Here is a 113,047-nt window from a genome sequence, read left to right on the forward strand (position 1 = left end):
CGCCGACTTCGACAGCTTCGTGACATCGCTCACTGTGAATGGACATCAACCGCCGGTCCAACCCCCGTTTCAGCAGTGAACCCACCCGTCAGAAGCAGTTAGCCGTAGACGCTTTGTGAGGTACTGATTCTGCTTGTCGTTCCGTGAGTTCCTGCTCAAGGTCAGCAAGGCGTGCGAGAACTGCTTCGTAGGAGGGGTCCGACGACATCATGAGCAGACGAGACGGGATGGTCTCCGGTCTGGAGACCATCCCTCGAAGATGTACTCGTTCGCCTGCTGCATTGATCTACGGTACCAATTGTGCGGCTCTTACGAGAGGCTACCGAAATCAACTGGGGGTAAACACGTACCACTTAAGTAACCCCGGTCCACAGTCTCTATGGAATGAGTAACGACACCGACCAACGTGGTTCGGATTCTACCATTCTTGAAATCCTCACGTTACTAGATAAACAAGGCACCGTCGGTGTCACCGAGGTCGCCGATAATCTTGATATCGCGAAGAGTACTGCCCATTATCACCTAAACATGCTTCTACGGAACGATTTCGTCATAAAGGATAAGCAGAAATACAAGCTTGGTACGAAACTTCTAGGCATTGGTATCCAAGCCCGCCGGCGTATTCCGCTATACAAAGCCGCGAAAGAAGAAATCAACAAGCTGGGCAGCAAAACGAACGAATTAGTAATATTGTCTATCGAGGAACGGGGGCTTGGAGTTTATTTATATAAGTCTAGCCACGGAAGTGCACTCGACATTGACGCGCCAATCGGCCGCACCGCTGCACTTCACAATCGAGCCCTCGGAAAAGCAATGTTGGCGCACTTCCCCAAAGAAAGAGTCGATCAAATAATTGAACAGCACGGGATTCCGGAAACGACAGATCAGACGATCAGCACCAAAGAACAATTGTACATGGAGCTAGAGCGGGTTCAAAAAGAAGGAGTCGCGTTCAATCGCGAAGAGCATATCGAGGGGATCAACGGTGTCGCTGTTCCCATCCTCAACGCCGATGGAAACGTTCTCGGTGCAGTGAGTATCGCCGGTCCAACCAACAGGTTTCAGGGGACGACATTCACCGAACAATACCCGTACCTACTTTCAAAGACACGAAATACGATCGAACTGGAGCTTGAACACAGCGACTACAATTCCTGAACGACGAGTCACGAATGATGTTATCTGCCGTCGGTCGGTTTGCCCGATGACTGTCCGAACTATGCGACAGAAACAATCCCGAGTAACAGTAGTGCGATGAGATCAATGACGGAAGAAATTCACATCTCTTCTGCTGACCAAAAATCACTTGAATCTCAATTCGATACGGTCGTAGACGCCCTCTTCGTTGAATAAAGAGAGGATCGGATCAGTCCGGATAACTGGTGTCTTGATACTTCTCCTTCTTCACCGGAGCGCTCACCGTGTACTGGCTTCAAGATGTACTATTCAACGGACCAAACATCAAGGAGAAAACAGAGGCCCCGAGATACGACAAAATTGATACTGATCTTCCCGTACTGTATCCTCGGTTTCCTAAGAGTTGGATACTTGGCTTCGGGATGATCTCCGGCTTAATCTTTGCTGCTGGACTGTTCGTACCAGCCTTCACGTTTCCGTTCGTCGATGCACCAGCTATTACATCTTCCATCGTCACAGTTCTTGTGAAACAGATCATGGTTATCGGGGCATCGCTACTGTTCTCCTTCTTCCTGATCTTCCTCGAAGAACGTCGACTTGGCACCCGTGACAAGGACATGGTCGAAGAAATCAACATATTGAGGACAGAGAATCTTGGGCCGAGTATCCCGACTGGATCTTGGACGTTGGAGAACAGTTCCACGAGGAATTCCCCACCGGCTCCGCGAATTGACGTAGTACATCTGCAGTATCCCCTTAGTACCGAATAGGTACATTGAGGGGAGTGACAGACGAGAAGAGAATCATGAGTCCGACTGTCCACGAGGTTCGTAACGAGATTCGATCGGCGACAGGTCGCTTCGAACGGGAGTTCGAGGCGTCGTTCACGAAAGAGGAGCTGCAGGCGATTTGTGAGGCTCTTGAGGTCGATATTGGGGAGGTAGAGCGGCCGGCGACATCCCAGATGCGTCGACACATCCGGGCGGAGACCGGCATCGCGGAGTCGCTGGAGGCGGCTGACGACTCTACGTTTCGGAAAGCTGATCTTCAAGTGATTGCTGAGAGGGTCGGGGCACTCTCCGAACCGTAGACACCAGTCAGTCGGCCAATGTGGTTACTGCGATTTCGAGCGATACTCTAACAGTCGTTGGCAATTTGGGACAGTTATTCAGGTGAACCTACCGCCAAAACAATAGAGACAGAGTGTGTGTAGAGAAACTGCTACTCGCCTAGGAAAGTTCTCGGATTTTGTTTATTTGCCCCAACGACCACACCATCACTTCAACTGGAATTGCATGTCCAATAGATCAGCGAGAATAGGTCTACATAAGCCCCTATTATGATTCTTTCCAGCTATAGTTGGTGTTCTGTAGAAGGTTCTCACAATTCTCGCATTCTCTAAATCGAACACCGTGATAGATCGTAACTTCAGTTCCGTCCTCAATCTTTTCTTCTTTCAAACTAGGATGCCAGTATTTACCTATAGAGCGGAGTGAGAACGGAGCACCACATTCGTCACAGGTCGTTCCGACTTTCCAGTCCATGTAGCCTATCGGAATCAGAAAAAGAGCAAGACTTACTGCGATTTGAAAGATTGGCAAGTCATTCACTGAGTAATTGAACGGAGAAATATCTGCGATTGTGGAAAACCCAACTGAGTTGAGCCCACCGGAGGCCATCATCTCGATCAGGATAATCAAGAACCAGCTGCAACCTATGGCGACCGTTAGGACTAGAAGGGCCCGTATGTGTCTTCCATGAATATACTGACTCGACTGAATCCAGTTTGAAATCTGATTCAGAACAGAACCAAGGTTCCTCCATGAATCATATCCAGAATCATTGCCCCTTCTCCATTGAGGGCTGTTGTTTACTTTCTTGAGGTTCTCCCGGGGATCCTCTGACCAATCTATAGGATTCGGTGCGTCTGAGGACATTTTTTGATTCTCATGTTTGCGCTCGACTGAGCGGTTGATATCAAGTGATAGATCAAGTCTGCTCTCACTTCCGATGAGGCTGGGGACACCAAGAATTATGGTGACAAAAAAGGAGGCCCACGGTAAGATCGATTGCCCACCAATGAGATGGATGATAACCATCACCGCAAGTGCAAGAGCTACTAGGCCAATTGTCTTCAACAGAAGTTGGTATGATTCGGCTGTGTTGAATCGCTGTAAGGCGGAGAGATTCACGGTGTGACGAAGCGTTTGATGTTATAGACGACACACATCAGCGCGATTTCACGGAACTCACGGAACCACGACCGCGCTCGCACGGCGAAGCCGAGCGAGCGCTTCACAGCCGAGTTCACGGTTTCGGTCATAGAGCGCTGATTGTAGCTGTTATCGTCGATTCTAGCGTTGTGCGCGTGGTCGTACGGAGCGAAGATGCGGTGCTTGATCAGCGGTCTGATCCCGAGCTTGTGTAATCCTTCACGAAGCGATTGCTTGTCGTAGCCCTTATCGGCCGCGAGAGACCGCAGATCGCCCGCATTCCGGCGGGCGATCTGCTCAGCGAGGTCTGCGTCGCTTCCTTCCCGATTTGTTGAGCAGTGAACGTCAAGGACGGCTTGAGACGCTGTATCGACGAGTTTTGTGACTTTGAGCTTTTGAACGCGGTAGCTGATTCGCTGGCAGTAGTGGCGGCTGGCTGGTGAGCGGTCGTAGAACGTGGCGTCGATCGCGGCGTGTTCAGAGAGATCGTGCAGCTGCGCCGACTGGCGCAGCAGCACTCGACAGACGCTCATGCTGATCCGGTCGAACGCCTTACACAACGTGGACGGCGCGGGGAGATCGGCCGCTCTGAGGCCGATCTCTCCGGTTATTTGTGGCATCTCTTTGAGCAGGTCGATCGTCATGCGGTAGGATGAATCGAGGTAAATCCGCAGACAATGAAGGGAAACGAGTGCATAGTCGGCGAATCCGCCGCCACCGTCCGGGGCGGCGGATTCGCCTCCATCGCCAGTAACTCTTTTTGCAACCGGCACAACTTCTCCGATGAAGCGGGAGATTTGGGTCATGAACAACTGAAGTCTCCCGCTTCAGCTCCTTTGATTTAGCGGCCTACCTCGCTGCTGTATGGCGATTCAACACAGCCCCTCGAAGACAACGGCCCGGGAATTCCCGAAGGAAACCGAGACCGAGTATTCGAGCAGGGGTTCACAACGAAAGACCATAACGGCGGTACAGGAATGGGAATGGCGAGTGTCCGGCAGATCGTCTTGGCTCACGACTGGCGTATCGAAATCGGCGAAAGCAACGATCTGGGCGGTGTACGTTTCGAGATTCAGACTAGGGTGTGACATCCTCCTCGCCGGCTTTGTTGAAATCCTATTCTTCAGATTCTGCCGTGAAACAGCCGGTCGATAAGTACTGCGAGGAACTCGTTAGCAACGTCGTACTCGACGCTATCGATCCGCGTGAATCGTTCGTACTTTCCCGGTTCGTCGAGGTCGGGGAGCTGGTCGTCGATGCCGTCCGCGTCGCCGCCGGTGCGCTCGGCGTCACTCACCGGGACCACCTGCGAGCGCGGAACTGCGAGCCGAACCGTCGCTGATCGAGGACTGTGCCTTCCGGGACCCACCGCTGCGGTGGCGACCCGAACTGTCTTTACCGGAGAGGTAATTCGTACTCATGCCGTTTGCGCGGCAGGTCGGGGGCGTTCCTGCGCCCGCGGCCATTCTGAGACCAGTATCCTGCTCTCGTGGCCGACTTCCCGCCTTAGAGTTATCGTATACTGATACGGTGATTGAGGCGTACAAAAAGTCCGGTTCTAATAATAAAAAAACTGTTGGGGTGAATACTCCAAAGTGGGAACCGTGTGGCTACTCAAAAGCTATTGTGCCGTAGCGCAAGGTGAATGGGTCCAATCACACTACTGGGTGCCGTTGACCCAGTATGGGTGGCGTTCCTCTCTCCGGAACTCGCGAGTCGGATGCAGTTCGGATGGACAATCTCCGTTCACATCATCTTCGCGTCCCTTTCGATCGGGCTCGCACCGTTTATTATCTACTTTACCTGGAAAGACGTGCGGACGAACGAGCAGCGGTATGCGCGATTGCGCTCGTTCTGGGTGAAGGTTTTCGGCGTCGGCTTCGTGATGGGTACAGTCACTGGGATTCCGATGAGCTTCCAGTTCGGTACGAACTTCCCACAGTTCGCCGAGGTGGCCGGTGAACTGATCGGCGGCCCGCTGGCCTTCGAAGCGAAGATGGCATTCTTCTTAGAGGCCGTCTTCCTCGGCGTGTTGCTGTACGGCCGCGACCGCGTCAAGGATCGGACATACGTCATCTCGTCAGTACTCGTCGGCTTCGGCGCCTGGCTGTCGGGGTTCTGGATCTTGATCGTCAACGCGTGGATGCAGACCCCACGGGGCTACGAGATGGTCACTCGCAACGGGATGGAGGTCGCCAAACTAACCGACCCGTTCGCCGCGTTCCTCACCCCGCGAATGCCCTGGATGTACGTCCACATGATGAACGCGTCGGTGATCGCGGTCGCACTGCTGGTCGCGGGCGTCTCGGCGTACATCGTCTGGAAAAAGCCCGACACTGAAGCCTGGAACACCGCACTCAAGCTGGCTGTCGTACTCCTGATCATCTCCGCACCGTTCCAAGCAGTCCACGGCGATGCCTACGGCCGCCATGTCGAGGACACCCAGCCACAGAAGTTTGCCGCGATGGAGGCCCACTACGAGACTGGACAGGCCGACCTGCACCTGCTCGCGTTTCCGAAGTCCCCCGATGCACTCACCGACCCGCGAGCCGAGAACCTCGTCACCGTGAGCCTTCCCGCAGTCGGGTCGTTCCTCGCCAGTGGCGGGGACTTCGACGCCGAGGTTATCGGACTGAACGAGTACGATGAGAACCCCCCCGTAGCACTCGTGTTCTGGTCGTTCCGTTTCATGGTCGGACTCGGGTTCTTGTTTATCGGGCTGTCGCTGTGGGGCGGGTACCTCACGTACCGCGGGCGGCTGTCTGACAGCACACGCTACCTGAAGGCGATGATCGCTGCATCGCCGCTCGGCTACGCCGCGTTGCTCACCGGCTGGTACGTCACCGAGATCGGCCGCCAGCCGTGGGTCATCCAAGACGAACTCAGGACCAGCGAGGCAGTCTCCTCGACACTAACCGGGGCGGAGGCGACACTGACCCTGGTCGGGTTCGTCGTCGTCTACGTTGGGCTGGTTCTGACAGCCCTATACGTCCTGAAGTGGCTGGTCCGGGAAGAACTCCAAGCGCTCGGTGTCCGAGAGCCGAATGAAGGACGCTGGCACGGTCCGATCCCGGGAGTGAGTGACGATGACTGACCCGTTGTTGCCCGTCGACGCCTACCTCGTCGAGTCGCTGCCGGAGATCTGGTTCGGCGTCGTGCTGTTCGCACTGGGGATGTACGTCGTCCTCGACGGGTTCGATTTCGGCATCGGAATGCTGTACGCGACCCGGACGGACGAACACGAGCGGGAGACGTTCCTGTCGGCGTTCGGCCCGGTCTGGGATGCCAACGAGGTGTGGGTCGTCGCCTTCGGGACGATGCTGCTGGCGGCGTTCCCGCGCGTGTACTCGCGCCTGCTGGCGGACAACTATATGCTCGCGCTCGGGTTCGTCGTCGCGTTGGTGTTCCGCGGCCTCGGTCCAGAACTCCGCGAGCAGCGCGACGACGAGCGCTGGAAGCGCTACGCCGACTACGCCTTCATCGGGGGCAGCGTGTTCGCGCCACTGCTGTTCGGAATGCTCGCCGGCCGCTGGCTGTTCGGCGGGGCGACGCTACCGGTGGCGTTGACTGGCGTCGGCCTGGTCGCCGTCTCAGTCGTCACAGGCGCGGCGTTCCTCGCGGCCAAAACCGAGCCCAGCCTGGCGTCAGAATTGCGTACGTACGGCATCGGTGCGACACTGGCGTACCTTGGCGGTGTGGGCGTGCTGCTGGGAACTGTTGTCCTGACCGACGCGGGTGGCGCTGCCGACGCGGTGCTCTCGCTGCCCGTCGCTGCAGTCGTCGCTCTCTCGATCGCTGTCGGGCTGGGCGGGAGCGTACTGGCCAGACGCGGCCGGTACCGAGCCTGGCTCGCGAGCGCACTGGCACTGCCCACACTGTTGACGATTTTTGTCGCAACTCTGCTGTACCCGACGATTTATCCACCGACCGGTCTACTGGTTAGAGAAGCGGTCGTGTCGCCGCTGGCGCTGAACCTCGTGACCGTCCTTGGGTTCCCGGTCCTGCTGCTGGTACTGTGGTATTTCAAGTTCCTCTACGGAGTGTTTAGCGGCCCAATCGAGGATGAGGGCTACGGGGGGTAACCCCACCAACCTCTCGTCGTTCCATTCTCCGCTCAGTACTGGTGACTCTCCGATCAGGGATGTGTACGATATGATGGAATCACATCCTCGCGATAGTGTATCACTCTCGGTGTCACACATCACCAGTGCCGGCAACTGGAACGCGACAGAGCATATCGGCTTCGGACTGCCGAGGACCGCATTATGTCGCAGTTTGTCGAGCAGACACTCTAGCTGGGGCCATCGAAGAAAGATAGTTCCAGATGCAGTGAGAACGCCGGTCTCAACTTCTGGAAGGAATTATCGAATCCACGGCTTCGTGGTCTTGTCTTGGGGTTCTTGGGAATACTTGGGTTACTCATTCACTTGGGTCTTGTACAGCGGTGGACCTGACACTTACCAATCCTCGAAACCCACGCTACTGCTAATTCGCTATCTGCTTCACCTGTGTTGACTGATCCGGTCTGATCGTATCTGGGGATAAGTCTGTGTGAGATTCACACGCTGTATTCAGCAAATCGTTGAGAACATATCACCGGTTGAGGATTTTAACAGAGCCAATTCGACACGTACGCACGACTCGGGGTTGAGCAGGTAGGGTGTGTGTCAGTGGAGGTCAATATCGGTGGCCTCCTCCAGCCGCTCAACACGCTCGCGCAACTCTTCGAGGTCAGGATCCTCGGTTCGGGCGTCCTTCAGCGGGCGGATATTGGTGAGCGCGTCGTCGACGCGCTCGTCCTCGGCCTCGCCGGCGAGGTAGAGGTCGCGCCGATCTTGGTGGAGGCTCCGGAGCGCCGACTCAGCGATGCCGGTGTCGTCGGCGACACTTGCGAACGACTCACCGCGGTCGCGGGTCCGTTTTCGCTCATGTTTTCGAGGATACGCTGTCAATTTAAACAAGTGGGGGTTACTGCGGTTTCGTGTATACCACTACCTTCTCAGCGCTGTTGAGATCAGCTGTCAGTAAAGAGGGGTACTGGAACAGCAGGATAGGCTCAGGAGTTGGTATGTGGACCACTGGAAGACTTACAGAGTGTATGTAGCAGTCTTGTCGTAGCATCTCTTGAATATTGGAGTCAGTGGCTCTGTTGAAATTCTATTCTTCAGACCAAACTGGGCTGAAACAGCTGGTCGCTGAAGAGTGCTTACTAAGTAGCAAGTTCGTTCAGGCTCAAAGCTTCTCTCACTAACTTTCACTAGAATTATACCAGACTATAATTTAATATCATCTGATGTCCTCAGCCAACCGACAACAACAACTTGATGAAGTTCTTGAACATTTCTACGATGGGTTCATTGATCCACAACCTCACACATTCTATATTACTGCCGGACACGCAATCCAGCAAATTGAAGACATACTGGACGTTGATAGCAGGGAAGCACAAGACGTGTGGCAACTCTTCAACGACCGTTACGTGATTCAACGCCCAACAAAGAATGGCGACCTTCTCTCGCATGAGGGAATTGAGCGAGTAGATGAAATACGCGACGACGTTCCTGTTGATGAGGAGCTTCAAGAAGATCTTGTAGACTATCTTTACGACTATTATCTTGAGAATCCCAGCCGGGCAGCAGTTGAGCGTGACCAACTTCTCACTGATTTTGATGTATCGGAAACGAAGATTGACCTCAACCTATACATTCTAAAAACGGCTGGCTGGGTAGAGACGAATACTCAGATGGGTATTGGCGATGCTGGTTACAGAAGTGTAGAACTCACCGAGATGGGCCGCAGACAGCTCTCTTGAGTTTACACCGTTCTATCTACACCATGTAATCTCAACGGTCCCAATTCAAACGCACACTGCTTGTACTGAGTGATTGAAGATGAAAAACTATCAACTCCAGAGGATTTCAACAGAGCCGGATATTCGCATTACGCAAACTCGTGATAAATGTTTAATGTCGGTCGTTCAGCGGCGGGCGGAGATCGCGCCACCAAACGTCAACTGTGTCTCGGTCATCCATGCCGATGCGGTACAGTGTTGAATCGCCCAGACACTTGCTACATATTGTAGCAAAACAGCGACTTTATGACAGATTCTAGGACAAATTCATTCTCGCGCGCAGAAAAGGCCCGCTCAGGTCACGCCGACTTACACGCCTCGACGACAAGTTCGGGGGCATCAACGAGTTGGTTCACCGTATGGGCTCCCTTCCCCTTCCCGCGCCCCTTTCGGTCCTGCTCGATTAGCGAGAGGAAGGCCAGTTCGGAGAGCAGGTCGCGGACGCGACGGATCTTGAGCGGGTCTGTCCCTTCGCGTTCACAGACGACCTCGTACGCGGAGTACACCTGTTTTGAGGGGATCATGGCGTCGGTTTCGGTTGACTGCTGCATCTGGAGTGCGAGCCCTTGAAGTAAGTATTTCGAGTGCTCGGGTTGCTTCCCAATTAGTTCGGCGAGACGCGCTTCTTCTTCGCGTTCGTGGGCTTCGTCGACGTACTCGACACGGACCACGTCATCGCCGTGCTCGTCAGCAATTTCACCAGCGTACCGGAGAATGTCGATCGCCTTCCGGGCGTCGCCGTGTTCTCTTGCCGCGAGCGCTGCGACCTTCGGAATCACTTCATCGTCGAGGACGCCATCTCTGAACGCGTCCGCCCGTGAGGAAAGGATCGCGCGGAGTTGGTTCGCGTCATACGGCGGGAACACAAAGTCTCGCTCGGAGAGACTCGACTTGACGCGCTCATTGAGCGACTCTTTGTATCGGATCTTGTTACTGATCCCGATGATGCCGAGCGTGCTCTCCGAGACCTTCCCAGCTTCGGCCGCTCGGGAGAGTTGCATGAGAATATTGTCATTTTCAAGCTTGTCTATCTCGTCGAGAATGATGATCCCCACATCGAGGTAGGTATCGAGGATCGTCCAGAGGCGGCGGTAGTAGTCAGATGTGGAAATACCCGATGCCGGCACCGACACGGCGCTCATCTCATTCGCGTTGAATGACTCGGCGATCGTCCGGACAACCTGCGTCTCAGTGGATTCCTGAAAACAATCGATGTACGCCACGTCGACATAAACTCCGTTCTCGGAAGCAGCGTCGATCAGATCCTGTGTGATGTACTTCGAGCAGAGACTCTTTCCAGTCCCCGTTTTCCCGTAGATCAGCACATTATTCGGTGTCCCCCCGCGCTGCGCGTCCTTTATCGCGTTCGCGAGGTTACCAAGTTCCTCCTCGCGACCGATGATGCGGTCACCTTCCGGAAGGTGATTAACCCGCAGCAGTTCCTTATCGGCGAAGATCGGGTCGGGATCGCCGAAATATGACTCCGTGTCGCTCATGTGAAAGTGCACTCAGGCAATCAATATTAATCTTCGGCACCGGATTGCCGCTGTAAACACGGCGATGTCGTGACGGTGGTGACGAAACCCCGTTGTTTCTGGCGTTTTTGTCGCGATCTGCAACCAGCGCTCTAATTTCGAACCCCTCGGTGCCGCTGTAAACACAGGATCGGTGGGACACGCACACCCCGGATTGCCGCTGTAAACTCGATTGGTGCGAGTTCTCTACTCGAAGCCATCCTTGACATGAGAAATCGGTCGCGAGAGACACGTACACTCTCATACCTCTCGTCCAGAATGAGAGCAGTTACTCCGCAGTTCCTGTCTTCGACGCCAAAACGACATGGCGTCTCAGTAAGCCAAAAGTGTGGTACGGTAGCAAACAGCACGATATGTGATAAAGCTACTGGTTGCGTAAGTGTGCGAGGACAGCTCTGATAAGACAATGATCGGTATTTCGCCGGGTGGAGTCTATATTACGAGTGTTTACAGCGGCAACGTGGGGTGTGAGCCGGCTATGATGACGGGCCGGGCTCGCAACAGGAGTTTACAGCGGCAACGTGGGGTGTCGGCCGTGGCGTTATCGCGTGTCGTCCCGACGGCTGTCGTTTCACTCCCCACGGTTGTAGGCTGTAGATTAGCCACGTCCCGATAGGAGGCGGATGCGGAGCGGTGACGACAACAATCGCGACGGCGCCGGTGAGAGCAAGGAATAGTTCGGGAGCGACAACCGCGGGTGCTGTTCGTTACTATCGTATAGTACAACGGATAAGCGATAGAGTCTTTCGAACCTGACCCCGGCGTACACCGAAGAACTGTTTACCTCTTCCTGAGGAGTTGATGAAAGAATGGCCGATCGAGTGGATCTTAACCGCCTCAAATCCACTAGTGTCCTTCTCGCTCTTGGGGCGACAGGGTTGCTCCTACTTATTCTTAGCTTCATCATTGAGGTCCAGATCATATTCGAAAATCCTCCATTCGGTGATGTCACGGGTTTCCTCGGGGGAATTTGGAGCCTTCTTCTCGCGATCGCAACTCTTGGTTCGTTCGCTCTTGCTGTTCACAACTACCGACACGACGATGATCCTAGTGGGCCCTCCATGCAATTCAGTGTCAGGGGCAGAAACAACGATGTTGACTACCACGTACATATCGGGGGATCCGATGACTCAGATGAGTCAGCGCAGCAAGAAGATGAAGAAAATAACGAGGGTCCGCGTCCAGATTCGGTGTCCGAATACGAAGAAGCAGGGGATTCAGAAGAGCGCTAAAGATTTATCTCGCGCATTAACCATTCTCGTGCAGCCGCCGAGAGCATGGCTTCCCATGAATTGAACCCCGTGTGCTTGTCGACGTATCTGTCAAATTCATTTTCGTCGATCTTCTGAAAGTCTTCTTCTGATTCGACGGTCCAACGGCTCTTTTCGAAGAATTCAGAAATCGATTCGAAGTCTGTGTTTGTGGCCATGAATCCGTCAGTGAACAGCTCTTCCATCGGGATATCCTGATCAGACAGCCCGTCCAACTGATCAGCGAGTTCTTCGAACCCCTCGATCTGGACGCTCATAGTCGTATGATAGCCCAGCAAGATATTAAATGATAGGCCTGTAGGCCCCGCAGACTCGTCATATGGTTCTCAATCTAGACTTCCGTGTGTTACTATAGAATAGTAACGTACGGGCCGGATGGGGTCGGCGGTATCGTATTCGGTACCGATTTCGGTATCAGTCATGAGTGGGCGTCTGAATTGCTGACTATCCGATTTGGTTATTTGCTGCTGGTGGCTTGTCGTCGACGGCGCCGGTCGCTCCGTGGTTGTGGGTGTTTGTGTGTCCCCTCGGGACCAACAGAAATAGCGCGGACACCGTAGTGTGCTGCGGTGGTTCTCTGGTAGTAGCCCGCGACGAGGATAGTGCGTACGCGTCTTGGTCACGTGCGCCCCTGAGACGCGAAACCGTCCGTTTCGGAGCGACACAGGCAGCGTAATTCGCCGGCGCCGAGTCTCATTCGAGTCGAAACCGAGGTTTCGTGTCGAGAGCGAAACAACAGGCTAGCCACCCGATTCTGTAGAGTACTTTTGACAGCGTCATTCACGACCGCATATGATTCTTCAACCGAATATTCACATATTCCCATTCAGCAAGTTGTTCCTACTTCTAGACCATTCCTCTTCAAGTGGGTTGTCTGGTGGCCTGCCGATAAGCTTCGCGTCCTTACCTCCACGATATTCATACCGCACTACATCTCCAACATACTTTGAATCGATCTGGCCAAGATTGAGATAGCAGCCTTTGACGGCAATCAACCCATTTCCACTGTTAGAGATTCGTTTAACACAACCCCTGTAAATTTCACCTTCTTCAAAATCGTTCTGACTTCGTCTATCCCGAGGCATAGGAGTACTTCTCCAATTTACAGTTTAATAGTTGGGTACTCAATTAGTCAGTAATTATTAAAATGTTATGTGGGAATTCTACGAGTAGAAACACTGAGACGATTACCCAACGAGTCGATCGAGCTTCTCCCAGTTGATCTGGAGGAACCGATGACCGATGTTCGTCAGTTTCTACGCTCCGTCGTGGCGTTCCATGCACGTCGCGAAGTCGTGTCGCTCGGAGCGCCACCGTCGGATCGTCCCTTTCGGGATGCCACACTCGTCAGCTACGTCGTCGAGCGTGCGGAGGCCCTCGGGATCGGCCAGTTGGATGCCCTCAAGCGTCTGAATCATATTCGAGTGCATCGACTTCATGATCTTCCCGATCCACATTTCGAGCGGCTTCGGGACGTTGTTCTCGTCGACGACGCGCCGTTTCTCTTCGTTCATTGCGTCGTCGGCGTTCTGGAACGAGAGACTGCGCTCGGAGCGCTCCTCAACGCGCTGGAGGGAAAGATCCGACCGGATCGGTTCGTCACGACGCGCCTCGACCGCGGCGTCGATGAGTTGTGTCGGGACCGGATCGGGCGGCGTCACATCATCGACCGTCATGGTCACCGGGACGTGTTTTCGGATATCCTCCCAGAAAACGTGCCACTCGCCGTTATCCGGGAGTTTGTCGTTATCCACGTCGATCGGCTTCACGTAGCCCGACCGCGTGTTGATGTATACGTCTTTGTCTCGGTGCCCAGTGATCCACCCGGTGCCGCGGCCCTCGAACACCCGTGCGCCCCACGCCTTCGCGTAGCGATCTCGCCAGTGTTCGTCGCCGAGGCCGAGCCCGCAGCGTGCGGCCCGCCAGTTAGTCGGCCAGTGCTCTTCCCGTCGTTGATCAGCATTCCCCAGCCGACGCGGAACGACGCGAGTTGCCCTTTCTGCCGGGGAGAGAAGTTGCACGGCCGGTCGAGCGTCATAATCTCATCCTCACCGAGTTGGAGGAGGATCTTGATCGGCATGTTCGTCCGGACGGGCTTGTACACGTCATTGAGCTTTTGCGTCGATCCGATCATCATCATCCGGCGACTCCCGCCCCGCGTCGCAATCTCGTAGATCGTCGTCTGGAGCGCCTTCACCTCGGTCTTGTACTTCGCGTTCCCGATGACGGACGGCGCGATATCTTTCAGCTCACGGATTTCGAGCGGCGCTCGCGGGAGCCGGGAGTTTTTGTCGCGCTTCCGGAAGATGAGACGGAGCCACAGATTTAGAACGAGGTACTTGAGCGCCTCATTCCGTGGTTTCAGGAAGTTGCAGTTCAAGACAGCGACGCGCTCCTGATCGCGGAACACCTCCCCGATATCGAGGTTGGTCTCGGCGTCCGGCCCGGCGATCAGGTTCCGGACGACCGCCTCGATCGAGTGGTTGTCCTTCTCGACGCGCTCGATCAGGCTGTCGGTGATTCGCTGATCGATCGCTTCGCCGACGCTGATCGGGTCCTCGGGCTGGACGCTACTCGCGTTACTGGGGTCTTGTGTGTCTTGGTGAGTCTGGCACATATGGGAAATTTGCGGCTGTTGGTGGGCTTGTACGCTTTTGTACGATGGTGGCTAAGTCTCGGTGTGCCACGCGTCCTCCTCGACACGCAATTCTGGATTCAGATGGATCGAGACACGGAATCGTTCCGCCGGTTCTACTCGCGTGTCTCCAACTCAGACGATATTGAAGTTCTATTCTGCTACGGGAACCTGATGGATTTGGTTAAAGCGGATCATCAGGACAACCTCTCCGTCATTCTGTCTGAGACCGTCGATACGTATATCCCTGTATTACCCGCTGAGGGGGAAGAATACCAGTATTCAGACGATCCCATTGACGTGATCCCGCAGGTGACTTCGCGAAAATTACTCAGACAGTACACGTCTAATGCTCCGGAAGACGCAACTATTCGGGCGATTGTCGCCACCTCTGATTGGGGTAGTCCTGATGATGATGATTGGAAGGAGGCTGTGAGAGATTGGAAAGAAGTCCACGACGAGTATGGATTCGAGTACATGCTATCAATCGCGTTCGATGACTATCTGAAAGAGTCTGAGGATGGTGAGACGCTCGAATTAGATATTCGGGATATCGACATAGCCGAGTACGCAAAAAAGATGGTAATAATCCATAGAGCTTCTCTACTCGGCCCTAATGAACGTCTGAGCGAGAATGACTTTGCTGATCTCGAAATCGTTTCTGCGGGTATTATGACCAGTTGTGATCTCGTTGCGATCGAGTCGAAGTGGAAAAACGTAGACCTTTTCGAGCGGGTCAACGAGCATCTCACCGCCGATCCAATAACCGTCGTGAGCGATTTCGACGACTTAATCGCGGAACTTGATGCGCTACTCGACTCAGAGTGAGGCTCCCCCGACTGACATATCCACATCAGGGAGGTCGAAGTCCGGTGCGTAATCGGGCTGGTACCGCGACGAGAACTGCGCGTCGGTTACGATCGCCTCGGGCGTGACGTGCTCAGTCCGCAGGCGGACGACCGACATGGACTTCTGGCCCTCGGTGGGTGTTTCCACGTCGACGTGCTCCTCGACGAGCGCGTACGGCACGACCGATTCGTAGGCGTCGGCAACGAGCCGCGAATCGTACCCGATGCCACCGATCCGGTCTTTGTCCCGCCGGATGATGCGATCAGCAAGGCGGTTTTTCGGCAGGTGACTCGACGGCGTCACGCGTCGCGTCGTACTCGTGGCCGGGACCGTACTTCGCCTCCATCCGGACGCAGCCGGCGACCTCGACGACGTCGAGTTCCCGGGGATGGAGGACCGGCTGTCGAGTTCTGGGCGAGTGCGGACGAGTACTGGGACGCCGTCGGCGGCGAGCCGCCCCAGCCGCACTGATCGAGCACCACTCGACACACAATATCCCGACCATGACCACACTCCACATCACCGTCGACGACCGAGAATCGCTCCGTGAGGACGCGCTCCAATTCGCCCAAGACGTTGAGGCCGACGATCTCGACGATCAGGATGGAACAGCAACGCTCCAGTTCGGCACCTACGACGGCTTCGTCGACAGTCTCACGCCGCTGCGCCTTGAGCTCGTCTGGGCGATCGCAAAAGAGGCGCCCGAGAGTATGCGCGAGGCAGCGCGTCTCGTCGAGCGTGACGTGTCTGACGTCCACTCGGACCTGAAACAGGTGGAAGTACTGGGCATCCTCACGCTCGAAGAGGGTGGGCCCAGCGGTGCGATTCAACCCGTTGTTCCGTCCGACCGCATCGAGGTCCACATCGACTACCCGCTCGTCGATAGCGGCGACGCCGATGGGACTCCCGCGAGCGCGTAGTCACCACCCACCGCTCTCGGAGTGTGCTATGAGACTCTCGTGCGATGACTACTCACGACCTACCATCACGCTGCCGTCCCGAAACAGTACTTTCACTCCGCTTGCCCGAACTATAAGTCACAGAGTCTCAAATTTTGAGGAGAGGGAGCACTGCTGAGCGGTTTCAACAACCGGATCAGCTCCAAAACAGTGTCACACGCTCCCTCTCCCCCTCAAAGTAGCCCGTGAACTCGTGAGAATGACTCCTAATGACCCAGAGACGGTCCGTGGCGACTGCTTATTCTGTGGCGAGACAGTCACCGGTCGGCACGCAATCATCCACTATGAGACCACTAGCGGTAACACGGGCGTGTGGGCCGAATGTCCAAGCTGTGGCGAGATCGTTGACCCCACCGATGCTCAGTAAACAGCTCATCCATCAGATTGTGAGGTTCGAGCCACCATCGACAGCGCACCACGAATGCCGTCACTGTGGGTACAGCGTGGAGAAGGACATCAATGAATGTCCACAGTGTGGATCTCACGAAATTGCGGTCTACAATCTCGAGTAATTGCTGAAGCGCTCACGGTTGGTAGACTAGGTTCGACGCCTTATGTATCACCCGAACGCTAATATGGCCCCGACTGTTACATAAGGTATGAAGCAGCCGTCACCACCCACCTCGCTCCCGAAGTATCTCACAGAGGGGCTCCCGAAACAGGATACGGAGACACTCCACGAAATACAGAACTACGTTGAGGTGCTCATTGAGTATCGCAACCAGTCGGTTGACACCGACGAGCTCCCCAAGACTGCCGAGCCCGTCGAGGAGGCCGATAGCGCAGAAAGCGGGACCGTTGTCAAAGAGAAGGTCACCTGTGGCGACGACAGTTGTAAATGCGCAAGCGGGAATCCCCCGGATATGCACGGTCCGTATCTCTATCGCTACTATCGTGAAAACGGGACGATGAAATCGGAGTACGTCGGCAAGCCGGGAAGTGAGTAGTAGTGTGAGGAGCTTTCGATAACCACCCGTTCGTGTCAACCTACAGGTCTTAGACTTCCCCGCGAGGGGTGTCATCAACGACATCCGCGAATGCAACGTTTTCGCGAACTTGTCGCATCTCGACCGTGACACGGTCCCCGATGTTTGTTTCGGGGACAATCACGACATAGCCGCGCTCAACTTTCGCGATTCCGTCGCCTTGGTCTCCGAGATTCTCGATCTCTACTTCTCGCTGCTCACCTTCCTCAACAGGCGGGGTCTCAAGCTCTTGCTGCTGGTCTTCGTGGTCAGTAGACGGTTCAAAATCAGTCGTCTCTGTGTCCTCAGCATCTGGTGTTGATGTCGAGATGAGCGCAACACGGTACGTCTCATCCGCAGCTAGTGTCCCAGTGGCGATCTCGCGTTTCGGCACAGTGATCTGGTAGCTGCCATCGTCTTCCTCAACAGCCGCAGTATACAATGTCTGGAGCGACTCAGAAATGTCCATAGTTGCGTGTACGCTGGTTCGTGTTCGATAACTTATTTCTAGCGTTCCTGTTGCTCTCAGCTGATCACCGTTGTTGCGGGCGAGAGATCTATAGACGAGTCAGGCCTTATCGCCACGCTCAAACACGACAGCAAGGTCGTCAAGAAGCTCCTGTGGTGACCGACCATCACTACGAGACGAGAGAGGTGCGTCCCAGCATTCGATCTTGAGTGTCTTCGCATTCGATACTGGCTCTGGCTCAGTTACCACATTGAAGATGCCAGTGCGATAGATGGCTAGTAGTCGGTGATCATGGACACCGACATAATCGATGCCAGCCTGACTTAGGGCTGTAGGAATGTCAGTCGGCTCAGATAGCGAGACTGAGGCGCTTGGTGACGCCGAGTCGCTCATACTTTGATTTCGCACATCACAGTCATAAAGACCCGCCTTGAGGAAGATCAGGATGCAGCATTTTGCCAGTTGCCGTGGCCGGTCTGTCGTTTCCCAACGAGTACTGCGGGACAAAAGTATACAAGCGTGAGTGATAGGTTTGTCTGTAATTAACCAACAGAAACAGCGGAACTGCCAGCTTGTTGGTTAATTCTGAGCCTATCCTCAGATGACCTTGCCAAGGTCCCCAGTACTGTCTCGGTGGGGTGACAGCGGTCGTTTCGCGAGTTCCGTCTGTCCTGATTGAGATGGAGAGACACTCAGCAGTTTCAAAGATTTCACGCGAAGCAGACAGCCCCACGCCACACATGTTGTCAAACGGAATTTACGAAATAGTGGGGTGGTCCCCAGAAGAGCAGAGGAGTTCACTAGGTATCGTCGAAATTGCTGAAACGGTGGTGAGGGTGTTGCGTAAATGGACAGGGAGTCGAAAGTCACCCCCAACAACATGACTACACGTCCGGTCGATCAGCACTGATATGCTCGAAATCGATATCTGCGAACCGAGCCGTATCCTTGAGAACTTCGACAGCAATCGCGGTATCGACCTGGAGCTGGTACTCCCAAGCAGGACCACCGATCGAACCCGCTGTCACCTTTTCTCCTTCAGCGATACCCTGCATGTCGAGTTCACGGAGATGGTCTTTGAAGCGTCGCTGACCGAGTTTGTCGGCATCAATTCGTGAGGCGACACTCTTGTACACGCCATAGATCGGTTTGGCTCGGACGGGAGCATCCCCAGAAATTTCCAGGGCAGTGAGCGCGGCAAGGGCAAGATGGGCTTGTGTCGTCATTTCACGCATAGCCTCGACAACGGCTTCTCGCTCAACGAGCGCCTGGGCTTCACGAGCATGCTCTGCACTAACTTGGTCGTCACCGTGTTTATCCGCCAATTCGCCGGCTTTGCGGAGGTATTTAATCGCTTGACGAGCGTCGCCTGTATCTTGTGCCGAAAGTGCAGCGACGAGGGGGACCACATCATCCGTCAGTACACCACTCCGAAACAGATATTCCTGCTCGGATTGGTCGATTTCGACGACAGTCCCCTCCAGAACTCCATCAGCATCGACTTCGTCGATCGGAGTCAACTTGGTATCGCGGAACGCTTTCGCTGCGCGCCGGCGGAGGATCTGCTGGAGCTGCGTCGCATCGTACGGTGAGAATAGGACGGAATCGTCGTAGAGCGAACTCTTGACTTTCGGACTGAGATTATCTCGCCACTGGAGGTCGTTACTGATGCCGATGATGCTGGGAAAGACGTGGTCCTCAACGTAATCCTGCGCTCGGGCTCGGGGAAGACTGTAGAGAATCCGGTCGTCGTCTCCAAGCGTATCGATTTCGTCGAGGACGATGATGATCGTGCCACCGATCTCGTTCATCGCCTCGAACATCATGTCCATCACGACATCGGTTGCGTAACCAGTCGGCCGGCTGTTGCCGGTGAGTTCTTGATAGATACGGGAAGCGGCCTTGTATGACGTTGAGAGATCGTGCGATTCACAGGAGACATATGCCGTCGTGAGATCCAGATGATCGGATTCTTCCTCGGCATGGGCTTGCAGTTCGGAGAGTTTGGCTTTCGCAGCGGCAGTTTTCCCTTGACCGGCCTTCCCGTGGAGAAACACGTTGTTAGCACCGACTCCGCGAGCCGCGGGAGCCAGCGACATATGAAGATCTTCCATCTCATCAGTTCGTTCGGGGAGATTGCCGGGATGATATTCCTCACGAAGGACCTCTTCTCGTTGGAAAATAGGCGAGGTATTCGAGAACTGAGTCATATGCGGAACCTTCTGTGCAAGCGATAATAAAACCCCGGTTGCAGCAATGTCTAGAATGTCGTTAACTGGAGGTTCTAAAAAAATAAACAGCCCACACCCCCACCACTGTTTCAGCAATTCTCGTGTGAAACGGTGGGGACAATCAGTTCTGACGGAAACATATGTTACAGTACGAAGACACGGTTCTTGGCCACTGGTACCTCTATTTTAGCCGGATAAAGGACACAGCGACTGTTATTATAATATATATTCTTTTCCTTTAGTAGTAGTAAGTGTAGTAGTAAGAGAGTAGATAGAGCAGTTTAAACGAGTGTAGCAACCTATATCTGAAGACTTTATAAAATGTGCACCTCTAGCGGGGTTCTTCTTCGTATTCGTCCCGATCTCTAATTCGGGGGAATTGCTGAAACAGTGGTGGGGGTCCCAACGGTATCCATCACTTCGATTTATAGTAGTCGGTAGAACTTTTTACTCAGATATATATGTTGCCTGTAATGGATCACCTCAACGAGATCTCTGTCGAAGAACTTCAAGAGGCGCTTGACAATGTTGATGGAAACAAGCCGACTCAACGGCTGTTAGCTGCGATCGCGTACAAAAACGGCGTCACGCAAACCGAACTTGCCGAGTGGTACGACACAGAGCGAAAAACGATCTATAACTGGCTCAACCGACTCGATACGGACGACCCACTTGAACAGGCTGTTTCTGATGCTCACCGATCTGGTCGAAAGCGAAAACTCTCAGAAACACAGCAACAAGAGTTTGAGTAAACAGTCAATGAATCACCTCAAGAGATCGGCTTTGACGCGCCGGCGTGGACGCCGGCGCTCGCACAAGAATATCTTGAAGAAACGTACGGCGTCGACTATTCAATCCCAAGCTGCCGGCGGTTGTTGAAAGAAGCGGGATTGAGTTATCAAAAACCACGCCGTTCAGCGGCTGAATCCGACGAAGACGAGCAAGATGAGTTTTACGACGAGATCAAAAAAAGCGGCGGGAAATGGACGCCACAGTAGTCTGTATCGATCAAACCAAGAAATCGGTCCAAGTTGAGCCGCGTGGTTTCCGCGCGGCACGCGGCCGTCCGTCGAATTATCTGGTCAACGGGACTGGACGTGTCTGCTGGGCGCGATCACCGAGGACGGTGATCGCTTTTTCTCTCGGTTTACAGAGTACATTACCGCCGCTCACGCAAAACATTTCATTTTGGCACTATGTGAAGAATTTGAAGATGATCTGATCATCGTTCTCGATGGCGCACCGTACTTTCAGGGATCGGCCGTCACGGACCTTGCGGCCCGTGACGACCTCACCTTCGTGACGCTTCCTTCATATTCGCCAGAACTGAATCCAGTCGAAGAATGCTGGAGACAACTCCAAGCAGCTCTCAGCAACCGCTTTTTCGACTCACTCGACGAACTTACAACAGCGATCGACAGTGCTCTTGATCAACTCTCAATTCCAAAAGTGAGTAATTATTTCTAGTATCTACTATAATTGGTCATCCGGAAATGCCATGTTTACTTCTCCTGACGAATTCCTGAGAGACGTGTCTGGTCTCTACCCTTCCGAGTTAGGGCTTCTCAGCTCTCCAAGTCGAGTGTTAACTACTTTGCCGTTTTGAGTAACGCACTCACTCGAATTCTAGGGAATGGTGTTCGTCCAGCTGAGTTAATTCCTGAAACACTGGTGGGTGTCAGGCGGATTTGTACGAGCTTGCGTCTCTCTTGCCCCAGAACCAAATCCGTGAATCTACTTTCTCCAGATAGGTTTATCACTCCCATTCTCCGATACTCTCGCTAAATTCATGAAACAGTGGTGGGTGTGTCTCCGATAACGGTTGCTCAGACTCTCACCAGACGCTGAGAGCAGTTTTGTTCGCGACCGCGTCGGTGGTTTCACTTGAACACTTGAACGGATGGTGTGAGAGAGCGGCTGGATCTCAGCGTCGATCTACTGGTGTACAGTTTGAAATACTCGAAGTGCCGGTGTGTGGGGACGTAGGCGACCAACCCCTCCCAGCACACCCACTACGACCCGCACTCCTCTTACCAATCACAACGACCGGCAGCACCGACTCCGTAGTGTGAAACCAGATTGCCGCCCAAGAGTAACGTGTTCCCAACAAATGTATAATCGAGCTAATATCCGACGTTCGGTAGGTAGACAGCAGGATGCTGTGATTAACCAACAAAGATGGCAGAACCCGAAGTATGTTGGTTAAGATCGCTCACTCTCATGGAAAGCTGCCGAAAAGACCCATCGTAATGGAGTCTGTTGTTTCACTTGAAGCAGTGGTGTGTGGGCTCAATAACAGGTATAGATCGGGTCTGACTCTCCACCGTTACCGCAGCTTTTGTTGACGAGTGATTGCGGGAATCCGCACACCACCATTTCCGAAGCTATTCACGAGAGAAGAAGGGGACTACAAAAGAAGCGACGTAATCAGGACGGGGCGAGATGCCCTCGATCTACTCCTCCCTTCCCGGTGGTTGAATGATATCTCCGAGGGATCTGACCAATTGGATCCCGTTCTGGTAGTCAGTCGTCACTCGATAGCCTTCTTCGTCCTGCTCGACGGCCCCTACGCTTGGATGCGCGAGCAGTTGGAGGGCGGATCGAACCTCTTCGGTGGTTGGGATATCGTTCGAGTCCTCCATGCCCACGACGATCTACCGGACGTCCTCCGCTGTTTCCACGGCTCCGGCGGCACGCTCGAGAGCTCGGATGACCGCAAGCAAGGTCTCTCCAGCATCGATGCGGTCCTAGATGTACTCATCGAGGAGGTCGAGTCTGTCGTCTTGGAAGGCTCCTGAGCGTGTCAAGTGGGCCAATATCTCCTCGGGTGGGACGGCATACTCGTCCCGGCGATCGAGGAGCTCGACGACGTCGTCGACGGCGATGGTTGTTAATTCGGTCGTCTCGGCATTATCGATCACCTTTGGGGCGAAGCCTAGGGCGACCACGATGGCGTGATCGGCTCCACGCTGGCGTCGGTGTTTGTCTACGTTGGTGACTTCTAGCGAGTTGACTCGGCCGTTCTCTCGGGCCTTCACTTCGACAACGACGTGTTCGGGGGATCGGATCTCCACGTCGGTGTCACCCCCTCCTTCGATTCAGTCGGCGGCACAGCCCAGCCGGGAGAAGGCCTTCGCAACGAGTTTCTCGAACTCCTCGTGAGCGTTCCCATCTGTGCTGGCCGCCCGGAGTTGGTCAGCTAGGTCAGGAGTGGGTCCGTCGTCTTCGTCGTCGACCGGGTGAACACGCTCGCTGGCATCGGTTAGGTCGGCAATGGCGGTTTCGACTGATTCCTCGCCAGAGGGTTGGTTGAGGCGCTTGTCTGCCACTCGTGTAAATCCCTGCGGACGGTAGGTCTCGTCATAGCCAACGAGCTCGTTGAATTCCTTAATGTCGACGTCGACTTCCTCAACATCGGTGAGGAAGGTCATGTACTCCCAGGGGCTTTCCTCGTTCCAGCGACCGTTTCAACGTTTTCTCTCCAGAGATACTCCGCAAGGTCGGGGTCGTTGCGACGTTAGAGGACTGGCCTCTCGCGACGAACGCACCATCGTGGTAGACGAGCGCGATGTCGTTGCGCTCGACGTTCCGCCACGTCCCGTCTACTGGGGTACCCCAGACGTGGACGAGATCGTCGTCAGAAGTCGTGCAAAATAGTTCGAGGTCTTCGTCATTGAGATATGACTCAAATATCCGCAATTGGGTGGCCATCCCGGATGAACTGTTTGTAGTCCTCAAACGCGTCGTCGCGACCAGCGGGGAGGATCACGATTCCGGTCATGGTTGAGTGGAACTCATTGGTGGGAAGCAAATAATTGGCTACCACTCTATGGAAAGGCTCTGATGGGATGAAAGCCTGCTAAGTCCCCAGCGTGCGTAAAGAGGTACTGGGGTGGTCAAAGGCCGATGATTCAACAGCGTCTTCGAACGCGTGGCTCTGATTGGCCTACGTGCCAAGGAAGCACCATCATGGGAGGCCGCCCGGATGCCGCCAGCATCCGGGCGGCGAGCCCGAATAGGTGTGGCTCCATTTACGCACACACCACCCATCAGCGCAGCAGCAGCTCGTATCGATCTTCCAAATGCTCGACCGCACGGAGGAACCTGAGCCACAAGAGGTGAGTTACTGAGGGCCGCCGGCTCGGCGGCCCTCATCGGCCGGTTGCAGCGGTCGTTAGCTATAGCTCAACTCATTCACGTTCTGACCGCCTGCCGGCCGGTTCCTGAGCTGTCACCGTGACTGCTTGCGGTTTCTTTCCATGGACACGATCGGGTCGATCTCGGCGAAAAATATAGTATCGCAGACGTGGTTTGTTGCGCTAGCAGGCTTTCATAGGTGTTGAATTCCTCATTTGGTGATATACTCTCGGAGCGGTGCTGAATCCAGAGCGCGTATTTCGTTGATCAAAACATATTGTGGATACTGATCAGGGGAGTCAGTTATGCGTGCCTCGGTGAGCCAAATTCGGTGTGGGATGATTTTATATATTCTCTTATTGAACTGTTTATCCTGTGCCAACAGGAGACAGCGAACGACAGTATTGGCTGAAGCTGAAGGAAGGAGATAAGATCCAGGCTACAGTAACGCGAGTCGGCAGTGATACACCGGAGGTAGACACGTCGAGTTGAACTAATATTGATACTGCGAGTCTAGCGGAAGTTAGCGAGAATGCAACTATCGGCCCTGATTCTCAGATCTATGCTAAAGTAGCAGACGTCAACGAGAACCACGCACAATTGGTAGCTCAACGGGGTGTGTATCAGCGGAATCACCTTCCAGGTGACGAGATGCGAACTCGAGCAACAAAACAAGTATCTGCGAGCTTATGCGAGGGGGAGCTGAGCCAGGAACGGAATCTTGATTCGTTGTTCGTCGTCGGAGTAGCAACCGGTGCGGACGTGAGCATAAAAATCGCTAAGATCAGAGGTGGGTCCGCTATCGGTTTCCCAGTAACTGTCCACGATCCTGGGCTCGCATCAGGTCGCGAGGTACTTGTTTCGACTCTTAACGGCGGGATCTCTGTTGCCACCCAGTAAGCTGGTTTCGAGGTCGGAGCAGTCGTTGCCAACGCGAATCAGATAGCTGGCTAGTGTGTTCGTTGCCGCAACGCCTCTAACAGAGCAAGAGGTACAGCCAGTATGGCAGTTCAATAATGCCATCGTTGGGCTGCTGAATTGGTTCGGTCCCACGGACAGTGTCGCCCGCGAGGAGGAACCCAATTGGGGCGTCGTATGTGTCTTGGAATTCCTGAAGCGCCTCAATAGTGGTCTCACGGGTCCGTGACCGATATGCGAGTCCGATTGGGACCGGCGTATTTCCGACCTCGAAGACGAAGTCGACTTCGCCCTCTCGGCCACGCCAGTACTGCACAGCGGGCGTTGGGTCAGTTCTCTGTGTGGCGTTGACCCCGTACGCAAACCGCATCGTGTGGTCAAAGGCTGCGATGCGGGCAAGTTCCGCTTCTCGTTGGAAGTCGTTACGTACCGTTGATGGGGCACCGTCGGCTAGCGCGTTCACGAGCCCGGTATCGCGGAGGTAGAGTCTAACGCCCCGTGGGCGACTGTTGTCGTACTCCGTGACGCCGGTGAGTACGTACAGTTCAGCGAGCGCCGGCAGGTAGCTGTCGGCGATTGTGCGGCGATCGACATCGAACAACTCGACAAGCTCTTGGTATCGGAATGACTCTGTCGCGCGGTTCCGGGCTGCCAACGCGCACAACCGTTCGAGGTCCGCAATTGTTTGAATCGATTCGAAGCCGGGCACGTCCTGGTACAGTGCGGTTCGGACGTTGTCCCGAAGTTGTGTGTAGTCGTCATCGCTCAGTTCACGTGCTGAGTCGACAGCACCATCCTGTTCGTAACTGATGATGCCACCCATCGCAAGGTACTCGACAACCTGTGATTGGATACGAGCCTCTGCGTCAGCGACTTTCTCATACTTCTCTTGTATTTCTGTGATGGGCCCGGAGAGATCCCCGTCATCTATGGCGGCCGGAAGGCTGTTGATCCCCGTGCGTATCGAACTCGGGCTGACGCGGGTCTCTTCCGCTTCGAGGTCGGGATAGAGCGTGAACAGGTAGTCTCGGAATTTCTCGGGCAGAATGGGTTGGACGTCGTATGCGTCTTGTGGGATGTCGCTGTCGGTAAGTTCTCGAGTTATTTGTACGTCAGCACTGGCAGTCAGCACGAGATGTCGATCCGGCGGCTCGTCGATGAGGTCGGCGACAACTGTTCCCCACCCGTCGATCGTTGGCTTGTTGGCGTGTTCGATCTGGTGGATGTCGTCAAGGAGGATGAACTGCGGCGCGTCGTCAGGCGCGCGTCCGTAGACACGGCTCTCATAATACCGGATGGCGCGTGCGAGTTGCTCGTCGGATTGGAGTTGATACAGCGGGTTCGCGTCGAACGGGAGATAGAGGAATCGCTCGGGGGCGTCGCCAGCGTCGATACGGTGGTGGATAAACTGGTGGAGCAGCGTGGTTTTGCCGACGCCGCGACGCCCGACGAGTGCGAGGATGGGCTGGTCTTCAAACTGACTGCCGGACGCGTGTGGCCGTGCGAGATGGTAGAAATCACTTTTGTGGCGCACAGGAAGATCGAATGCGTCGGCTCCGTCGTCCCACCACAGATTGTGCTCGTGGAGGGATTCGACGAGGGCGTCGCCAGCATCGAGAGCCATAGGATGTTGTACATCAAAGAGTACCATCGCAATGGTTGTTCCGGTTGATTACTCTGCGTTGCGGCGTCCGCTTTGCGCGGTTGATACGCGCTCTCCGTCTGTTTTTGGCTCCCCGTTACCAATAAACCGCACTCCGATGTTTGATATTACTAATCAAATATTTTTTTAATGTACTTTAACAAAGGATTTAAAACAGGATGGTCCATATTGTTGCGTGTACGTGTGAAAAAAGCGCCGCTACGATGGTGCTTATCTGATTAAGCGCGGCGGCGATGCGTGTACTGTGGTTGAGGGCCCGCGGGTTGCCCGGGTAAACGGCAGCCATCACACCACTATGGACGACACATTCACCGACACACGGCCCGGGGACCGACTCGGTCTCGACGCCGAATTCATCACCATACGCACGATCGGCTGCGACGGCGCGCCAGTGTCCCGACTCCTCGTTACCGACCAGACAGGTGATCAGCTCACCGTGCTCGCCACGCCGGACAGCCATTCGCTGTGGCCGCTCAAGACCGGTGCCACGTACGCGTTCTCACGGTTGCTCGTCGCCGACCTTGTCGATACCTCGGCGTCGACGCCCCACAGCTGTCCGCAGTGCGGCGATCAGCTTCGACCCGGGTGGGTGCTCGACACCGCTGACTCCGCGGTCGTGAGCGCGGCGGACGCGTTCGGGATTGACGAGCGCTTCCTCATCCTTGACTCGACGTCGTCGCTCGCGCGTCTCTCTGCGGGTGCACGAACCGACGACTGGGTGCCGATACACGATGAGCCGGTCACCGCACCCGACTACGTCTGTCCGTCCTGTGGCCGTCACATCGATGAGTTCGAACTTCGTCATGCCGAGCACGGTGCCGATGCTGAGATGCACGCAGATGCGAGTCCCGGGGGGCTGAACTGCATCTCGAATTCCGAGACGGTCGGTCTCGCTACTGGTGGAGCGAAAGACGTGACGAATTTTCGGGAAAACGTTGTGAACGGATACACTCCGGAACCGGACGCAATCAGCGACGAAGGGCTGTTTTACGACTACTACTTCGAGACGGGCGAGCGAACGGCGACAGAGTCATTGTTCGCACCACGGTACGCAGCGGCAGTCACAGAGCATCCGATTTCTGGTGAGACCGAGCAGTACCTCTCGGTCGGACTCGACTCGACGCTGTCAGTCGACGAGTTCGAGCGGCCGCGACTTGACCTCGTGGCGGTGCTCGATGTCTCCGGATCGATGTCTAGTCAGTTCGACGAGTACTACTACGACGAGCAGGGCCACCAGTGTGAGGCCGACACCGGCGGCCAGACGAAGATCGATGCCGCGACGCAGTCGCTGTGTGCGCTCACGGAACAGCTTCACGTCGAGGACCGGCTCGGTGTCGTCCTCTACAACCACCGCGCCCACGTGGCGAAACCCATCCGGGATGTCGGGGCGACGGATATGCCCGCGATTCGACAGCACATTCGTGAGATCGCAGCCGGTGGCAGCACGAATATGGAAGACGGGTTCGCAGCCGCCGTCGATATGCTGGCCGATGGGACGAGCAGTTCAGACGTTGAGCGCCGCGTTATCTTCATGACCGATATGATGCCCAATACCGGTGAAACGGGCGCGAGTGGACTCACCGACCTGTTCGCCGATGCGGCCGCCGATGGGATCCACACGACCTTCATCGGGATGGGCCTCGACGCAAACGCCGAACTGGCAGACGCAGTGTCGGGGATCCGCGGTGCGAACCACTACTTCATCCACTCTGCAGACGAGTTCGAGCAACGACTCGGGAAGGAGTTCGACTACATGGTGACGCCGCTCGTGTACGACCTCGAGTTAGCACTAGACGCAGACGGGTACGAGATCGAGGCTGTCCACGGCTCTCCATCGGGCGATGCTGCCAGTGACCAACTTATGTACGTCGGGACGCTGTTCCCGTCGGCCAAGCAAGACGGCGAGGCTCGCGGTGGGGTGCTCCTGGTTCGACTCGCTCCAACAGACGGAGAGGGAAGCCTCGCACTGCAGGCTTCGTGGACGGACCGCAACGGGGGCGAACACACCGAGCGCACGTCGGTCTCGCTGCCCGACGAACCAGGACCGTTCACACACAACGGTGTGCGGAAGGCCGTCGCACTCGCCCGGTATGCACGAGAGCTTCGCGCATGGGCCAGCGACGTCCACGACGGCGCTGCCACCGGGACTGGCGTCGACGATTGGCTGCTGCCGGATCAGCGTGGTGAGCACGAACGTGAGTCGGTGCCGCTAGTCGTCTCTGACCAGTACGCGCACCGCTTCGCCACGCTCCGCAGTTATCTCGCTGATGAGATGGAGGCCGTGAACGACGAGTCGATGAGCCAGGAGCTGTCGTTGCTCAACACGCTTTGGCGGTCGAACGTACAACAGGAGGCCGAGATCTCGAAATGACGCTGGTCTCAGTACTCGTCACCTCACCCTTGGTGTATAACCAGCCGTGGTCACGAGACCACGTATGACCCGGTCTACGCTCAGCCATTCATTGACCCCCGCGCTCACTGCGTGGCGAGATATGGTGTCTGAGAGCCCTATTGCCCCCGGCATCGATTTTACTGAGACGAACCGAACGCACGCATGCGAGAAGCAGCACGAGGCGTTTCTCGCTCATCCATCTCCGGAAACGTTTCGTGCCCTGTGGAATGCCGACACGCTGGCGAGTTATTGGGCTCCGAGTGCTGCTGTCCTCCTCGGTCCTGATTCGGCGGTTGATTCCTTACTCGGTGTTTGCTCCGAGATGACTGATGCCGTTTCGTTCGATCAGAGATGGCTTGATCGACTCGCTGGGTCAGATCCTGGGTGGGGTATCCACGAACTATACGCTCGGCTCCAAGGTGGAGCCAACCCCATCCCGACGCTCGAAGCACAAACCGTGCTCCGTTCACTGGGATACGACAACGTCGGGACGCCTGACGCTGTTGTAACCGCGATCTCGGAGTTTGCAGAGGACTACGAGTCGGTCGTCGGGCACGCCTCTGTTGGAACCCCGTACGAAGTGCCGCTGTACGCGGAAATTGACGAGTTTTTCAGGCTCGTACAGACCGCTGACCGAGACACGATCAACGCCCAGCTCACCGGGCCGTACGCGGCGCTGTTCCGGCCGCTCGTTGGGCATCGAGTCCACACCAGCAGTGCGGACCCAATCGAATGGGACGGCGTCGATGCGCTGATCGAGTCGCACGTAGATGCTCGTGACTCGGGCGCGTACGATGACCTCGAAACCGCCCACTGGGGCGGTACACACATCGAATCGTGGAAATGGCAGTTCGCAGAGTACTTCGAGGACGTAATTCACGCCCAATTCGATCTCACAGAGTTGACTGCAACAGAGATTCCCAAGTTCTTCGCAGCGATCGAAGAACCTGACGCGGAGTTCGACGCGGTGTCGAACGTGCCTGCGAAAATGATGGGCGGACAGTTCCACCGACTGACCTGGCAGGATATCGTCGCGCACTGTCACGACAACCCAGCGGATGCCGCCGCCGTGCTCAGCGATCTCTACAACGAAGACCTCCCGATTGTCGATCGGCTCAACGAGTTCTACGAGTTCTTCCACCACCTCACCACGCGAGCCGACAACGACCGGAGTCCCGGATCACTGCTCCGTGCTGCGACAGCACTGCTCATGTACGCGTACCCGGATCAACACATCACGTTTCAGTACCGACGCATGGACCACTTCTTCGCGGCGTACTCAACGCTTGATGGTCTCGGCACAGGATTCAACGCTCGCCAATATCACGAAGTTGCCGTCGCGTGCCGCGAGCTCATGCGCAAAATCGATGCCCATGCCGGTGACGCGTCCATGATCGACGTACAGACGCTCATCTACATCGCTGACGACGCCTGACGCCTTTTTACGCCGGGGCCTCTCTCGGCTGTGAACGCGATACCATACTGGTGGAGTACATGCTAAAAGATGATTTTGTGATTCCACTAGGAACGCTACTATATTTCCAGTTGGGGATCGGTAAGAGTATCAAGACGTTCACCTTGACCGGAAGGATTGTAGTGGTCTGATCAACAAGCGGTGCTGTGTGCGTTCACGACAACTTTGATGGGCGCGTTGTATGACAAATGGAGCCGCAGAGTGGGAACCTACCTTGACTCAAAGTACCCTAAATCCGAATAGTAATTCCTCAAATCATCATAAACTTGTGCACAACTAGTCGATGCATCAAGATGATCAGCTACGTTTCCAAGCGTATCAAAGTCTCCAACGAGTACGAGTCGCTTTTGCGCACGAGTAAGTGCAACATTTAGCCGACGTGGACCTTCATCAGGAAACTCGAGAAATCCAGCGTTATTTCGGTCATTACTCCTCACAAAAGAGACGATGATCGCTTTTCGTTCACTTCCCTGAAAAGAGTCTATCGTATCAACTTCTATCCGATTCGGATTTTCTATATCCTGATTATGTAATTCACCAGCGATTTTCCCGATTTGCGCACTGTAAGAAGTAATAATACCGATCTCATCATGACTGAGGCCTTTATTTAGTAGCAGCTCAGCCTGCTCTGCGACGATCTGAGCCTCTATTATATTGTATTTGGATTTTGAACTCCGATCTGTTTGTTCACTCCCTTCTACGTGAATCCCACTTAGAGGATCCATTCCGAGTATTGACCAATCTTTGTTGATATTTCCGTGGTTCAAACTTCCCTCATAAAATTGCTCACTTGGGAATTGCGCAATATCCTTATTCATCCGATACTGCGTGAGAAGCCGTTCCGCGAATTTTCTCCCATATCTGTCAAGAATATGTTCGAATAGAGAGACGTGCATTTCCTCCAGTTTTGCGTCTTCACTTGATGCGAACGGCGGGAGTTGTCTGTGATCCCCCGCGAGAACGATATTGTCTCCTCTTAATAGGGAAATCAATGTCGCAGGCTGTGCCGCTTGAGTTGCTTCATCAACCACTACCCAATCGAAAGTTCTCGACAAATCTGCACACGCAGACATAGTTCCTGCGACAACCTGTGCATCGTCCGGACGAATATCGCCGTGGTATTTCTGAATCACATTGTTACGGGAATTCTGTCCAATTCTCGCAATAGAGAAATCGTCTTGTTTCGCTGCAAAATGTAGCGACTTCTCATCCGGATTATCAATATCCGATGTACCAACGATCAAGTTGTCGACTGCTTGGTTCGAATGAGCAACAGCGAGGACATGATCACCCTTTGCGACAGCAGCTTTAATTAATGCCGTTAAAGTTCTTGTTTTTCCTGTTCCTGGTGGACCATGTATACAGGATATACCCGATGTGCCGAGTGCACGATTAACTGCACGTTGCTGCGGGGCATTGAGGGACGGATCGACTAACGCAGCAACGTTTGCTTGCCTTTCGATAATTTCTCGCTCGCCTGTAATGATTTCGTCAATTAGATCGGAACGTTGAGCCTTGTTCACAGCCTCTGTCTCACGATCGTATGTGGTAGGATTGAGTAGCTGATATATACTGTAAGCCGGAATTTCTTGGCTTGAATCGAGCTGACTCAGCTCTTTATTTACTTTGTGATGATAATCATAATCAGTTTTCAGACCGATCCCGATGGTTTGCTCATCGACGAACGTTACGATGGCCTCTGTAGGGAGAGCATCGGTTTCTCGATCCACATCGATTATTACTTCAGACCCAGGGTAGATCCCAAACTGGTCCACTAGATTTTTTGGATGTGTTACATAATCCGGAACCACCTGCTCGTATACATATTGGTTATCATATTCTGGATGGTGCTGTTTTCCGATTGACATGACCTCAGGAATCGCTTGTTGATTTTGAGCTAATTTTTCGGTCGCCTGGGTTTGGTATCGTTCCCAGCCTTCCTGTCGGGTCGCTTCACGTTCTAATTCGATGAAGTCCTGTAGACCTTGATAATAATCATCGCGTTCGTCAGCAGATAGGGACTCAACCGCTGTATGAGTGGTCACTTCATTATTCGATACAGAATTACTGGTAGTGCTTAGTAAACACTCTATGTGATCATATACTTGGGTGATGCTGTTATCGCAGTACCTGCATACAGAGTCTCGAAAAATCGAGGTCAAGTGCTCGTTGCTAACGTGTTCTACTAACGCTTCGATAGACTCGATCGACTCTGTACAATCTGGGCATATCAATTTCCCTGTGTCGGATTCTAATTGAACAGTTCCCCCAGTAGCATCAGCGAAGCATGGATAGTGTGTGAACAAGTCAGAGCGTGAGGCGTCCTTGAGATTATCTCCGCATGCAGGACAGCACCCATTATCCAGTAGCGACGGTACGTGGTCGTTTTGAATGTGTACAGCTAACTTCCCTTTATTGTAGGTAGAGTAATCGCATACAAAGCAGTCAGTCAGATCTAATGGCAGCGAAAAATATTCTAACAACTCAGAAGCATCAACCTCCTCTGAACACTGGAGGTGAGACGCTACTTCTTCAAGCGAGATCTTCTCATGACACCCAGGGCAAACTCTGCCTCCAGAGAATCCGCCACTGCCATCAAAATGCTCGGACCAGAGGTGGTATTGAATAAGATCTGCAGACTCCGCTTGAGAGTCGCAATTTTTGATTGGGCAAACAAATCCAGTTCCCGCTGGTTTGTCACTAAATGCGGAGTGATTGTTGAGATAGTGTTGGGCATGGTCATCGCTAGAATCTCTTGACTCCCCACATCCAACACAACTGTCAGTTTCTGATAAAACAATATGATCGAAGAGTTCACTCTCAGAGTGAGCCGAGGAGATGTGTGATTTAAGTTGATACTCGCTCTCGCTACTGATCCCACACAGAGGGCATAGCAAGCTTCCAGAACCAAACCACTCGATAGTACTTGAGTCAATATTATTCAGCCTATCTAGACAGGAAGAATGATATATGAGAGAATCACTCCGGATAGGTACTTCACAACTTGGACAGACGACCGTGCCATCCGGACTGAGGTTACCTCCATTAGGAAGAATAGATGCCCGATGATTGTTCCATAAGTGGGTGTTTAAATCACCTAGAGATGATTGTGAGTCATCACACTGAGGACATTGTAATAGCACACTCTACGTCTTTTATCCTCCACTCATCAACCTATTGATCCGCGAACAATAAATAGTCAGATCTGCTAACGAGCTCGATGAATAGATGAAGATATTATCTGACATTTATACCGACTCAGCTAAGTCTACCATTTGATATTACTGATGCCAGCGGCGTGTCTACCTATCAACGATATATACTCATTTGTCCTGTTGAATCCTCAGTACCTAACAGAGTTTGTGTGCTGAATAAAGGGACCGATGCTGTAAAATAAAACCAGTCCGTGATTACACACCGAGACTTCTAGACAATTTTTTGAAAACTGTACCTACCCACTACCAACTACTTTCCACAACACAGCCATCAAAATCATAAGAGGATTAGTCGATTCGTTCAAATATATATGTATGCCACTTTAGAATTAGGACGATGGACCCAGATACCTCATCCACGAACACAATAGATCAGGAGAACGAGAATGATGATATTCTCACATCAAGTGATGAGCGACCGACTTATAAAGTTGAATTCACCTCCGATGTGGCACGTATGTTGACGGGTAGCACTCACACTGATGCTGAGCAAATCATTGATTATGTGAACGTGTCAGATATGAATGCTGGGGAGATTCGAACTTTACTCAACAGTATTGGAAATATGTCCGGAGCAGCTGCCCAACGCCATGCATTAATCTGTATACTGTTAGAGAAAGGAGACCTCAAACCAGATCTGTTGTCGGAAATGCTAGACCATAGTGATGTGCCGGTAATTGTGGATAACTACGATAGCACCGATACGTGAATAACTGCTGTTGAGTATCGAATCATAAACCAAGCTACAAAACTACTGTACCATCGATCAGTACTAACCGAATTTAAGACGGCTTCATGTGTGATCTGCGCGCTGTACCTCGCACAACTATCTATTCTCAGCGGTCAGCGGGCGATCCCCAACGAGCCGTTGTTTCACATCACGTCATGACTGAAAGACAGAATCCCACTAGGCCCACTCATTTTACGACATGACTATCTAAACGAGATGAGACGACCCAGAGACGTCAGCTGTAGCCGCTGTTCGCCAGCAGGTTGCTAACACATACCATTAAGTTCAACAACATATAATTGGTCGTATGGCTTCGAATGAGGATCGCTACGGTTACGGTCACCGCCAAGACCCAGCACACGATATCGGTGACTCAGCACCAGGAACAGTCGGTGACAGTGAAGGAACGTTCCATGACCGGGCTCGCAAAGGGACGAACGTTATCGTTGACGGGAAAGTGACGTCGCAGGAAAAGCACAAGCGCTCATCCCAGCAGTCGGAGTCGCAATCGAAGTCGAAGCAAAAAAAGACATCCAACAGCTCAACATCCACCTCAATGTCTCAACTCGATGGGACTAAAGTAACAGTCACTGTCGACCGTATCAGCGGGAGCGGGAACGCGATTGCTGAATACAAAGGGCGGCACATCCACGTTGAAAACGGAAACGCGGGCGAAGAATACCGCGTTCGCCTCCAAGCAGAAAATAGCTATTTCATCGGCGAGCAAATCAAGGTCCAAAGCTGAACTCATCACGCAGAGTACCAGGTCTACGATTACTCCGGATCTGTACTTGTTAGAAACTCTGCGAGTGCCGACATCTTTCCGCTCTTACTCAGTACAATGTATGATTCTGATAGTACCTAAAATCGTCTCGCTACGCTCCAGTTTCGAGGTATGGGTGATTTGAGCGAATCGGAGGTGGGACAGTTATAGAACCACCGGTGGTTGGAGTTTTATTCAGTATCTTGAACTTGACGACAAATGGTTTGGAGATCATCCCTAAACTGTTCTGTAGCACTAGGTTCATCGTATCGCGTATGAACACAGCGCTCTCTGACGGTAGACTCTGAGATATCGAATGCGGAAGCAACGCCCGTGAACGCCCGATCAAGAGCGCTTTCGGGCCCAGTCCTGTAGCGGTTGCCCGCTTTCTTTTTTGGTGGTCCGCCAACCAACTTACAGAATTCCTGTGCTACGGCGACACGGTACTCTGCTTCGGTGATGTTCCCATTACCTTCGATCACATTGAGCGTGGCTGTGACGAGTTCCTCATCAAACTGTTCAATAAGATGGTCTCGAAGTCCGTGCAATTCGTCGAATTCAAATGGTGGGGTATTGTCGGTCATGAGTGTATTCTCACATTCCCCTAAGATGGGGACTAATAACCACGTTTTGGTCAGTTGGCTTCTAACTCAGCGTCGCAGCAATCGCACGGTTCGTTAGTAGCGATCTGTTTAGGGAACTCACAGATCGTTCAGTACAGAGCTCTCTAATTTTGCCCACCAACACCGACACATCATTATGACCTGCTAAGTTATTAGAAATTCAGGTGAATCTATCCTATCATCATGCGAACCCAACTGGGGGAAATGAATCCTTTCTCTTGCGATTTCAGTCTACACAGACTGATGCTCCGACAACCATCTTGGTCGATGCCGGTGCAGAACTTGAACTTGATAGGATACTGAATCCTGGCGAAACAATTGATGCTGTCTGCCTCACTCACGCTCATTCGGATCATTATCAGTCTCTAAATCAGTGTGTAGACCCCCACACGTCAGTATACACCTCGCCAGCAACGGCGAAGATCATCGGCGACGTATTCGATATCGCAACACAACAGACAGGCGTTGAAGCGGATGATTCGATGGTAGCGGCGATCGAACCGGTCGACGAGTGGACGTCAGTCGGATCAGAAGTAGCGTTTCATCCGGTTCCTGCCGGCCACGTCCCAGGGGCAGTGGGGTACCTATTCCGATTTGAGAAAGATCAGGGTGTCGACACCGGGTATATTCTTGCGACGGGGGATTTTACACTCACTCGAGCAGGCGGCTATCCGGGACTCCCACTTGAGTCAATTCAAGACGTAGATGTTTTGTTTCTCACCGTGGCGACGAGCAGTAACTTCTCTTCAGAGTTGTCTGAGGCGCTTGGCATTGCGCTACAGCAAGCACATAGCGGGATGCAGACACTCGTCACGACAAGCGGTATTGTGGGTGTTCACGTTGCGTATCTATTGGGCGCGTTGATTGAGCGATTTGAACTTGGAGTCCGAGTACGCGTCGTGGGGCAGGCCGCAAAGCTGTATGAGCGATTGGAGTACGAGGCTGACGCTGTCCGACCTGTCCCGGAGTTTTCCCATACTGATGAGGCCCTGGGACGTGGGATAATCACGATCGCTGGCCCAGATGTTCCGAGTGAACGTAGTTCTGGCCGACTATATGGCGTGTTACGGGATCAGCCAGACGCGTGTGTCGTACAGCTGATTGGATCCGGGCAATCTCCGATTCGGAGCGGACAGTGTACCGTTCATGACTTCCGCATCGTGAACCATCCGGAATACGACGCGCTAGAATCGGTACATGAGTCGGCTAACCCACAGCACACTGTTATCACGCACACGCATCGCGGGGCTGGTAACCAGTTCAATCATCTCAATAGTAACGTGTGGTCACCATCGGATTCTGGCGAGTACACGCTGTACGCGAATGGACAGTGGCGCGCACCGCCGTGGGCTCCCAACGGCGGTCGGACCCCAACACAAGCCACGACGCAAAGCGTCGGTGCATTAACTGAAACAGATCTCTTTTCCGATGTCGATTTGCCCAGTCTATCACGTTCCCCAACGGTCGATCTTCCTGCTGAAGGCATTGACATCGAGCACGTGAAACAGGTATTGGCCCAGGAGACGGCGTATACCGGCCCGACCACAACAGAGGCCGCTGATAGCGATACCGGCTCCTCGACAACAACCGCCAGCGGATCAGACTCACCCGCCATGACTACGACCCCAGACGACGAACACGACTCCGCTAAATCCGACTCGCAAGGCTCACCCGCCGAATCCGTAGGGCTTGTTCGCACTACTGGCGCATCATTCAAGCAACTTGATGACTGGGTTGTGTCCGCAATACAATCCGGGGAGCTCTCAAAAGCAGATCTCAAAGAAATCGTACGGCGTAGTCAGCAGTCAGCGACATCGGCAGACGAAACCGAGTCACCTGATGATGAGGCTGCCAATAGCGCTGGTGATGCCGATCACAATACATCACAATCTGATTCAGTTCGTTCAACCGCTGAGTCGGATGATTCGGACGCTACTACGTCAGCAGACAGTGAGGAGGATGTGGATTCTCCTGATGCTCCATCCGTGTCGTCGTATTCGAAGCCGGAAACGGAAACAACCGACACTCAATCCACGTCGGAAATTTCGGAAACAGAAACGACCAAGTCTCAACCCGCACCAGAATCTCCCACTACATCGCCTGAGCAGGAAGGTAATCGGGCATTCTCTGTTGTGTTAGAACCGCTAACAACTGCACTTGCCACTCACCTCATAGCAGAGACTGACAAAGGTCCGATATCCATCGCTGATGTTGCTACCGACGCGACGACAGCATACCTTGGTGACCGACTTCGTGGAACAGAGACTGAACCGGAGACCAGTGTCTCCTCACACTCGTCGATAGTGGATCAGGCCTTAGCTGGTGTAGTTGCGGACTCGGATGAGTTCACTGATCTTGATTCGTTCAAAACCACGGCCTACGGAGAACTCCTTGGGGATCTTGTCGGACTCGACACAGACAACCAGACACCAACCGTGACGATCCGCGTTGACCCAGCACTCGTCGACGCCGTTACCGAACATCCTTCATCGACTGCTCAATCACGTGAAGACATCGTTGCTACCGCGGTTCGATGGTACGCGGGGACGGACACATAGTTTACATCTAACTTCTTGACTACGTAAAATCTTCAGAAGGCGTCGGGATCAGGTCGGTAACCTATCAGTTCGGTATTTCTGCATAGAGAGTTCTTAGTAGGGTCCTCAGCGGAGGAATAGAAAATCAGACACCAGCGAGTGGGCGATCAATCATCTATTAGGTATGCTAACCTCCACAGCGTCATCAATCTGATAGGCTACTTTTGTGTTGAAAACCTGTGGGGACTGAACCTCCTCAATACTAGTTCGCGGAGGACCAAATCTGGGGAGATGGATTTCGTCAAACACGAATTGAAATGCCCAGTTGTGACCCACCCTTCTTTTTCGACTACGGCTTGTTAAGCTGGTCAGTAAGATAACCCAGAACGTCTGCTTTCAGTTGCCTCTTTCCCTTCTCAAACTTCTCGTCATCGGCTGTCAGCTGTGCCTCTATATTAGACACACTAAGCGCACACGAGGGCCCTGAGAAAAATAGTTGGTTTACCAACGATACACTTCCACCGACGGTAACGTTCCCTCACTCCTCATTTTCAAGATTACTCGATTCTGTACCCGGTTCTCATCAGTAGTTTTTAGCTTCATCCTGTCTAGTTCCCTGTAATGAGCGATAGCGAATCCGGACTCTTTGCATCTACCCCGGAAGCGGTGTTCTACTTAGTGTCTGATGAAGATGCGGCAGAGGAACTCACGACTGAAAAAGTCGAGTTTCTCGATGATCAACCAGGTGTACAAGCAGCGCTTGAGCTAGAACAGTTGCCCAACTCAAATCTATTCGATCAGATACTGAAACAAGCCAAACTCGGGTCTCGCTGGGGGAAGGACCTCTCGAAGGTGTACCGTGACTATCTCGAAACCCGAATCGGGCAGGTCGATGAAAGCGTTCTTGCTGATGAACTCGAAGCGCAATTCAGTCGCTACGATGCTGACCCATACGAATCAGCTGTTCTCGGCGATCCGATGACGGTTGGGATTGACCTAACGAGTCAAATACAGTCAGAGCTTGATCAGTGGGACCAACAACAATTCACACGTGCTGATCTTGCCGCTGCCGTTGGGATCTCAGATCAATCAGATCCCATAACTGACTGGAACACACGCGGCGGGATCGTTTTCTCGAGTGGCACTCCGCTATCTGAGTTGAAGCACGACCGTCGATTCGTGCGCGCAAGTCACAACCTACAACAATTGCTTCTTATTGGGCTCGATGTGGCACTCATCGCCCCGGTTGGTGGGCCCGACGAACAGGAGACTGTCGAAACAACGTTCCGCGGAGTTGGATCATTCACGGTTGAGTCAGTATCTGGCGCTGAATTCAACGTCGGCGATGAAATCGCTGTAGCCGTTGATGAATGGTATGACAGATTACGCTACTCTGTCGCCGACAACCGGGTCGTTGAAAACGTAGTCCGTCCAGCGAGCGTTACTGCCTACGATCTCCCAAGCGAAGATTGGGCACGCCATTTCAAAAACGCGATTACAATCGGGCTTCAGGGCGTATACTCAGAAAAGTCGTTCAGCGAAACTCGATTTAACGACATGTGGGAACAGCGGGTTAGTTCCCATGAGAACTACGATCAATACCGTTCACGGCGGAAGACGTTCCCTGAAGTCAAAGTTACTAGGAAAAACGACGGAGGGACTCACGACTTTGCGCTTCACCACGAGGGTCCCTCAGCGACTCCGCATGTCTGCGGCTTGCCTGCACAGAGTTCGAATCCGGAAGAAGAGCTCGTGGATCTGATTGAACGATTTCTTGATGCCGATCGTGTCTCTGAACAACGGTGGCAACACCTTCTTGGAGGCTTTGAGAGGATCGCTGAGTCACTTGATGCGCCGTCCAAGGACCTCGTCACGAACGCTCTTCTCCGCAGACACCGGCGACGGCAACAACTAACTCCGCTTCTCCCCCCGTCTGAAGAAGATACAGACACGTTCAAAGTTAAGAGAGAACACCACGACTACGACAATGAATGGTACGAGTGTCACTGGGCAACTATCCTCTCCGATTATAAAATTACAAAACAGGGAGGTGTCGGAGCTATTGAGCGGAAGCAGAACCTCCAAAACTCACTTAATCCCGAGTGTGACACAGACACAGCACTCTACTACAAATTAGAACGGGACATCAACAACGCATGGCAGTATTATCTTGATAGTGCTGAAAAGGAAATTCAGCAAAGTCTCCCTGACGATCAAAACCTCAGTATTGAACGTCGAGAGACAAACTCTTCAAAAATTCTCGATATTACTGTTATTCCCACCAACGGTGAAAAACAAACCGTGACTGTAGATGTGCTACTCCCCTATAGTGAGGTCTACGTCAACGATACTGAAGTTCCTGCGGCCACAGTTACGAACACCGTTAGTGAAGTTATCGACGCGCTCGGAACATCTCATCAAGCTCGGTCGCTCAATCTCTCCCACAAGGAGACAAGCGATGTACTATACGAGATAACAAAGATGTATTTGGACATAGCTGAATTCGAACAGGGTGACCTCGTGTACTTTGACGACGTAATTGAGTTTTGCCAGTCATTATCGAACATACAAGATATGTTCAATACACCTGATGGGGACGTTGAGGAGAATCTTCGAGACTTTCTCGGAAAAGAGGACTATATCAATCTTCTCCGATCGAGTGTTAAATTCCACCGGAAGGGAAGCGATCAACACGGAAGTGTGAAAGTCCAAGGAGACCGATATATTGCGATGGAGTTACAAGAACAGTTACAGTAACGCAGATAATGACTGGTAGTGATGCGGGGGACGCCCTCCAAATCGGACAAGATACAGCCATTGATATTCTCACCCGGATTCAACAGGGTGTCCCACCCAAACCCGAGCATGTGAAACACATCCGCGTCGGTCGGGAAGCAGAAGAACGGCGATTATGCGATAAGCCGACCGAAGGACTCCAAAGCGTCCAGCGAGGAAGCGGACAAATTTTCTTTGTCTTGGGTGACTTCGGGTACGGGAAATCGTTCTTCATCAATCTGATTGCTGACAGAGCAACCGACATGGGCTTCATCCGGTCCGAGTTCGACATTCAAGACCTCGAAGCAATCTCTGACAAGGGTGAACTCTACCGGGGAATCGTCCAAAACATTCGGTACCCGGATGAGAACGGGACAGGCGTCACGCCACTCCTCCGACAATTCTGTGAAAAAGTATCTCGCAGCGAATTCGAACAGGTAGCCACAAAGTACGGATTTTACGGGCATTCAATCTACAGTATTCTTCGGAATTTACTCGACGCATGGGCCAACGGGAAACTGTACGTTGAGCGTGACGACGTCACACTAGACCGTGTTGACGTACTCAACGCCGCAAGCGGATATCTACAAGGAGAAAATATTTCACTCGAAGAATTACACGCGATCGGGAAAGTGGGCTTCGATAGCATTACAAAAGAAAACGAGTACACTTACCTCCGCCATCTGCGATCCCTCGCCCTTGAGTTAGGATACAACGGGTTTACCATCCTTATCGACGAAGCCGCGGAGCAGCTTGAATGGAACCCCGAATCAGCGACTACGCAACGGCTCATTGACCTATATAATAAATGCTATCAGAAAGGTCAATTCGAGTACATGATGTTCGTTTTTGTCGGAAACCAAGAGAAATGGGACTCACTAATTGACGAAGCAGGCCACCAAGCCTTACAAGACCGATATCGAGCAGCGAAGCTCGTCCTAAGCAACTTCACGGAGGAAGATTACGTAACACTCGTCTCCAAAGTGGCAAACCTACTTGAGATTGCATACGGTGAGTCAGCAACACTCACTGACGACAAAGCCCGCAAAATCGTTATGAACGCAGCAGACCACCACGGCGGAATCAGTAATCTGAGCCCTCGGGGACTACTCCTCACCCCGAACGGCCAAGGGGAACAACAAACACTCGTAGACGTTCTTGAATCACATTTCGAATAACGAATCTGCTCCGCAGAGAGCACCTCTTCTAACGGACGGTCACGAGTTGATTATTAGCAGAAATCCATAAGAATAAGCCAGGAATTCGATACTCCTAATTAGCTAAGGATTCAGTCCATTCTCAGTACCTCACAAAGCATCCTCGGATAGCTGTTTCTGAAGCCTGAGTTCCACGGCGGAGCGGTTGTGCTGGTGGCCTTGACGAGAAGATCTTCGACGAACCGACGGAGAGCTGTCGCTGTTGGCGGCGGCTGCCGCCGACAGCGACAGCGTTGCCACTCTTGGCGAAGGCTAGCGCGGTGGGAGATTAGCGGGTAAACCGGTCGTCTGGTGGTCGGTTTGCGGGGACGGCCCGACGCGTCGCGAGGGCCGTCCACGCTGCCCGTTGAACCATGTTGATGAACTCCTTGAACGACCACTTCCAGAGGCGACGCCCCCCACGGCGGGGCGTCGCCACGTACTCCCAGTGTAAATACCGCCAGACGTTCTGTAACAACAAGCTCACCACGACGTACAGCAGCCGTACGACCGGATTTTGTGTCGAGGTCGTCGCAATACTTTGCTCGGAGAGTCGGTAGCTGGCCTCGATACCGAAGCGTTTCGCGTAGTGGTATCGAGCGTCTCGTGGCGAGTCGATGAACGGCGCGTCAGCGGCGTAGCCGTGACGCGCCACCCCATGTTCGTCGTACCGTCCGTTTTGGTATGTACAGTCGATGTAGACGGGAAACTCGACGGTCCAGCTGTGACCGTCGAGTTTCGCCGTCATGTCGTGTTGAATCACGCGACTCCAGCCTTCCGAGAGTTCTTGCTTGATCGTCTGTCCCCAGCGGACGATCGGCATGACGTAGGCGTAGTTGTGTGCCTGAAGCAGCGTCAAACACTTACTGTCGTAGAATTCGCGATCGAGAAAGACGGCCTTGACCTCGAGGTCAAGGTCGTCGAGGATACCGAGAAACTCTGTGAGGACACTGCTGGCGGTGTCGCCGTCTTCGAGACGGCGCACCGCCAGCGTGTAGCGTTTGTTCTTCACACGCGCGTAGAGTGTGGCGTAGGCATGGAACGCAGTTGTTCCACGCTTCGCTTGTGAGTGATACAGGCCGTCTGTCCCGTCTTCGTCGCCGTAGTAGGGCCGCAGGTGGAGGTCTGAAACGACCTCCACCTGCTGGGGAAGGACATCGAGGACGTCCTTCTGAAGGAGCGCGTTTCCGACTTGTTCGAGCGTCTCAAGATCGAATTTGGTGCGGAGATGGTAGAGAACCGAGTTTTCGTGGGGTGCATCTTCGCTTTTCTCACAGAGCGTTGAGACCGAGGTCCCGTCGGCGCACGCGCCGACGAGGACCTCGTAGATGTCTTCAGCCTCGATTTTAGCGTTTTCAGCGAGTGTGAGGGCAACTTCCTCGTCAAGGGAGTTGACGAGGAAGTTAAGAAGCTGGTCCTCATGAATTTCACCGTCTGCTTGCTTGGTTTTAGACACACCTTCAGCAAGCAGACGTCTCAACTAACCGGCTTTGTGATGTACTGATTCTATACATGACAACAGCGGTCTCCTCGTGCTCGGAATGCGGAAGCCCATTGGTCTCCGATGCCATATACTGCCCCCACTGTTTGATCGACCGACTCAAAGTCAAAGAATCGTGGTTCCCCATCTCAGGCGAGGGACTCGACAATACGACGGTCAACCATACGTTAGTGCCTGAACACCGAGTTGTGCCTGAGGAGCGAGTTACACAGTTGTGCCGTGAATATTCGATCGACCGGACCGATCTGCCACGTATCAAATCAACCGACCCCGCCATTCAGCACCTGGCTTGCGAACCCGGAGACGTCATCGAAATTATCCGCGACAGTCGAACTACAGACACAGCCCGAAGTTACCGTTTAATCATCTCTGGGTCAGGCGGAACCAGTAGCACCTCCGCACAAGCGGAATGGCGAAACCCAGCCGGGCCTGCCGAAACAACGTACTCACGCACAGCGGAACTCAATGATGTACAAGCACTCCACATTATCGAAAACCTCCGAGCACACATCCCACCTTCACAACCCGGAACCTGTCGACAAATCGCTATCGGCCGAGAATCAGCGATCAACACAGCGATCACCCGCGTAGAATCCGCACAACCATACACGTTCATCGAAGGTGAACTCGGATTCGGCAAATCCTTCTTTCTCCATTGGATGCGCGATGAAGTTTTGCCATGGGCTGCTGTGAGTCTCGTAGACCTTGACGACGAAACAAACTTCTTGAACCAAGGAGCGCTCATTGAAGCCTTCCGGACGAACCTCGAAACTCCCCGCTCTCTTGACCACGTGGACTACGCCAACGGACTTGACGAACTATGGGACACGACCCTTCGAAAAGTCGCAGATCTGTGTGCGTCACACTATGAACGAGAAGGCTTCGAAATCCGGGAATCCCGCATGAAGAAATCACTCGAATTGGCTGCAAAAGACATTCTGTCAGACGCAGCGATTCCCCAACCCGTTATTGATCAAGTCGGGAAAACCGCAAGTGAATACTTCAACAGTACGTCCCAAAGCCTCACTCAGAGTCTTCTCGAAGAAATAGAGAATAATGAACCCATGGACGTGCTCGGGTTGATTAGTTCACTTGCACAAATCAATGGGTACAGAGTATTGCTCGGTGTTGACGAACTCGAAAAATCCGTTCGCACCGAAGAACACTTCAAAGCACTTGACAACTTCGCTGACACCCTCCCAAAAAATATCTCTCTCTTTGTAACTGGGACACCAGAACTCGTCGAAGGCGGCGAGGAAGGGAACGCACTCCGGGAAACCTATCATCCACTATACGAGCGAACAACCACCAACAGAATTCGACTTGACAGCCCCACTAGAGAAGCTCTCATCGAGTTCTCCACTCGGATCGTCGATCTAGAGACCCAAGCTATCGAAGCACCAGCCAACCGTGAGTACGCCTCCACGATCGACGATCTTGGAGGATTCGAACAAGCAGCAGACTCGTTCCTTGAGCAGTGGCCGCCCGCATTCCGAGCATACCTCGACTATCTCGAACAACACAAATAGCTCTCTCTACTTTGTTGGTTCCAATGGACGACACTATCAAACGCACGAAAGTGTTCTGTTAAATCCGAAGATGGCATAGGAATCACGATCTCTGAAGGGGTGGTTACCTCGCTCTTTGTCGTCGATGACTTGGATCGATCCACCCAGTAATCTCGATCTTCTCGCTCTCTGTCAAGAATCTATCTTTGAATTCTCACGATAGCGCTCCTGAACCGAATACAGAGTGATCCAATCTCGACGCCTTCCGCGGATTCAACAGAGCTGCCACGGTTGATGTCGACTATGACGAGTGTTCTAGAGGTATTGATAAAGAGCAAGACAAGCTGATAACCCGCCGAGATCGGATGGCTATAGTAGCTGCTCAACACCGTCGTAATTCCTTATGTAACTCTTGTTTCCCGGTGCTATCTATATGTTACATAAGGATTTGATATCGGACCTCGTGTGAACGAAACCGAAAAACGCCCGTTGTGGGTCTGTCGTGCTACCGGGTGGGAGGAATTAGCGCAATAATCACGACCAGAAGCGGGTTACTGTGCGTTGTCCCTCCCTACCCACCACGAATTTAAATAGCCCTTCCACAAACCAACAAAAGAACACCCACGCGCCGTAATGGATCCACTTTCACCGTGGATTGCCAATTACTAACACACCTAGTGAACTAGGATCAAATACGAGAACGCTGATGTCCACTTCGTCTATCCAGAGCAGACGAGACCTCTTCGACGTCTTCCAGCACACCATCGAGGGTACGTACGACGAGTTGGTGAAAGAACAAGAATTGCAACCTGGGCAGACAATGCTCAAGACCTTCCTCATTGAGTCCAATGTCACTCCGGAGGAACTCCACGAGAGAGTGGACATAACAGAGGCTCGCGAGGTAGACTTCGACTTACAAGAACTCATCATCCAACGCAACGCTACCAAGTACACCTTCTTCCTCGATCACGAGGACTCTCGATTCTGGACCCTCTACACCCTCGAAGAATCTGAGGACGCAAAGAAAGTCGTCCAAGACATGGTGAGCGGCGTCCGCAACGGACTCGACTACACGTGGATGCCGATCGAGCAACAGCGTGAGGTAATGGACATGGGCGAGTTCCGCGACGTGGGCGTCAGTTACGACGCTGACGACGTGTTCTCCGAGGACTACATCGACGAGAGGCTGGACTTCGGCGATCTCTCGGTGCGCAGTAGCGGTCGTGGAACCGGAACTCTATTCGACATTCTCGACAGTCATGACGAACTATCCAGCTTCCTCTCCCTCTCCAGCGTCGGCATCAAACGGAACGTGAACGGCTCGTTCATTTTAGAGCGAGTAACCCACAACGGACGGTTCACCACTAGTGGAGGCGACTCTATCCAACTCCATCTTGACACCGTAGCTGAGATTAAGGAGCGATACGCAACGCTTCTGCGGAAGATCGAGGAAAACCACCGGCTCTCCTACGAATCTCAGGAACACGGGACGGGGATGGACGGTACCCCACTCGTGATCGAACTGGACAACGAGATCGAAGACGTCCGGCAGTTCGTCGAGAATATCATTACGGCGAAGAACCCGCTTCGACTCTGGGGTGCGAAGACCAAGCTCGATGACCAGTACTGGAAAATAAAAGGCGTGGATCTCCACAATAACGACAAATACACCATTGAGATTTGCCCCAAGTGGCTACGACTCTACCTCGGCGACGAGGCATGTGGGAACACCGCTCTCCGCATCTACTCGAATCTTCAACGGCACTATGACTCGAACGCTACGATGGAGGTGGAAGAATGAGTGTGATGGAGAACCTCTCCGATCACACCCTCCAGATTAATGCGTGGATTGGGCTGTGCCAGCTCGACAGGACGTTCCCCGACGCTCTGCGGAACCTAGGCTACACCGTCGACATCATTGATCCGAGCTTCGTCCATGAGGGCGACTCGGTGAATCCAGATTTGATTCTCACCAGCCGCGCCCATAACCATTCTATCATCATCGACTGTAAGTCGTACTTCATTAAGGAGGAACAGAACCAGAAGTATGAGTCAATACATCACTCACCCGAAGTCCTGCTGACTCGCGGTATCGTCTCTGCCGCCGATGCCACAGAGGACTTCGACGCTGAATTCTCGTACTCATCCTTCGAAGACCTCGACGAAAACCCACACCTACCTGAGAACGATTTTGCGGTCGTTCACTTCGATGAGGACGCGAACCAGTACATCATTCGGACGCTAGACAACTACGAATTCAATCTCGTTGATCTCCAAGACGAATTTCCCATCTTCACGAACACACGCCGTCTGCCAACGGACTACTTCCCATTTGACGTGGGGACTGGTGATGATGACTACCGCCAGTTCACCATCAGCATCCTCCAATCCACTGTTCACGTCGCACTCAAACAAAACACGTTTGACGCCGACGATCTCCTTGAGGACGCACACCCGCTGTGGGTTGACCTCGATAACAATCTAAAAAACGAGCTACGAGCACACACGGAGACCATCCTCACGGAGTACCAGCGGCAGGGACTGGATGAACACATCGAGAAAGTTCAGGCAGGGAGAAAAGACGAATGGAGGGTGGTCTCGAAGTCCTTACAGGCGCTCCAACGGAAGGTGGACGGATTCGTAGATGACGTTCAGGAGAAGTTGGAGCAAACGTCGCTTGACGACTTCGAGTGACTATCAAGCAGCGCTAACGTCTCGGTTTCCACGGCATTGAAGAACGACTCGACCGAAGGATCATCTTGTAGAGTCGCTGAGCTCATCCACCTCAGCATTCACCCTGCTCTTTGGTGTGCTAATCGTTCTATGACACCCTCTACGCACTCTTCTGTGGATGAGACCCCCTCGGAGTTACACAGGCTATATGATGATCAAGATTTGTTTGTTACATAAGAGATGCTTAGAGAGGAAGTAGAACAGCTGGCCGGTGAACTTACCGGCGACGAACACACTTGGGTTGACCTGAAACGTCACTATCCTATCGACGAGGACCGTGGAAACGAAAAGAAAGCGGATTTTATCAAGGATATCGCTGCGATGGCTAACACAGTCACTCTACAGCCAGATTACAGCCTTCGCTTCCTAAACGAGAATGAACGTTACATTCTAATCGGTGTAGATGACTCCGGAGACATAGTCGGAACCACGGAAGACCTCAGTGGATATTCCAGTCTATTGGAAGTCGATACATCCACGCCTCAGAACACGCTGGCAGATTACCTGACACCGACTCCTGACGTCGAGATTCACAAGTACGACGATACGGAGCCGTTCCTCTGCCTTATCATCGTCGAAGCCTACGATTCACCTCCGGTCACTATCAGCCGGGAGTTGGGGTCTGAACTGTCGCGGGGAGACGTCTATATTCGAGATGGGGACAGAAACCGTCCGGCCCGACGGGAGGACTACCAAGATTTTGTCCAGTTCCACCTAGAAAAAGAGCGTGACTACATCACGGATGGGATCCAGCAGGTGGTCGGAATGAATATTGACTACCTCAGGGATCTGGGCGAGGTTCGAGAAGTCGAGGCGGAAGATGATGACAACGTGATTCCTGTGAGCCCCGGCGAGGACGGACCAGATATCCAGTCCTCTTTGATCGATCCTATCGAACTTGACAGCGTATCCCGGGAATTGAACGCGGACGTGACCAAATGGAGGCGTAGAGACCGACACTGCTGTAGCGAAGAAAGTCTGTACGACTACTACCTCAACACAGCCCAATTAGATTTAGCTGAGGAGCAGTTGGCCTTCCTTGTCCAGAGTTCGTGGAACAACGGACATCTCGGCTCGTTCTGGGTGTGGAAGATGGAGTCAAAGGATCCGCTTCTCCATGCGATCGAGAACACGAATATCCGTTCAATGGAGAGCAACCACACGCTCTACTTGGGCCAGCTCTTGGCCTGTCTCGGTTCAGAGGATACGACAGAGCAGCTCGTAGACTACACCAAAATGAACGACCATTCCTACAGAGGTCACGGGTCGATCGTCCTCCGTTGTGCAGAAGAGTCGGAACCCGATCACGCTTTGAGGTCGACAGGTACTACGGCCGCAAACAGTTTCGAGACGCCGGATTGGACCTTGTCGACGATGGATCCTGTAGAACTGATAGAGGTAATCGAGACGGTCTGTTCTGAGCTTCGCTCGGTTATTATCGAATCCCCAGAAGCCAGTCCATCTGGTTTGAAAGGTTGGATGAGGAATGCTGAGACATATCTGGCATATCAGGATGATATGAGGGATGACCTGGATGAAAGGATCCGGTCGAACTTCGAGGCTTAGCTGAGAGTGATCATTGGAATGGTTAGTCGAAGAAAAGTCTATATGTCTGCCCGTATTCGGCCGTGTCATACGTGATGACCCGCAAACAAGTCGGGCGAAATGCCGGGAACTCAGGGCGGATCAACGTCTCCGGTTCCGAACTTGACAAACTCGGTCTCGAGATCGGTGACGCGGTTGACGTCGAAGTTGCCGACGCGACGGCCGTCGCGCATGCCCTCATCGACAGCAAGGATTCGGACGAATTTCTCATAGTGACCCCTGTCTAACTGATGCAAAGTTCACTCACCTACCGTACGAATCGTGACCTGTTCTCTAACTACTATCTCGACGAGCATCTCCCCGAGACGGAGGAATGGGACGAGGTTGACGACGACGAACTAGAAGCCGCGTACGACGAGATTGTCGATCTCTACGACCGGGAGAAGAGCACGGCCCCGAAGCGGAATGAGTCCCAGCTGGAGGAGAAGTTCATTCGGCCGATGTTCCGGAAGCTGGGGATTCCCTTTGAGGTCGAGGAGAGCACGAGTCGGACACAGCGTCGACCGGACTACGGCTTCTTCGAAACCGAAGACGCCGCGCGTGACGCCTTCGAGCGCCGCGAAGGGGGTGGCGACTTCTACGAGAACGCGGTCGCTGTCGCCGACGCTAAGCGCTGGGGACGCCCGCTTGACACGCGGGGGAGCGGTGAGCATGAGCGCGACTTCGAGAACCCAAGTTACCAGATCCACGTCTACCTCCAGGAGACACCCGCTCGATGGGCAGTGCTGACGGACGGGAAGAAGTGGCGGCTCTACTACGGGCCGACGAGCCACCGTCTCGACTCCTACTACGAGGTCGACCTGCCTACCGTCCTCGAGAAGGGAGATCTTGAGGACTTCAAATACTTCTACCTCTTCTTCCGGCATAGTGCGTTTCTTGAAGACTCCGGTGGCGACTGCTTCCTCGACGACGTCTATGATGAGTCCAATGTCTTCGCCCAAGATCTCGGGGAAGACCTCCAAGATAACATCTACGAGGCGATCAAGGTACTCTCTGAGGGACATCTCCAGTATCCGGAGAATGACCTTGACGAGACTGATCTCGACCGTATCCACGACTCCTCGCTCATCTACCTCTACAGGCTCATCTTCGTTCTTTACGCAGAGGCCGAGGGGCGTGAACTGCTAGACACGAGTAACGATATTTACGAGGAGTCCTACAGTCTCAACTCTCTCAAACAGGAGATCGCTGAAGAACTCGATAGTGGAGATCCGAAGTACCGTGATTGGCGGAATAATCTCCAAACGCGGCTAGATGAGCTCTTCATGCTGATCGACCAGGGGAGTAAATCCCGTGGTATTCCGGAGGAGGACCTGTACATCCCGGCCTACAACGGCGGTCTATTCCGTACAGATCCGGATGAAGATGACAGCCCTGAGGCGAAGTTCCTCGCTAATCACGATGTTGGTGACGCCTACTTAGCGAAGGTTGTCGAGCTCCTCACTCGAAGCCAGAACAGCAACGGCGGTGGGAAGATCTTCGTCGATTACTCTTCCCTTGATGTCCGTCACCTCGGGAGCATCTATGAGGGTCTGCTAGAGTACCAGCTCAACGTCGCCGACGAATCACTATCACTAGACGACGGTGAGTACGTGAGCGCTGATGAGGACGAAGATATAGTCGTGCAGGAGGGTGAAGTGTACTTGACGACTGGTAGCGGTGAGCGGAAGGCTACTGGGTCGTACTATACGCCGGAGTACGTTGTTGAGTACATCGTCGAGAACACGCTCGAACCGCTAATCGACGACATACGAGCTGATCTCGCCGGTCGGAGCGCTCGGGGTGACGACCGTGGATTCGCCGCGGAGTTTGCTGAGCGTATCTTTGATTTGAAGATTCTCGACCCGGCGATGGGAAGCGGGCATTTCCTCACGAGCACTATTGACTACCTGGCCCGCGAGATAATCGACGCCCAGGAGAAGCAAGCTGCACAGCAGGGTATCGAGACTGTCGACGAAGGCCACGATATCAACTGGGCTCGTCGACAAGTCGCTCAGCGCTGTATTTACGGAGTTGATCTGAACCCACTCGCCGTCGAGTTATCCAAGGTCTCCTTGTGGCTGCGGACGCTTGCCGCCGAGCAACCGCTTGCGTTCCTCGACCACCATCTGAAGACCGGGAACTCGCTCGTTGGAAGTGACATCGAGGAGATCGAGGAACTGGAGTCGGACAGTGGTGGCGACGAGCAGAATGCTTCACTCGCAGACTTCGGCGTGGCTCGAAAAGGGACGATTGAGCAGTTGATGCGGATATACGAGGATTTCATCGCCATTGAGAATCAGGAGCTTGCGGACGTCAAGGAGATGGAGGCCAAGTATGACGAATTCGAGCGGAACAAGCTCCGAAAGCGGCTTGAGGCGATGACGAACGTCCATACTGCCGAAGACTTTGGGCTGGATAACCTACCAAGCGATGCCTATGAGCGGATGGCGGCGGCGATGGAAGACGATGACGAGTGGGAACAAATCGAACAGATGCAATGGTTCGAAGATGCGCAACAGTGGGCCGATGATGACGACTACTTCCACTGGAAACTAGAGTATCCGGAAGCCTTCTATGACGAGGACGGATCGGAAGTCTCCAACCCTGGTTTCGATGCGGTAATTGGTAATCCGCCCTATGTTCGAATGGAACAGATTAAGCCTCTAAAGCCATTCCTCTCCGCGAATTACGAAGTTCACGATAGCCGTGTTGATCTTTACGGCTACTTCATGGAACGCAGCCTGGAGTTATGCGCATCGAAGTACGGTGTGATTGTGTCGAACAAATGGATGCGGGCAAAGTATGGTGAAAATCTAAGAGAACTTCTCAGCAGACATCAGGTAGAACAGATCCTTGACTTTGGTGATTTGGAGGTATTCCCAGGAATTTCGACTTATCCTACAATCCTCATTATGAACACTCGAAAGGAGTTCACAGATGATGTTCAGGTGGCTCAATTTGAAACTCTCGACTTTACGAGTCTGTCTGAGGCATTTGAGGCCCAAGCAATCGATCTCCCATCAGATTACTTTGGGAAAGAAAAGTGGTCGATGGGATCGGTAGATGAAGAACGGATCAAACGTAATTTAGATTCCAATGGGGTACACCTCTCAGAATATATTACCGACGAACTTGGAATTACGAAAGTAAATGACGGTATCGGGTGGGGAATCAAAACAGGTGGTAACGATGCGTTCATTATCGATGAGGCGAAACGCAGGGAACTCATTGATGCCGACTCCAAATCTGAGGAGATTATTAAACCTCTAATTAAAGGAACGGACCTCTCCAAGTATCATATTGATTTCCAAGACCGATATCTAATCTATGCAAAACAGGGCATTCAGATTGATCAATATCCTGCGGTGAAAGAGCATCTTGAAAACTACAAAGAGCAGATTGGTAGTACTGCGACCAACGAAGAATGGTACGAACTGATGCAAGGCCAAGCCGAGTATCAGCCGTTCTTCGATTCTGCGAAGATCTGTTATCCGGATATCTCGAAAGAATGTAGCTTCGCAATGGATAGCGAGGGATATTACCTAGCAAATACATGTTATTTCATTCCTTCTGACTCTAATGCCCTGCTAGCTGTATTGAATTCAACACCGATCAATTGGTACTACCAGTTTGTGACTTCGGAGTATCGCGGTGGCTACCAGAGGTCATTCACGCATGCGATAAAGAATCTCCCCGTTCCCACTGCTCTCCTGGAAGGGGATGCTGGTGACAGATTAGCGAACTTGGCTGAAAAGATGACAACAACTCAGAAACAGAGAGCTGCCATCAATCTGGCACTTGTTGATTACATCACTCCGTATGAGAACGGTACTAAGCTGGCCAAACTAACTGGGTATCAGCCACCAGCTGGTACTTCGGAAAATATTCTGTCGGAAACAACCGAAAGTCGGGAGAATTTGCGAGTTGGTTCAGTGCAGGTCAAAAACTCGGGTGCGAAGCTAACCGTTGAAATAAGTGCGAGGTATAAACCAGAGAATCCTGAAGAATACGACACTGATCGGTGGGGGTATGCCGAAACTGAACTCCTACCAGCAATGGAGTTCGTTGGCCTGAATGAGAAGACTATGGCCCTTGTAGAAGAATTTGTGCCGTACGCTGTTGAAGAAGCAGGCGGATTTGCAGAGTTCCGTGAGAACGCGACAACGACAAAATCACTAATTGATCGTCTTAAAGAGCTAACCCTCCCCCAGCTAAGTGAGATTGAAGATGATCTTGAGAGGTATTTAGAGAGAAAGAAGGAAGCCAAAGAATTGGAGCAAAAACAGAACGCCACTAACGAGAAAATCGATGAAATCGTCTATGACCTATTCGGGCTCGAACAAGACGATCTTGAAATCATCGAATCTTCACTTGAGGAATGACTGACTTCGAGGTTGGGGATCACGTTCAGTTCGCTGGAGGACAGGGCGAGATCACGAAGATCGAAGACCGCCCAAACGGGGGTCAGCTCCTCCACGTTTACACCACGGAGGGTGAACTCCGGAAACTCCCGAGTGGCCTGCCCCACATCGAGCGGATCGACTCTATCGTCGACAGGCTCGCAGCTCGACAGATCGATTCTCCGATCCACCATGACCTTCGGGGACGTGCAACCCGCCTTGACCTCGCATATCGGTACAACCGATTCCTGTCGCTGACGAACAACCGGATCGAGATAGAACCGTATCAGGTCCAAGCTGCTTACGAGATACTCAATTCGTACGACCACCGATACCTCATCGGTGACGAAGTCGGACTCGGGAAGACAATCGAGGCCGGTATCGTTATCGAGGAGCTCATCGCCCGCGGTCGTGCCCAACGGGTCCTGATCGTTGCGCCAGCGCCGCTTACCGTACAGTGGCAACAGGAAATGCGCGAGAAGTTCGACCGGAACTTCGTTATTTACGACCGCGAGACTGTTCGTACCCACCGGAAATCCCACCCGAACCAGAACGTCTGGCTACAGGAAGACCTCATCATCACGTCCGTCGACTTTGCGAAGCAGGACGACGTTCTCGAAGCACTCCGTAACCTCGATGTCCCTTGGGACGTCGCGGTATTCGACGAGGCCCACCACCTTACCGCCCGCCGGTCGAGCGACGACTCCATCGAACGCACTCAACGCTACACGGTCGGGGAAGCGGTGGCTGATAACTCCGACGCACTCCTACTCCTCACGGGGACGCCGCACAAGGGGAAGTCCGACCAGTTCTACTTCCTGGTGAGCCTGCTCGATCCGTATCGCTTCGGTCACGAGTCGCAGATCCACCCGGACGGGCTCGAAGACCTGATGATCCGCCGGCTGAAGGAGGATATGTACGAGACTGACGGGACGCGTATGTTCCCCGAAAAGAACATCGAAGCGTTGGGTGTCAATATGTCGCGGGCCGAGCGGAAGCTGTACGACGACGTCACCGAGTACATCCGCGAGTACTACAACCTCGCTCAGCAGGAGGAAAACAAGGCGGCGGGGTTTACGATGGTTATCTACCAGAAGCGCCTCGTGTCCAGTATATACGCCATCCAGAAGTCCCTGGAAAATCGGATGCGTGCTATCCAGAACGACGCGGTCGCGGAGGATTTGCCCGACGACGTCCAGGAACTCATCCCACGGTACAGCACCGAACCGGAGATGATGACCGACGCCGAGCGCGAGCGCGTCGAGGAGGCGCTGGAGACGGTCACAGTCACGCTGAATCAGTCACAGATACAGGAAGAACTCGACCGCGTCAAACAGCTCTGGCGGCAAGCTAAGGATATTGAGACCGATTCGAAGGCTCGGATGCTCAAGCAGTTTGTCGACCAGATTCTAACCGAGGACCCCGATGAGAAAATTCTCATCTTCACCGAATACACTGACACCCTTGAGTACCTCCGCGATCAGGTTTTCGCTGAATACAATATCGCGCAGGTTTACGGTGACTTGGATCAGGAGCGCCGTCGACAAGAAATGGCTGACTTCGAGAACGAGAAAAGTATAATGATTGCGACAGATGCGGCCCAGGAGGGGCTGAATCTCCAGTTTGCGCATATCCTGTGTAATTTCGATTTGCCGTGGTCACCGACTAGAATCGATCAACGAATGGGACGACTACACCGATACGGGCAGGAACGGACAGTCGAGATTCGGAACCTCTTCTTCAAGAATACACGGGAAAGCGAGATCCTGAACCTGCTAGTCGAGAAGACGGATCAGATCGAATCCGACCTCGGGATGCGATCCGATGTGCTTGGTCGGGTTCTGGAAGACGTCGATCTCGACGATACGATTATGGCCGCAATCGCTGAAGATCGTCCTACAGACGAGGTTGTCGCTGATATCGACGAGACCATCGAGGAACGAAAGAACGCACTGGAAACGGTTGAGAATGAGTTCCTCATCCGGGATCGATTCGATCTCTCCGACGAGGATGACGAGATCCTCGACGTGATTGAACGGAGTCAACACGGCGACGTCAGCGAAGACGATATCGAAGTTCTGGTCCGTGAGTTCTTCGACGAATTCGGCGGCGACATCCGTGGCGTGCGTCCTGGCCCAGCTCGTGCCGGCGGAGACGTGTTTCAACTCGACGTTCCAGATGTTCTCTCCGGGGATCAAATCGCGGGACGATACGAGCAAGCGACATTCACACGCCAAGTAGCGATGGAGGAAGACGAAGTCGAATTCATTGCCCTGGACCATCCGCTCGTACAGTCACTCATTGAGTTCTGCTTGGACTCGAACCGTATCGGCGGACAGGTCGCTATGAAAGTAGCCGCTGATGGAGAGTCCACTCCTGGTATCCTGTTCACGTATCGGTTGGGATACGTTTCTGGGGCCGGCGAAGCGGTAACGGAAAAACTGGTTCCACTCTATGTCACGTCCGAAGGTGAAGTGGGAACGAAGAAGCCGGAGTTTGTGGACACGCTCCCACCGGGGGAAGTCGGCCCTGCGCCGGTTCTTGAACAGTTAGCGTCGACGGCAGAGGAACTGCACAGTATTGCGGAGATGGAAGCGTGGGAGCAGGTTGAATCGTTCGCTGAGGAAGCACGTGAGGAGCGTGAACGAGAAGTTGAAATCAAGCGTGAACACGCTGAACAGCACTTCGAGGAAGAAATTAGCGAGTGGGAGGAGCGTCTGGAAACCTATCGACACCAGGACGAGCAGGGAAAGGATATGTCAGCACCAATCGGGAACGCAAAGCGTGAGCTTGAGTCGCTTCGCCGTGAGCGTGACGATGAATTAGCCCGATTAGACGAGGAAAAACACGTTACCCCTGAGGAGCCAAAGTTGGTCACTGCATCACTGGTCGTCGACAGCCACCCGGGTGAACGATGACTGTCGAGATTACGAACGTCGTCGGCTCCGGCGATCTTGGAGTAGAACTGGATGTTGAAGCCGTGGAAGCCGACTTGTCGACGCCATACTCGGAATACGATCCGTCAAACTACCATGGTCTCTACGTACGCCTCGAAGAAGACGGACCACTCATCACAATATATCGGAGCGGGAAGTACATCATCAGTGGGTGCTCCAGTAAGGAGTTGTTACACGAGACGAATGAAGCGTTTCAGAGGTTGCTCGCAGATTTGGACGTTATCGAAGAAAACGCGCAGATAGGATTCACCATCCAAAATGTCGTTTGTACGGCGATGCTTGATGAACCGGTCTCTCTGAATGCCCTTACAATCGGATTAGGATTAGAAGTGACAGAGTATGAACCCGAGCAGTTCCCCGGCCTGGTTTACCGACCCGCAGAAATCGGTGCCGTGTTGCTGGTATTCGCTAACGGAAAGATGGTTATCACGGGTGCTAAGAACGTCGAAACAGCTGAATCAGCGTACAAAAACCTCCAATCGAAGGTTCACGCACTGGTTTAGTCGCAGCGGCTCTATTGAAATACTCAGCAAGTGATCCATTCTAATCTGGTTGAGGTCGGGACACTCTCTCTACGTTCTGTCGTTTGGGTGCTGTTCAGACACACTCAGTGAGAAGGCTCATTACCCCTTCGAGACTCTCCAGAGAGAGTGGAAGAGGTAGAGACAACGGATATCACGGTACGAGTGCTGGGGCCACCTAAGTTTGATCGACACAGCAATCACGAAATTCTCGTTGAAGATGCCGATGGACGGCTTTCCGACCTTCGGGTGTGGAGCAAGCACCACGGTCAGGTCGAGTGGCGAGTCGGATCGACGTATGAGTTAGAAGGGGTCAAGCGGAATCCTGTCGAGGCCAACAAGGCCCGGTACGAGACCGCTGCGAATACACAGATTTCGAGAGTAGGACACCCCCAAACTCCGGACGTGAGTCTTCTCCACGTGAGTGACACCCACCTCGGTCGCCCTTCGACCGATAAGGAACATATGGGGAATGCGAATCAGCTGGAGCGATTTCTCGACGCAGTCAACCTCGCGGTCAGATCACGGGTGGATGCGATCATCCACAGCGGCGATATTTTCGACGACGATGTCGATGAAGCGACCGTGCAGATTGTCGAAGAACACGTCGATCTGTTGGCCGACACCGGCATTCCGATCTACTACGTTCGAGGCAATCACGGGTGTGACCGAGGGGACGCGTTTCTTCGATCACAGACTGACGCTGGCCGAATGATACATCTTTCAAATGAGCCTCAGTTGCTCGGTGAGGGAACTCTCGCCGTCTACGGGATGGATGCTGATGGATCTACGAACGGACTCTCGGAAGTAGCCCCTGCCGGTGACACACCACAGGACGCGTACCGGCTGTTGGCGTGGCACGAGGCCGTCGAGCCCATCGCCAGAGATGGAGTCTCAATTAGGGATCTGGTGGAGGCTAGCGAAGTCGAACTGGATGCACTCGCCCTAGGCGATTTACACAAGCACAAGCGAGCCTACATTGGTGATGTCTACAAGGACACAGGGGAGCGGTTTCGCGCGTTTTACGCCGGCGCGATCACGGGTATCGCGCGAAAATCGGAAGGGTACGAACCTGCTGTATGGCTACTACAGATAACTGACGGTACGCTTGAGCGGTATCGACTACCCCTTCGACCTCGATAGTGGCCTCCCTCCACGATGATACGAACCATTCGTACTTTCAGCGACCGGATGTTTCAGCCTGAATTGTGTCTGATGGTGAATATTTCGTCAAAAGCCTGCTGAGTCACTTCGCAGAGGTCCTTCAGTCCCCCCGTGGATCACCAACCGGTATTTCACCATACTCTGGGCATGAGACCCACCCCTGTCCGAACGCACCGCCCATTCCTTTGTCCGGGCTCCATTCGTGTTCATCCCCACAGTGTGGACACTCTACCAGCGGTGGGTCGATCTCAAGTGCCTCTTGTTGAACGAAGTGATTGCCTTGGTAGGAACTACACTGTTGACAGACGTTTCCCCAGACCTTCTTGCCAAGAGTATTACTATAGACTCGTTCAACGGGCGTCTCATACTTCGCTAATACATCTCCGATAGGCGTATCGAGATGATCATTTCGTGGCCATACCACAGGCGTTTGCTCACCACACTGCCAGCAGTCTGTTTCCCACGTCAGCAATTTCTGGCGATCAACCGGGAGATCGTCTGGGAGCATAATAGAGTGGTTCTACTCTGATTGAATATTTGATTCTTTGGCTCTGCTTCCCGACTACGATTTTCAATTGAACGTGTTAATAATGTGATCTCGAAGCATCGCTTCACGTCGCTCAATAAACTCGGGAAAATTCTCCAGTTCGTACAACCGGTCATCAGTCGGGATGTGGTGGCGGTCGTAGTAATGGTCACTTCGCGTTGAGATCCACTCGTCAAACGGTCTATCGCTCTTCGACTGGTTTTCTTCGATTAGCTGGAGGTTCGCAACGTGATCTCGCAAGGAAGCGTACCGTTCTGCCTTGCTCGGATCGAACCCATAATTCTCGATGAGATTATCCTTCTCTAAAAGGCTTCTCGGGAAGATGTGATCCACTTCGTGTGAATCGTCAAGGGCGGGGTCAGGGTAGTATAGAACCGACAGGAGCAGGTAGATCTTCGTACTATTGTAGTCTGTCTCTTCAAATAGATCCTCTATGATTTCCTGATTGAATCCAACAGCCTTCCCGCGGGTCCGAATTTCACGCTGTATCCGCTCTAACGGGAACTCACTGTCATCTGCCTCTGTTATGGCATCACGCGCATCCTCAATAATCTGGTCTGGTCGGGAGTTGAAATTGCTGTTGAGGAGTGCAGAGCAGAGCCATTCGAGGATACGTGGTCGAACCTGTACACCGAGCTGGGAATCTGTCGTCAGGGACGGGTTCCCGTTATGGTAGAAGTAGAAGACCAGAGGGATGAGCGCATTTCGGCTTGTCAGACTCCTGCCTGTAATCCCAAAGTCGCTAATTAATTCGATAGTGGACTCAATTGCGTCTTGAACTCCCCCGTCAGCCCAAATCTCCTTCATCAAGGCCAGATTCTCGTGTGTGAATGTCCGAATTTGGTACTCAGCGGAGAGGTTTGTAACGACGAGAAGTGATTTCAGAACGAAGTCGCTACCGAAATCGTATCCCTCGTCGACATACGTCTGATTAAGATTCCCGACGAATTTGTTGATTTCCTCTTTCGCATCAATTGGATCGCCTTCATCCGAGGCCCAGTATGAGGTAGCAATTGACAGAAGAATCTCGGACTTACTAAGCTGTGTACCCCCTTCGTTCGCCCGGACGAAGATGTCTAAAATCCGCTCGTTATCCTGGTTCCCTTCTTCGTAGTAGTTCACGATATCTCGGGCGTGAACGGCATTGTAGAGGGTTGTGAGGTTCTTGAGGATGTAGTGTTCCTCCGCATCAGAAATGCTTTCTAGTTCATCGGCAATCTCGTTTGCCCGTGTCATTGCTTTCTCCAGTGTATCGACTTCCAGAATGTCACCGACGCGGAACCAGTACGCCTCGCTGGACTGTGTCGGGTCGGGCTCTTTGAATTTGAAATCGTATCGGAGCTTCAGGTGGTCTTCAGTTTGATCACCGGGATTTGAGAGAAGGTTGAGATAGAGCTGTTTCCGTGTCCAGGAGTCCGGGTTTTTCCGCTGACGATATTTTTGCTTCTCGACGTATGTTCCTTGGAGTCCGATGTAGAATGAAGAGAGGCGTTGTTGACCGTCGACGACGAGTGAAATTGAGTCTGGGAGCTGCTCGTATTCAGGAACTTTGGGATTCCGATGGTGGACGTTGTCGAACTCGTCCGGATAGATACTATCTTCAATGTGGTTTCGGACGAAGTAGTACTTGATCTGATTGTTAGCGAAGTCCCCATTGAGGTTCCAGAAAATGAATGAACCGATTGGGTACTCGCGGAGGACGGAATCGAATAACTGAACGATCTGTTCCGTGTCCCAGACGAACTCTCGCTGGATCGCCGGTAGAAAGATAGACTCGTTTATTTCTGGCAGAACCTGCTTGATTGTCCGAGACTGGTAACCCATGGAAGATGATCACTTCATCTCGCGCATTAGTCGTTTATATTGATTGGAGAAATCAGGGGTCGCTACCGACAGGCTATACCGGCTCTGTTGAAACCCTCAGAGAGTTACAGGTTGGGCCGGTAGTCTGACCGGATGGAAGCCCTCCCGAAGTCACGGTTGCTCCGGTTCGTTGAGCAGGCGTATCACTTGGCTCGACGAGCTGTTGCTCGCTACTCCTCAAAGTTCTCGAAACGACGGTACACACTTCATCAACACATCGTCCTCCTCTGTCTCAAGGTTCGGAAGAATACGACGTATCGAACGCTTCTTGACGAACTTATCGAGATGCCCCGGATTCGGAGTGCCATTGATCTGACGGAACTCCCCTCACCTTCGACGTTGTGTAAGGCGTTCAAGCGACTCGACATGGCTGTTTGGCGGGTTCTTCTCAACCTCTCAGTCACGCTTCTCCCGACCAATGGTGTCGTTGGGATTGATGCCTCCGGTTTCGACCGGAGTCACGCCTCGAAACACTATACAAAGCGAACGGAGATGACGATTCAGCAGTTGAAAGTCACGCTCCTCGTAGACACAAGGTCGAACGCAATCATTGACTTACACGTGACGACGACACGAAAACACGACTCACAGATCGCACCGTCGCTCATCAAGCGGAACTACGGTGACGTAGAGATTCTCCTCGGTGACAAGGGATACGACGATCAGAAGATTCGTGTCTTAGCTCACGAGGAGGGTGTTCGCCCGCTCATCAAGCACCGCGAGTTTTCGTCGCTACACAAGGCGTGGAACGCTCGGTTGGACGCTAACCTCTATGGTCAACGGAGTCAGAACGAGACAGTAAACTCCCGCCTCAAGCGCAAATACGGTGCATTCGTCCGCTCACGCTACTGGTGGAAACAGTTCCGTGAACTCGCTATTGGCTGTCTCACACATAACATCGACAAGACACTCTGAGCGTTAGATACCGGTAGTACACTTATCGCGCTGTACAAGCCAATTATATAATGGATGGGGAGCATAGTATTCGACATGGGCGACTCCGACAACCTCCCCGAAGCCGAAATTCGGCGCGCTGTGCGAGAAGAGATGTCAAGAGCGGGGCGGTCAGTTCTCTCAACTGTCTTTTGGACGATACTAGCAGCATTCACGGTTCTCGTTGGCCTTCAAGCGGTTCAAATGGCATTCTACACAACTGGCTTGGCTGCTGTGGCCTTTATTGCGGTTGGTATACTCGTTACGGGCGCTAGCATCTATCTCCTTTATCTCCTTCACTGGGCCTAGCAACGTGATGATACGATTGTAGAATTGAATCGACCATCCGCAGTCCTATCTAACGGCAGATTCATCCGGGGAGCTATCAAAACAATAGGGTTTCAACGGCCGTGTTGAATCGCTGTAAGGCGGAGAGATTCACTGTTTGACGAAGCGTTTGATGTTATAGACGACACACATCAGCGCGATTTCGCGGAACTCACGGAACCATGACCGCGCTCGCACGGCGAAGCCGAGCGAGCGCTTCACAGCCGAGTTCACAGTTTCGGTCATAGAGCGCTGATTGTAGCGAGTATCGTCGATTCTGGCGTTGTGTGCGTGGTCGTACGGTGCGAAGATGCGGTGCTTGATCAGCGGTCTGATCCCGAGATCGCGTAATCCTTCGCGGAGCGATTGCTTGTCGTAGCCTTTATCGGCCGCGAGAGACCGCAAATCGCCCGCATTGCGGCGGGCGATCTGCTCAGCAAGATCGGCGTCACTTCCTTCCCGGTTCGTTGAGCAGTGAACGTCAAGGACGGCTTGAGACGCTGTATCGACGAGTTTCGTGACTTTCAACTTCTGAACGCGGTAGCTGATTCGCTGGCAGTAGTGGCGGCTGGCTGGTGAGCGGTCGTAGAACGTGGCGTCGATCGCGGCGTGTTCAGAGAGATCGTGCAGCTGCGCCGACTGGCGCAGCAGCACTCGACAGACGCTCATGCTGATCCGGTCGAACGCCTTACACAACGTGGACGGCGCGGGGAGATCGGCCGCGTCAAGGCCGATCTCCCCGATTATTTGTGGCATCTCTTTGAGCAGGTCGATCGTCATGCGGTACGACGTATCGAGGTAAATTCGCAGACAGTGGAGGGAAACGAGTGCGTAGTCGGCGAATCCGCCGCCGCCGTCCGGGGCGGCGGATTCGCCTCCATCGCCAGTAACTCTTTGAGCAACCGGTACAACCTCCCCGATGAAGCGGGAGATTTGCGTCATGGTCAACGGAACTCTCCCGCTTCAACTCCTTTGATTTAGCGGCCTACCTCTCTGCCGTATGGCGATTCAACACAGCCGTTTCAACAGAGCCGCTATACCCATTATACACGCTCCTTGGCCCACCAAGTCAGAACACATCCTTGTTCTCAGTCTTTGTCAACCGTTCTCAATATGAACCGAAAAGGTAGTGCTAACAGACAACCACGAAAAGGATGTATATTTTATATACTAATCCGGCCGAAACGGAAAGTGTGACCCACGTCGCGTTGTATGCCCGCGTCTCGACCGACCGGCAAGACCATGAGCGACAGATCCGCGAACTCGAGGAGTTTGTCGGCGAAGAGTATCCTGACGCAAGCGTCGAACGGTTCGCCGATATTATTTCGGGGACTGATAACGAGGGGGGCGTAGAGTACCACCGGCTTCGCGAAGCGATCGCTGATGAGGAAGTCGACGTTGTTGTTGTTCACGAGCTGTCTCGGCTCTCCCGGCTTGGCGGTGGAGAGATCCACAACTTCCTACAGCACGCGCTTGAGCACGACACGAGCGTCCGGGACCTCGAGGTCGGTCTCGAGCTTGATGTCGACGACAGTATGGTCGATCAGGCGGTCACCCAAATGATCGCCGGGCTCATGGGTGACCTCGCTCGGATTGAACAGACACAGAAGGTTCGCCGAATCCAGTCGGGGATCGACGCTGCCCGAGAAGCCGGTAAGTGGACCGGTCGGCCGCCGACGGGGTTTGAGGTTGTCGACGGACATCTCCGGGTCGACCCGGAGGAGTACCTCCGGGTACGCGCCGGCATGGAGCGAGTCGCCAGTGGTGAATCACTTGCCGACGTCGCCGATGACGTTGGTGTCGCTGCGAGCACGCTCCGAGAGCTGTATAACGACCGCGCGGAGCTATATCTCCGCGGCGAGGCTGACGACGATCGCGTTGACACCGCCCTTGAGGATGTTCGCCGACTGGACGAGCCCGCTGCCGAGCCTGACGAGGATCTCAACGAGCGACTCGAGCGGCTCGAACAGAAGGTTGAGAATCTTGACTGAACACAATCTACAGTGAGGAGCAGAATAAGCGTCTCGCGGTCGAATTGATGCTGGATAAAGCCGGGCACAGGCGACTCTTCTCGCTCACTCCCGACCACCCTCCACCTCTGTCTCTGTCTCGATTTCCGCATCGCTCTCGCTCTCCTCATCAGGATCCACCGAATCACTCTCACTGCCTCGTCCCGTCCACTCAACCACCTCCTCCTCATCACTAGGTAACTCAGCGTCATCCGGTACCGACACAAACGAATGTAAAAACCGAACTGACTCTGCAACGTCCTCTGGCGGCTCCCCGATTTCCTCAACGAGCTCTCCGAACTCCATCCTCGACGCTTCCTGCACCGTCTCCAACACATTCTGATGGTGCTTCGCTCGTTCTCTCTGTTCCTTGCGCTTCTGCCGTTCCCGCTCTTTCTGCTCGTCCGTTTTCCCTATCTCCTCTAGATGCGTATTCGCCGCCCCCAACTCGTCCTCGATACCCTCGACAGCAGACACAATTTTGTCCTCATTGCTATCGCGAATAATCTGACTCATATTCTCCACGACATCGAAGTACTCGATCTCATCGTGTTCCTCGTACTCCGTCCCGAACGGGCTTTCAAACTCAGTATCGACGTGCAAGATACCCTCGGAATCGCGCTCTTCTAGCTTCGACTCAATCCCGTCCATGTTGATGGTGAAGGGCTTGTCGTCATCAAGCGGAAACCCAAGTTCGTATGATTCCCCGGGCTGGAGTATCGACGTGCGGAACTCCTGAGGAACGTCGTCGGTGTCGTCGAAATCGAGCGTGGCGTGCAAGTCGTGTGCCGCAGCATTTCCCGTATTCGTGATTTCAACCACGAGACTGGTCGGGAACATGTTAGTGATACCTCCGCGTACTACCGGCTGGTTCGACACCTCTCGCGTGTCTGCCATTTCGTCAGTTTGTTGCTTAGTAAAGTACGTGTACGCGACTGTGACCACCACGAGCGCGGCAGAAAGGGCTATTTGTGCTGTCGAACCGGGGTTTGTGAGGATATACGACCAGACTTCGCCAAGCTGCAGCACGACGGAACGGACCATTTTTGTCGGAGTTCAGTCGGCCGTATATTTTTCTTTGTGGTGACCGGTACACGCTTTGAGGGCACCGCAGAAAGGGGTGTTCTGACGAGAACACCCCGACCCGATCACCAGTGACTATCTCATCAGAACGGAGCTGTCACCACAGAAGGACCGGCCAACCGCGAAAAAAGACACTTCTTGCCCGGCTATCCTGCCGATTTCTCTAGCTTCGCCTCCGATTCCAGGAATCCGGAGGCTCGCTTCAGGTTTCTCCCTATAGCTTTCGCTATCGAGGCGTTCTTCACCTTGATTTTCCCCGTGAACTTCGTTTTCTCACCGTCCTTGTGATACATCTCGTTCATCAATGATTCCACTCCGGCACGTGAGTTCAGGAACTCCTGTTCCGCTGGATCATTTAACCGCTTCCGTCGCTGAGCAACTTCCACCCGCCGTTCCCTGAACCCGTAGCTGTAGTGTTCCTGCTGCTCATTTACGAAACAGTTCTCTTGGTGCTGGCAGCCATCACAGAACTGCTTCTCTATCTTTCCCGAGATACGGCCGGTCTCGTAATGGTTCTGCTCGAATGGTTCGTGTCCGGCAGGACACGCAACCATTCTCGTCCCATCCCACTCTGGAGCGGCAAGCGACATCTTCTCTGCTGCAGGACGCTGACCTGTGATTCCTGTGAAGTGCTGCGTGATCCCCTGATCACGGCAGCACTTCTCTACTTCCTTGTGCGTGTACCCGCCATCTACGAGCAGGTCACGTAATCCCGTTTCCTCGGCGAGATTCCTCGCGTCCTCACCCAAGAGGTCTCCATCATCCGTGTTGTTCGTATCGACTCGAACCGCTGTAATCAAGCGGAATGGATTTTCACCATTGCATGTCTCAGCGATATTCGACTTGTAGCCGAAGTAATCCTCCGCGTTCTTGGAGCGATACGTCGCTTCGTCGTCGTGAGGGTTTTGCAGTGATTCACTGCCGATCTCGTCGGACTCTTCCAGTCCGACGTGATCGTGTTTCTCTTCGGCGTCTCTGCCTACCGATTCGGAGTCGGGTCCATCTCCAGCAGTCGCTGTGGATTCACTTGGAGAGGTGTACGTTTGGAGTGGCTGCCAGCCCGGTGACTCGTCACCGGGATGGCCTTGATCATCTGGCTCCGGATTATCGTCTTCGAACTCAGGAATGCGATAGCATTGTTCATCGAGGACACGCTGTAGATGCGCGAAACTTTCCAACTCGGCGTATTCAGCCTCACCTCTGAACCGCTCAACAAGCCACGCGATATGCTCGGCAAGCGTTTCCATCTCGGCAGGAATTTCGTCCGGTTCAAGATGATAGGACAGCTCTAAGTTCTCGGTGTCGGCGAGCTCGTCCATTCCAGCAGGAAGTTCCTGTACGATCTCCTCCGGGAGATCGCACAGGAAATTGTGAAGCACTTTAGCGAGGAGATCGACACGAGACAGTTGCTTGATGTTGGCCTCAATGAACGTCGAATCCATTCGTTGCGTACTCGCATCAATCTCAAATTCGCGCTGAAAGTAGGTGCGGTGATCCTCAAAAACCTCGTGTAGCAGATCCTGACCGGTCTCTTCCTCGTATTTCATCAACCGACGGCGGAAGTTGGTGAGCGTCTTCTCACAGATGTTGTCTCCAAGCGTCTCTTTCCCTAATGCGTTCCTGACGCGGAAGTCGAAGACGTAGGCATGTTCGAGCTCTTTGTCGGACATGCCGAGCAGGTGCTTGATGATCTCCAATGAGACAAGCTCGTTGACTGGCTTGTTCGGTCGGCTATACCCGTCGTGGTATAGCCGTCCGAACTTCGTTTCATCAATTTGGGTGAAAACATGTTCGTAGAAGTGAGTAGACCAGTGGTTCTGTAGTTTCTTCCTTACCCGGCCTGAAAGATCTTTCAAAGGCGAAAACAGCATCTCTTGCTCATGTTCAGTATTTTCTCTAAACACGTTATTGCCCAAGTTATTGACTTTTCGAAACTCTGACCTAAATAACTTACGAGGATTATATTGAATACCTCAATAGAAGCTACATAGAAAACTCAAATAACTCATCACTGTACCTTTCTACGGTGCCGTCACGCTTTGTATCTTGCACGACCGTCTTACCAGCTGGTGGATAGGTTGGAACGTGCCGTGTTTTATCGCTCACTTTGATATGATAACCCTATGAACACTCGTCTATCTATGGATGAGGATGCGGTTCGGACCTATGCCGATCACGCGCAGGCCACCATTGAGGCGGCACCACAGATGGACGAGGCCAACACGAAAGCCGCTCTTCTGCGAGACTTTCTCGATCTACTCGACTGGACAATTCCCGACAACACGCAGTTAGAGTATTCTGAGCGTGTCATAGAACTCTTCACATACTATGGTCAGTTTGAGTACTATTATAGCAGGTTACTTGCTTAGATACGCGTGCACTAGGTGCACAACGTTTAGAACCGGTTAGAGTGTGCCCTTTCGTTTCCGAATAATGATTTCTCGCACCCGTTCAACGTGGTTCGTCTCGGATTGAACGAATGCTGTGAGGATGGCTTCGACGATCTCGGAGCGGCTGACTCCGAGATCGTCACACTCAGCGACCAGTTCATCCACTTCTCGCACGATCTCCTCGTCAACAGCGACTCCAAACTTCTCTTTCGCCATAGCTACAACAAGCTAAGAACAGCGTGCACCAAGTGTACGGCGCTTCCAATTCGTTACAGCTGATTCAGCAAATCATGAGACCCACCTGTCTTTAGTTAAGCGAGAAACCGCGTGATAGCGGCGGCTTATCGAGGCATCTTTCGGAAGGAATGAGGAAGTCCAGTCTGTGCACGACAAGGACCCCTCACCTCGGATTATGCGTCGGCTCACTACACTGTTTCCCTCTGAGTTCCTCGAAGAGCACGCCGAGGAACTCGGCGTGGTCGAACGAGACCGCAAGCTCCAGATCCCTGCCTTCGTTTGGGCGTTCGTGTTCGGCTTCGCCGCAGGCGAAAGCCGAACACTCGCCGGGTTTAGACGCTGTTACAACTCTACTGCCGATGAGACGATCTCTCCGGGTGGATTCTATCAGCGGTTGACACCGACGCTTGCGGAGTACTTCCGCGACCTCGTCGAGCGCGGCCTCGACGAGGTCGCTGTTCCTAACGCTGTTGACGCTGATCTCGACCGATTTAGAGACGTGATGATCGCTGATGGAACGGTGCTGCGGTTACACGAATTTCTCTCAGATCAGTTCGAAGCCCGCCACGAGGAGCAGGCTGGAGCGAAGCTCCACCTGCTCCACAATGCCACAGAGCAGACGATTGAACGGCTCGATACCGCTAACGAGAAAACGCACGACAGCACCTTGTTCAAAACAGGGCCGTGGCTTGAGAATCGCCTCATGCTGTTCGATCTCGCCTACTTCAAGTACCGCCGGTTTGCGCTGATCGACGAAAACGACGGCTACTTCGTGAGTCGGCTGAAGCAGAACGCGAATCCGCTGATTACCGGGGAGCTACGGGAATGGCGCGGCCGCGCCATTCCCTTAGAGGGCAAGCAGCTCCGAGCTGTTCTCGATGATCTTGACCGGAAATACATCGATGTGGAGGTCGAAGTCGAATTCAAACGGGGGACGTACAATGGGACACAGTCGCTGGATACGAAGCGGTTTCGCGTCGTCGGCGTCCGCGACGAGGACGCCGACGACTACCACCTGTACATGACGAATTTAGCTAGGGAGGAGTTCTTTCCGGCTGATTTAGCGGAGATCTACCGCTGTCGGTGGGAAGTTGAGTTGCTGTTCCGGGAGCTGAAGACGCAGTACGAATTGGACGAGTTCGACACGAGTGACGAACACGTGGTGAGGATCTTATTGTACGCAGCGTTGCTGTCGCTGCTTGTAAGCCGTGATCTGTTGGATCTAGTCACTGAGCAGGCGGATGATGAGCTTGTGTTTCCGACAGAGCGCTGGGCGGCGACCTTCCGGTCGCACGCCCAGCTCATTCTCCACGAACTCGGTGAGTTCCTCGGCTACTCACCACCGCCGCTGCTCGGCCGGCTGATCGAAGACGCTCAAAAGATCCACAAGCAACGACCAATCTTACAAGAGACACTCGCTACCGCTACACAACCGAGGTGTGAGGCTTAACTAAAGACGGATGGAGTCGATGAGTCTGACGAAGCGGTTCCAGTACTACGTTCGTCCGGTGTGGTTCGTTATTGGGTGGATTCTGTTGCTCCTCGTCTGGCTTTTCTACTTCCCGACTCCAGAATTTCCAGTCATCCCTCTCTCAATCTGGGGGCTGGCATTTCTCGCGAGTCCGTTCATCCTCTATCGGTACTGGGGAGATCGCCCGCCGCAGCTAACGCTCTCGTCGGAGCGGCTCGACGACTCTGAGGTTGGGCTTCCAGTCAACCACATCAACGAGACAGACCACTTGAGCGGTCGTCTACTGCGGCGGCTGATTCCCATCGACGTGACGGGGTCAATCGGGATTCTGGGAGCGACTCGGTCGGGGAAGACCAACGCGGCGAAACTGCTCGTGGACCAGATACGCGACAAAGCTGATGACCAAACGCCGTTCATCATCTACGACCACAAAACGGATTTCCAGGATCACCTCGACGAAGATGAGTGCATTGTGCTCTCAGGGCGGGAAACCGATGTCCAGTGGAATATCTTCGAGGAAGTCGAATCTGAACAGGACTGCGAAGAGCTCGCTAGAGAGCTATTCCCGACTCTATCTGATGGCTCTGATTTCTTTGCCGATGCCTCGCGTCAATTGTTCGCTGCGGTTCTTCAGGTCATGCGTCGAGAAGCTCCTGACGGAACCACTCCTACGAATGAGGACCTCGTAACGTGGATAGAATCAACGACTGTCGAAGAACTCGCTGAAACGCTCTCGGAGCATCCTGATCTCCAAGGGATCACTGACTACATCGACCCTGACGCGTCCGAACAGTCGCAGGGCGTCATGGCTTCGTTCCGCAAGGAGGTTCGCAATATGTTCCAGGGCGATCTCTGCGAGGCAGGGAGCTGGTCGATTCGCCAGTATATGGATGACCCGCAGGGCCAGGTCCTGATCATCGACTATCCGCAACGGCTCGGCGAATCCACGAAGCCACTCATCCGGTTTACTATCGACTGGTCAATTCGGTTTGCGCTTGACGATGGCGATCAAAGCGCATACTTTGTTCTCGACGAGTTTGCTCGCTTGCCACCACTGCGGCGCATCGGGGACCTCGTGAACGTCGGTGCCGGGAAAGACACTCGGGCACTCATCACGTTGCAGTCAGTTGCACAGCTGTATGATCGGTATGGTCGCGACGGGGGCGATGCACTCCTTTCTGGGCTGCTCTCGACGATCATTCTCCGGCTCAATGACTCTTCGAGTATCGCATTCGCACGGAGTAGGGTCGGCACGTACTGGGAAGAGCAGGATATCCCCGAATACAACGCTGATGGAGATATCTCGGGAACCTCGACTGAGGACGTTGAGAAGCACGCTATGGCCAAAGGTGAGTTCGGGGATTTCGCACCAGGATGGGGAATCATCGTCCGAAACGATGGGTGGGTTGATGCACAGATCGATCTGTATGAGGATGCCGCCGAGTACATCACCGATACTGGCTCCACGGCTGAGGGTGAAGAAGTCGATTCGGCCGATGAATGGTGTCCTCACTGTGGCGACGTCGTCACGGGCTCCGAATGCGTCAATGAAGACTGCCAGAACCGAGAAACGGTTGTAAACTGACTCAGATCAACCAGATGTAGCAGAATGTCAAAGAACGGTTCACAAAGCAGTAAATCTCGGCGGGGTTGCACAGAATCAGCTGTTTAATACGATTGCGGACAGACCACTGAGCGTCCTATCAGCAACAGCTGACGTTTGCAGAGCCATGTTGAATACAGGGCGCAGATTCCGCACTGGTTGACCTGAAACGTACCTCTATCTGCTCGGAATCGGCGGTGCGTTCAAAGAACCAGACTCGCCATCCGATGCGTCCGAGGAAACGAAAGAGGAAAGAGAGAACTCTACCTCGACCACTGTTCCATCTGCAGGCTATGACTCATTCTCGACTTGTGCCTGGAACCCTTCTAACGCATCAGACAGTGACCGGTATTCCTCGTCACCAGTAAGCTCATTTCGATAATATAAGTCCACATCATCAAGCATATCCACCGTGAACTCTGTTGTAGATTCTGATTCCGTGATTTGAAACTCCACTGAATTTAACTCGTAGAAGTCTCCGTTGATCAGGAGCGCAATATCATCGAACTCCTGCGTGTGTTCGCCTACCTTTTTGGTCCGCTTGAGTTCGTTCATCCGGCCAATGAGGGTTTCCCCCAGCAGTTCGCGATCAGTTGTGAAGAGCTGACTATTGACCTGGTCAAAGACGACCTCCACCTCCTCTCGCTCAGTCTCCGGATTATCGTCCAGTCCTTCAACATCCATGTCCAGCACATCTAATTCACGATTTGTAATTTCCAGATTGATATCCAGATAGCGAAGTACATCTACCGGGAGGTCGGTTCCAGGCACCAACTGCCGGAGGGTGAGAAGTTCAACCCCAGTTCCCTCCGCTCGTTCAATCGCACCGCTCTGGAACCCTGACTTGGAGACGATTACTGCCTTGTCCGCATCACTCGGCTGGAAATAGCCGTTCACGCTATCGACGACACTCTGCGAAAGTGGATTATCGTGGAACTTGCATTCAATCAGCAGCGTGTAATCATAGTAGTCGGATTCTTCCCAGACGACAACGTCGATCTCCTTGGTCCCGCTCCCGGGAATCGGGTACTCGTACTCGGTTTCGACCCGTGTCTCCTCATCAGCATGAAGCCCAGCAACGATCTTCTGGTATGTCCGCCAGTCAATATCATCAAAGTCCTCTGCCGAGCACATGGTCACCACTACCAAAGTGAGCTACCTTAACGATTTCCAAGAAGAATGTACCGGGTCGAGGCAGCAATATCAGAGCATTCACAAGCTATCAGAAGGCTACGGCCTGACTGCTGTAAGCCAGTCCCAATCTGTAGTAAGCAGTTATTCTGTGCGAAGCACGTGAAATTAATGCCTGCTTCGCGCTGGATGCAGGGCGCGTATTCAGCATCGAAACTTTTCAGATTGAAACCGCTCAAACGCTCGATACAGCGGATTCGACTACCGTGATTCAAGGAGTTCTCGATACACACGCCGTGGGATGTCGACGTGCTTATCCCACTGTTTCAGAGAGCCTTGGCGAGGTGCGATATTGTCGAACAGTTCGGGATATTCTACGTCCGAGACAACGAAGCTCGCGGGTGTGTAGATTTCGATCGTCTTCGCATAGTGGGTTTCCTCGTCAGAGGTATGCTCAAACGGGATTGGCGTAATCGCCTGAGGCAGGACGGGGGTGATCCGCATCAACTTCGTGTCCTCGGGCTCGTACAGAGTGTCACGGAGTGTGAGCAGGCCACCGTTACGAGCGAGTTCGTCCATGTTCTTCCAGTCGGTTAGTGGATTTCGATCGGGCTTACTATCGTCTTCGTCGAATTTGTGCTGTTCCTGTTCGAATCGCCAGCGGCCGGTGTATGGGCCTTTGAACCAGTGAAGTGCGAAGTATTTCGTGAATAGCTCTGCGCGGAACTGGCTATCCCATACTTCGGTAGAGTGGACTCCGTGGTAGACGGGAATCTCATCTAGATCACTAACTTCGTCGGACAGAAACACCTGAAGCTCCCTATTTCCGTATTTTGAGCCGAAATTAGCACGGCCACGGTCATCTGTCGAAACCTGTGCGAGTTTGAAGGGTCGGAACAATTCACGCAAGTTTTCGTTTCCAGTCATTGTCTCCAACCATAGATTTCCTCCCCACTCACTTAGCTCTAGGGGCGTGTATTTTCCCACTCTAACAGATGTAACTCAGCTTGAGGATGCTGTAAAGCAGTAATTCGGTTTCACAACTGGGATTATATTCCCACACTTGGGGGAAGTTTCTTCCCACAAATGGGTTCGTCGGATGACTGCAACACGGTGCGAGAGCTGTTCTGTGATACCCTACGGAAGGAACTATAGCGGAACCACCACTCACACTGTTCGTTCTACCCACAAACGACAGCTGCTGATCTCTGTCCTCAACCACTCTCGAACTTCATCGCCAACGGTGGTATCGGGCCGTCAATCCAGTCGAGATACTCCACTGATGTTTGTCGGTCGAACCAAAGCAGATCTGATCGTCCCTCGTATGCATGGGTAGTTACGCTAAAACCGTGGTCTGCGAGGAGATCCGCGAATGCAGAACCGTCCGGGTACCACAGTGCAAGAGATCCGCTATTATTGACCGTCCCACGGAACGAAGTGAAAATTTGGGCCGCTCGTGGAGAGAAATCGACGAATTCGTTGGTAAGAGAAGCATCAACTAAGTGCTGTAACCACGGACAGGAGACAGATGTCCATCGCCATTTCTCGTATTTGTGTTCCGTCTGGTCACCAGTGAATTCAGTAAGCGTCTCGCGGCCTGATCCTTCTTTGATCGTGCTGTGCCAGACACCGATCTCGTCGGCGATCCACTCTAGCGCCTCTTTGTATTTTGATGTCTTCAGCAGCAGCGGATTATTGCCAGTCTCTGAAACAGTCGCCCCCGCTAACCAGAGTCCAGTAAAAACTGCTCTCTCATTCTCGCTAGGATATGGAAAATCGCACGACGTCGAGTTAGACCAGTGCTGTCCAATTCGTTGATAGTCCTTCTCACTCGCGCACACTGGACACTGCGTCATTCTCTGGACTCTGCTTTTCGCTCGTCGTACATAGGTCCCGTTTTCCCAGCTGGAACTCGCGACAAGGGGTAGCTGATCCTCCGCGACGGCACTAACACATCAAATCCCAAACCACCGCACAGAATCGCTATACCACCGCACAGTAATAGCGGTGCCGTCTGGCGCTTTCTCTAAAAGTGCCAGCAGGCTTTTAGCCTGACGAGCGTATCCCAGTTGGTGTTCCGAGCGGTGTAGAACCGCCAGACGCCACGCACTCGTGCGCTTCCATTCTCCGTCAACGTGTACCCCTGCCACGGCCGGGATTGGAAAATAGCCACACCGGCGTCACCATTGGGATACTCGGCGTAGTAGGGGTACGCCGAGAGGTCGTAGATTTCGACGGCGATCGAATCCGAGACGTTGCGCGACTCGGTACGGTACGTGACTTCGACGTCGGTCTCGTTGCCTCGGTCGATTCGCGTGGTCTTCTTCAGCCGGACGCTGATCTCGGCTTCGAGCGTGAGGTTTGCACTCCAGTCATCCTCGATCTGATAGTCGAGAGCCGGCGTGTGCGAGCCGTCGCGCTCGACGATGGTTTCGCCGTCCTTCTGCAACCGAACCTCCTCGACCTCGTTGCTCGCGAGCGACCACTCGATCGTCGTGTTTCCCGAGGAGCTTCCGTTCGGGACGCGAACGCGATAGTCGACGAACCCCCGCATCGTGCCGTTCGGCGCGATATAGAGCGGGGTTTCACCCGATTCCAAGTGACCTCGCGTCGACGGCTGCACTGCGAACACCGTGGCGTGGGCGTCCTCGATAAACACGCCATCTTCGAGCGACGCATGCGGCGGATGCACCGACGTATCCGACCCACCGGCTTCGAGATCGGCGAAATCGTTTCGCGTCCACGTTGCAGCGGTCGCCGGCGGGCGCGTGAACGTGATGTCTGTCCCGTTTGCGAGTTGGTGCATCGCGGTCCGGCTCTCGCCGTATCGCTGCTGGTACTCCTCCTGGCTGATGTAGTTGTCCGCGTCGCGAGACCACAGCGTCGCTGATTCATTCGCAGTGAGCCCATTCCCCTCCGTCCCCGGCCGTGGCGGGCTTGCAGTAACGAGACCTGTGACTAGACTCGTCACGAACAGGGCGGCCATAAGCACGGAGAGCTCTCGTTGTTTCATGGGGGCTCGCGACGGGGACGGTAGTCGCCTACCAGGGGGCGAGGTCGACGCACTGCGCCAGCGGGAGGTTCATCATCGACCCGGCAACGGTGTAGAGTGGTCCAAGGGCGACGAGGACGACCGTAGACTTCATCGCGGAGCGCTTGTGGCGCTTGAGACCTTTCTTCTGGTCTGGCGTGATCGTGAACATCTCGATGAGGGAGTCGGCCTGCCACACGACTGCGAGGCCGACAATACCCAGCGCCGTGGTAAGCTGGAAGAAGCCCTCGATCATGCTGGGGAGGTTGTCCGCGCTACAGACGGCGTTCGTCTGTGCGGCGGCGGGTTCCACAGCGAACAGGCTCAGGAAGACCACGATGAGCGCGGCCTGTCTGGGAATCCTGCTCGCTGCCGTGGACTGGCTGTCGGCGCGATTCGAAGCCGTCTCGGAGGGCGTATTGTCCTGTGACATAGCGGGTTACTCCTCTGCATCGTCGACGAGTGCTTTCAGATCAGCGTAGCGGTTGGTCTCGTCGACGATCTCGTCTTTCGTGTAGCCCTGTTCGCGGGCCCGTTCGAAGAGATCTCGAAGCTCGTCAGGGTCAACGTCGCGAAGCTCCATCTCGTCTCGGAGGGCGCGGCGATAGAGGGCGGACCCGTTGATATGGCTGTTCCACGTCAGGTACAGGTCATCGATGTCTTCGATGGTGACTGACCGTGTGATCATATGTGCGGGGTGGGTATGCACCGGTTGAGCCCCGGTCCATGGTGGTGTGATAGCTGGAAGATCGGTATATGTTTTCTGGCCCACCAATAGATGCAATAATCTGAAATAAATTACAACCGAACGGTACGTTTCTATCGAATCTTACATATTAACCAACAGACCCTCGTATCGCTGCCTGCTGTTGGTTAAGTGGGACTGAAACGAGCTACTCGAGTTCCGTGACTTCGCCTCGTTCGCCACTGAGAGTGTCACGAACCTTCGAGTTCCGCCAGTCGTTCCGCGTCGGGAGCATCCCGATTTTGTTCTCGATGGATAGCCACCTTGATCTTGTCGCGAGCGTCGTCGGCGTCGCTGGACCGGGCTACTTCCTCGTATTTGGGGGGAGCCCGAAGCGTACCAGTGAACCACCCCACAAACGTAAATGCGCTCAGTTCGAACTCTTTACTTATGTCATCGAACCCGTTCGACTTCGTCGTGAGAATGCTGGGGATCGAAGCTCGCGACCTCCTGTCTGAACTCGAGGATGTCGACCGAGACAACCTCGATTGGAACGGGTCGTTAGACGCGAACGTGGACTGGGCGAACGAGTCGAACGGCTTACCGCGGCGCTCGCGGCGAGGAATCGGCGTTCGCCCGGGTCGACGCCTGTCGTCGCCGAACCCGAACCGGAACGACCGCGATCAGCGAGAGCAGTGGTCGTGTCCGTCATGTGAGCGAAATTTCCGCTCACACCGCGGGCTACAGCGCCACTACGACACCAACCCAGAACACGCGGACGCGGTGATCGACATTGATCGGGAACTGGAGCAGGGTGAAGGAGCCAGTGGTGGATCCGAATGGGTCGAATTCGACGACCGAGTCGAGACGTTCCGTAAACTTCCGGAGGAGGTCGACGAGAGCGAAATCACCGTCACGCACGACGCAACAAACCACTGTGTCCGGATCTCCGGCGCACACGAGGAGCCCATCGATACGAATCCTGTCTCCGAGACGATAGACGGCGAGGTGGAGTGGCGTACGTCCGGACGCTACCTCGTCCTCTTGTTCCCGCTGTAGTTTGATCCCTCAGGGGAACTCCACGATACTCCCTCGTATTCTCGCGCCATACGACCTCAAATCACTCCTCTCGCTGATTGGCGCGAGATGAGGTCATGAACGCTTCGCTCTGTTGTCGATGAGCAGCATCCCACTCCTCGAACAGGCCGTACTCCGTCATGGTGGTCATGCCAGCAATCGCTGCCCGGAGGCTGATCCCGATCAGGGGAATGTCGGCGACCGTCACGATCACGTCCGCTTGAATCACGGCTCCGTCGCGCAGTAACACGTCGACGAACTCGACGATCGCGTGTGTCTCGTCTTTTGTTGGCTCCATTATTTACCAATATCTGGCGCGAACGTGTACGGTGGCCACGGCCCCGTGAATCTGATCTCTACACCCTCGTGTTCGACGATCGTATCCAATCGATCACCGAGAGCGGTCTCGTCGTCCTCGTCCGCGAGAACGGCGAACCGCACGATCTGTTCTTTCTCGATGGACGAGTGTTCGTCCTGTAGCGGCGTATTCGTGTCCTGTTCGGTCAGGTCGTTCACGACCGGGGTAATGGCCTCTTTCAGTTGATCTGCTAGTTCCGTCCGGCGCTCTCGTTTCAGCTCTTGGAGTCGCTGATCGGACTGTTTCTCGAGGAGGAACTTTTTCCCTGCGCCAGATTGTTGCTGGCGCTGTCGTAGTTCTCGGAGCCGGTCGTCTCGGTCTGCGATGGTCTCCTCGAACGGTGCGGAATCCCACAACAGATTGATGCGATACTCCCACACTCCCGCGAACGACGCTAATTCGTCGCGGAAGCCCTCGTAGTGGTCTTCTAACCACCGTTCGATACTCGCATCACCGCCCTCGAGGATCGTGTCGAATCGCATCGGCAGCGGCGTACCGAACGCGTCGCTCGCCGCGTCGACGACCTGCTGGTGCGTGACCAGCCATCGCTTCACCTGTTCGAGGTCTTCCGTCTCGTAGACCGTCTCACAGTCATGGACGACGGCGCCCACGCAATCGGCCTCGACGACGTAGACAGGGTTGTCGTCGACCCCGGTCGTGGACAGGGTCGCCGATTCCGACGACGTGGTATCGACCACGCAGTATAGATAGCGGCCGTTGCTGACCGTCCGTTCCTCGTTCGCTGTGGTCTGCTCTTCTTCCGGGCTGGGCCGGTGGTCAGTCATACGTCATCACGCTGGGATTCCGGCGAGTGGCGACGTGACGGTGTCTCGTGCTCGGATAGCTGTTCGATGGCGTCGCGGATCACGTGATCGAGGTCCTCCCTAAACTCGGAGACCTCGGCGTCGATGTCCTCTTGCTGTTTCAGTCGCTCGAGCTCGTCTTCGAGGGCCTGTAATTGTCGCCCCAATCGTTCGATTTCGTCCTCTGAGAGCGACCCGGATTCCATCCGACGCACCGCTTCTTGTTCGAGGGCCTCGACCAGCAATTCGACGACGGTTACGACCAGCGCCGTGAGCCCGCCTTGCAAATCGTCCGCGTCGTCGTCGAGTGCTAGTTCCATCTCATTTGGTCTCCTCCGCTGACGTGGATGCCGTCGGCGTCGAATCGTCCGACAGTGGGTTCGTCGACTCGGTCTCCGATTGGGTTTCCGACGCCGGGTCGGACTGGTCCGGTGAGATATTCGCGGCGGACTCGACGCGCTCCATATCCGTCCCCGTTGGGAACTCGAGCCCGTATTCGGCCGCTGTCTCGAACGAAGCAATCGCGGCCCGTAACTCGATACCGAGGAGTTCCGTGTCCCCGACGCTGACTGCGATATCCGCGTTGACGACGACTCCTTTGTCTAGGAGCATCTCCAGCATCTCGGCGAGGTCGCCCTGCGAGCGCGTCGGTTTGGGGTCACTCATCGTTCACCTCGTCCTCAGTGGGACTCCCGGACGCGCTCTCATCCGACGGAGCGGATGCCTCCGAGTTTCCACCGGCTGTTTTCTGGTGAAGCCGTTGGCCGTACAATCGCTCTCGAGCCGTCATATCCGAGTACTTCGGAGTCTTCGGGACGGTCGAGTGGGAGTTGCGTACCGCGTTCTCCCCGTTCGACTTCTGAGGCGGCATCGTCGAGTGAGCCGCTGGATTCTCGACCGTTTCACCGTCAGCATCGTCGCCGTCGGAATCGTCACGCCGGGTCTCCGACTGCTTCCGGTTGCGGGTCCGACGCCGGGCGAGTTTTTCGCGCTGCCGAAGCAGCTTGCGCCGGGCTTTATCGCGGTTGATCTGCGCCTTTACTCGTGCCTGTCGTGCTTTCTGCTCGTGTTTTTGTTGTTGTTTGTCGCTCATGTGGATTCACCTCCATCGGTGTCCGATGTTCGTGATAGCCGAATTTCGAGAACCTGATTCTTGAGAGTCATATCGCTGATCGCCACGTCCGGCCGGTCGAGTACGACTCGCTCGACCACGTCGGCGTCGACGCGTAGCGTGAGTGCCTGCTCGTCGGTATCGAGTGCGACGTCGACGTCGTCGTCCGTCACGTCGGGCAAATCTGCGACCACGACGAGTTCGTCGCCGCTCGTTCCTTCACGAGTCTCGACGTGAATCGAATCCTCCGTCGTCCCTTGCTGACCAGATCGCTGTTCGGTGCGGGACCGATCGGACGATGGTTCCTCGTCGTGGGACGACCTGTCCGCTCGTCCCAGCCCGATGGAAACATCGTAGTCGTAATCAATTCGGGCGTTTCCTCGGTCGATACGGCCTGACTCGTGTCGGTGACCGCTCTCCTCTTCGATGTCGGCGAGCGCCTCGACGAGCGTACGCAATTGGTCGAGCAGTTCGCTGGGCTGGGAAGACTGGTCGTCAGACTCGTCGCCGGGCGTATCGTCGTTTTTGTCGGGCACCATTATTTCTTGACCTCCATGCGGTCACGCATCTGCTCTTGGATCTGCTCGGCCATCTCCAGTTGCGATTCGAGTTCTTGCTTGCGCTGCTGGTGTTCCTCCTCGGACCGTTCACCGACTTCGTACAGGAGTTGGTTCTCCTTGATGTCGTCTCGAATCGATTTGGTGTCGTACATCTCGTTGAGCGCCATCGTCTGGAGGATGTCCAGCAACGAGAAGAACGGACTCACGAAGAGGTCGTCAACGATGAACATGCAGTGTCACCCTCCTTGTTGTTGTTCCGCACCGATGTGGATGTCCACGAAATTGTAGGGAGGCCACGGCCCCGTGTACTGGATCGTCAGGTCGTCGTGCTCCGCTTCGACGTCGTCGATTGCAGAGTCGAAGGCGTCGCGTTTATCGCGGTCCACGAGGTACGACTTGTTGACGATCAGGCGGTCGGTGAACAGATCGTTCTCAGTCTCGTTGATGCTCAGGTCTGCTAGCTGGTTTGTGACGGTGGCTTGGACGTCGTCCTGAGGGACTGCGTCGTCAGCAGGCGCGAGTATCTTCACCCCAAGTTCAACGGTCCCCTCAATATCGTTGAGCGTACTGCGCAACGCGCGTCGTGCGCCACGTAATACGCCTTTGAGCGTGCGCTCGTTTTTGAACGCCATCCCGAAACTCATCGGGACGACGGTGTGCCCCCCGTCGTACTCCAGCACCTCTTGAAGCACGGTGTTGTGCGCTTCCACGTCCTCGTCGGTGCGCTCGGGGTCGGTCGTGTCGATCTCGGAGACGACGGCCGAGAGCGTCTTGTAATCGACCGTGTAAATCCGGTCTGCGCCAGCGACGCCTTCGACATCTAATTCGAGGTCTTGCTGTTTGATGATGCCGTAGGTGTACAGGTTCTCACTCATCGGTCTCACTCCGGTGGGATTGGGATTGTGACTGATTGGCTTTGCAATCGGTCAGGGCTGCCTTGAGGACGAACGAAAACAGCAGCAACTGATCGGCCGCGTGGTCTATTCGGGTGAATGCTGCGTCGGGAGCGGGGAGGCGATACACTTTGCGCTTGCTTAATTTTTGCATTTCAAGAATACCGTCGTCTGCAAGGTTACTTAAATGCGGATATACTGTGCCCGGACTCAGGTCTGTCCCAAACAATCGCCGAATATCTTGTAACAGTTCTTTGCCGCAGGCGCCATCGCGCACAGCGATCAGGAGGAGGAGAATCGCGTCGATGTGTTCGGTAACGATCTCATCACTGATCGTGTGCAGCTGGTCATTGTCAAGCCACCCGTCTATCGTAGCGACCGCGTCATCAGTCAGCGGCGTATCCGTGTACCGTTGCGCCGCTCCCTCATCATGCGGCTGGTCGTCGTGAACTGATGCACCGTTGGAGTCGATCACCGATTCGAGATCGGATACTGTGACCGAGATTGTGGCGTCGGCGTTGATGTCCGCGGTGAGTTCCTCCAGCAGGTCGTCCATTATTAGACCATCTCCGTGAGCGAGATTTCGGGGATCGACTCTGACTGGCTGATACCGATGCCGTGCAAGGGCGTTAACGGGTTTTCGCCATACAGGATGATGGCGTCACCCAATCGTTCCAGCCGGAAGTGCATATCGGCAACCCAATCCGCTCGCGTGCGGAGTTCAGTATCTGGCTTGGTGATGAGCAGTGTCAGGTCGTTGTGGAGAGCGACATAATTCGCAAAGTCACCCAGCCGGGTTTCGAACGCCTCCTGCGCCGTGTCCATGCTGATCACGTGCAACAACGGGGTTTCACTTTCTGCTCGCACCTGTTCAACGTAGGCTATGTATGGCTCGTACGCGAGTTGCTCGCCTTCTATGGGTGACTCAAGGTCGTCATCAATCGGATGCGACTGGTCACCTCCTGTAACTGCATCCATCGAACGTGGTTCATCGGCCTGCTCATCTGTCTCATGTGCCGGCGTCGCTGCATCGTCCGCTGTGGTTGTCGCTGCCATCTCAGCAGCGGACGCATCGGTGTCCAGTTGGTCGTACCGATCTGCATCGTCAGAGGGGCCAGCGTATGTTTCGAACACGTGGCAGTAGGTATTGAAGACCTGTGGAGAGTGCACCGTATTGAGATCGTTGTGGAGTAAGCCGGGGCTGCCCTCCCGGGGTGGGACAACCGCAACGCTCATCTCCTGAGCAAGGAAGTTACGAATTGTCGGGAGCGTCAATACGCTCCACGCGTCACGAGACAGATCGGGTCCGAGGTCGAGATGAACGACGCTGCCGCGGTTGTAGCCACCCGAGAGGATACGGTCAAGATCACGGATGCCAGTCGAGAATTTCGCCTTCGAATTTGCCAGTGGATCCCACGCGCCCTCCCCCTCCAGGGTTCCTGTTCGGATGGTTGGTAATTCGACTGGCGTGATTGCCTGGAACTGGCCGTCGGCAAGTGTAAACGGCTGTAAGCGGTTGCCGATCCGAACACCTCGAAGCTTTTCCAGGCGAAGATGCCGACGCGTTCGGCCGCGGTCGTCCTCTTCCACCTCCAAGGAGACGACACCATCGACGATGTATTCAAGCGATGAGGACTCCGCTGTTTCTGACACTAACATCAGACGAATGTTCTCTTCGCGGGCAAGAACGACCAGTTGATTCGTCACTGTCTCGATGTCAGGGGGATCGTCGTGGCGCGCAGCCAAGTACTCGTAGATGAGTTCCCAGCTATCGAATGCGATTGTGAGTTGCGGGGTCACGGCGTTGATCTCCTGGATCCATTCGAGGAGCGAATCCAGATCGAGTTTCTCGAATGGCACGTCTACGTCCAGTGGGAGTTCGAATGGGTCTTGGGAGAGGTCAAGAATCGCGGTTGTGTCAAGTGAGGAGTGATCGTCGAAGTACATCTCGTGCACCGTCTCCTGATCAACGCGCGTGGACACGTAGAAGATATCACCATCCCGGTTCAACACATCGAGACCGCGGATCGTGAACAAGGTCTTCCCCGTGCCTGGTGCGCCGTTGACGAGGAGCGATTGCCCGGTATCACCCGTGAAAAACTGGCTGATTTCGCGCGGGAACAGCGCGAGCCCGGTGTGGTCTGTGGGCGGTTGAGCTGGACTGGATGAACTCATTACTTTTCTCCAGTCGGTGACGGTAGAGCATTCCTGACTCGTAGGTGAGGCTTTCTTCGCATACCGACTATACAGGGAGTTTTATGCTCCCCTTACTTAGAAGTACGGCTCATTACAGGAGATGAAACGACTGCTGAAACTATACATACCATTTTGTGACGGGCGAGTACAGTTGTGAATGCAATGGCGCAGCCAGATTCCTCAGGCTTGGCAGAAGTGCTGGATCGCGTACTGGACAAAGGTGTCGTCGTGGACGTGTGGGCTCGCGTGTCGCTTGTCGGCATCGAAATCCTGACCGTCGAGGCGCGGGTCGTCGCCGCCTCGGTGGACACCTTCCTCCACTACGCAGAAGAAATCGCCAAAATCGAACAAGCCGAACTTACCGCCGGCGCCGAGGCGGCACCCGAGGCCTGACGCACAGACCTCCCCTTCGGCCCGGCGTAAGAGAGGTGAATAGATTGCACACCATACCATTAACACCCTTCTTTGATACACACTAAACCCATGAGTGTCACAGACAAACGCGACGAGATGAGTACGGCCCGCGAGGAATTCGCGGCGGCACAGTACGAATTCGAATCATACGCTGACGAGTTTGCAGCTGATGTCGCAGCACAACAAGACGAGGTCAATGACCTCGTTGAGGCGATCGGCGACGTCCAGGCGGAGATGACCAGCACGACAGACACATTTCACACCTATGGTGACGAGTTCGCCGCTGAGGTTGACCACCTCCGTGCCGATATTGACGCCCAGCGGGACGTGAACCGTGAACTCCAGGACGCGTTCGAGGCGTATGCTGACACCTTCGCGACAGATGTCGCAGACAAACAAGATATCGGCGATCTCCTGGCTGCGATTGAGGCGCTCCGCACGGAGATGAACACAACCCACGAGACGTTCGACGCATACGCAAACGATTTCGCAGCCGATGTCGCTGCGCTCCGTGATATCTCCGAGTTGGTTGCAGCAATCGACGACCTGCGAGCGGAATTCATCGCCGTGCACGACGCATTTGACGACTACGCTGATGACTTCGATGCCGAGATCTCCCTGTTCCACGCTGCCACCGCGGACCAACGCGACAGCTTCGACGCTACCGCCGACGCCTTCGCAGCGTACCGAGAGGAGTTCCATGGCGAGGAGGTAGAAGCACTGCTCGAGGCGATCGATGACTTCCAGCAGGAGATCGGCGACTTTCGAGCGGAGTTTGCAACGACTGAGGACGCCTTCGCTGCCTTCGCCCGTGACTTCTACGGCCACGAGATCACGGCCGAGGTAGTCGCCGCCGACGCGGAAGCCGAACCCGTGGAGGATGAAGCGGACGTAGACGCGGAAGCAGAGGTCCCTCCAGACGAAGCTGGCGGAGAATCCGCCGGTACCGAGGACGAAGAGACAGAGCCGGTCGAAGTTGAAACGACGGCTCCGGACGCAGAAAGCAGTCCTGTGGACGCGACAGACGAGGCGGAAGCGGGGGACGCAGAGGAGGAGACAGAGGAAGCAGCGCCGGAAGACATGGTTGAGTGCCGGGTCTGTAGCGAATACTATCAGGCGATCACGGAGCCCCATCTCCAGACCCACGATATAACAATTCAGGAGTACCGCGACGAGTACGGTGAGGACATCCCCCTTCGGCCGGATGATCAAGCATGACGAACGAGTCCCGTAAGCGCAAGGTCCGAGGGTCGCAGATCCGCTCCTCACGCGGCGACAAGAAACAGGGGCGATCGCAGAGCCGTGATGATAAGGAGATCGAGCGTCTCGAGAGACAGAACGGCGCTCGTCGTCAGGAGTCGTCCGCCCATATCGACGAGGGGTTCGTCCCGGAGGAACAGTCCTTCGTCGAGACCGAATCGGTCAATCGAGTCGAAACGCGGATGGAGCGGTGGCTCGACGTCGGACGACCCACTCACCTGATCGGACCGACCGGCTGTGGGAAAACGTCGCTGGCGATGCACGTCGCGCGCGAGCGCGATCGGCCGGTCGTCTGGATCAATGGTGACGCCGAACTCACGACCAGCGATCTCGTCGGCGAATACGCCGAAAAAGAGCGTATCTCGGAGCGCGACCAGTTCATCCACAACGTCGTCAAGAGCAAGGACATCATCCGTGACCGGTGGGTTGACAACCCCCTGACGCTCGCTGTGCAAGAGGGGGCGACGCTGGTCTACAACGAGTTCTCCCGAACCAAGCCCGTCGCGAACAACGTGCTGTTGTCGGTCTTCGAGGAGGGTGTGCTCGAACTGCCGGGGAAACGCGGTAAATCCCGGTACGTGGACGTGCATCCCGAGTTCCGAACCATCCTGACCTCTAACTCCGTCGAGTACGCCGGCGTCCACGAGCCGCAAGACGCCCTGCTCGACCGCCTCATCGGGATCTACATGGACTTCTACGATCTCGACACGGAGATCGAGATCGTCCGGGCGCACGTCGACGGGTCGACCGGCACGAACGTCGAGGACATCGTGCAGGTCCTGCGTGAACTCCGCGGGCGGCTCGATATCACCGTGGGCACCCGGGCCGCAATCATGGCTGCCGAAGGCGCCACCACCGTCGACACCGTCGACCAGGCCGTCCTGACCGACGTCTGTACCGACGTGCTGGCATCGAAGGTTGCCCAGCGGAGCGACGTTCGCGAGCTGCGCGAGGAGATAGAATCCGCGATCGAAGACATGGAAGTCAGCCTTTCTTAAGATCCGGGGCCTCTACATAGAAGCATGGCAGATCCAGCAAACGATCAATCTGAACGCGAAGAAGGCGACGAGGACGACGAGACACCACCAGCGTCCGACGGGGAGTCCTCGCCGTCGGCCGATTCATTCACTCTCGCCGACGCGCAGACGCGCGCACAAGAGGCGGCACAGGACCTGTTGGAACACCAGTTCGAGGGAATCATCAAAGCCGAGTCGAACGACGAAGGCTGGCGGACCGTCATCGAAGTCGTCGAGCGGAACGCCGTACCCGATACGCAAGACATCATCGGCCGCTACGAGATCACGCTTGACGAGACGGGGGACGTCACCAGCTACGAGCTTCTGGAACGCTATCGTCGGGGCGACATGAAAGAGGAACTGTAGCGGTGCGTCAAATGCACGAGCAATAGATATGGCCCATCGACTGACCGTAGCGAACGAGAAAGGCGGCGTGGGAAAGACGACGATCGCGATCAACGTCGCCGGAGCCCTCGCTGACCGCGGGCACGACGTTCTGTTCGTCGACCTCGATGCGCAGGGGAACGGAACGATCGGACTCGGTCTCGATGCATCCTACACCGGCGACGGAATCTCCCTGTACGATATACTCACGGATCTGGACGCACAACAGCAGATCGACGCGGTGATTCGTTCACACGAGGAGTTCGACGTGGTCCCCTCCCACATCGACATGTTCAGTGCAGAGTCCGAGTTGCAGACGGCGATGCGCGGGCGTGAACGCCTATGGATGGCCCTGGACGAACTACACGCCGACTACGACTACATCATCATCGACGCACCCCCCTCGTTGGGGCTGCTTACGGACAACGCGCTCCTCGCCTGTCGGAACGTCCTCATCCCGGCGTTGCCCGAAGAGGCGTCCCGGCACGCGTTGGACATCCTGTTCGGGCACGTCGATACGCTCGAAGACGGATACGGCGTCGACATCGATCCGATCGGTCTTGTCGCCAATCGAATCGAAGTCGACGGCGAGGCCGAACGGATACTGGAGTGGTTCGACGAGCAGTACAAGTCACTCCCACTCTGGCGAATCCGGAACCGGGTCGGGATCAAACGAGCATGGGCAAACGGGACCTCCGTCTTCGGTCACTCGGAAACGACGGATATGGACGAGCGATTTCAGGCCATCGCTGCCCACCTCGAACGAACCGAGTGAGACGCGCTGGGTACTCACTCGGTCTCACTGCGGTTCACAAGATCGACCGAGAGGGACGCACTGCAGGCGGCCAAGTCGTACAGTTTCCGGCGCACTTTCCCTCCGTCACGATGTCGTAGAGCACCGTCAGCGTCTCGCATTCCGGGCATTCGACAGTGATTTCGCCAGGTCGCCCTCGATGTCGGCTTGCGTTAGCCGGTTGCACGGTTTCGAAATTAGCTCAGACATATCGAGTAACAGTTACTAATAGCGTGCAGTCAATAGATCGGACATCGGCTCAGAAATGTGACATCCTTCGCACATCGACTCGACTATGACACCGCCGCGATATATCCAAGCTGCAAGAATATCGCTGTGTCTCGAACTCGAACCGTACGCCGCCATCCTCACTGTCGGTCACACTGACCTCCCAACCGTGTGCCTGAACAATTTCGCGAATAATCGCTAACTCAAATCCCGTCCCGTCCTCAGTGGTCGAATATCCCAACTCGAAGACCTGGTCACGGTCGTCCTCGGGGATGCCAACCCCGTCGTCTCCGATAGCGAAGCCGACCGCCTCGTTCAGCTCGATGACTGTGACCGTCACGTCCTCTCCACCGTCCTCGATCGCTTGCAACAGGAGCAGGAACTGGCCCGGCAGAACGACCGGCTTGAACGTTTTTATTCATTATATATTATATAGATAGCAATGACACGTGTCCAGTACATAACCAATGAATCCGATAAATTCAATGCTTGAATACGTACACCGATATCACGGTACTTCATCCGCCAATTATTTTATTATTCCGTGATTATATCTTCCACTTACCCAATGTGGCGGCACCCCCCCCCCCTCCACCTCCACTCGCATCCCGTACCAACCGTGCGAAAGCCCTCGCTCGGACGTATACCGATATAAACAACCGGGATGGCTGGGCACGTGTCGAAGAGTTCCAACGTGTTCAGCAATGGCGTGGCAAGTATCCGAATAAGGGTTCATCAGCCGCGAGCAGCGCGCTCGACCTCCCGCGAGATCGCATCCGGCCGTGGTTCAACGGCTCGAAACCTGACCCCGCACGAGCGGTCGAAGTCGCGGACGTAAACGGATGGCTCGACGCACAGCCCGGTGATCGCGTGTTCGACGCTCTCAGCGTCCTCCATGGGTGGGTTCTTGCCGGAGGCTCTATCCTTGCTGAGACGTACGTCCCACGGCTGGCTGTCGATACCGACGATCCACGGAAGCTTGCTGCCGCCGCACTCGACGCCGTTGGCGTCGACGTGACCGTCTCTCGCGAACGAGAACACGATACAGAGCCCAGTCGAAGTGCAGAACTCCGGCCGATGGATCACGCCTCCACCCTTGGCCGGTTTCTTGTGGCAGTACTCGACGCACCGCTCGGTGAGAAAGCCGGACGTGACGTTCACGTCCCCGAGTGGATTGCCGCGACGCCATTCGACACACAACTCCGCTGGGCACGAACAGTCGTCACGCTCCGTGGGACGCAGACCAATCCCAGACATGGCTACCGCTGCCAGCTTAAAGAAGAGTGTCGGCCAGATGAATATTATCGCGACCTCGGGGACCGCTTCGCCACAATCGTGGGAGACGACGACCAGGTCACTGTCGGCGCACAAACGGTTCGACTGAAAGAGCGGGCAGCCGCCCTACTTGATGAAGTCCCCCATCTCCCTAACTAGCTCAAGTAGAGGGTGTCATAGAACTCTTCTCACACCGTGATGATCGTGCTTCCCGGATTGTCTCCGCGTTCGTAGTTGGTGATTGCGACGACGAGGCGAAGGCACAGAGCGAGGAAGACCTGCGCTCGGGCGTGGACGCGGCCTCGGGCGTGCGTTCGCCCGAGGCCGCAGTCCTTCACTGATTCATTGGTTCGTTCGACTCCAGTACGGCGGTTGTACGTCTCATCCAACGTGGATTGCTTCAGTTGAACGTCTTCGCTGTGTTGTTCGATGCGGTCTTCGACTCTGTACTCGATATCTTTCGGCTCGTCAGTGTTTCGCGCGTTGTACGGAGCGACTGGCACGACCCCTGCGGCCAGCAGGTGGTCGTGCCAGTCGAGCGTGTCGTAGGCGCTGTCTCCAAGCATCCAGATCGGTGTGGCGACGGCGAGCGCGTCACGCGTGACGCGAATCGCCGTCTCCTCTGGCGCTTGCTTACTCTCTGTGAACTCCGCCGCAATCGGGATCTTTTGTCCGGTCGAGACGATCGTACAGCCGTAGCCGTGGTAGTACTCGTCATCGGTTGGATCGTAGCACTTCGACGCGTCTTGATCGGCAGGCATCGCCCTCACGTCCGTTGAATCGATGCAGTAAGTCAAGTCGAGCAGGCCGCGGCGGGCGGCCTGCTCGACGAGTCGGTCAAAGACCTCGTCAACGACGTGTTCGAGGTCGGTGAGAAAGCGATCGACCGCGTCTCTCGACGGCGGTCGATCGAACCCACAGCTTAGCCAAACAACCGTGTTCCGAAGCTCTCGCTCAACCGGACGAATCCCGTAGATGTCCTTGTAGTAGCAGTGGAGGAAGCCACGCATCAGCTCTGGTGGTTCATGCTCTCGTGTTCGCCCCGTCTGCGCCGGGGCGAACACGTCGAACTCTTCGAGAAACTCGAAGGATAGGTGCTCAAACAGCGCTAGCGTCTCAGTCTCCGCGACATTGAAGAACGTCTCTACCGAAGGATCATCTTGCAGGGTCGCTGAGGCCATACCATCTCAGCATACACCCTGCTCTTTGGTGTGGTAATCGTTCTATGACACCCTCATTCAATAACATGGAGCGAGTTTCGCTCGCGATTGTCTCGGTACGATGCGATCGCCCCATCGTTCTGCATCTCATTCGCAGGGTAGTGCTCCTCAAAATAATCAGGAAGCGCTGGAACCTTCGACTTCGAGATGGTGATTTTCTCCTCATCGCCTGACCAGAGGCGTTCGACCTCGTAATCAAACGCTGTTTCGTATCGGAACCGTCCGATGGCGTTCATACCAGATATGGCTGCTTCAACTACTTAGATGGTCATGACCACACTCACTGCATGTTGGGGTTACATTACCCGCCACAACGGCCAACTGATTGCGTCTACACCCCTCATTATCCATCACGTGGCCAGCAGAGTGAAGAACATATTATCGGCGGCAGCGACAATCAGTTCAGCCACACGGGTGAGCACGTCGTCAGAAAGGTTGCCGGAGGAAGATTTCTTCAAAATCCGCTCAAACTATTATATACGGTGGGATTAATAATATTCCACATGTCAGACAAAGGTGACGAAAAAACCTCCTTGGCCGACTGGGTCCTTCTGAGTGTCTTGTTTATCGCCGGGGGAGTGTTCTTTGTTAAACCGGTTGCGGTAACGACTGGTGCCTTTGTTGAATTCGTCGAAGCCTTTCCAGATCCCTCCGAATTGGGTCAATACGGGAGTCTATTCGCATTAGCTTCTATGCTCCTTGGAGGCGGTGGCCTCATTAGAAAGAAACGATAGTTCGATATGATGGATCCAGCATCTACACTTTCGGCTGGTGCTACAGCACTCTCAAAGGCCAGCAATGTAGGCGACTACCTCGACTATTGGCGAAACTACAAAGGAGAGCGTGTTGACATCCGCGAGAGTTCGTTGCGGCCGACAATGAAGGACAAACAGTACGTTGAGGACATTCACATCATCCGCGGGACGATCGGAGCCATCCACGGTCAGCCAAGTGGCCTGCTACTGACCGACGTCAAGGAACTCCACCGACGGCGGAAACTCGACGGAGACCGGTTCGCCGATGATGTATCCAAAACAACTGTAATCAACGACGAACTCCGCCGGATTCGGCAAGTAAATGAGAAGATCGTCGCCTTTTCGGAGATTGGCGAACTCGAGTTGACCGAGGACACCAACGACGCCGATCGAACCATTGAGGACCTCGACTCAAACCAAGAATAATTGCAGACGATAATCCGACAGAGAAATCCTTCGGTAGCGAGTGAGGTTTTCGATCTTGTCGTATCCAGATCAAACCTTTATTGAGAGTATTCAATTCTAGTCAATGCGTGACGCCTGTCTGACTTAATCTTAAGCTTAGCACTAACCTTAGACCGAGATGTGCATGGCTGATCAGTTCACTGCGGCACTCGACGACGTCGAGGAATCCCACGCCCGGTACGCCGAGCAGCTGGGGCTCGTCGAGGGGCGCACACCGTTCGCGGCGGAGTCACTTCCCGACACGCGTGTGGCGGTCCGGATCAACGACGATCTCCTTCAGGAGGTTGCGTCGCACATCCTCACCCGCGCTGGACACGTCTCGGTGATCGATAAGCGGGGCGCGGGCAAGACCCACTTCCGAGAGCTCGTGTACGACGCTCTGAGCGAAGGCCCGCGCAGTGACGAGTTCGCCATCGCCCGCATCCGCGAGGTCGAGAGCATCACCACACGCCGGCTCTACACGCGGCTCCTCGACGAGCTCTCCGAGTACGACGCCCTCGATGTTCCCGAGACCTACCCACGGGCGACCGATGAGGTTCGTCAGGTAGTCGAGGGCGTCGCCGAGCAGCTGGAGGCAGCAGATCTCACGTGCATCGTCCAAGTGGATCAGCTCGAGGATGCCGCCCGGAACACCCGGACCTTCGAGCAGCTGCTCGCCGGGCTCCAGAGCATCGGCGATCTCGGTGAGACCGAACCCGCGTTCATCCTCTTCCTCTTCGGGACACCCGAGGCCGCCGACCGGATCGATGAGCTCCGCCAGACGCTCTCGTCGAGGCTCGTCGCGAAGAATCGCTCGCTCGAACGGTTCGGGTTCGCGGAGACAGAGGAGCTGATCGCCCGCTGGTTAGCGTGGGCTCGAGATGAGACGTACAAAGAGGGGTATCTTTCGGACCCGTACACCGCGCCGGCGATCCGGGCAATCGTCGAATGCTCCGATGGGACGCCCCGGTCGGTGCGCCAGCAGTGCTACCACGCTTACCGCGCCGGCGCTCGCCAGTTCGACGATGGCGAAGGTGTTGAGATCACCGACGAGACCATCGAGACGTACGCCTAAGATTAATTTTAAGATTAAACCAATGAGCGACAACCCAATGTCGGATGCTTTCGACACAGCGGAGGAGGAGCAGAGCTCGGACGACGACGTCGACGCCGGCGGGGGCTTCGACGCAGAGGAGTACCTCGAGGCGTTGAACAGTGACGGTGCGCCGAAGGAGAAGACGGTCGGCATCGCAGTGACGACAGAGATGCACGCCTTCTATCAAGAGCTCCAGAACGCTGACGAGGTTGAAGCGAGCCCGGCACAGTCAGTCCGGGACCACTTGGAGAAGCTGGCGCACCGACACCCAGAGGTCTTCGAAAAGGCGATGCGGAAGCTCGAGATCGAGCGCGAGTTCTGACGCCAAAATGTGTTTTCATCTAAACTAGTCAGATAACCGAAACACTTAAGTTCTCGAAAATACAATATGTATACAAGTTAGTAGGGCGTCCGTGGAGCCTAAATCTAGGGCGTTTCTGAACGCACGAAGTGCGGTCCAAAACCGCACGAGCAGGGGCTGGTGAGTTCGCTCTTGGTGATGGGTTGCCTCCGAAAGGGGCGGGCAGATCCGTCTGTGCTTCGAGTTGGAAGTGCTTGCACAAAGAGGGCATTATTATATTATTATATGTCTCTTTCTTTGAGAGATGCATTTTATGCTGTGGGCACTAGCGCTCTTCTCGTTGGTGCCTCTCCGCTAGCGCTCACGATGTTCAATCTCGTGAGTATTGCAGCGGTCGTCGTCCTGCTCTGCGAATAGGGCGGCGCTGACACCATGTCTGCGGCGACATGGTTGTCACTCAGCAATTGAAGAATAGCCGCCCGATGTGGGCGTCCGTGGAGCCTAAATCCACTAGAATAGTGGGTGTACAAACCAATAAAGCCGTCGGCTGGGCTCGTCTTGGTTCGGGGCTCATACGTGCATTTCAGATTGTCTCGAAGTGGTTGTACTCGCGCTCGGTCGTGAGGATCGACGAGTGGCGGAGTCTATTTCGGACGTCGTACAAAGTGTTCCCATCCTCAACGCGCAGCATCCGCCACGCGACGCTGTGGCGGAGTGTGTGGGCAGAGACATCTTCGGGCCCCCTCGCCCCGAGAAGCAGTACGGGCGGACGCCAGCGCGGCGAGCGGCCCGCTGGACGACGTCGTTGATCCCCTTCCCAGTCATCCGTCCAGCCTTCTGGCTGGACACCAGCGCCGGCGCGTCGTCGACGCGAGCGTCGAGGTATTCTTTGAGCGTCGCGACGGTCCGCAGCGAGCCGTCTCGATCGAGCTGGAAGGTAACCGGTGGCGGCTCACTGTCGTTGGGGTAGCCCTTCTGGATCGACGTCGGGAGCCGGAGGAGTCCATCCTCGAGGTCAAGCATCGCGTGGTCGACGCGGGAGAGCTCGCCGCGACGCAGTCCAGTATCATAGAGGAGGGTGACGATCGCGTCGTCGCGGAGAGCGTGGCGGCCGTCGCGAGCGGCGGCGCGCATCGCCTCGACCTGCTCGGGCTTCAGCCAGTGTTTGTCGTCACCCATCCGTTGACCGTGTCTCAGCAGCGGCGGTCTAATAATGTTCGATTCTTTAGATATCCAAACATTTCTCAGGTCTGCCCCAAACCAACTGCCTCCAGTCTGGTGGTTTTGGTTCGTGGCAGCCTTCTTCAAGGCCCCAACCTAGGGGTCTCGTCGCTCTCAGGCGGTACTCAGCCGCCCACAATAAACTGCAACCCACCATATATTATTCACCACCGGGGAAGATTTCCCTGTGGATCGACGGCGAGAACATCTAGCCCGCGATCGGCCAGCGCACCGACGAGGTTCGCAGAAACAGTTGTCTTCCCGACGCCTACCTTCGCATTCGCGACGACCACCCGTGTCGGGTGTGTCGCCTGTTCCGCCTATGGCGGTTGTGGCGGTTGTGGTGGCATAGGCAGGACAGCCGCTCCTGTCGGGTTAAGTCTACGTCAGACGCTCAGGAGTCATCTAAAGCTATTCCCAAGGCGGCTGAGAACGCTCCTGTAGTTCTTTGACGTGTTCTTCACATAGTAGGGGCTCATCAACTATCCTGCTTGAGCCAGCTGGCTGTGGGGAATCGAGCTGTCTATTACGGTTCAGTGAACCGACTCCGTAGTCCGCTTCGTTTGTACAGGGGTGATCTGCCGAGCCAAATCCACAACTCTGTGAGGTAGGTCTTCTTTCCTTGAGTTGATCAACACAGGATTGACAGACTGCACCCACACTTTCCGGGTCGGGAGCAATCTCAAATAGACTACCCGTGGTCCGATCTCGACCACAAATGAAACACTGCATACAACAAAGTCAGTTCAGATTATAATCAAACCTCGGTTGGATTTCACCATCTTTCGAACAGCGCGTCTCGTGCGGATTGCGCTCCGACTCGAGCCACCGCGATCGCGGCGGGGACGACTACGTCGACTCACAGAACGTTCGCCCAACGAGCCATCCTGAATTTTATATTATCATGTAGATAGAATGAGAATATGACAACATCAGGCGGCCCTCAATCATGGGACGCTGAACACCTCAAACGCCAACTCCAAGCGATGGACAACTTCGACTTCGAGCACCTAATCGCAGATCTATGGGAGCGGCAGGGGTGGGATTCTGAGGTTGAGCAGCAATCGGGCGACGCTGGCGTCGACATCAGGGCCACTAAGGATGTACCATACTCTCAAAAGGTCCTGATTCAGGCGAAACGCTACAGTAGCGACAACACACTCGGCGGACCCGACATTCAGCAATACGCCGCCCTGAAACATCAAGAAGCGAACGTCGACAAAGCGATCGTCGTCACAACGGGCCGGTTCACGAGCTCGGCCGAGGACCGGGCGAATGACCTCAACGTGAAGCTCATCGATGGAGACGATCTGATCGGAATCATCGACCAGTTGAATGCCTACGACGTCGTCGAGGAGTACATCGGAGTTCCCACGCCACAAGACAGTGGTGAATCTACAACAGGCGCAACCGACCCGGACGGCGAACTCTACCTCCCACCGAAAGAACGGGAACAATTGAATGAAGTAATCGACGGGGACGTTGAAGACCATCTTCTTGAGCAGCAGTACAAAGCGACTCGTGCTCTGGAACAAGCGCAAGCAAAGGTCAAAATTAACCCACACGATGCCACTCAGATCGGCGTTTTCAACGACATCATCGGGATCGATGACCTAGATCCTGAGCGAAAATTCGAGCAACAAAAGGCCGAAATCGCAGTACTGTCTGATCATGTCCATCTCGATGGTGAAGGAGATGCGTTTATTGGAGACCTCACAGAATTCATCCACGGAAGTGCTGTCGATGCTGGTGCGAACGAAAATATCGTAGCAATCATCGAGCGTGGCGTACTTGACGAATCATGGGTGTCGGGCGGCATCTTGGCGAAGGGCCATCTTAGAAACGCGAAGCAATCGTCCCCACCGACGCAAGAGACGCCTTCGGCGGGTACAGCACCATCAACTGAAGAAGCATCTTCGACAACATCAACATCCTCACTACCTGATTGGGGTATTACTCGGAAAATAGAATCGTCAGCCGCTGGGCACAACAATTTCCATTACCTCGCTATTGGGGGGTTTGTTCTCAGTGTTACAGGCTTCTTCCTCATCGGTGTAGGGCCAGAATCGGTTTTCGGTATGCTTGGTGCGCTTATGATACTCTTCATGCCATTTGTTGGAATCACAGGACTCCTCTTAGATCTTGGTTACATCCGAGGGCATGACTCAGACTGGTCTCCGTCCATCATTCTCGGTTTCATCGGTGCAGTAGTGTTGATGTGGTTCTATTTCGCCTACTACGTCTACAAACGCCGAAAGCACGTCGGATTGTAAAATCGGCGAGCCCATCACTCCTAGCGGATCACTTCACACCCCATCGGGGGATGTAGTCAACGTTGAAATACCGCGCGCCAGTCGGCTCCATGAGCACCGCGATATCAGGAATACTCCATGAATGTCGACGTCGGCGGACATGGTGTCTCAGCGCTCAGGCATTCGCCTTGCCCCCCGGCTCGACGGCGGCGTGAGCGGAAGGTCCGCGTCGATCTCGTCGTACCACACGACGGGGCGCTTCGCGCTGCCGTTCTCTTCGAACTCAAGGAGGCTGTAGTCCGCCAGCTCGTTCACGTTGTCGAGAATCTCCGGTGGGTTCCGGTCAACAAGGCGAGCGAGTTCACGGATACTCTCCGGCTCGTGTGCAACGATTGCTTCGAGGAGTTCGAGGTTGGTCGACCGAAAGACGCGACTGAACGTCTCGAGGTCCTCGATCGACAGTGTTGGCTCGCTGGGTTCGACGTCGTCGCCGGCGTCGATCGCTTCGAGCCGCTCCTCGAGTTCGTTACGATCCGCGGACTTGATCTGGACAGAGTGTTCGGGTCATGGTGTTGTAGGGTGGGAATGGGGCTGCGATCGTGCGTCGGTTTGCGTGCTCGGAGAGTCACCGGCCGGTTCATTTCTCTGGGGAGGAGTGTCGCCAGCCACGCACAGAAGATTTCTCTGGGTGGAACGTAGGGACGTACCGGCCACGGTCGACGAAGCCGAATACGCTGTGTCTGTAAATATAGATATAGGAACAAACCTTCACAATATTAACCAACAAAACTATGCATTTGGGTTCTTTGTTGGTTAACACAGGACAGCCGATGTCAGACGAGCCACCGATCCCACCGACAAGCTTCTCAGCGGAGCTAGTCGACGCGCTTAACAGCTCCAGTCCTAAGCAGCTCCGAGATATTGCTACGTACGCTGAATCGCTATCCGAGCACAAGGAACGAGAAGCCCATCCCGAGGAGTCGCCAGATCAAGACGATGTCGAAGAGCAACCAGACGAGCTCCCAGACGACGTCCCTGCCAAAGCAACGATCACGATCAAGGAAATCAACAACAATCGCTACTACTACTGGCAGTGGCGGGATGGTGATCAAATTCGATCTCAGTACAAAGGTCCAGTAAAGTTGAATGGATGAATTCAGAGTGTCTGACTTCTATCGGTATACCCCCCGTATTCGAAGTGTAAACTGATAGCTGACAGTCGGGAGAGCGGGAGACTAAACCGATTTTCACATCGATAGTGGAGTGGTAGAACCTACAGCTTACACTTCGATGGCGGGGCGTTAGATAATCAAATGACACGTCGGTAAAGAACATATGAGTTGGCAAGGTTGATTATTGAATTATCAGATACACAAGAAAGCGCATTAGATCCTGTTACACATCGATCACGGGGGGGCGTCATTCGTGAGATGTACTTCGGTGTCGGTGTATATGAGTAATCAAGATCTATCCGAATATAGGAGATAGAAAGAGTAGGACGGCTAGATAAACATCGATGAGGGGTGAATCTTTTTAACCACTCGGAGGTACAGTATTCGTATGGCCGGTCGTGATCAGGATGGAGCGGATCAATCCATCCCCGACGATGGAACTCGTTCCCAATCTGACGGAGAGGCCGTTAGAGAGACCTATACAAATGAATCAACGCGGGAACACGGCAAAAAACTCGCTGAAAACAGTGGAGACAGTAAACACCGGTCAATCCGAGACATGCTCGACGATGAAGGTAAAGCATCAGTTTTTGTCGATCGAGATCTTGTCGAGCCAGATACAATTATTGATGAAGAGCGAATCGTCGGACGAGATGAGCAACTTGAGTCCGTCGTTTCGTTTCTGAAGCCGACACTTCAAGGAAATCGGCCTCCGAACATGTTGCTTTACGGCCCGGCCGGAACAGGAAAATCGCTTATTATTGGTGCAGTCACACAGCAAATTATTGAGCTCTGTCAGTCCAAAGGCGAACGCTTCGGTGTTGTCGACATTAACTGCCAACCGATCAATACGCTCGATCAAGCTGTATTCGAACTGGTCCAAACTGTCGCGAAGGACATCGGTGTAGAGGCCGGCGTTCCGGAGACAGGAGTATCGACCAAGCGTAAGTATCGGCGCTTGTATGAACTCATCAATGAACACTACGACTCAGTCATTTTCATCATCGACGAGATTGATCTTCTGGTAGGCCGGCAAGCAAGTGAAGAACCTGCGTACTCAAAACTACTCTATCAACTGTCGAGAGCCAGTAATACGAATGAAATCGAAGGGCAAGTCTCAGTCGCAGCTCTGACGAATGACCCGAAATTCATGGAGAATATCGACGGTCGTGCCGAGAGTTCATTCAATCCTCGGGACATCTATTTTCCGGATTATGATGCCAATCAGCTCCGTCAAATCCTCGATAACCGACGTGATGCCTTTCGAGACGATGCCCTAAGTGACGACGTGCTACCGCTCGTTTCAGCATTTGCAGCCCAAAGCCATGGAGACGCACGAAAGGCAATCGACCTGTTTCGTGGTGCCGGTGATCTCGCAGATGAGTGTGGTGACGGAGAGGTTCGTGAGGAACACGTTCGAGAATCGCAACAAGAGATCGATAAGGATCGGTCGCTAAAGTTAATCGAGGGATTGACTACGCAAAAGAAAATCTCTCTCTACGCAACCGCTTCTGTCGCTAATTTCTCCAGTTGGTCTGGAAGCTCCGTGCCAAGCCCAGTTGGTTTCAAAGTTTACCAATGGGTTACTGATGAGATCGATGCTGACCAGATGACACGAGAAACCTACGTCAAGTATGTCAAAGAACTCTCTACGTATGGTCTTATTTCCACTTCTCGGAAGGGCCGAGGTCGTGGTGGCGGGATGTACATGGAATTCACCTTCACCGGGGATCCTGAAGCGATGATGAATCGAATCGTCGACGACACTCGGCTAGGGTCGATTGCCGATCAAGAAGCTCTTCTTCAGTCTGTCGTCAATGCCCAGCTGAAAGAATTCCACAGTTAGTTCCAGAAGGCTCTCTAGAAAGCCCACCCCCCGTCTTCGATGTGTAAATTTGAAGCTGATACCGTTGAGGTTTAGCTAGATATCACTTAGGAGTGATTGCCGTTCTACTGACTAGTAATACCTACAAGAATCACCTGTGTTTGTTAGGGGTGTCAAACACCCACCCCCCGCCATCGATGTGTAAACTGAAAATAATCGAAGGTCGAGAAACTAAGCATGAACTCGTAGATGGTTATTATAGAGAGGGTGTCATAGAACAGTTCTCATACCAGAGAGCAGGGTGAACGCTGAGGTGGTATGAGCCCAGCGACCCTGCAAGATAATCCTACGGTAGAGACGTTCTTCAATGCCGTGGAGACGGAGACGCTAGCGCTGTTCGAGCATCTCTCCTTCGAGTTTCTCGAAGAATTCGACGTGTTCGCCCCGGCGGAGACGGGGCGAACACGAGACCACGAACCACCCGAGATGATGCGTGGGTTTCTGCACTGCTACTACAAGGATATCTACGGCATTCGTCCGGTTGCGCGAGAACTGAACAACACAGTCGTCTGGCTCAGCTGTGGCTTCGATCGACCGCCGTCGAGAGACGCGGTCGATCGTTTCCTCACCGATCTCGAACACGTCATCGACGAGATTTTCGACCACCTCGTCGAGCAGGCCGCCTTGCGGGGCCTGCTCGACTTGACCTACTCGATTGATTCGACAGACGTGAGAACGATGCCAGCCGATCAAGACGCGTCGAAATGCTACGATCCAACGGCTGAAGAGTACTACTACGGCTACGGCTGCACGATCGTTTCGACTGGTTCAAAGATCCCGATTGCAGCGGAATTCACCGAGAGCAAACAAGCGCCAGAAGAGACGGCGATGCGCGTCACGCGTGACGCGCTCGCCGTCGACACTCCGATCTGGATGCTTGGAGACAGCGCCTATGACACACTCGATTGGCACGACTACCTGCTGACCGCAGGAGTCGTGCCAATCGCCCCGTACAACGCACGCAACACCGACGATCCACTGGACATAGAGTACAGGGTCGAAGACCGTATCAAAGAACACAGCAAGGACGTGAAGTTGAAGCAATCGACGTTAGATGAGACGTACAACCGCCGGACAGGCGTCGAACGAACTAACGACGCAGTCAAGGACTGCGGCCTCGGGCACGTCCACGCCCGAGGCCGCGTCCATGCACGAGCACAAGTGTTCCTGTCGTTGTGTCTGCGTCTCGTTATTGCGATCACCAACTACGAACGAGGAGATAATCCGGGAAGCACGATCATCACGGTGTGACAAGAGTTCTATGACACCCTCCACGTAAGGCAAATATAGACGAAGAAGAGTATCGTGACTGCGTACATCGGCTCCAATCTGACAATCTGGAGCTAACTGAGGAACGACTCGATTTGCTCGGTGTGGATGGGAAGGAAATTCTCAATGATATGGTCACACACGAGACGATTCGTCTTTATTTGAAAAATTTCCATGACGCAACTGCTAGCAATCAATTCGCAAGCGCTAGCGAGTCAGCAGACACTATCGAGCAGATCCATCACCGCCTTCGACAGATCTTGAATAGTACGCTAGAACGGCATCACCGGCACGGAGAACTGCCTGCAGATCCCGAAATCGACTCAATGGTTGGCGTAATCTGTCCGGATTGTGGAGTCACCGTGGACGCCGTGAAATACCTGCAACCATCCGTCTTTAGTTAGGAGACGAACCGCGTGACAGTGGCGGCTTATCGAGGCTACTTTTCGGAAGGAATGAGGAGGTGTCGAGTGTGCACAACGAAACCTCCTCATCACGGATTATGCGTCGGCTCACTACACTGTTTCCCTCCGAGTTCCTCGAAGAGCACGCCGAGGAACTCGGCGTGGTCGAACGCGACCGCAAGCTCCAGATTCCCGTCTTCGTCTGGGCATTCGTGTTCGGCTTCGCCGCAGGCGAACGCCGAACACTCGCAGGGTTTCGACGCAGCTACAACTCCACAGCTGACGAGCCGATCTCACCGGGTGGGTTCTATCAGCGGTTGACGCCGACGCTCGCGGAGTACTTCCGTGACCTCGTCGAGCACGGTCTCGACGAGGTCGCTGTTCCCGACACTGTTGACGTTGACATCGACCGATTCAGTGATGTAATGATCGCTGATGGAACGGTGTTGCGGTTACACGAGTTTCTCGCTGATCAGTTCGAAGCCCGCCACGAGGAGCAGGCTGGAGCGAAGCTCCACCTGCTCCACAATGCCACTGAACAGACGATTGAACGGATCGACGTTACCGACGAGAAAGCACACGACAGCACGCTGTTCAAGACAGGGTCGTGGCTTGAGAACCGCCTCGTATTGTTCGACCTCGCGTACTTCAAGTACCGACGGTTTGCGCGGATCGACGAGAACGGCGGCTCCTTCGTGAGCCGGCTGAAACAGAACGCGAATCCGGTGATTACGGATGAATTACGGGAATGGCGCGGCCGCGCCATTCCCTTGGAGGGCAAGCAACTCCGTGATGTGCTCGACGATCTCGACCGGACGTACATCGATGTGGAAGTCGAAGTCGAGTTCAAGCGCGGGCCGTACAACGGGACGCGGTCGCTGGATACGAAGCGGTTCCGCGTCGTCGGCGTCCGCGACGAGGACGCCGACGACTACCATCTATACGTGACAAATCTGTCGCGAGAGGAGTTCTTTCCGGCGGATTTAGCGCAGATCTACCGATGTCGGTGGGAAGTGGAGTTGCTGTTCCGTGAGTTGAAGACGCAGTACGACCTGGACGAGTTCGACACGAGCAACGAGCACGTGGTGAAGATCTTGCTGTACGCAGCGTTGCTGTCACTGCTTGTGAGCCGTGATCTGTTGGATCTGGTCACCGAGCAGGCGGATGATGAGCTCGTGTTTCCACCGGAACGCTGGGCGGCGACCTTCCGGTCGCACGCCCAGCTCATCCTCCACGAACTCGGTGAGCACCTCGGTTATTCGCCACCGCCGCTGTTGGAGCGGCTGATCGAGGACGCACAGAAGATCCACAAGCAACGACCGATCTTACAAGAGACGCTCGCTACCGCTACACAACCGAGGTGTGAGTCTTAACTAAAGACGAATGTACCTGCAACTGAGGACATGTCCGAACTGTCTCTAGGAGGCACTCACCAGTGATAGATCGCTCACATTCGTCCCGTTTAATATCGAAAACACCGGTTTCGATGGCTGAAAAGGCGGGACACTCGTGTCGATTCGGGCAACTATGAGAATTCTTCGATGATACCCTCACGTTGAGCCTATTCACTCCTTGCGTCAGTTCAATCTCGGTACTACTACTGTAATCACGAGCCGTGGGGCTCGATCGGAGCGGTTCTATACGGATTGTCTTCGTTCCTCATTGGAGACTCCCGCGGAATCGGCGAGCGGGAGGTCACGTAGTTTCGAAGCGTGTCCCGGACAGACTGCGGGAGGTATCCTTCCTGGTGGATGTCGATGGAGAGTCCCTCGTCCGGGTGCGTCTCCAGTTGGCACTCAAAGACAACACTCCCACAGTACACAACTGTGGCAGTCGCCCGGTACAGATATGGCGATCTGTCACCACGGCCACTGAGCTCAATCTCGTCTGGCGATGGGGAGCCATACAGAGTGAACCACCACCCGGTGAAGCCGAGGAGCTCGAACGCGTCGAACTCCGTTGGCGGATCTCGGACAGAAAGGGTGTCCCACCCGACTGTCCGAATATCATTTCCGTTGTCATCCGTCGGCGTTGCTGCGCGGTCTTCCATTGCATCAACGATCTCACTGGTGGCGGCAGCCGCATCATCCCGTGCCCGGAGGTGGGAATCTGGGGGTAACGACGCGATCAACTCTCGCGACGCCCGTGGCGTGTCCATCTCCCCCACCGCCGGCTGGCTGTAGTCTGGCTGCATTCGATCTGGGTCGGCCTCTGACGAGGTTGCCGGAGGTGTCTCGAACACTCTATTGGCCTTGTCGTAGCGATCATTCACTGCTTGTTCCCGGATCGTTTCGGGGAGCAACATGTGGTGAGCGTCAATCAGATCACGGAATCGGATCTGGTCGCCCGCCAAGTGCTCCATCTGCGGGGGGACACTGATGATCGCCGGGAGGTCTCCATCCGGAATCCGGGCAAACAGGTCTGCCGCCGACGCCGCTGCTGCGACTACCCACATCCGGTGGTACTCCGACGTCTCCGTGCCGGGTCTTGAGGCTTCAACATCCGATCTTCAATCCCACGGAACGCTTCATCCGCAGCCATCGACAACGCCCCGTCAAAGTAGTCGATCGATGTCAATAGAAGTATATGCTTTCCTCTAACCTTTCAGAGTACGATCTGTCATGAGTGTGGCCCAAGCAACCATTCGTGTCCTCCACGTCGACGATCATCGTGAGTTTGCAGATCTCACGGCAACATCTCTTAAACGTGAGGATGACTGCTTCAGTGTCGACACCGCACCAAACGCGGATGTCGCTCTCGACAAACTTGCCGATGGGCAGTTCGACTGTGTCGTCTCCGATTATGATATGCCCAGACAGAATGGGCTGGAACTCCTCGATGCTGTTCGAGACCAGTATCCGGACCTTCCGTTCATTTTGTTTACTGGGAAGGGTTCTGAAGAAGTCGCGAGTGATGCGATTTCTGCTGGAGTTACTGATTATCTACAAAAAGAGCCCGGAGCTGAGCAGTATACCGTCTTAGCGAATCGAATCCGTAATGCCGTCGATCGATCGCGGGCACGAGCTGAACAGCAACGTCAACTTGATGCGATCGAAACAGCACGTGAAGGCATCAGTATCCTCAACGAAAACCGCCGCTTTATCTACGCGAATCAAGCGTACGCCGATCTCTACGGGTACAGTTCTGACGAACTCATCGGCGAGAGTTGGGAACTGTTGTATCGCAACGAAGATCGCGAAAAAATCCGGACTGAAATCTTGCCAACTGTTGATTCTGAAGGATACTGGAGTGGAGAGACAATCGGCCTTCGAGCCGATGGAGAGACGTTTATTGAGGATCATGCGCTCGCGTTGACTGACAGCGACGAACTCATTTGTACGGTTCGTGATGCGACAACTGAAACTGAACAGGCACAAGAACTCGAGGAAGCACGAGCTCGTCTTGAAGCCTTGTTCGAACATTCGCCAGATATGATCAATATACACGATTCGGATGGCATTATCTGTGATGTAAACCAGCGCTTCTGCGAGGAACTCGGCTATGATGAATCAGAAATTTCCGGCGAGGGCGTGTGGACCGTCGATCCGAATATCGATCCAGAGGATCTCCGTGCACGGTTAGCAGCAACAGAAACCGGTGAACGGTTCCGAGCTGAGACACAATTCCAGCGGCATGATGGATCGACGATCCCTGTCGAAGTCCACGTTGTGCGGCTTGATTTGGCTGACAACGATCGGTTCGTAGTGCTCTCTCGTGATATTACCGAGCAGAAAGCTCGTGAGCAGGAACTTGCTCAGCTCACGGAACGTTATCAAGCATTTATTGAGCACTCTTCGGATATTCTCTCTGTCGTCGATGAGACTGGGGAAATGCAGTTTATGAGCCCTGCCGCCGAGCACCTATTCGGCTACTCGCCGGGAGACTTAGAGGGCGAAAACGCCTTCGACTATTTCCATCCCGATGACCGAAAACGCGTTTCTAAAGCGTTCTACGAGATGATCGAGCAGTCTGGTTCGGTGACGGAACGGGTTGAGTATCGATTTCGGCATGCGGATGGGTCGTGGATGTGGGTCGAGACTATCGGGAGCAATGAGACGGGAACATCGATTGATGGCTATGTACTGACGACGCGGGATATCTCTCAGCAAAAGGAACGCGAACAGCAGTTACAAGCCCTCCACGGGACGGCGTACGAGCTGCTGGCCGCGGACTCGCGTGAGGAAATCGCCGCGATTGGTGTTGAAGCTGCTCGTGATATCATCGGGTTGGATGCAAACGTCTGCAACCTCTATGACGCTGATCGGGATCTGTTAGTACCGGTGAGCAGCACGTCGGAGGCTGACGATCTTATCGGCGACCCGCCGGCGTTCTCTCAGGGGGACAGTATCGCGTGGCGGGTTTTTGAACACGGAGAGGCACAAGCGATCGACGATATACGGACCGATCCAGACGTATACAATGCGGAGACACCGATCCGGAGTGAACTCCATCTTCCCCTTGACGACCATGGAATTCTGGTTGCAGGGTCGCCAACTGAATCTGCATTTGATGAGGAAGATCTCGTCCTTGGAAAGTTGCTTGCAAGGGGAATTACAGTTGCGTTGGATACCCTCAAGCAGACAGAGCAGCTCCAGAACCGCGAGGCTGAGTTAGCCCAGCAAAACGAACGTCTTGAACAGTTTGCCAGTTTCGTCTCACACGACTTACAGAACCCGCTGGCCGTCGCAGAGGGCTATCTCGAACTTGCCCGAGAAGATTGCGAAAGCGATCATCTTGACACTGTTGCCGAAACTCACGACCGAATGCGTGCCCTGATCGATGATCTTCTCACGCTGGCGCGTGATACCGATCCGGTCGGAAATCAAACGTCAGTATCGCTTAACGATCTCAGTATGGAGTCGTGGGATCACATCAATACAGAACATGCAACACTGGAGAACCGCATTGCGAAACACATCCAAGCCGATCGAAGTCAACTCAAGCGGCTCCTGGTAAACCTCTTTCAGAACGCCGTCGAACACGGTGGAGACGACGTAACCGTTACTGTAGGTAGCCTTCCAGACGGGTTCTACGTGGAAGACGATGGCAGTGGTATTCCGGCTGACGAGCAGGCGGATGTCTTCGAATCCGGATACTCAACGACGACAGATGGGACCGGATTGGGGCTAGCAATTGTAAGCGAAGTCGTTGAGGCCCACGACTGGAACATCCACGTCACCGAGGGCTCCAATGGCGGGGCCCGGTTTGAGATCACTGATGACCAACTCGGCGGTTAAGGGGCCTCAGTCTCAAAATTCTACTGTGTAGCCGTTGTCACGAAGTGCCTCAACAAGTTCATCTCCGGGCGATATTTTGAACTCGTGAAATGAGTTATCCGGGCTATCTGCCGAATAAAGCTCTGAGTTGATATTCTCTGGAATCTCATTCTGATGGGTATCTTCTTGAACGATGACCGGTTGACTGGGGATGTGGGTGGAACTACTACGTTCTGTCATTCAGATGTACCCAATTGCAACCATCAGGGTATTTGTATTCCGATTTCCGCTTCTATACGTCGCACACCGATACTCTGAAACGGCTCTGTTGAAATCCTCAGCAGGTGACACCATTTGATCCGGTTGCGGTCAATACAGGCGAATCAGATACCGAGATCGGTCATCACAGAAAGATAGAGGAGTCTATCAGTTGTTTAAGTGCCATGGCCGGTACCGGTGGATCGGTTAAGATACGGCCTGCTATACCGCTTCAGCGCGGTCGCTGATGGCCTTGAATATCTGCGGAACAAACATCTTGGCGAGCGGTGACAGCTCGTAAACCCGCGTCTGTCCGTCACGGAATTTACCGACGAGACCCGCATCTTCCAGTGTGTTAAGGTGGTGGTACAGGTCGTTCTGGCGTCGATCAAGTAAGTCTGCAAGCTCTCCACTTCCGATCTGGCCCTCCTGAGCCAGTAGATACAGGAGCGTGAATCTGGTCGATTCGCCCATCGCCTTGAATCGCTCCGCCTCTCGTTCGAGGTCGAGAGAATTGTTGAGTAGTTCCGATTCGATTCGGTCGTATCCCTCTGGACGGGTTTCAACGGCCTCTTCTCGCTCATCTCTCACTCGTTCACGTTCACTCATACGTACTCGTTGAGAAGCGAGACAAATATACTTAATCGTTGTTAAGACATCTGAGAAACAGTATTGATATGATGGGAGGGCTTCGAGACGATGATAACGCAATGTCTAAAGAAAGTCCGTGGAGAGACACTCGAAATCCCAGTTCGGATGCACCGTGATCTTCCAGACCACGATGCTATCAAGACGGTCACGATCAAGAAAGAGCCTACAGGTGCGTGGTTCGTCTCGTTCTGTATCGAGACGGTCAAACCCGACAAGCCGGATATCGAAACGATCGATTCGAAGGACACTATTGGGATCGATCTCGGGATCATCAACCTCATTCGCGATTCTGACGGGCGAAGTGTTGGTCGACTCGACCTCTCTGATGACCGTGAGCGATTAGAACGTGAACAGCGTGCCCTGTCGCGAAAACAGAATGGGTCTAACAACTGGGAGAAGCAGCGGCGTGTAGTAGCGGAGATTCATGAGACGATGTCGGACAAAAAGCGCGATCTGAAACACAAGCTGGCACACTTCTATACGACGCGATATGATGCCGTGTTCCTTGAAGATCTGAACGTGAAATCAATGCTAGAAGGCCCGCAGAACGCACGGAACAAGGCTGAGGTTGGTTGGCGTGGGCTTCTCGAAATCTTCCAGCACCACGGCGAGAAACACGGCTGTCATGTCGTGGAAGTAGATTCACACGGAACCTCGAAAGAGTGTGCGGCGTGTGGCGTTGAGACGCCAAAGCCGGTGTGGGTGCGAGAGCATTCGTGTCCTGCCTGCGGATACACTGCAGGTCGTGATGAGAACGCATCGTTTGTGATCCAGAAGCGTGGTTTGTCAGAACTAGGAGTGGGACACTCCGAAGGAACGCCTGCGGAGACTGGGACCGCTACGCTGACCACGTTCACCAATTCTGGTGGCACGGTCAGTGCACGTCCCGTCGTCGAAACAGGAAGCCCCACCCTCAAGGAACCCGCGAAAGCGGGTGAGTAGGGTGGGGTAGTTCACGGTTCTTTTCAGAGGAGACCGAGACCAACGTGGAAGACCCTCCGATACCACCCCCTCGACGACCGCGCAGTCGAAGAGTTTTGCCTCAGTATTAACCAACGACCTCCCTTGACAGCAATTTTGTTGGTTAACTATCTCGCTTCCCGATGTCGGTTGGGTCCGTGCTCGTCGTGGTCGTAGTACGTCTGTAGCAGGTCTATAACCGCTCCGAGCAGCACCACGGACCACTCGCGCGTCGACAGTCTGTTGCCGCCCGCGCTCCTTCCTTTCGACACGATGCGTCGACCGGATCACTACGGTGGAGCGCTCTTCACGTACGCGTCGGTCGGGTTCGTGGCAACCGCCCTCGGCGGCGTCGAGTTGGCGATCGCCGGCGACGCCGTCGCGATCAGTGTGTTCGGTTCGTCGTCGGTGTCATGATCGTCGGCGGCCACTTTCTGGCAGACATGTCTACGCCGATGGGAATCTGCCGGTTCGAGCCACTCGGAGACGACACATTCGCGAAGTCGGAGTATGCGCTCGTATCTCGATCCTAACGGGAAAGTTTATTTTATGTTGGCCCATTACACCAACATAGGTAGCACAGATGGGATCAACGGTCATCTACAAAGACGAGGACACGTTCGACGACGGTTCCCGATACGAGATGATCGCGACCGGTGTCCCACAAAGCGACGACTACCCCGAGGGGGTCAAATACCGATTTCAGTATATGGCTGAAGATGGTCGGACCCTCCTGCGGTTCGACAACTTTCCGGACCATCCCAAGGTCGATCGCCACCACTACCACACGACCGATGGCGTTTTCGACGACATCGAATACACTGGTCTCAAAGCCCACGTCCAGAAGTTCTATACCGAGATGGACGACCGCTGTGAGAGGTGACCCACCATGCCCGACGAACCCACCACCAACACGACCGACGACACCGACGACGTCAACAGCACCGGCTCCGGCGACGAGGAGATTGTGATGGACGACGCCGAAGCCGAGGCAGGCTTCCTCGAGGACCGAGACCCTGAGGACTACCCCTCGGTGCTCCGTATCACGTCTGACTCCGAACAGGCGCACCAACAGGATGCGATCGACCGGCTGGAGCGCTGGGAAGCTGGCGAAGAGGTGCCGCACGTCATCAACTTCCAGAATCCGAGCGACCTCCGAGCACTCCTCACCGATCGACGCGTCGAGCTCCTCCGGAGTATCATGGCCGAGCGCCCGGACAGCATCCGCCAGCTGGCCGACCGCCTCGACCGTGACGTCAAGACTGTCCACGACGACCTCCAAGTGCTCGCCGAGTACGATATCGTCCACTTCGAACAGGCTGGGCGGTCGAAGCGCGCATTCGTGCCATACGACTCCATCGAAGTCAATCTCGAGATCTCGACACCGCGCTCTGCTGACGACGCTGCGCCCGCGTGAGTTCCTCGCTGAGGAGGTAGAGTTCTCTGTAGAGGAGGCCGAGACCAACGTCGAAGCCCCTCTCGATGCCAGACCCCCTCGACGACCGCGCCGTCGAAGAGTTTCGCCTCAGTATTAACCAACACTGGGGCACTTAATAGCAAGTTTGTTGGTTAACTATCTCACTTCCCAATGTCGGTTGCTCCCGTGCTCGTCGTGGTCGTAGGACGTCCGTAGCCGGTCTATGACCGCTCCGAGCAGCACCACGGATCACTCGCGCGTCGACAGTCTGTTGCCGCCCGCGCTCTTTCCCCAGACACGAAGGGCCACGAACACCACACCGCAGCCAGTGATCTCGACGATGGCGAGTTTCTCGAGATGGAGGACCGGCTTGTCGAGTTCTGGGCGAGGGCGGACGAATACGGGGACACCGTCGACGGCGACCCACTCCGGCCACACTGATCGAACACCACCCGCACCAATACCCACACTATGACCACACTCCACATCACCGTCGGCGACCTGAGCCAACTGCGGTTGCTCGTCGCTTGGATGCGAGTACCAGAAATAGGATTGGAGACAGTAGTTCTCGTCGAAATTATCAACACCTAAGATATCGACGCTCCCTGCGAAATCCTCGACGACTCCGTGTAACGCGACCGGGGAGACGTCTTCATCCGGAGCCATCGTCACTAGCTCGTCGACGCCCGCGTCGACACGGTGTGACCCCCAGCCTAGCATTCCGGCTTCGGTTTCGAGCGCGAGGTGGAACGTCCGCGCTCCGTCGTCCGCATTCCGGAGCTCGACGCTCACCTCACTGAGGGATCCACCAGACGTGAACGGGGCGATACAGCCGGAGAACCCTGACAACACCGTGGTCGCGGCGAGGAGGGTATGGCGGCGTTGCACATATCCGACTACATTCGGCCGTAGTAAGTATGTCAACTGTATTGAACGAATCAAGCCAGAATATATCATCTTTTGAGGATTTCAACAGAGCCAAAGAAGAGGATATCAGTAGTGATGACAAACACCGCTAGATTGATATCCTCCTCGCCATTTACGCTGTTAATTTATATCATATAGCACACATATATCGGTGGTCCCTGTTTAGGCGTTTTTAATGCCCGACTACGATAGTTTTGAAGAGTTTGTAGAACGCCTCCAAGAGATTGAGTCGATGGGTTATGTGGAAACACATAGAGCAGGAAATACTGGTATTGGGAAGACGCTCGAAGATCTACTAGGGATTGAAGAGAACAATATTCCCGGGCCTGATGCAGCTGGTGTCGAGCTGAAGTCGGCTCGTAGGAATTCGGGTAGTATGATGACGTTGTTCACAAAAGAACCACCCCGAGGGAGTCGTGAACTGTGGGCGTCATCGTTGGTGGAAACATATGGCTATGAAGACGATGATGGAAGACCTGCTCTGAAAATCACACTACACGTTGATGAGTTCAACAACCAGGGGTTCCGTACTGTAACGGACGAGAACGGAGTACACATAGAACATGAAGACGATGGTGTGATTGCTACCTACCCGCTCGACTACCTTCGGGACGCATACGAGGAGAAATTCCCTGAAGTGGTTCTTGTGGAAGCAGACACGCAAACCATCGATGGGGACGAATACTTCTGGTTCAACGAAGGGTACTATCTAGAAGGGTTCAACGGCGAGGAATTCTTGAACTTGATTCGAGAGTCAATTATCAAGATCGACCTGCGAATGCACCTACGGGATTCAGGAGGCGCACGTAACCACGGAACGGCATTCCGAATCAAGGACACAAGCAAACTCGACAGAGCGTTTGAAACCCGATCCCAACTTATCGATGGCATCGGAAGGGACGCAACCGTTACCGAAAACGCACAACAAGGACTCTCTGATTTCTAGGGTGCTCGGAGGATAACGATATTCTCGTTCGCCATTAGATCACCTTTAGTCCCCTCAACATTTTCTGGTGCGTTTTCCCATGGAAGTGTCTTGTTGGGGATCTCCCGAGGAAGATTCATATCAAATTCGTATCCGAGGGATTCGCACAACTCTCGGGTAATGAGGTGCGTTGGGATGTTTACTCGGCTCATCGTCCGATTAGCAACAACCCACGCTACTGGCTGACCACTTTTTGTAATTTCGCCGACCTGCTCCATCACAGCATAGTAATCTCGGAAGAAATCAACGGCGTCATCTGCCCTCCCATCTTTTTCTCGGAGAGTGTCAAGCGTTGCTTCGAGAGTCGGTGAGTAGTCTTCTAAGTCGGACATGGATTCGAGGATGTCATACCGCCCTCCAAGCCCCGTTTTGTCCACGTCTTTCATCTCGTCGTAAGTCACCTTTCCAGTCAACAACGCAGGGTCTTGTGAGAACTGACCGTAAGCGACCGTAGTTTGGTGGTCGCCGTATGGAGGCGAGGTTATGACAATGTCCGCTTTATTCTCACCTACGTCCTCGACAGCAGTTCGGGAGTCGGAGTAATGGATTGTCGTGTCGAGGGTGTGGTCCACACGGTTACTGTACTCCCGCATCTTCTCCATATTCTGCTTCAGTTTCTTCTTGAAGATAGCCTCTACATCGGGATTGTGGTCGGTTCGGTCTTCCTCGGAGAGTCTGTAACGCTTGTATTCACCGTTTCGTTGGTAGGAGGTCTTGCGAGTCGTGTGAGACAAGACGAGACGGAAGAACCGGGCGTACTCCGTACCGAACTTGTCCTCAATGGTATCGATGCGGTCTCGAAGTACGGCTAACTCGTGGAGTTGTGGTTCCGGAAACCACCCATCTCGGACATCTGGCATTTCTAACCACTCGACTTCACCTGCCTGTTCATACTCGTCACGGACGTCTAGGAGATCGGGAGAAAGACCATCAACTAACGCATCTCGTGCTTCGCTCAGGCTACCACGCTCCAGTGGAATTGCTTTCGCCTCGGAGAGCATCACAGCAAACGGATTGATATCGTTTCCTTCAGCGTTCAACCCATGAAGTCGTCCTTCGACGGCAGTCGTCCCGCTCCCACTGAATGGGTCATATACAAGATCACCTTCTTCGATTATCCCTTGATCTTTGTAGTGTCCAAGAAGAGTATCGGGTATCTTGGGAACCATCCGAGCAGGGTAGTTGTGAAGGCCGTGAGTGAGATACTGTGTGTCGGTGCCTTCAAAAGTCCAGTTTATATCCTCTAACTCATCCACGCCGCCAGATGCAGATAAAGTAGTCTGTCGGTGATCTCGTCCCATTACCTGTACCTACCTACTGAACGCTCATAGTTGATTCTGTTCATGTGTACTTTATACCGTAAATCCACATTGTAAATGCAGGATATTAATACCCACCGGCATAGCCTCACCAAATAGTGGTGCGCTTCAACGAGTGCGATACAGCGATTCTCAATCACCTCCAAGAGGGTCGTGTGACATCAGCGTACCTTGAAACTGAAATCGAGTGGTCAAGATCCTATATCACTCAACGGCTTAAGCGACTGGAAGAACATGAGGTCGTTCGAAATCTGGGAGACACTGGTCTGTATGAACTGGCTGTAGATGAGCTTGACCTGGACTCAAGTTAGTTTGTAGACGAGCGTGTCATAGAACTCTTCACATACTATGGTCAGTTTGAGTACTATTATAGCAGGTTACTTGCTTAGATACGCGTGCACTAGGTGCACAACGTTTAGAACCGGTTAGAGTGTGCCCTTTCGTTTCCGAATAATGATTTCTCGCACCCGTTCAACGTGGTTCGTCTCGGATTGAACGAATGCTGTGAGGATGGCTTCGACGATCTCGGAGCGGCTGACTCCGAGATCGTCACACTCAGCGACCAGTTCATCCACTTCTCGCACGATCTCCTCGTCAACAGCGACTCCAAACTTCTCTTTCGCCATAGCTACAACAAGCTAAGAACAGCGTGCACCAAGTGTACGGCGCTTCCAATTCGTTACAGCTGATTCAGCAAATCATGAGACC

Annotated in this window: 105 protein-coding genes and 8 pseudogenes; 62 read left to right on the plus strand and 51 right to left on the minus strand. The window is 54.2% G+C overall.

Annotated features, from left to right (window positions below):
- Positions 1-384: 384 nt before the first annotated feature.
- The 3 genes from NO887_RS12965 (at position 385) to NO887_RS12975 (ending at position 2,227) form a co-directional block, all read left to right on the plus strand.
- Positions 385-1,158, plus strand: coding sequence for an IclR family transcriptional regulator (locus NO887_RS12965; protein ID WP_256418709.1), 774 nt, complete (start codon positions 385-387; stop codon positions 1,156-1,158).
- A gap of 263 nt (positions 1,159-1,421) precedes the next feature.
- Positions 1,422-1,907 carry a hypothetical protein gene (locus tag NO887_RS12970; RefSeq protein ID WP_256418710.1) on the plus strand — a complete coding sequence of 162 codons (486 nt, stop codon included), beginning with the start codon at positions 1,422-1,424 and terminating at the stop codon, positions 1,905-1,907.
- A gap of 35 nt (positions 1,908-1,942) precedes the next feature.
- Positions 1,943-2,227 (plus strand): hypothetical protein, encoded by a 285-nt coding sequence (locus tag NO887_RS12975; protein WP_256418711.1) that lies wholly within the window; start codon positions 1,943-1,945, stop codon positions 2,225-2,227.
- A gap of 247 nt (positions 2,228-2,474) precedes the next feature.
- Here the strand turns inward: NO887_RS12975 and NO887_RS12980 are convergent, their stop codons facing one another.
- Together NO887_RS12980 and NO887_RS12985 are read right to left on the minus strand one after the other, a co-directional pair.
- The gene (locus NO887_RS12980; protein ID WP_256418712.1) at positions 2,475-3,275 is read right to left on the minus strand and encodes a hypothetical protein; all 801 of its coding nucleotides are present in this window, start codon (positions 3,273-3,275) and stop codon (positions 2,475-2,477) included.
- Between the two features lie 50 nt (positions 3,276-3,325).
- Positions 3,326-4,156, minus strand: coding sequence for an IS5 family transposase (locus NO887_RS12985; RefSeq protein ID WP_256418713.1), 831 nt, complete (start codon positions 4,154-4,156; stop codon positions 3,326-3,328).
- 54 nt (positions 4,157-4,210) lie between these two features.
- Here NO887_RS12985 and NO887_RS12990 point away from each other — a divergent pair, with 54 nt between their 5' ends.
- Positions 4,211-4,438: an ATP-binding protein gene (locus tag NO887_RS12990; RefSeq protein WP_256418789.1), complete on the plus strand. Its 228-nt coding sequence runs from the start codon at positions 4,211-4,213 to the stop codon at positions 4,436-4,438.
- Between the two features lie 35 nt (positions 4,439-4,473).
- Here the strand turns inward: NO887_RS12990 and NO887_RS12995 are convergent, their stop codons facing one another.
- Positions 4,474-4,647, minus strand: coding sequence for a hypothetical protein (locus NO887_RS12995; RefSeq protein WP_256418714.1), 174 nt, complete (start codon positions 4,645-4,647; stop codon positions 4,474-4,476).
- Positions 4,648-4,995: 348 nt separating this feature from the next.
- On the opposite strand from NO887_RS12995, the gene NO887_RS13000 reads away from it, so the two are divergent.
- The 3 genes and pseudogenes from NO887_RS13000 to NO887_RS18590 all read left to right on the plus strand — a co-directional run.
- The gene (locus tag NO887_RS13000; protein ID WP_144926621.1) at positions 4,996-6,444 is read left to right on the plus strand and encodes a cytochrome ubiquinol oxidase subunit I; all 1,449 of its coding nucleotides are present in this window, start codon (positions 4,996-4,998) and stop codon (positions 6,442-6,444) included.
- Positions 6,437-7,432 (plus strand): cytochrome d ubiquinol oxidase subunit II, encoded by a 996-nt coding sequence (locus tag NO887_RS13005; protein WP_144926624.1) that lies wholly within the window; start codon positions 6,437-6,439, stop codon positions 7,430-7,432. Before NO887_RS13000 ends, NO887_RS13005 begins: the two co-directional genes overlap by 8 nt.
- A 31-nt stretch (positions 7,433-7,463) precedes the next feature.
- A pseudogene (locus NO887_RS18590) lies at positions 7,464-7,645 on the plus strand (helix-turn-helix domain-containing protein); the annotation flags it as partial.
- Positions 7,646-8,017: 372 nt separating this feature from the next.
- Here NO887_RS18590 and NO887_RS13010 read toward each other — a convergent pair.
- Positions 8,018-8,311, minus strand: a complete 294-nt coding sequence (locus tag NO887_RS13010; RefSeq protein WP_256418715.1) for a hypothetical protein — start codon at positions 8,309-8,311, stop codon at positions 8,018-8,020.
- A gap of 332 nt (positions 8,312-8,643) precedes the next feature.
- On the opposite strand from NO887_RS13010, the gene NO887_RS13015 reads away from it, so the two are divergent.
- Positions 8,644-9,162 carry a hypothetical protein gene (locus NO887_RS13015; protein WP_256418716.1) on the plus strand — a complete coding sequence of 173 codons (519 nt, stop codon included), beginning with the start codon at positions 8,644-8,646 and terminating at the stop codon, positions 9,160-9,162.
- A 151-nt stretch (positions 9,163-9,313) separates the two neighbouring features.
- On the opposite strand, the gene NO887_RS18810 is transcribed toward NO887_RS13015, so the two are convergent.
- Both NO887_RS18810 and NO887_RS13020 read right to left on the minus strand, forming a co-directional pair.
- Positions 9,314-9,427: a DUF8139 family protein gene (locus tag NO887_RS18810; RefSeq protein WP_486606386.1), complete on the minus strand. Its 114-nt coding sequence runs from the start codon at positions 9,425-9,427 to the stop codon at positions 9,314-9,316.
- 73 nt (positions 9,428-9,500) lie between these two features.
- Positions 9,501-10,697, minus strand: coding sequence for a Cdc6/Cdc18 family protein (locus tag NO887_RS13020; RefSeq protein WP_256418717.1), 1,197 nt, complete (start codon positions 10,695-10,697; stop codon positions 9,501-9,503).
- A gap of 848 nt (positions 10,698-11,545) precedes the next feature.
- On the opposite strand from NO887_RS13020, the gene NO887_RS13025 reads away from it, so the two are divergent.
- Positions 11,546-11,968 (plus strand): hypothetical protein, encoded by a 423-nt coding sequence (locus tag NO887_RS13025; RefSeq protein WP_256418718.1) that lies wholly within the window; start codon positions 11,546-11,548, stop codon positions 11,966-11,968.
- Here the strand turns inward: NO887_RS13025 and NO887_RS13030 are convergent.
- The 4 genes from NO887_RS13030 to NO887_RS13045 form a co-directional block, all read right to left on the minus strand.
- Positions 11,965-12,264, minus strand: coding sequence for a hypothetical protein (locus NO887_RS13030; RefSeq protein WP_256418719.1), 300 nt, complete (start codon positions 12,262-12,264; stop codon positions 11,965-11,967). The two genes, NO887_RS13025 and NO887_RS13030, sit on opposite strands and share 4 nt — an antisense overlap.
- A gap of 555 nt (positions 12,265-12,819) precedes the next feature.
- On the minus strand, positions 12,820-13,092 hold the full coding sequence (locus NO887_RS13035) for a hypothetical protein (protein ID WP_256418720.1): 273 nt from the start codon (positions 13,090-13,092) through the stop codon (positions 12,820-12,822).
- Between the two features lie 171 nt (positions 13,093-13,263).
- The gene (locus NO887_RS13040; RefSeq protein ID WP_256418721.1) at positions 13,264-13,761 is read right to left on the minus strand and encodes a hypothetical protein; all 498 of its coding nucleotides are present in this window, start codon (positions 13,759-13,761) and stop codon (positions 13,264-13,266) included.
- A gap of 11 nt (positions 13,762-13,772) precedes the next feature.
- Positions 13,773-14,624: a hypothetical protein gene (locus tag NO887_RS13045; protein WP_256418722.1), complete on the minus strand. Its 852-nt coding sequence runs from the start codon at positions 14,622-14,624 to the stop codon at positions 13,773-13,775.
- Between the two features lie 63 nt (positions 14,625-14,687).
- On the opposite strand from NO887_RS13045, the gene NO887_RS13050 reads away from it, so the two are divergent.
- A complete protein-coding gene (locus tag NO887_RS13050) occupies positions 14,688-15,470 on the plus strand; it encodes a hypothetical protein (protein ID WP_256418723.1) in 783 nt (260 codons plus the stop codon).
- On the opposite strand, the gene NO887_RS13055 is transcribed toward NO887_RS13050, so the two are convergent.
- Positions 15,462-15,794: a hypothetical protein gene (locus NO887_RS13055; protein WP_256418724.1), complete on the minus strand. Its 333-nt coding sequence runs from the start codon at positions 15,792-15,794 to the stop codon at positions 15,462-15,464. The genes NO887_RS13050 and NO887_RS13055 overlap by 9 nt on opposite strands.
- A 40-nt stretch (positions 15,795-15,834) precedes the next feature.
- Here NO887_RS13055 and NO887_RS18665 point away from each other — a divergent pair.
- The 4 genes and pseudogenes from NO887_RS18665 to NO887_RS13065 form a co-directional block, all read left to right on the plus strand.
- Positions 15,835-15,962: pseudogene (locus NO887_RS18665) on the plus strand (toxin-antitoxin system TumE family protein); the annotation flags it as partial.
- A gap of 32 nt (positions 15,963-15,994) precedes the next feature.
- Positions 15,995-16,411 carry an HVO_A0114 family putative DNA-binding protein gene (locus NO887_RS13060; RefSeq protein WP_256418725.1) on the plus strand — a complete coding sequence of 139 codons (417 nt, stop codon included), beginning with the start codon at positions 15,995-15,997 and terminating at the stop codon, positions 16,409-16,411.
- 238 nt (positions 16,412-16,649) lie between these two features.
- A complete protein-coding gene (locus tag NO887_RS18815; RefSeq protein WP_465262005.1) occupies positions 16,650-16,817 on the plus strand; it encodes a DUF7837 family putative zinc-binding protein in 168 nt (55 codons plus the stop codon).
- A gap of 232 nt (positions 16,818-17,049) precedes the next feature.
- Positions 17,050-17,397 (plus strand): DUF6788 family protein, encoded by a 348-nt coding sequence (locus NO887_RS13065; RefSeq protein ID WP_256418726.1) that lies wholly within the window; start codon positions 17,050-17,052, stop codon positions 17,395-17,397.
- A gap of 49 nt (positions 17,398-17,446) precedes the next feature.
- On the opposite strand, the gene NO887_RS13070 is transcribed toward NO887_RS13065, so the two are convergent.
- The 3 genes from NO887_RS13070 to NO887_RS13080 form a co-directional block, all read right to left on the minus strand.
- Positions 17,447-17,884 (minus strand): TRAM domain-containing protein, encoded by a 438-nt coding sequence (locus NO887_RS13070; RefSeq protein WP_256418727.1) that lies wholly within the window; start codon positions 17,882-17,884, stop codon positions 17,447-17,449.
- 99 nt (positions 17,885-17,983) lie between these two features.
- Entirely contained in the window at positions 17,984-18,277 is a 294-nt protein-coding gene (locus NO887_RS13075) for a hypothetical protein (protein ID WP_256418728.1), read from the minus strand.
- A gap of 491 nt (positions 18,278-18,768) precedes the next feature.
- Positions 18,769-20,094, minus strand: a complete 1,326-nt coding sequence (locus NO887_RS13080) for a Cdc6/Cdc18 family protein (protein WP_256418729.1) — start codon at positions 20,092-20,094, stop codon at positions 18,769-18,771.
- 494 nt (positions 20,095-20,588) lie between these two features.
- On the opposite strand from NO887_RS13080, the pseudogene NO887_RS13085 reads away from it, so the two are divergent.
- Together NO887_RS13085 and NO887_RS13090 are read left to right on the plus strand one after the other, a co-directional pair.
- A pseudogene (locus NO887_RS13085) lies at positions 20,589-21,582 on the plus strand (IS630 family transposase).
- 1,037 nt (positions 21,583-22,619) lie between these two features.
- Positions 22,620-22,913 (plus strand): hypothetical protein, encoded by a 294-nt coding sequence (locus tag NO887_RS13090; protein ID WP_256418730.1) that lies wholly within the window; start codon positions 22,620-22,622, stop codon positions 22,911-22,913.
- Here the strand turns inward: NO887_RS13090 and NO887_RS13095 are convergent.
- The 3 genes from NO887_RS13095 to NO887_RS13105 form a co-directional block, all read right to left on the minus strand.
- Positions 22,863-23,189 carry a hypothetical protein gene (locus NO887_RS13095; RefSeq protein WP_256418731.1) on the minus strand — a complete coding sequence of 109 codons (327 nt, stop codon included), beginning with the start codon at positions 23,187-23,189 and terminating at the stop codon, positions 22,863-22,865. The genes NO887_RS13090 and NO887_RS13095 overlap by 51 nt on opposite strands.
- Before the next feature lie 24 nt (positions 23,190-23,213).
- The gene (locus tag NO887_RS13100) at positions 23,214-23,546 is read right to left on the minus strand and encodes a restriction endonuclease (protein WP_256418732.1); all 333 of its coding nucleotides are present in this window, start codon (positions 23,544-23,546) and stop codon (positions 23,214-23,216) included.
- Positions 23,547-25,228: 1,682 nt separating this feature from the next.
- A complete protein-coding gene (locus NO887_RS13105) occupies positions 25,229-26,794 on the minus strand; it encodes an ATP-binding protein (protein ID WP_256418733.1) in 1,566 nt (521 codons plus the stop codon).
- A 334-nt stretch (positions 26,795-27,128) separates the two neighbouring features.
- Here NO887_RS13105 and NO887_RS13110 point away from each other — a divergent pair, with 334 nt between their 5' ends.
- Both NO887_RS13110 and NO887_RS13115 read left to right on the plus strand, forming a co-directional pair.
- The gene (locus tag NO887_RS13110) at positions 27,129-29,204 is read left to right on the plus strand and encodes a vWA domain-containing protein (protein WP_256418734.1); all 2,076 of its coding nucleotides are present in this window, start codon (positions 27,129-27,131) and stop codon (positions 29,202-29,204) included.
- A 343-nt stretch (positions 29,205-29,547) separates the two neighbouring features.
- Positions 29,548-30,660: a hypothetical protein gene (locus NO887_RS13115; protein WP_256418735.1), complete on the plus strand. Its 1,113-nt coding sequence runs from the start codon at positions 29,548-29,550 to the stop codon at positions 30,658-30,660.
- Positions 30,661-30,908: 248 nt separating this feature from the next.
- Here the strand turns inward: NO887_RS13115 and NO887_RS13120 are convergent, their stop codons facing one another.
- A complete protein-coding gene (locus NO887_RS13120; protein WP_256418736.1) occupies positions 30,909-32,744 on the minus strand; it encodes an AAA domain-containing protein in 1,836 nt (611 codons plus the stop codon).
- A 1,507-nt stretch (positions 32,745-34,251) separates the two neighbouring features.
- Here NO887_RS13120 and NO887_RS13125 point away from each other — a divergent pair.
- Both NO887_RS13125 and NO887_RS13130 read left to right on the plus strand, forming a co-directional pair.
- Positions 34,252-34,623: a hypothetical protein gene (locus NO887_RS13125; RefSeq protein ID WP_256418737.1), complete on the plus strand. Its 372-nt coding sequence runs from the start codon at positions 34,252-34,254 to the stop codon at positions 34,621-34,623.
- A gap of 328 nt (positions 34,624-34,951) precedes the next feature.
- Positions 34,952-35,389, plus strand: coding sequence for a hypothetical protein (locus tag NO887_RS13130; protein ID WP_256418738.1), 438 nt, complete (start codon positions 34,952-34,954; stop codon positions 35,387-35,389).
- Positions 35,390-35,598: 209 nt separating this feature from the next.
- On the opposite strand, the gene NO887_RS13135 is transcribed toward NO887_RS13130, so the two are convergent.
- Positions 35,599-35,991 (minus strand): hypothetical protein, encoded by a 393-nt coding sequence (locus NO887_RS13135; protein WP_256418739.1) that lies wholly within the window; start codon positions 35,989-35,991, stop codon positions 35,599-35,601.
- Positions 35,992-36,290: 299 nt separating this feature from the next.
- Here NO887_RS13135 and NO887_RS13140 point away from each other — a divergent pair, with 299 nt between their 5' ends.
- From NO887_RS13140 to NO887_RS13150, 3 genes are all read left to right on the plus strand, one after another.
- Positions 36,291-38,588, plus strand: coding sequence for an MBL fold metallo-hydrolase (locus NO887_RS13140; RefSeq protein WP_256418740.1), 2,298 nt, complete (start codon positions 36,291-36,293; stop codon positions 38,586-38,588).
- Positions 38,589-39,188: 600 nt separating this feature from the next.
- Positions 39,189-41,324 carry a hypothetical protein gene (locus tag NO887_RS13145; protein WP_256418741.1) on the plus strand — a complete coding sequence of 712 codons (2,136 nt, stop codon included), beginning with the start codon at positions 39,189-39,191 and terminating at the stop codon, positions 41,322-41,324.
- A gap of 8 nt (positions 41,325-41,332) precedes the next feature.
- Complete coding sequence (locus NO887_RS13150) at positions 41,333-42,520, plus strand: BREX system ATP-binding domain-containing protein (protein ID WP_256418742.1); 1,188 nt, start codon at positions 41,333-41,335, stop codon at positions 42,518-42,520.
- A gap of 307 nt (positions 42,521-42,827) precedes the next feature.
- On the opposite strand, the gene NO887_RS13155 is transcribed toward NO887_RS13150, so the two are convergent.
- On the minus strand, positions 42,828-43,994 hold the full coding sequence (locus NO887_RS13155) for an ISH3 family transposase (RefSeq protein ID WP_256418743.1): 1,167 nt from the start codon (positions 43,992-43,994) through the stop codon (positions 42,828-42,830).
- 170 nt (positions 43,995-44,164) lie between these two features.
- Here NO887_RS13155 and NO887_RS13160 point away from each other — a divergent pair.
- The 10 genes and pseudogenes from NO887_RS13160 to NO887_RS13205 form a co-directional block, all read left to right on the plus strand.
- Positions 44,165-44,407: pseudogene (locus NO887_RS13160) on the plus strand (DNA-directed RNA polymerase subunit H); the annotation flags it as partial.
- The gene (locus NO887_RS13165) at positions 44,405-45,568 is read left to right on the plus strand and encodes a BREX system ATP-binding domain-containing protein (protein WP_486606387.1); all 1,164 of its coding nucleotides are present in this window, start codon (positions 44,405-44,407) and stop codon (positions 45,566-45,568) included. The pseudogene NO887_RS13160 and the gene NO887_RS13165, both read left to right, overlap by 3 nt.
- Positions 45,569-46,253: 685 nt before the next feature.
- Positions 46,254-47,348 (plus strand): hypothetical protein, encoded by a 1,095-nt coding sequence (locus NO887_RS13170; RefSeq protein WP_256418744.1) that lies wholly within the window; start codon positions 46,254-46,256, stop codon positions 47,346-47,348.
- Positions 47,349-47,353: 5 nt separating this feature from the next.
- Positions 47,354-48,241, plus strand: coding sequence for an apolipoprotein A1/A4/E family protein (locus NO887_RS13175; protein ID WP_244166259.1), 888 nt, complete (start codon positions 47,354-47,356; stop codon positions 48,239-48,241).
- 219 nt (positions 48,242-48,460) lie between these two features.
- Positions 48,461-49,846 carry an AlbA family DNA-binding domain-containing protein gene (locus NO887_RS13180; RefSeq protein WP_256418745.1) on the plus strand — a complete coding sequence of 462 codons (1,386 nt, stop codon included), beginning with the start codon at positions 48,461-48,463 and terminating at the stop codon, positions 49,844-49,846.
- Positions 49,847-49,920: 74 nt separating this feature from the next.
- Complete coding sequence (locus tag NO887_RS13185; protein ID WP_089308955.1) at positions 49,921-50,112, plus strand: hypothetical protein; 192 nt, start codon at positions 49,921-49,923, stop codon at positions 50,110-50,112.
- A 3-nt stretch (positions 50,113-50,115) separates the two neighbouring features.
- Entirely contained in the window at positions 50,116-54,249 is a 4,134-nt protein-coding gene (locus NO887_RS13190) for an Eco57I restriction-modification methylase domain-containing protein (protein WP_256418746.1), read from the plus strand.
- Positions 54,246-57,185 (plus strand): DEAD/DEAH box helicase, encoded by a 2,940-nt coding sequence (locus NO887_RS13195; protein WP_256418747.1) that lies wholly within the window; start codon positions 54,246-54,248, stop codon positions 57,183-57,185. Before NO887_RS13190 ends, NO887_RS13195 begins: the two co-directional genes overlap by 4 nt.
- On the plus strand, positions 57,182-57,727 hold the full coding sequence (locus tag NO887_RS13200) for a TATA-box-binding protein (RefSeq protein ID WP_256418748.1): 546 nt from the start codon (positions 57,182-57,184) through the stop codon (positions 57,725-57,727). Before NO887_RS13195 ends, NO887_RS13200 begins: the two co-directional genes overlap by 4 nt.
- A 438-nt stretch (positions 57,728-58,165) precedes the next feature.
- Entirely contained in the window at positions 58,166-58,888 is a 723-nt protein-coding gene (locus NO887_RS13205; protein ID WP_256418749.1) for a metallophosphoesterase family protein, read from the plus strand.
- 592 nt (positions 58,889-59,480) lie between these two features.
- Here NO887_RS13205 and NO887_RS13210 read toward each other — a convergent pair.
- A complete protein-coding gene (locus NO887_RS13210) occupies positions 59,481-61,280 on the minus strand; it encodes a DUF262 domain-containing protein (RefSeq protein ID WP_089308961.1) in 1,800 nt (599 codons plus the stop codon).
- Between the two features lie 132 nt (positions 61,281-61,412).
- Between NO887_RS13210 and NO887_RS13215 the strand changes: the two genes are divergently transcribed.
- Both NO887_RS13215 and NO887_RS13220 read left to right on the plus strand, forming a co-directional pair.
- Positions 61,413-62,234 (plus strand): IS5 family transposase, encoded by an 822-nt coding sequence (locus NO887_RS13215; protein WP_089872610.1) that lies wholly within the window; start codon positions 61,413-61,415, stop codon positions 62,232-62,234.
- Between the two features lie 75 nt (positions 62,235-62,309).
- Positions 62,310-62,561, plus strand: coding sequence for a hypothetical protein (locus tag NO887_RS13220; protein ID WP_089872649.1), 252 nt, complete (start codon positions 62,310-62,312; stop codon positions 62,559-62,561).
- Between the two features lie 129 nt (positions 62,562-62,690).
- Here NO887_RS13220 and NO887_RS13225 read toward each other — a convergent pair whose 3' ends face one another.
- The gene (locus NO887_RS13225) at positions 62,691-63,521 is read right to left on the minus strand and encodes an IS5 family transposase (RefSeq protein WP_256418750.1); all 831 of its coding nucleotides are present in this window, start codon (positions 63,519-63,521) and stop codon (positions 62,691-62,693) included.
- Positions 63,522-63,772: 251 nt separating this feature from the next.
- Here NO887_RS13225 and NO887_RS13230 point away from each other — a divergent pair, with 251 nt between their 5' ends.
- A complete protein-coding gene (locus tag NO887_RS13230) occupies positions 63,773-64,570 on the plus strand; it encodes a recombinase family protein (protein WP_256418751.1) in 798 nt (265 codons plus the stop codon).
- A gap of 84 nt (positions 64,571-64,654) precedes the next feature.
- On the opposite strand, the gene NO887_RS13235 is transcribed toward NO887_RS13230, so the two are convergent.
- Together NO887_RS13235 and NO887_RS13240 are read right to left on the minus strand one after the other, a co-directional pair.
- Positions 64,655-65,632, minus strand: a complete 978-nt coding sequence (locus tag NO887_RS13235; RefSeq protein ID WP_256418752.1) for a hypothetical protein — start codon at positions 65,630-65,632, stop codon at positions 64,655-64,657.
- Between the two features lie 185 nt (positions 65,633-65,817).
- Complete coding sequence (locus NO887_RS13240; RefSeq protein ID WP_256418753.1) at positions 65,818-67,587, minus strand: transposase; 1,770 nt, start codon at positions 67,585-67,587, stop codon at positions 65,818-65,820.
- 225 nt (positions 67,588-67,812) lie between these two features.
- On the opposite strand from NO887_RS13240, the gene NO887_RS13245 reads away from it, so the two are divergent.
- The 3 genes from NO887_RS13245 to NO887_RS13255 all read left to right on the plus strand — a co-directional run bounded on the left by NO887_RS13245 (position 67,813) and on the right by NO887_RS13255 (position 71,354).
- A complete protein-coding gene (locus NO887_RS13245) occupies positions 67,813-68,040 on the plus strand; it encodes a hypothetical protein (protein WP_256418754.1) in 228 nt (75 codons plus the stop codon).
- A 433-nt stretch (positions 68,041-68,473) separates the two neighbouring features.
- The gene (locus NO887_RS13250) at positions 68,474-69,748 is read left to right on the plus strand and encodes an IS4 family transposase (protein WP_256418791.1); all 1,275 of its coding nucleotides are present in this window, start codon (positions 68,474-68,476) and stop codon (positions 69,746-69,748) included.
- Between the two features lie 85 nt (positions 69,749-69,833).
- Entirely contained in the window at positions 69,834-71,354 is a 1,521-nt protein-coding gene (locus NO887_RS13255) for a type IV secretory system conjugative DNA transfer family protein (protein ID WP_256418755.1), read from the plus strand.
- A 309-nt stretch (positions 71,355-71,663) separates the two neighbouring features.
- Here the strand turns inward: NO887_RS13255 and NO887_RS13260 are convergent, their stop codons facing one another.
- The 6 genes and pseudogenes from NO887_RS13260 to NO887_RS13285 form a co-directional block, all read right to left on the minus strand.
- On the minus strand, positions 71,664-72,506 hold the full coding sequence (locus NO887_RS13260; protein WP_256418756.1) for a restriction endonuclease: 843 nt from the start codon (positions 72,504-72,506) through the stop codon (positions 71,664-71,666).
- 258 nt (positions 72,507-72,764) lie between these two features.
- Positions 72,765-73,430, minus strand: coding sequence for a hypothetical protein (locus tag NO887_RS13265; RefSeq protein ID WP_256418757.1), 666 nt, complete (start codon positions 73,428-73,430; stop codon positions 72,765-72,767).
- Between the two features lie 287 nt (positions 73,431-73,717).
- Positions 73,718-74,359, minus strand: coding sequence for a hypothetical protein (locus NO887_RS13270; protein WP_256418758.1), 642 nt, complete (start codon positions 74,357-74,359; stop codon positions 73,718-73,720).
- Between the two features lie 194 nt (positions 74,360-74,553).
- Positions 74,554-75,516 (minus strand): annotated as a pseudogene (locus NO887_RS13275) (DUF8186 domain-containing protein); the annotation flags it as partial.
- Positions 75,517-75,544: 28 nt separating this feature from the next.
- On the minus strand, positions 75,545-75,967 hold the full coding sequence (locus NO887_RS13280) for a DUF7985 family protein (RefSeq protein ID WP_256418759.1): 423 nt from the start codon (positions 75,965-75,967) through the stop codon (positions 75,545-75,547).
- 6 nt (positions 75,968-75,973) lie between these two features.
- On the minus strand, positions 75,974-76,222 hold the full coding sequence (locus NO887_RS13285; RefSeq protein WP_256418760.1) for a hypothetical protein: 249 nt from the start codon (positions 76,220-76,222) through the stop codon (positions 75,974-75,976).
- 447 nt (positions 76,223-76,669) lie between these two features.
- On the opposite strand from NO887_RS13285, the gene NO887_RS13290 reads away from it, so the two are divergent.
- Positions 76,670-77,278, plus strand: coding sequence for a hypothetical protein (locus NO887_RS13290; protein WP_256418761.1), 609 nt, complete (start codon positions 76,670-76,672; stop codon positions 77,276-77,278).
- 61 nt (positions 77,279-77,339) lie between these two features.
- Here the strand turns inward: NO887_RS13290 and gvpM are convergent, their stop codons facing one another.
- Genes gvpM through NO887_RS13340 form a run of 10 tightly spaced genes read right to left on the minus strand, consistent with a single transcriptional unit; the run spans position 77,340 to position 83,196 of the window.
- The gene (gene gvpM / locus NO887_RS13295; RefSeq protein ID WP_256418762.1) at positions 77,340-77,594 is read right to left on the minus strand and encodes a gas vesicle protein GvpM; all 255 of its coding nucleotides are present in this window, start codon (positions 77,592-77,594) and stop codon (positions 77,340-77,342) included.
- Positions 77,594-78,439, minus strand: a complete 846-nt coding sequence (gene gvpL / locus NO887_RS13300) for a gas vesicle protein GvpL (protein ID WP_256418763.1) — start codon at positions 78,437-78,439, stop codon at positions 77,594-77,596. Before gvpL ends, gvpM begins: the two co-directional genes overlap by 1 nt.
- On the minus strand, positions 78,436-78,777 hold the full coding sequence (gvpK, locus tag NO887_RS13305) for a gas vesicle protein GvpK (protein ID WP_256418764.1): 342 nt from the start codon (positions 78,775-78,777) through the stop codon (positions 78,436-78,438). The genes gvpL and gvpK overlap by 4 nt, the downstream gene beginning before the upstream one ends.
- 1 nt (position 78,778) lies before the next feature.
- On the minus strand, positions 78,779-79,123 hold the full coding sequence (gvpJ, locus tag NO887_RS13310) for a gas vesicle protein GvpJ (RefSeq protein WP_010890526.1): 345 nt from the start codon (positions 79,121-79,123) through the stop codon (positions 78,779-78,781).
- A complete protein-coding gene (gene gvpI, locus NO887_RS13315) occupies positions 79,116-79,550 on the minus strand; it encodes a gas vesicle protein GvpI (protein ID WP_251344611.1) in 435 nt (144 codons plus the stop codon). Before gvpI ends, gvpJ begins: the two co-directional genes overlap by 8 nt.
- Positions 79,547-80,107 (minus strand): gas vesicle protein GvpH, encoded by a 561-nt coding sequence (gvpH, locus tag NO887_RS13320; RefSeq protein WP_251344612.1) that lies wholly within the window; start codon positions 80,105-80,107, stop codon positions 79,547-79,549. Before gvpH ends, gvpI begins: the two co-directional genes overlap by 4 nt.
- Positions 80,107-80,358, minus strand: a complete 252-nt coding sequence (gene gvpG / locus NO887_RS13325) for a gas vesicle protein GvpG (RefSeq protein WP_092733781.1) — start codon at positions 80,356-80,358, stop codon at positions 80,107-80,109. The genes gvpH and gvpG overlap by 1 nt, the downstream gene beginning before the upstream one ends.
- 6 nt (positions 80,359-80,364) lie before the next feature.
- Complete coding sequence (gene gvpF / locus NO887_RS13330) at positions 80,365-81,003, minus strand: gas vesicle protein GvpF (RefSeq protein WP_251344613.1); 639 nt, start codon at positions 81,001-81,003, stop codon at positions 80,365-80,367.
- A complete protein-coding gene (locus tag NO887_RS13335) occupies positions 80,996-81,577 on the minus strand; it encodes a PadR family transcriptional regulator (protein WP_251344614.1) in 582 nt (193 codons plus the stop codon). The genes gvpF and NO887_RS13335 overlap by 8 nt, the downstream gene beginning before the upstream one ends.
- 2 nt (positions 81,578-81,579) lie before the next feature.
- On the minus strand, positions 81,580-83,196 hold the full coding sequence (locus NO887_RS13340) for a gas vesicle protein GvpD basic region 2 domain-containing protein (RefSeq protein ID WP_256418765.1): 1,617 nt from the start codon (positions 83,194-83,196) through the stop codon (positions 81,580-81,582).
- A gap of 183 nt (positions 83,197-83,379) precedes the next feature.
- Here NO887_RS13340 and gvpA point away from each other — a divergent pair, with 183 nt between their 5' ends.
- The 5 genes from gvpA to NO887_RS13365 all read left to right on the plus strand — a co-directional run bounded on the left by gvpA (position 83,380) and on the right by NO887_RS13365 (position 87,066).
- Positions 83,380-83,610 (plus strand): gas vesicle protein GvpA, encoded by a 231-nt coding sequence (gene gvpA / locus NO887_RS13345; RefSeq protein ID WP_010890519.1) that lies wholly within the window; start codon positions 83,380-83,382, stop codon positions 83,608-83,610.
- 90 nt (positions 83,611-83,700) lie between these two features.
- Positions 83,701-84,849 carry a gas vesicle protein GvpC gene (locus NO887_RS13350; RefSeq protein WP_251344616.1) on the plus strand — a complete coding sequence of 383 codons (1,149 nt, stop codon included), beginning with the start codon at positions 83,701-83,703 and terminating at the stop codon, positions 84,847-84,849.
- Entirely contained in the window at positions 84,846-85,889 is a 1,044-nt protein-coding gene (gene gvpN / locus NO887_RS13355) for a gas vesicle protein GvpN (protein WP_251344617.1), read from the plus strand. Before NO887_RS13350 ends, gvpN begins: the two co-directional genes overlap by 4 nt.
- Before the next feature lie 24 nt (positions 85,890-85,913).
- Positions 85,914-86,273 carry a gas vesicle protein GvpO gene (locus NO887_RS13360; RefSeq protein ID WP_251344618.1) on the plus strand — a complete coding sequence of 120 codons (360 nt, stop codon included), beginning with the start codon at positions 85,914-85,916 and terminating at the stop codon, positions 86,271-86,273.
- Positions 86,274-86,301: 28 nt separating this feature from the next.
- The gene (locus NO887_RS13365; protein WP_256418766.1) at positions 86,302-87,066 is read left to right on the plus strand and encodes a ParA family protein; all 765 of its coding nucleotides are present in this window, start codon (positions 86,302-86,304) and stop codon (positions 87,064-87,066) included.
- 277 nt (positions 87,067-87,343) lie between these two features.
- Here the strand turns inward: NO887_RS13365 and NO887_RS13370 are convergent, their stop codons facing one another.
- Positions 87,344-87,682 carry an ATP-binding protein gene (locus tag NO887_RS13370; protein ID WP_256418767.1) on the minus strand — a complete coding sequence of 113 codons (339 nt, stop codon included), beginning with the start codon at positions 87,680-87,682 and terminating at the stop codon, positions 87,344-87,346.
- Positions 87,683-88,182: 500 nt separating this feature from the next.
- Between NO887_RS13370 and NO887_RS13375 the strand changes: the two genes are divergently transcribed.
- Positions 88,183-88,746 (plus strand): hypothetical protein, encoded by a 564-nt coding sequence (locus NO887_RS13375; RefSeq protein ID WP_256418768.1) that lies wholly within the window; start codon positions 88,183-88,185, stop codon positions 88,744-88,746.
- A gap of 29 nt (positions 88,747-88,775) precedes the next feature.
- Here NO887_RS13375 and NO887_RS13380 read toward each other — a convergent pair whose 3' ends face one another.
- On the minus strand, positions 88,776-89,768 hold the full coding sequence (locus NO887_RS13380; RefSeq protein WP_256418769.1) for a transposase: 993 nt from the start codon (positions 89,766-89,768) through the stop codon (positions 88,776-88,778).
- Between the two features lie 53 nt (positions 89,769-89,821).
- Positions 89,822-90,043, minus strand: a complete 222-nt coding sequence (locus tag NO887_RS13385) for a hypothetical protein (protein ID WP_256418770.1) — start codon at positions 90,041-90,043, stop codon at positions 89,822-89,824.
- Positions 90,044-90,310: 267 nt separating this feature from the next.
- On the opposite strand from NO887_RS13385, the gene NO887_RS13390 reads away from it, so the two are divergent.
- From NO887_RS13390 to NO887_RS13405, 4 genes are all read left to right on the plus strand, one after another.
- Positions 90,311-90,541, plus strand: coding sequence for a hypothetical protein (locus tag NO887_RS13390; RefSeq protein ID WP_256418771.1), 231 nt, complete (start codon positions 90,311-90,313; stop codon positions 90,539-90,541).
- A 9-nt stretch (positions 90,542-90,550) separates the two neighbouring features.
- The gene (locus NO887_RS13395; protein ID WP_256418772.1) at positions 90,551-90,988 is read left to right on the plus strand and encodes a hypothetical protein; all 438 of its coding nucleotides are present in this window, start codon (positions 90,551-90,553) and stop codon (positions 90,986-90,988) included.
- 163 nt (positions 90,989-91,151) lie between these two features.
- Positions 91,152-92,081, plus strand: a complete 930-nt coding sequence (locus NO887_RS13400) for a hypothetical protein (protein WP_256418773.1) — start codon at positions 91,152-91,154, stop codon at positions 92,079-92,081.
- Positions 92,082-92,103: 22 nt separating this feature from the next.
- The gene (locus NO887_RS13405; RefSeq protein WP_256418774.1) at positions 92,104-92,424 is read left to right on the plus strand and encodes a hypothetical protein; all 321 of its coding nucleotides are present in this window, start codon (positions 92,104-92,106) and stop codon (positions 92,422-92,424) included.
- Between the two features lie 562 nt (positions 92,425-92,986).
- On the opposite strand, the pseudogene NO887_RS13410 reads toward NO887_RS13405, so the two are convergent.
- Both NO887_RS13410 and NO887_RS13415 read right to left on the minus strand, forming a co-directional pair.
- Positions 92,987-93,582 (minus strand): annotated as a pseudogene (locus NO887_RS13410) (tyrosine-type recombinase/integrase).
- A 206-nt stretch (positions 93,583-93,788) separates the two neighbouring features.
- Positions 93,789-93,917: a ParA family protein gene (locus tag NO887_RS13415; RefSeq protein ID WP_321169359.1), complete on the minus strand. Its 129-nt coding sequence runs from the start codon at positions 93,915-93,917 to the stop codon at positions 93,789-93,791.
- Between the two features lie 630 nt (positions 93,918-94,547).
- On the opposite strand from NO887_RS13415, the gene NO887_RS13420 reads away from it, so the two are divergent.
- The gene (locus NO887_RS13420; protein ID WP_256418776.1) at positions 94,548-95,897 is read left to right on the plus strand and encodes a restriction endonuclease; all 1,350 of its coding nucleotides are present in this window, start codon (positions 94,548-94,550) and stop codon (positions 95,895-95,897) included.
- Between the two features lie 147 nt (positions 95,898-96,044).
- Here NO887_RS13420 and NO887_RS18595 read toward each other — a convergent pair.
- Positions 96,045-96,444: pseudogene (locus NO887_RS18595) on the minus strand (HVO_A0114 family putative DNA-binding protein).
- Between the two features lie 262 nt (positions 96,445-96,706).
- On the opposite strand from NO887_RS18595, the gene NO887_RS13430 reads away from it, so the two are divergent.
- The 5 genes from NO887_RS13430 to NO887_RS13445 all read left to right on the plus strand — a co-directional run bounded on the left by NO887_RS13430 (position 96,707) and on the right by NO887_RS13445 (position 101,979).
- On the plus strand, positions 96,707-97,030 hold the full coding sequence (locus NO887_RS13430; protein ID WP_256418778.1) for a DUF6788 family protein: 324 nt from the start codon (positions 96,707-96,709) through the stop codon (positions 97,028-97,030).
- A 577-nt stretch (positions 97,031-97,607) separates the two neighbouring features.
- Positions 97,608-98,894 carry an orc1/cdc6 family replication initiation protein gene (locus NO887_RS13435; RefSeq protein WP_256418792.1) on the plus strand — a complete coding sequence of 429 codons (1,287 nt, stop codon included), beginning with the start codon at positions 97,608-97,610 and terminating at the stop codon, positions 98,892-98,894.
- A gap of 297 nt (positions 98,895-99,191) precedes the next feature.
- Positions 99,192-100,184 carry an IS5-like element ISNpe16 family transposase gene (locus NO887_RS13440; RefSeq protein WP_015298782.1) on the plus strand — a complete coding sequence of 331 codons (993 nt, stop codon included), beginning with the start codon at positions 99,192-99,194 and terminating at the stop codon, positions 100,182-100,184.
- Between the two features lie 86 nt (positions 100,185-100,270).
- Positions 100,271-100,606 carry a rod-determining factor RdfA gene (rdfA, locus tag NO887_RS18675; protein ID WP_425601547.1) on the plus strand — a complete coding sequence of 112 codons (336 nt, stop codon included), beginning with the start codon at positions 100,271-100,273 and terminating at the stop codon, positions 100,604-100,606.
- A gap of 98 nt (positions 100,607-100,704) precedes the next feature.
- Positions 100,705-101,979 carry an IS4-like element ISH8B family transposase gene (locus NO887_RS13445; protein WP_010890432.1) on the plus strand — a complete coding sequence of 425 codons (1,275 nt, stop codon included), beginning with the start codon at positions 100,705-100,707 and terminating at the stop codon, positions 101,977-101,979.
- Between the two features lie 233 nt (positions 101,980-102,212).
- On the opposite strand, the gene NO887_RS13450 is transcribed toward NO887_RS13445, so the two are convergent.
- Positions 102,213-103,061 (minus strand): hypothetical protein, encoded by an 849-nt coding sequence (locus NO887_RS13450; protein WP_256418779.1) that lies wholly within the window; start codon positions 103,059-103,061, stop codon positions 102,213-102,215.
- 166 nt (positions 103,062-103,227) lie between these two features.
- Here NO887_RS13450 and NO887_RS13455 point away from each other — a divergent pair, with 166 nt between their 5' ends.
- The gene (locus NO887_RS13455) at positions 103,228-105,843 is read left to right on the plus strand and encodes a PAS domain S-box protein (RefSeq protein ID WP_256418780.1); all 2,616 of its coding nucleotides are present in this window, start codon (positions 103,228-103,230) and stop codon (positions 105,841-105,843) included.
- A 12-nt stretch (positions 105,844-105,855) separates the two neighbouring features.
- Here the strand turns inward: NO887_RS13455 and NO887_RS13460 are convergent, their stop codons facing one another.
- Together NO887_RS13460 and NO887_RS13465 are read right to left on the minus strand one after the other, a co-directional pair.
- Positions 105,856-106,062: a hypothetical protein gene (locus NO887_RS13460; RefSeq protein WP_256418781.1), complete on the minus strand. Its 207-nt coding sequence runs from the start codon at positions 106,060-106,062 to the stop codon at positions 105,856-105,858.
- 240 nt (positions 106,063-106,302) lie between these two features.
- The gene (locus NO887_RS13465) at positions 106,303-106,689 is read right to left on the minus strand and encodes an ArsR/SmtB family transcription factor (RefSeq protein ID WP_256418782.1); all 387 of its coding nucleotides are present in this window, start codon (positions 106,687-106,689) and stop codon (positions 106,303-106,305) included.
- A 105-nt stretch (positions 106,690-106,794) separates the two neighbouring features.
- Here NO887_RS13465 and NO887_RS13470 point away from each other — a divergent pair.
- The 4 genes and pseudogenes from NO887_RS13470 to NO887_RS13485 all read left to right on the plus strand — a co-directional run.
- Positions 106,795-107,673: pseudogene (locus tag NO887_RS13470) on the plus strand (RNA-guided endonuclease InsQ/TnpB family protein); the annotation flags it as partial.
- 291 nt (positions 107,674-107,964) lie between these two features.
- The gene (locus NO887_RS13475; protein WP_256418783.1) at positions 107,965-108,108 is read left to right on the plus strand and encodes a hypothetical protein; all 144 of its coding nucleotides are present in this window, start codon (positions 107,965-107,967) and stop codon (positions 108,106-108,108) included.
- A 166-nt stretch (positions 108,109-108,274) separates the two neighbouring features.
- Positions 108,275-108,574: a toxin-antitoxin system TumE family protein gene (locus NO887_RS13480; protein ID WP_256418784.1), complete on the plus strand. Its 300-nt coding sequence runs from the start codon at positions 108,275-108,277 to the stop codon at positions 108,572-108,574.
- A 6-nt stretch (positions 108,575-108,580) separates the two neighbouring features.
- Positions 108,581-109,108 carry an HVO_A0114 family putative DNA-binding protein gene (locus NO887_RS13485; protein WP_256418785.1) on the plus strand — a complete coding sequence of 176 codons (528 nt, stop codon included), beginning with the start codon at positions 108,581-108,583 and terminating at the stop codon, positions 109,106-109,108.
- 249 nt (positions 109,109-109,357) lie between these two features.
- Here the strand turns inward: NO887_RS13485 and NO887_RS13490 are convergent, their stop codons facing one another.
- Positions 109,358-109,996 carry a hypothetical protein gene (locus NO887_RS13490; protein ID WP_256418786.1) on the minus strand — a complete coding sequence of 213 codons (639 nt, stop codon included), beginning with the start codon at positions 109,994-109,996 and terminating at the stop codon, positions 109,358-109,360.
- 214 nt (positions 109,997-110,210) lie between these two features.
- On the opposite strand from NO887_RS13490, the gene NO887_RS13495 reads away from it, so the two are divergent.
- A complete protein-coding gene (locus tag NO887_RS13495; RefSeq protein ID WP_256418787.1) occupies positions 110,211-110,981 on the plus strand; it encodes an MvaI/BcnI family restriction endonuclease in 771 nt (256 codons plus the stop codon).
- On the opposite strand, the gene NO887_RS13500 is transcribed toward NO887_RS13495, so the two are convergent.
- Positions 110,978-112,321 (minus strand): DNA adenine methylase, encoded by a 1,344-nt coding sequence (locus NO887_RS13500; protein ID WP_256418788.1) that lies wholly within the window; start codon positions 112,319-112,321, stop codon positions 110,978-110,980. The two genes, NO887_RS13495 and NO887_RS13500, sit on opposite strands and share 4 nt — an antisense overlap.
- Positions 112,322-113,047: the final 726 nt, after the last annotated feature.

This window comes from Halorubrum laminariae, assembly GCF_024494655.1.
GTDB classification, from domain to species: Archaea; Halobacteriota; Halobacteria; order Halobacteriales; family Haloferacaceae; genus Halorubrum; species Halorubrum laminariae.

Excerpts from the sequence above, each read along its gene's own strand:
- NO887_RS13245 (WP_256418754.1), top strand. The coding sequence starts at position 67,813 with ATGGATGAGGATGCGGTTCGGACCTATGCCGATCACGCGCAGGCCACC.
- gvpK (WP_256418764.1), bottom strand. The coding sequence starts at position 78,777 with ATGGAACTAGCACTCGACGACGACGCGGACGATTTGCAAGGCGGGCTC.
- NO887_RS13475 (WP_256418783.1), top strand. The coding sequence starts at position 107,965 with ATGCGTCGACCGGATCACTACGGTGGAGCGCTCTTCACGTACGCGTCG.
- NO887_RS13350 (WP_251344616.1), top strand. The coding sequence starts at position 83,701 with ATGAGTGTCACAGACAAACGCGACGAGATGAGTACGGCCCGCGAGGAA.
- gvpN (WP_251344617.1), top strand. The coding sequence starts at position 84,846 with ATGACGAACGAGTCCCGTAAGCGCAAGGTCCGAGGGTCGCAGATCCGC.
- NO887_RS13340 (WP_256418765.1), bottom strand. The coding sequence starts at position 83,196 with ATGAGTTCATCCAGTCCAGCTCAACCGCCCACAGACCACACCGGGCTC.
- NO887_RS13285 (WP_256418760.1), bottom strand. The coding sequence starts at position 76,222 with ATGATCACACGGTCAGTCACCATCGAAGACATCGATGACCTGTACCTG.
- NO887_RS13290 (WP_256418761.1), top strand. The coding sequence starts at position 76,670 with ATGTCATCGAACCCGTTCGACTTCGTCGTGAGAATGCTGGGGATCGAA.
- NO887_RS13485 (WP_256418785.1), top strand. The coding sequence starts at position 108,581 with ATGCCCGACGAACCCACCACCAACACGACCGACGACACCGACGACGTC.
- NO887_RS13480 (WP_256418784.1), top strand. The coding sequence starts at position 108,275 with ATGGGATCAACGGTCATCTACAAAGACGAGGACACGTTCGACGACGGT.
- NO887_RS13070 (WP_256418727.1), bottom strand. The coding sequence starts at position 17,884 with ATGGACATTTCTGAGTCGCTCCAGACATTGTATACTGCGGCTGTTGAG.
- NO887_RS13405 (WP_256418774.1), top strand. The coding sequence starts at position 92,104 with ATGAGCGACAACCCAATGTCGGATGCTTTCGACACAGCGGAGGAGGAG.
- NO887_RS13180 (WP_256418745.1), top strand. The coding sequence starts at position 48,461 with ATGCTTAGAGAGGAAGTAGAACAGCTGGCCGGTGAACTTACCGGCGAC.
- NO887_RS13195 (WP_256418747.1), top strand. The coding sequence starts at position 54,246 with ATGACTGACTTCGAGGTTGGGGATCACGTTCAGTTCGCTGGAGGACAG.
- NO887_RS13045 (WP_256418722.1), bottom strand. The coding sequence starts at position 14,624 with ATGTGCCAGACTCACCAAGACACACAAGACCCCAGTAACGCGAGTAGC.
- NO887_RS13360 (WP_251344618.1), top strand. The coding sequence starts at position 85,914 with ATGGCAGATCCAGCAAACGATCAATCTGAACGCGAAGAAGGCGACGAG.
- NO887_RS13135 (WP_256418739.1), bottom strand. The coding sequence starts at position 35,991 with ATGACCGACAATACCCCACCATTTGAATTCGACGAATTGCACGGACTT.
- NO887_RS13260 (WP_256418756.1), bottom strand. The coding sequence starts at position 72,506 with ATGTGCTCGGCAGAGGACTTTGATGATATTGACTGGCGGACATACCAG.
- NO887_RS13005 (WP_144926624.1), top strand. The coding sequence starts at position 6,437 with ATGACTGACCCGTTGTTGCCCGTCGACGCCTACCTCGTCGAGTCGCTG.
- NO887_RS13030 (WP_256418719.1), bottom strand. The coding sequence starts at position 12,264 with ATGAGCGTCCAGATCGAGGGGTTCGAAGAACTCGCTGATCAGTTGGAC.
- NO887_RS13420 (WP_256418776.1), top strand. The coding sequence starts at position 94,548 with ATGACAACATCAGGCGGCCCTCAATCATGGGACGCTGAACACCTCAAA.
- gvpH (WP_251344612.1), bottom strand. The coding sequence starts at position 80,107 with ATGGTGCCCGACAAAAACGACGATACGCCCGGCGACGAGTCTGACGAC.
- NO887_RS13400 (WP_256418773.1), top strand. The coding sequence starts at position 91,152 with ATGGCTGATCAGTTCACTGCGGCACTCGACGACGTCGAGGAATCCCAC.
- NO887_RS13280 (WP_256418759.1), bottom strand. The coding sequence starts at position 75,967 with ATGTCACAGGACAATACGCCCTCCGAGACGGCTTCGAATCGCGCCGAC.
- gvpJ (WP_010890526.1), bottom strand. The coding sequence starts at position 79,123 with ATGAGTGACCCCAAACCGACGCGCTCGCAGGGCGACCTCGCCGAGATG.
- NO887_RS12975 (WP_256418711.1), top strand. The coding sequence starts at position 1,943 with ATGAGTCCGACTGTCCACGAGGTTCGTAACGAGATTCGATCGGCGACA.
- NO887_RS13145 (WP_256418741.1), top strand. The coding sequence starts at position 39,189 with ATGAGCGATAGCGAATCCGGACTCTTTGCATCTACCCCGGAAGCGGTG.
- NO887_RS13250 (WP_256418791.1), top strand. The coding sequence starts at position 68,474 with ATGCGTCGGCTCACTACACTGTTTCCCTCTGAGTTCCTCGAAGAGCAC.
- NO887_RS13210 (WP_089308961.1), bottom strand. The coding sequence starts at position 61,280 with ATGGGTTACCAGTCTCGGACAATCAAGCAGGTTCTGCCAGAAATAAAC.
- NO887_RS13035 (WP_256418720.1), bottom strand. The coding sequence starts at position 13,092 with ATGCCTCGGGATAGACGAAGTCAGAACGATTTTGAAGAAGGTGAAATT.
- NO887_RS13075 (WP_256418728.1), bottom strand. The coding sequence starts at position 18,277 with ATGAGCGACTCGGCGTCACCAAGCGCCTCAGTCTCGCTATCTGAGCCG.
- NO887_RS13225 (WP_256418750.1), bottom strand. The coding sequence starts at position 63,521 with ATGACGCAAATCTCCCGCTTCATCGGGGAGGTTGTACCGGTTGCTCAA.
- NO887_RS13110 (WP_256418734.1), top strand. The coding sequence starts at position 27,129 with ATGGACGACACATTCACCGACACACGGCCCGGGGACCGACTCGGTCTC.
- gvpL (WP_256418763.1), bottom strand. The coding sequence starts at position 78,439 with ATGACTGACCACCGGCCCAGCCCGGAAGAAGAGCAGACCACAGCGAAC.
- gvpI (WP_251344611.1), bottom strand. The coding sequence starts at position 79,550 with ATGAGCGACAAACAACAACAAAAACACGAGCAGAAAGCACGACAGGCA.
- NO887_RS13435 (WP_256418792.1), top strand. The coding sequence starts at position 97,608 with ATGCTCGACGATGAAGGTAAAGCATCAGTTTTTGTCGATCGAGATCTT.
- gvpA (WP_010890519.1), top strand. The coding sequence starts at position 83,380 with ATGGCGCAGCCAGATTCCTCAGGCTTGGCAGAAGTGCTGGATCGCGTA.
- NO887_RS13175 (WP_244166259.1), top strand. The coding sequence starts at position 47,354 with ATGGAGAACCTCTCCGATCACACCCTCCAGATTAATGCGTGGATTGGG.
- NO887_RS13395 (WP_256418772.1), top strand. The coding sequence starts at position 90,551 with ATGGATCCAGCATCTACACTTTCGGCTGGTGCTACAGCACTCTCAAAG.
- NO887_RS13465 (WP_256418782.1), bottom strand. The coding sequence starts at position 106,689 with ATGAGTGAACGTGAACGAGTGAGAGATGAGCGAGAAGAGGCCGTTGAA.
- NO887_RS13440 (WP_015298782.1), top strand. The coding sequence starts at position 99,192 with ATGAGCCCAGCGACCCTGCAAGATAATCCTACGGTAGAGACGTTCTTC.
- NO887_RS13190 (WP_256418746.1), top strand. The coding sequence starts at position 50,116 with ATGCAAAGTTCACTCACCTACCGTACGAATCGTGACCTGTTCTCTAAC.
- NO887_RS13125 (WP_256418737.1), top strand. The coding sequence starts at position 34,252 with ATGGACCCAGATACCTCATCCACGAACACAATAGATCAGGAGAACGAG.
- NO887_RS13380 (WP_256418769.1), bottom strand. The coding sequence starts at position 89,768 with ATGGCCTCAGCGACCCTGCAAGATGATCCTTCGGTAGAGACGTTCTTC.
- NO887_RS13445 (WP_010890432.1), top strand. The coding sequence starts at position 100,705 with ATGCGTCGGCTCACTACACTGTTTCCCTCCGAGTTCCTCGAAGAGCAC.
- NO887_RS12985 (WP_256418713.1), bottom strand. The coding sequence starts at position 4,156 with ATGACCCAAATCTCCCGCTTCATCGGAGAAGTTGTGCCGGTTGCAAAA.
- NO887_RS13000 (WP_144926621.1), top strand. The coding sequence starts at position 4,996 with ATGGGTCCAATCACACTACTGGGTGCCGTTGACCCAGTATGGGTGGCG.
- NO887_RS13365 (WP_256418766.1), top strand. The coding sequence starts at position 86,302 with ATGGCCCATCGACTGACCGTAGCGAACGAGAAAGGCGGCGTGGGAAAG.
- NO887_RS13200 (WP_256418748.1), top strand. The coding sequence starts at position 57,182 with ATGACTGTCGAGATTACGAACGTCGTCGGCTCCGGCGATCTTGGAGTA.
- NO887_RS13455 (WP_256418780.1), top strand. The coding sequence starts at position 103,228 with ATGAGTGTGGCCCAAGCAACCATTCGTGTCCTCCACGTCGACGATCAT.
- NO887_RS13220 (WP_089872649.1), top strand. The coding sequence starts at position 62,310 with ATGGGCGACTCCGACAACCTCCCCGAAGCCGAAATTCGGCGCGCTGTG.
- NO887_RS13500 (WP_256418788.1), bottom strand. The coding sequence starts at position 112,321 with ATGGGACGAGATCACCGACAGACTACTTTATCTGCATCTGGCGGCGTG.
- NO887_RS13105 (WP_256418733.1), bottom strand. The coding sequence starts at position 26,794 with ATGGCTCTCGATGCTGGCGACGCCCTCGTCGAATCCCTCCACGAGCAC.
- NO887_RS13185 (WP_089308955.1), top strand. The coding sequence starts at position 49,921 with ATGACCCGCAAACAAGTCGGGCGAAATGCCGGGAACTCAGGGCGGATC.
- NO887_RS13080 (WP_256418729.1), bottom strand. The coding sequence starts at position 20,094 with ATGACTCAGTTCTCGAATACCTCGCCTATTTTCCAACGAGAAGAGGTC.
- NO887_RS13170 (WP_256418744.1), top strand. The coding sequence starts at position 46,254 with ATGTCCACTTCGTCTATCCAGAGCAGACGAGACCTCTTCGACGTCTTC.
- NO887_RS13065 (WP_256418726.1), top strand. The coding sequence starts at position 17,050 with ATGAAGCAGCCGTCACCACCCACCTCGCTCCCGAAGTATCTCACAGAG.
- NO887_RS13270 (WP_256418758.1), bottom strand. The coding sequence starts at position 74,359 with ATGACGCAGTGTCCAGTGTGCGCGAGTGAGAAGGACTATCAACGAATT.
- gvpM (WP_256418762.1), bottom strand. The coding sequence starts at position 77,594 with ATGGAGCCAACAAAAGACGAGACACACGCGATCGTCGAGTTCGTCGAC.
- NO887_RS13460 (WP_256418781.1), bottom strand. The coding sequence starts at position 106,062 with ATGACAGAACGTAGTAGTTCCACCCACATCCCCAGTCAACCGGTCATC.
- NO887_RS13115 (WP_256418735.1), top strand. The coding sequence starts at position 29,548 with ATGACTGATGCCGTTTCGTTCGATCAGAGATGGCTTGATCGACTCGCT.
- NO887_RS13150 (WP_256418742.1), top strand. The coding sequence starts at position 41,333 with ATGACTGGTAGTGATGCGGGGGACGCCCTCCAAATCGGACAAGATACA.
- NO887_RS13215 (WP_089872610.1), top strand. The coding sequence starts at position 61,413 with ATGGAAGCCCTCCCGAAGTCACGGTTGCTCCGGTTCGTTGAGCAGGCG.
- NO887_RS13450 (WP_256418779.1), bottom strand. The coding sequence starts at position 103,061 with ATGTGGGTAGTCGCAGCAGCGGCGTCGGCGGCAGACCTGTTTGCCCGG.
- NO887_RS13385 (WP_256418770.1), bottom strand. The coding sequence starts at position 90,043 with ATGAACGCCATCGGACGGTTCCGATACGAAACAGCGTTTGATTACGAG.
- NO887_RS18815 (WP_465262005.1), top strand. The coding sequence starts at position 16,650 with ATGACTCCTAATGACCCAGAGACGGTCCGTGGCGACTGCTTATTCTGT.
- NO887_RS12965 (WP_256418709.1), top strand. The coding sequence starts at position 385 with ATGAGTAACGACACCGACCAACGTGGTTCGGATTCTACCATTCTTGAA.
- gvpF (WP_251344613.1), bottom strand. The coding sequence starts at position 81,003 with ATGAGTGAGAACCTGTACACCTACGGCATCATCAAACAGCAAGACCTC.
- NO887_RS13130 (WP_256418738.1), top strand. The coding sequence starts at position 34,952 with ATGGCTTCGAATGAGGATCGCTACGGTTACGGTCACCGCCAAGACCCA.
- NO887_RS13430 (WP_256418778.1), top strand. The coding sequence starts at position 96,707 with ATGTCAGACGAGCCACCGATCCCACCGACAAGCTTCTCAGCGGAGCTA.
- NO887_RS13495 (WP_256418787.1), top strand. The coding sequence starts at position 110,211 with ATGCCCGACTACGATAGTTTTGAAGAGTTTGTAGAACGCCTCCAAGAG.
- NO887_RS13390 (WP_256418771.1), top strand. The coding sequence starts at position 90,311 with ATGTCAGACAAAGGTGACGAAAAAACCTCCTTGGCCGACTGGGTCCTT.
- NO887_RS13020 (WP_256418717.1), bottom strand. The coding sequence starts at position 10,697 with ATGAGCGACACGGAGTCATATTTCGGCGATCCCGACCCGATCTTCGCC.
- NO887_RS13100 (WP_256418732.1), bottom strand. The coding sequence starts at position 23,546 with ATGACCTTCCTCACCGATGTTGAGGAAGTCGACGTCGACATTAAGGAA.
- NO887_RS13235 (WP_256418752.1), bottom strand. The coding sequence starts at position 65,632 with ATGGTCCGTTCCGTCGTGCTGCAGCTTGGCGAAGTCTGGTCGTATATC.
- gvpG (WP_092733781.1), bottom strand. The coding sequence starts at position 80,358 with ATGTTCATCGTTGACGACCTCTTCGTGAGTCCGTTCTTCTCGTTGCTG.
- NO887_RS13265 (WP_256418757.1), bottom strand. The coding sequence starts at position 73,430 with ATGACTGGAAACGAAAACTTGCGTGAATTGTTCCGACCCTTCAAACTC.
- NO887_RS13060 (WP_256418725.1), top strand. The coding sequence starts at position 15,995 with ATGACCACACTCCACATCACCGTCGACGACCGAGAATCGCTCCGTGAG.
- NO887_RS13335 (WP_251344614.1), bottom strand. The coding sequence starts at position 81,577 with ATGGACGACCTGCTGGAGGAACTCACCGCGGACATCAACGCCGACGCC.
- NO887_RS13015 (WP_256418716.1), top strand. The coding sequence starts at position 8,644 with ATGTCCTCAGCCAACCGACAACAACAACTTGATGAAGTTCTTGAACAT.
- NO887_RS13025 (WP_256418718.1), top strand. The coding sequence starts at position 11,546 with ATGGCCGATCGAGTGGATCTTAACCGCCTCAAATCCACTAGTGTCCTT.